Source organism: Trichocoleus sp. DQ-A2, assembly GCF_039961915.1.
Lineage (GTDB): Bacteria > Cyanobacteriota > Cyanobacteriia > Cyanobacteriales > FACHB-T130 > FACHB-T130.
The window spans coordinates 1-113,755 of sequence record NZ_JAMPKD010000022.1; the positions used below are offsets into that span (position 1 = coordinate 1).

97 protein-coding genes and 4 pseudogenes are annotated in these 113,755 nt (G+C 46.7%); 49 read left to right on the plus strand and 52 right to left on the minus strand.

Annotated features, from left to right (window positions below; genetic code table 11):
* Positions 1–335 precede the first annotated feature (335 nt).
* A complete protein-coding gene (locus NC997_RS20125) occupies positions 336–560 on the plus strand; it encodes a hypothetical protein (protein WP_190414545.1) in 225 nt (74 codons plus the stop codon).
* A 97-nt stretch (positions 561–657) separates the two neighbouring features.
* Here NC997_RS20125 and NC997_RS20130 read toward each other — a convergent pair whose 3' ends face one another.
* Together NC997_RS20130 and NC997_RS20135 are read right to left on the minus strand one after the other, a co-directional pair.
* Entirely contained in the window at positions 658–1,104 is a 447-nt protein-coding gene (locus tag NC997_RS20130; RefSeq protein WP_190434744.1) for a hypothetical protein, read from the minus strand.
* Positions 1,101–1,274, minus strand: a complete 174-nt coding sequence (locus NC997_RS20135; protein ID WP_348257819.1) for a hypothetical protein — start codon at positions 1,272–1,274, stop codon at positions 1,101–1,103. The genes NC997_RS20130 and NC997_RS20135 overlap by 4 nt, the downstream gene beginning before the upstream one ends.
* A 227-nt stretch (positions 1,275–1,501) precedes the next feature.
* Here NC997_RS20135 and NC997_RS20140 point away from each other — a divergent pair, with 227 nt between their 5' ends.
* Both NC997_RS20140 and NC997_RS20145 read left to right on the plus strand, forming a co-directional pair.
* Entirely contained in the window at positions 1,502–1,996 is a 495-nt protein-coding gene (locus tag NC997_RS20140; RefSeq protein WP_190525405.1) for a peptidoglycan-binding protein, read from the plus strand.
* Between the two features lie 272 nt (positions 1,997–2,268).
* Positions 2,269–2,640 carry a hypothetical protein gene (locus tag NC997_RS20145; RefSeq protein ID WP_190525406.1) on the plus strand — a complete coding sequence of 124 codons (372 nt, stop codon included), beginning with the start codon at positions 2,269–2,271 and terminating at the stop codon, positions 2,638–2,640.
* On the opposite strand, the gene NC997_RS20150 is transcribed toward NC997_RS20145, so the two are convergent.
* Both NC997_RS20150 and NC997_RS20155 read right to left on the minus strand, forming a co-directional pair.
* Positions 2,601–2,948, minus strand: a complete 348-nt coding sequence (locus NC997_RS20150; RefSeq protein WP_190430564.1) for an antibiotic biosynthesis monooxygenase — start codon at positions 2,946–2,948, stop codon at positions 2,601–2,603. The two genes, NC997_RS20145 and NC997_RS20150, sit on opposite strands and share 40 nt — an antisense overlap.
* 141 nt (positions 2,949–3,089) lie before the next feature.
* Positions 3,090–3,830 carry a DUF2993 domain-containing protein gene (locus tag NC997_RS20155; protein ID WP_190434754.1) on the minus strand — a complete coding sequence of 247 codons (741 nt, stop codon included), beginning with the start codon at positions 3,828–3,830 and terminating at the stop codon, positions 3,090–3,092.
* 150 nt (positions 3,831–3,980) lie between these two features.
* Between NC997_RS20155 and NC997_RS20160 the strand changes: the two genes are divergently transcribed.
* Both NC997_RS20160 and NC997_RS20165 read left to right on the plus strand, forming a co-directional pair.
* Positions 3,981–4,139, plus strand: a complete 159-nt coding sequence (locus NC997_RS20160) for a hypothetical protein (RefSeq protein ID WP_348257820.1) — start codon at positions 3,981–3,983, stop codon at positions 4,137–4,139.
* A gap of 201 nt (positions 4,140–4,340) precedes the next feature.
* Positions 4,341–4,535, plus strand: a complete 195-nt coding sequence (locus NC997_RS20165) for a hypothetical protein (protein WP_348257821.1) — start codon at positions 4,341–4,343, stop codon at positions 4,533–4,535.
* Positions 4,536–4,540: 5 nt separating this feature from the next.
* Here the strand turns inward: NC997_RS20165 and NC997_RS20170 are convergent, their stop codons facing one another.
* On the minus strand, positions 4,541–4,807 hold the full coding sequence (locus NC997_RS20170; RefSeq protein ID WP_190414553.1) for a hypothetical protein: 267 nt from the start codon (positions 4,805–4,807) through the stop codon (positions 4,541–4,543).
* Between the two features lie 276 nt (positions 4,808–5,083).
* Here NC997_RS20170 and NC997_RS20175 point away from each other — a divergent pair, with 276 nt between their 5' ends.
* The 3 genes from NC997_RS20175 to NC997_RS20185 all read left to right on the plus strand — a co-directional run bounded on the left by NC997_RS20175 (position 5,084) and on the right by NC997_RS20185 (position 7,498).
* Positions 5,084–5,725, plus strand: a complete 642-nt coding sequence (locus NC997_RS20175; RefSeq protein WP_190414554.1) for a hypothetical protein — start codon at positions 5,084–5,086, stop codon at positions 5,723–5,725.
* A gap of 138 nt (positions 5,726–5,863) precedes the next feature.
* Positions 5,864–6,715 carry a pentapeptide repeat-containing protein gene (locus NC997_RS20180; protein WP_190414555.1) on the plus strand — a complete coding sequence of 284 codons (852 nt, stop codon included), beginning with the start codon at positions 5,864–5,866 and terminating at the stop codon, positions 6,713–6,715.
* Positions 6,716–6,814: 99 nt separating this feature from the next.
* Positions 6,815–7,498 (plus strand): SDR family oxidoreductase, encoded by a 684-nt coding sequence (locus NC997_RS20185; RefSeq protein ID WP_190525407.1) that lies wholly within the window; start codon positions 6,815–6,817, stop codon positions 7,496–7,498.
* A 231-nt stretch (positions 7,499–7,729) separates the two neighbouring features.
* Here the strand turns inward: NC997_RS20185 and NC997_RS20190 are convergent, their stop codons facing one another.
* Both NC997_RS20190 and trxA read right to left on the minus strand, forming a co-directional pair.
* Complete coding sequence (locus NC997_RS20190) at positions 7,730–8,836, minus strand: alkene reductase (RefSeq protein ID WP_190525408.1); 1,107 nt, start codon at positions 8,834–8,836, stop codon at positions 7,730–7,732.
* Positions 8,837–8,961: 125 nt separating this feature from the next.
* Positions 8,962–9,333: a thioredoxin gene (gene trxA, locus NC997_RS20195; RefSeq protein WP_190414557.1), complete on the minus strand. Its 372-nt coding sequence runs from the start codon at positions 9,331–9,333 to the stop codon at positions 8,962–8,964.
* A gap of 397 nt (positions 9,334–9,730) precedes the next feature.
* On the opposite strand from trxA, the gene NC997_RS20200 reads away from it, so the two are divergent.
* Positions 9,731–10,114: a metalloregulator ArsR/SmtB family transcription factor gene (locus NC997_RS20200; protein WP_190525409.1), complete on the plus strand. Its 384-nt coding sequence runs from the start codon at positions 9,731–9,733 to the stop codon at positions 10,112–10,114.
* A gap of 87 nt (positions 10,115–10,201) precedes the next feature.
* On the opposite strand, the gene NC997_RS20205 is transcribed toward NC997_RS20200, so the two are convergent.
* From NC997_RS20205 to rppA, 6 genes are all read right to left on the minus strand, one after another.
* Positions 10,202–10,612, minus strand: a complete 411-nt coding sequence (locus NC997_RS20205) for a nuclear transport factor 2 family protein (RefSeq protein ID WP_190525410.1) — start codon at positions 10,610–10,612, stop codon at positions 10,202–10,204.
* A gap of 248 nt (positions 10,613–10,860) precedes the next feature.
* On the minus strand, positions 10,861–11,547 hold the full coding sequence (locus NC997_RS20210) for a class I SAM-dependent methyltransferase (protein ID WP_190525411.1): 687 nt from the start codon (positions 11,545–11,547) through the stop codon (positions 10,861–10,863).
* A gap of 34 nt (positions 11,548–11,581) precedes the next feature.
* Positions 11,582–12,946 (minus strand): amino acid permease, encoded by a 1,365-nt coding sequence (locus tag NC997_RS20215; protein WP_190525412.1) that lies wholly within the window; start codon positions 12,944–12,946, stop codon positions 11,582–11,584.
* Positions 12,947–13,016: 70 nt separating this feature from the next.
* Entirely contained in the window at positions 13,017–13,595 is a 579-nt protein-coding gene (locus tag NC997_RS20220) for a hypothetical protein (RefSeq protein ID WP_347275833.1), read from the minus strand.
* 702 nt (positions 13,596–14,297) lie between these two features.
* A complete protein-coding gene (locus NC997_RS20225; RefSeq protein ID WP_190525413.1) occupies positions 14,298–15,557 on the minus strand; it encodes an ATP-binding protein in 1,260 nt (419 codons plus the stop codon).
* Positions 15,558–15,696: 139 nt separating this feature from the next.
* The gene (gene rppA / locus NC997_RS20230; protein WP_190414564.1) at positions 15,697–16,380 is read right to left on the minus strand and encodes a two-component system response regulator RppA; all 684 of its coding nucleotides are present in this window, start codon (positions 16,378–16,380) and stop codon (positions 15,697–15,699) included.
* A gap of 243 nt (positions 16,381–16,623) precedes the next feature.
* Here rppA and NC997_RS20235 point away from each other — a divergent pair, with 243 nt between their 5' ends.
* The gene (locus NC997_RS20235) at positions 16,624–17,022 is read left to right on the plus strand and encodes a hypothetical protein (protein WP_190434782.1); all 399 of its coding nucleotides are present in this window, start codon (positions 16,624–16,626) and stop codon (positions 17,020–17,022) included.
* 78 nt (positions 17,023–17,100) lie between these two features.
* On the opposite strand, the gene NC997_RS20240 is transcribed toward NC997_RS20235, so the two are convergent.
* Positions 17,101–17,418: a phage holin family protein gene (locus NC997_RS20240; RefSeq protein ID WP_347276060.1), complete on the minus strand. Its 318-nt coding sequence runs from the start codon at positions 17,416–17,418 to the stop codon at positions 17,101–17,103.
* A 319-nt stretch (positions 17,419–17,737) separates the two neighbouring features.
* Here NC997_RS20240 and NC997_RS20245 point away from each other — a divergent pair, with 319 nt between their 5' ends.
* On the plus strand, positions 17,738–17,971 hold the full coding sequence (locus tag NC997_RS20245; RefSeq protein WP_190525414.1) for a hypothetical protein: 234 nt from the start codon (positions 17,738–17,740) through the stop codon (positions 17,969–17,971).
* Between the two features lie 109 nt (positions 17,972–18,080).
* Here NC997_RS20245 and NC997_RS20250 read toward each other — a convergent pair whose 3' ends face one another.
* Together NC997_RS20250 and NC997_RS20255 are read right to left on the minus strand one after the other, a co-directional pair.
* Positions 18,081–19,727: an ATP-binding protein gene (locus NC997_RS20250; RefSeq protein ID WP_190525415.1), complete on the minus strand. Its 1,647-nt coding sequence runs from the start codon at positions 19,725–19,727 to the stop codon at positions 18,081–18,083.
* Complete coding sequence (locus tag NC997_RS20255; RefSeq protein ID WP_190430577.1) at positions 19,724–20,284, minus strand: methanogen output domain 1-containing protein; 561 nt, start codon at positions 20,282–20,284, stop codon at positions 19,724–19,726. The genes NC997_RS20250 and NC997_RS20255 overlap by 4 nt, the downstream gene beginning before the upstream one ends.
* A 353-nt stretch (positions 20,285–20,637) precedes the next feature.
* Between NC997_RS20255 and NC997_RS20260 the strand changes: the two genes are divergently transcribed.
* Positions 20,638–21,183: an adenylate kinase gene (locus NC997_RS20260; protein ID WP_190434794.1), complete on the plus strand. Its 546-nt coding sequence runs from the start codon at positions 20,638–20,640 to the stop codon at positions 21,181–21,183.
* A gap of 111 nt (positions 21,184–21,294) precedes the next feature.
* Positions 21,295–21,495 carry a hypothetical protein gene (locus NC997_RS20265; RefSeq protein WP_190434797.1) on the plus strand — a complete coding sequence of 67 codons (201 nt, stop codon included), beginning with the start codon at positions 21,295–21,297 and terminating at the stop codon, positions 21,493–21,495.
* A 165-nt stretch (positions 21,496–21,660) separates the two neighbouring features.
* On the opposite strand, the gene NC997_RS20270 is transcribed toward NC997_RS20265, so the two are convergent.
* The 4 genes from NC997_RS20270 to NC997_RS20285 all read right to left on the minus strand — a co-directional run bounded on the left by NC997_RS20270 (position 21,661) and on the right by NC997_RS20285 (position 24,436).
* On the minus strand, positions 21,661–22,200 hold the full coding sequence (locus NC997_RS20270) for a hypothetical protein (RefSeq protein WP_190434800.1): 540 nt from the start codon (positions 22,198–22,200) through the stop codon (positions 21,661–21,663).
* Between the two features lie 247 nt (positions 22,201–22,447).
* Positions 22,448–23,158, minus strand: coding sequence for a pentapeptide repeat-containing protein (locus tag NC997_RS20275; protein WP_190434909.1), 711 nt, complete (start codon positions 23,156–23,158; stop codon positions 22,448–22,450).
* A 184-nt stretch (positions 23,159–23,342) separates the two neighbouring features.
* Positions 23,343–23,531, minus strand: coding sequence for a hypothetical protein (locus NC997_RS20280; RefSeq protein WP_190416070.1), 189 nt, complete (start codon positions 23,529–23,531; stop codon positions 23,343–23,345).
* 254 nt (positions 23,532–23,785) lie between these two features.
* Positions 23,786–24,436 carry a CAP domain-containing protein gene (locus NC997_RS20285; RefSeq protein WP_242031267.1) on the minus strand — a complete coding sequence of 217 codons (651 nt, stop codon included), beginning with the start codon at positions 24,434–24,436 and terminating at the stop codon, positions 23,786–23,788.
* A gap of 252 nt (positions 24,437–24,688) precedes the next feature.
* On the opposite strand from NC997_RS20285, the gene NC997_RS20290 reads away from it, so the two are divergent.
* From NC997_RS20290 to NC997_RS20300, 3 genes are all read left to right on the plus strand, one after another.
* On the plus strand, positions 24,689–27,442 hold the full coding sequence (locus tag NC997_RS20290) for a cation-transporting P-type ATPase (RefSeq protein ID WP_190525416.1): 2,754 nt from the start codon (positions 24,689–24,691) through the stop codon (positions 27,440–27,442).
* A gap of 176 nt (positions 27,443–27,618) precedes the next feature.
* The gene (locus NC997_RS20295; protein WP_190416072.1) at positions 27,619–27,849 is read left to right on the plus strand and encodes a hypothetical protein; all 231 of its coding nucleotides are present in this window, start codon (positions 27,619–27,621) and stop codon (positions 27,847–27,849) included.
* A gap of 168 nt (positions 27,850–28,017) precedes the next feature.
* Entirely contained in the window at positions 28,018–28,320 is a 303-nt protein-coding gene (locus NC997_RS20300; RefSeq protein ID WP_190416073.1) for an RNA-binding protein, read from the plus strand.
* Between the two features lie 103 nt (positions 28,321–28,423).
* Here the strand turns inward: NC997_RS20300 and NC997_RS20305 are convergent, their stop codons facing one another.
* The 3 genes from NC997_RS20305 to NC997_RS20315 form a co-directional block, all read right to left on the minus strand.
* Complete coding sequence (locus tag NC997_RS20305) at positions 28,424–28,861, minus strand: hypothetical protein (protein WP_190416074.1); 438 nt, start codon at positions 28,859–28,861, stop codon at positions 28,424–28,426.
* A 554-nt stretch (positions 28,862–29,415) separates the two neighbouring features.
* On the minus strand, positions 29,416–30,630 hold the full coding sequence (locus NC997_RS20310) for a DUF790 family protein (protein ID WP_190525417.1): 1,215 nt from the start codon (positions 30,628–30,630) through the stop codon (positions 29,416–29,418).
* 31 nt (positions 30,631–30,661) lie between these two features.
* The gene (locus tag NC997_RS20315) at positions 30,662–32,203 is read right to left on the minus strand and encodes a DEAD/DEAH box helicase family protein (protein ID WP_190434814.1); all 1,542 of its coding nucleotides are present in this window, start codon (positions 32,201–32,203) and stop codon (positions 30,662–30,664) included.
* A 258-nt stretch (positions 32,204–32,461) separates the two neighbouring features.
* On the opposite strand from NC997_RS20315, the gene NC997_RS20320 reads away from it, so the two are divergent.
* The 3 genes from NC997_RS20320 (at position 32,462) to ggt (ending at position 39,736) form a co-directional block, all read left to right on the plus strand.
* On the plus strand, positions 32,462–32,653 hold the full coding sequence (locus tag NC997_RS20320) for a hypothetical protein (protein WP_190525418.1): 192 nt from the start codon (positions 32,462–32,464) through the stop codon (positions 32,651–32,653).
* The gene (locus tag NC997_RS20325; protein ID WP_190525419.1) at positions 32,647–37,887 is read left to right on the plus strand and encodes a PAS domain S-box protein; all 5,241 of its coding nucleotides are present in this window, start codon (positions 32,647–32,649) and stop codon (positions 37,885–37,887) included. Before NC997_RS20320 ends, NC997_RS20325 begins: the two co-directional genes overlap by 7 nt.
* Positions 37,888–37,990: 103 nt before the next feature.
* The gene (gene ggt, locus NC997_RS20330; protein WP_190525420.1) at positions 37,991–39,736 is read left to right on the plus strand and encodes a gamma-glutamyltransferase; all 1,746 of its coding nucleotides are present in this window, start codon (positions 37,991–37,993) and stop codon (positions 39,734–39,736) included.
* A gap of 146 nt (positions 39,737–39,882) precedes the next feature.
* On the opposite strand, the gene NC997_RS20335 is transcribed toward ggt, so the two are convergent.
* Both NC997_RS20335 and NC997_RS20340 read right to left on the minus strand, forming a co-directional pair.
* Entirely contained in the window at positions 39,883–40,689 is an 807-nt protein-coding gene (locus NC997_RS20335; RefSeq protein ID WP_190525421.1) for an inositol monophosphatase family protein, read from the minus strand.
* A gap of 73 nt (positions 40,690–40,762) precedes the next feature.
* A complete protein-coding gene (locus NC997_RS20340; protein ID WP_190525422.1) occupies positions 40,763–42,211 on the minus strand; it encodes a BCD family MFS transporter in 1,449 nt (482 codons plus the stop codon).
* Positions 42,212–42,325: 114 nt separating this feature from the next.
* Here NC997_RS20340 and NC997_RS20345 point away from each other — a divergent pair, with 114 nt between their 5' ends.
* From NC997_RS20345 to NC997_RS20355, 3 genes are all read left to right on the plus strand, one after another.
* Positions 42,326–43,282: an aldo/keto reductase gene (locus tag NC997_RS20345; protein WP_190525423.1), complete on the plus strand. Its 957-nt coding sequence runs from the start codon at positions 42,326–42,328 to the stop codon at positions 43,280–43,282.
* 258 nt (positions 43,283–43,540) lie between these two features.
* Positions 43,541–43,804, plus strand: a complete 264-nt coding sequence (locus NC997_RS20350) for a hypothetical protein (RefSeq protein ID WP_190525424.1) — start codon at positions 43,541–43,543, stop codon at positions 43,802–43,804.
* 203 nt (positions 43,805–44,007) lie between these two features.
* The gene (locus tag NC997_RS20355; protein WP_190525425.1) at positions 44,008–45,054 is read left to right on the plus strand and encodes a fatty acid desaturase; all 1,047 of its coding nucleotides are present in this window, start codon (positions 44,008–44,010) and stop codon (positions 45,052–45,054) included.
* A gap of 488 nt (positions 45,055–45,542) precedes the next feature.
* On the opposite strand, the gene NC997_RS20360 is transcribed toward NC997_RS20355, so the two are convergent.
* From NC997_RS20360 to NC997_RS20430, 15 genes are all read right to left on the minus strand, one after another.
* Positions 45,543–46,721, minus strand: a complete 1,179-nt coding sequence (locus NC997_RS20360; protein ID WP_190525426.1) for a glycosyltransferase family 4 protein — start codon at positions 46,719–46,721, stop codon at positions 45,543–45,545.
* Between the two features lie 240 nt (positions 46,722–46,961).
* Positions 46,962–48,266 (minus strand): nucleotide sugar dehydrogenase, encoded by a 1,305-nt coding sequence (locus tag NC997_RS20365; RefSeq protein WP_190525427.1) that lies wholly within the window; start codon positions 48,264–48,266, stop codon positions 46,962–46,964.
* A gap of 620 nt (positions 48,267–48,886) precedes the next feature.
* Positions 48,887–50,317, minus strand: a complete 1,431-nt coding sequence (locus NC997_RS20370; RefSeq protein ID WP_190525428.1) for a hypothetical protein — start codon at positions 50,315–50,317, stop codon at positions 48,887–48,889.
* Positions 50,318–50,415: 98 nt separating this feature from the next.
* Positions 50,416–52,359, minus strand: a complete 1,944-nt coding sequence (gene asnB / locus NC997_RS20375; RefSeq protein ID WP_190525429.1) for an asparagine synthase (glutamine-hydrolyzing) — start codon at positions 52,357–52,359, stop codon at positions 50,416–50,418.
* Positions 52,360–52,364: 5 nt separating this feature from the next.
* Positions 52,365–53,513 (minus strand): glycosyltransferase, encoded by a 1,149-nt coding sequence (locus NC997_RS20380; RefSeq protein ID WP_190525430.1) that lies wholly within the window; start codon positions 53,511–53,513, stop codon positions 52,365–52,367.
* Between the two features lie 19 nt (positions 53,514–53,532).
* Positions 53,533–54,687, minus strand: a complete 1,155-nt coding sequence (locus tag NC997_RS20385; RefSeq protein ID WP_190525431.1) for a hypothetical protein — start codon at positions 54,685–54,687, stop codon at positions 53,533–53,535.
* A complete protein-coding gene (locus NC997_RS20390; RefSeq protein WP_190525432.1) occupies positions 54,672–55,787 on the minus strand; it encodes a glycosyltransferase in 1,116 nt (371 codons plus the stop codon). Before NC997_RS20390 ends, NC997_RS20385 begins: the two co-directional genes overlap by 16 nt.
* Positions 55,787–56,611 (minus strand): class I SAM-dependent methyltransferase, encoded by an 825-nt coding sequence (locus NC997_RS20395; RefSeq protein ID WP_190525433.1) that lies wholly within the window; start codon positions 56,609–56,611, stop codon positions 55,787–55,789. The genes NC997_RS20390 and NC997_RS20395 overlap by 1 nt, the downstream gene beginning before the upstream one ends.
* Positions 56,608–57,714 carry a glycosyltransferase family 4 protein gene (locus NC997_RS20400; protein WP_190525434.1) on the minus strand — a complete coding sequence of 369 codons (1,107 nt, stop codon included), beginning with the start codon at positions 57,712–57,714 and terminating at the stop codon, positions 56,608–56,610. The genes NC997_RS20395 and NC997_RS20400 overlap by 4 nt, the downstream gene beginning before the upstream one ends.
* Entirely contained in the window at positions 57,705–58,439 is a 735-nt protein-coding gene (locus tag NC997_RS20405; RefSeq protein ID WP_190525435.1) for a class I SAM-dependent methyltransferase, read from the minus strand. The genes NC997_RS20400 and NC997_RS20405 overlap by 10 nt, the downstream gene beginning before the upstream one ends.
* A complete protein-coding gene (locus NC997_RS20410; protein ID WP_190525436.1) occupies positions 58,436–59,125 on the minus strand; it encodes a class I SAM-dependent methyltransferase in 690 nt (229 codons plus the stop codon). Before NC997_RS20410 ends, NC997_RS20405 begins: the two co-directional genes overlap by 4 nt.
* A 38-nt stretch (positions 59,126–59,163) precedes the next feature.
* A complete protein-coding gene (locus tag NC997_RS20415; RefSeq protein ID WP_190525437.1) occupies positions 59,164–59,907 on the minus strand; it encodes a TylF/MycF/NovP-related O-methyltransferase in 744 nt (247 codons plus the stop codon).
* Positions 59,904–61,277 carry a murein biosynthesis integral membrane protein MurJ gene (gene murJ, locus NC997_RS20420; protein ID WP_347276058.1) on the minus strand — a complete coding sequence of 458 codons (1,374 nt, stop codon included), beginning with the start codon at positions 61,275–61,277 and terminating at the stop codon, positions 59,904–59,906. The genes NC997_RS20415 and murJ overlap by 4 nt, the downstream gene beginning before the upstream one ends.
* 124 nt (positions 61,278–61,401) lie before the next feature.
* Complete coding sequence (locus NC997_RS20425) at positions 61,402–61,965, minus strand: hypothetical protein (RefSeq protein WP_190677572.1); 564 nt, start codon at positions 61,963–61,965, stop codon at positions 61,402–61,404.
* A gap of 25 nt (positions 61,966–61,990) precedes the next feature.
* Complete coding sequence (locus tag NC997_RS20430) at positions 61,991–63,736, minus strand: S-layer homology domain-containing protein (protein ID WP_190525438.1); 1,746 nt, start codon at positions 63,734–63,736, stop codon at positions 61,991–61,993.
* 155 nt (positions 63,737–63,891) lie between these two features.
* Between NC997_RS20430 and NC997_RS20435 the strand changes: the two genes are divergently transcribed.
* Both NC997_RS20435 and NC997_RS20440 read left to right on the plus strand, forming a co-directional pair.
* Positions 63,892–65,409 carry an SLBB domain-containing protein gene (locus tag NC997_RS20435; protein WP_190434877.1) on the plus strand — a complete coding sequence of 506 codons (1,518 nt, stop codon included), beginning with the start codon at positions 63,892–63,894 and terminating at the stop codon, positions 65,407–65,409.
* Between the two features lie 161 nt (positions 65,410–65,570).
* Positions 65,571–67,943, plus strand: a complete 2,373-nt coding sequence (locus tag NC997_RS20440) for a polysaccharide biosynthesis tyrosine autokinase (RefSeq protein ID WP_190525439.1) — start codon at positions 65,571–65,573, stop codon at positions 67,941–67,943.
* An 88-nt stretch (positions 67,944–68,031) separates the two neighbouring features.
* Here NC997_RS20440 and NC997_RS20445 read toward each other — a convergent pair whose 3' ends face one another.
* Positions 68,032–69,042, minus strand: coding sequence for an NAD-dependent epimerase (locus NC997_RS20445; RefSeq protein WP_190525440.1), 1,011 nt, complete (start codon positions 69,040–69,042; stop codon positions 68,032–68,034).
* A 515-nt stretch (positions 69,043–69,557) separates the two neighbouring features.
* On the opposite strand from NC997_RS20445, the gene NC997_RS20450 reads away from it, so the two are divergent.
* Both NC997_RS20450 and NC997_RS20455 read left to right on the plus strand, forming a co-directional pair.
* Entirely contained in the window at positions 69,558–71,297 is a 1,740-nt protein-coding gene (locus NC997_RS20450) for a hypothetical protein (protein WP_190525441.1), read from the plus strand.
* Between the two features lie 456 nt (positions 71,298–71,753).
* Positions 71,754–78,353, plus strand: coding sequence for a translocation/assembly module TamB (locus NC997_RS20455; RefSeq protein WP_190525442.1), 6,600 nt, complete (start codon positions 71,754–71,756; stop codon positions 78,351–78,353).
* A 160-nt stretch (positions 78,354–78,513) separates the two neighbouring features.
* Here the strand turns inward: NC997_RS20455 and NC997_RS20460 are convergent, their stop codons facing one another.
* On the minus strand, positions 78,514–79,704 hold the full coding sequence (locus NC997_RS20460; RefSeq protein ID WP_190525443.1) for a histone deacetylase: 1,191 nt from the start codon (positions 79,702–79,704) through the stop codon (positions 78,514–78,516).
* A gap of 63 nt (positions 79,705–79,767) precedes the next feature.
* Between NC997_RS20460 and NC997_RS20465 the strand changes: the two genes are divergently transcribed.
* The 11 genes and pseudogenes from NC997_RS20465 to NC997_RS20515 all read left to right on the plus strand — a co-directional run bounded on the left by NC997_RS20465 (position 79,768) and on the right by NC997_RS20515 (position 89,744).
* On the plus strand, positions 79,768–80,064 hold the full coding sequence (locus NC997_RS20465) for a DUF981 family protein (RefSeq protein ID WP_199300670.1): 297 nt from the start codon (positions 79,768–79,770) through the stop codon (positions 80,062–80,064).
* 42 nt (positions 80,065–80,106) lie between these two features.
* Positions 80,107–80,457: pseudogene (locus NC997_RS20470) on the plus strand (alpha/beta fold hydrolase); the annotation flags it as partial.
* A gap of 214 nt (positions 80,458–80,671) precedes the next feature.
* Complete coding sequence (locus tag NC997_RS20475) at positions 80,672–81,613, plus strand: NAD(P)-dependent oxidoreductase (protein ID WP_190525445.1); 942 nt, start codon at positions 80,672–80,674, stop codon at positions 81,611–81,613.
* Between the two features lie 48 nt (positions 81,614–81,661).
* Positions 81,662–82,363 (plus strand): dienelactone hydrolase family protein, encoded by a 702-nt coding sequence (locus NC997_RS20480; protein WP_190525446.1) that lies wholly within the window; start codon positions 81,662–81,664, stop codon positions 82,361–82,363.
* Positions 82,364–82,436: 73 nt separating this feature from the next.
* Positions 82,437–82,640, plus strand: coding sequence for a flavodoxin domain-containing protein (locus tag NC997_RS20485; protein ID WP_190416112.1), 204 nt, complete (start codon positions 82,437–82,439; stop codon positions 82,638–82,640).
* Between the two features lie 1,387 nt (positions 82,641–84,027).
* On the plus strand, positions 84,028–86,508 hold the full coding sequence (locus NC997_RS20490; protein WP_190525447.1) for an ATP-dependent Clp protease ATP-binding subunit: 2,481 nt from the start codon (positions 84,028–84,030) through the stop codon (positions 86,506–86,508).
* Positions 86,509–86,662: 154 nt separating this feature from the next.
* On the plus strand, positions 86,663–86,881 hold the full coding sequence (locus NC997_RS20495) for a hypothetical protein (RefSeq protein WP_190434901.1): 219 nt from the start codon (positions 86,663–86,665) through the stop codon (positions 86,879–86,881).
* A gap of 16 nt (positions 86,882–86,897) precedes the next feature.
* Entirely contained in the window at positions 86,898–87,428 is a 531-nt protein-coding gene (locus NC997_RS20500) for a methylated-DNA--[protein]-cysteine S-methyltransferase (protein ID WP_277881790.1), read from the plus strand.
* A gap of 433 nt (positions 87,429–87,861) precedes the next feature.
* Positions 87,862–88,725: a DUF6615 family protein gene (locus NC997_RS20505; protein ID WP_347276061.1), complete on the plus strand. Its 864-nt coding sequence runs from the start codon at positions 87,862–87,864 to the stop codon at positions 88,723–88,725.
* A gap of 345 nt (positions 88,726–89,070) precedes the next feature.
* Positions 89,071–89,316 carry a hypothetical protein gene (locus NC997_RS20510; RefSeq protein WP_190429139.1) on the plus strand — a complete coding sequence of 82 codons (246 nt, stop codon included), beginning with the start codon at positions 89,071–89,073 and terminating at the stop codon, positions 89,314–89,316.
* Positions 89,313–89,744, plus strand: coding sequence for a type II toxin-antitoxin system VapC family toxin (locus tag NC997_RS20515; protein ID WP_190525449.1), 432 nt, complete (start codon positions 89,313–89,315; stop codon positions 89,742–89,744). Before NC997_RS20510 ends, NC997_RS20515 begins: the two co-directional genes overlap by 4 nt.
* Positions 89,745–90,019: 275 nt before the next feature.
* On the opposite strand, the gene NC997_RS20520 is transcribed toward NC997_RS20515, so the two are convergent.
* A complete protein-coding gene (locus NC997_RS20520) occupies positions 90,020–90,319 on the minus strand; it encodes a hypothetical protein (protein ID WP_190525450.1) in 300 nt (99 codons plus the stop codon).
* A gap of 313 nt (positions 90,320–90,632) precedes the next feature.
* Here NC997_RS20520 and NC997_RS20525 point away from each other — a divergent pair, with 313 nt between their 5' ends.
* From NC997_RS20525 to NC997_RS20545, 5 genes are all read left to right on the plus strand, one after another.
* Entirely contained in the window at positions 90,633–92,888 is a 2,256-nt protein-coding gene (locus NC997_RS20525; RefSeq protein ID WP_190525451.1) for an FdhF/YdeP family oxidoreductase, read from the plus strand.
* Positions 92,889–93,673: 785 nt separating this feature from the next.
* Positions 93,674–93,883 (plus strand): hypothetical protein, encoded by a 210-nt coding sequence (locus NC997_RS20530; RefSeq protein ID WP_190525452.1) that lies wholly within the window; start codon positions 93,674–93,676, stop codon positions 93,881–93,883.
* Between the two features lie 188 nt (positions 93,884–94,071).
* Positions 94,072–94,296, plus strand: a complete 225-nt coding sequence (locus NC997_RS20535; protein WP_190525453.1) for a DUF433 domain-containing protein — start codon at positions 94,072–94,074, stop codon at positions 94,294–94,296.
* Positions 94,293–94,631, plus strand: coding sequence for a DUF5615 family PIN-like protein (locus NC997_RS20540; RefSeq protein ID WP_190525454.1), 339 nt, complete (start codon positions 94,293–94,295; stop codon positions 94,629–94,631). The genes NC997_RS20535 and NC997_RS20540 overlap by 4 nt, the downstream gene beginning before the upstream one ends.
* A 997-nt stretch (positions 94,632–95,628) precedes the next feature.
* Positions 95,629–97,344 carry a CHASE3 domain-containing protein gene (locus tag NC997_RS20545; RefSeq protein ID WP_190525455.1) on the plus strand — a complete coding sequence of 572 codons (1,716 nt, stop codon included), beginning with the start codon at positions 95,629–95,631 and terminating at the stop codon, positions 97,342–97,344.
* Positions 97,345–97,757: 413 nt separating this feature from the next.
* Here the strand turns inward: NC997_RS20545 and NC997_RS20550 are convergent, their stop codons facing one another.
* Positions 97,758–98,846, minus strand: coding sequence for a pentapeptide repeat-containing protein (locus tag NC997_RS20550; RefSeq protein ID WP_190525456.1), 1,089 nt, complete (start codon positions 98,844–98,846; stop codon positions 97,758–97,760).
* A gap of 236 nt (positions 98,847–99,082) precedes the next feature.
* Between NC997_RS20550 and NC997_RS20555 the strand changes: the two genes are divergently transcribed.
* The 4 genes from NC997_RS20555 to NC997_RS20570 all read left to right on the plus strand — a co-directional run bounded on the left by NC997_RS20555 (position 99,083) and on the right by NC997_RS20570 (position 103,242).
* Entirely contained in the window at positions 99,083–100,195 is a 1,113-nt protein-coding gene (locus tag NC997_RS20555; protein ID WP_190525457.1) for an S-(hydroxymethyl)glutathione dehydrogenase/class III alcohol dehydrogenase, read from the plus strand.
* Between the two features lie 143 nt (positions 100,196–100,338).
* Positions 100,339–101,205, plus strand: a complete 867-nt coding sequence (fghA, locus tag NC997_RS20560) for an S-formylglutathione hydrolase (RefSeq protein ID WP_190525458.1) — start codon at positions 100,339–100,341, stop codon at positions 101,203–101,205.
* A gap of 119 nt (positions 101,206–101,324) precedes the next feature.
* Entirely contained in the window at positions 101,325–101,963 is a 639-nt protein-coding gene (locus tag NC997_RS20565) for a discoidin domain-containing protein (protein ID WP_190525459.1), read from the plus strand.
* 310 nt (positions 101,964–102,273) lie between these two features.
* Positions 102,274–103,242: a protochlorophyllide reductase gene (locus NC997_RS20570; RefSeq protein ID WP_190416132.1), complete on the plus strand. Its 969-nt coding sequence runs from the start codon at positions 102,274–102,276 to the stop codon at positions 103,240–103,242.
* Between the two features lie 28 nt (positions 103,243–103,270).
* On the opposite strand, the gene NC997_RS20575 is transcribed toward NC997_RS20570, so the two are convergent.
* Positions 103,271–103,867, minus strand: a complete 597-nt coding sequence (locus NC997_RS20575; protein ID WP_190416133.1) for a hypothetical protein — start codon at positions 103,865–103,867, stop codon at positions 103,271–103,273.
* Between the two features lie 403 nt (positions 103,868–104,270).
* Positions 104,271–104,999, minus strand: a complete 729-nt coding sequence (locus tag NC997_RS20580) for a hypothetical protein (RefSeq protein ID WP_190525460.1) — start codon at positions 104,997–104,999, stop codon at positions 104,271–104,273.
* A 428-nt stretch (positions 105,000–105,427) separates the two neighbouring features.
* On the opposite strand from NC997_RS20580, the gene NC997_RS20585 reads away from it, so the two are divergent.
* The 3 genes from NC997_RS20585 to NC997_RS20595 all read left to right on the plus strand — a co-directional run bounded on the left by NC997_RS20585 (position 105,428) and on the right by NC997_RS20595 (position 106,897).
* Positions 105,428–105,748 (plus strand): hypothetical protein, encoded by a 321-nt coding sequence (locus NC997_RS20585; protein WP_242031268.1) that lies wholly within the window; start codon positions 105,428–105,430, stop codon positions 105,746–105,748.
* 2 nt (positions 105,749–105,750) lie between these two features.
* Entirely contained in the window at positions 105,751–105,984 is a 234-nt protein-coding gene (locus NC997_RS20590) for a DUF433 domain-containing protein (RefSeq protein ID WP_190525461.1), read from the plus strand.
* Between the two features lie 83 nt (positions 105,985–106,067).
* Positions 106,068–106,897 (plus strand): IS5 family transposase gene (locus NC997_RS20595; RefSeq protein WP_199306070.1). Its coding sequence is split into 2 segments (ribosomal slippage): positions 106,068–106,452 and positions 106,452–106,897, totalling 831 coding nucleotides; the frame shifts between segments, so codons are not numbered across the junction.
* Between the two features lie 75 nt (positions 106,898–106,972).
* Here the strand turns inward: NC997_RS20595 and NC997_RS20600 are convergent.
* From NC997_RS20600 to NC997_RS20625, 6 genes and pseudogenes are all read right to left on the minus strand, one after another.
* A complete protein-coding gene (locus tag NC997_RS20600) occupies positions 106,973–107,263 on the minus strand; it encodes a tetratricopeptide repeat protein (protein ID WP_242031273.1) in 291 nt (96 codons plus the stop codon).
* An 18-nt stretch (positions 107,264–107,281) separates the two neighbouring features.
* Positions 107,282–108,523 (minus strand): annotated as a pseudogene (rpoD, locus tag NC997_RS20605) (RNA polymerase sigma factor RpoD); the annotation flags it as partial.
* A gap of 75 nt (positions 108,524–108,598) precedes the next feature.
* Positions 108,599–109,330 (minus strand): annotated as a pseudogene (locus tag NC997_RS20610) (PD-(D/E)XK nuclease family protein); the annotation flags it as partial.
* Positions 109,331–109,683: 353 nt separating this feature from the next.
* On the minus strand, positions 109,684–111,177 hold the full coding sequence (locus NC997_RS20615) for a glycosyltransferase family 39 protein (protein WP_348257822.1): 1,494 nt from the start codon (positions 111,175–111,177) through the stop codon (positions 109,684–109,686).
* Positions 111,178–111,450: 273 nt separating this feature from the next.
* On the minus strand, positions 111,451–113,571 hold the full coding sequence (locus NC997_RS20620; protein WP_199306071.1) for a glycosyltransferase family 39 protein: 2,121 nt from the start codon (positions 113,569–113,571) through the stop codon (positions 111,451–111,453).
* A gap of 94 nt (positions 113,572–113,665) precedes the next feature.
* Positions 113,666–113,755, minus strand: a pseudogene (locus NC997_RS20625) (IS5/IS1182 family transposase); the annotation flags it as partial.

The following is a 113,755-nucleotide window of genomic DNA, read 5'->3' on the forward strand; positions in this document are numbered from 1 at the left end:
ATCACCTTCTGACGCAGGTCATAACTATAGGGGTTTGCCATGAGCAGCTTGAATAACTTCAGGACAACAGGTGATCTCTACTCTACGTCCTAACTATCTTGGCGGTTGCTATACCTACCGTGAAGATTGTTTAATTTGATACCGTTTTTCCCCGGAAAAGCTTGTGAAATCAGCGTCCCGCAACGATCCTCTACCTTTCCTTTAGTTGATCCCAGCCCCACTGGTAGGGTTAAACACACTTTACTAGAATTAGCAACACTAGCAGTAGTGGAGTGAAGGGGCTACACTCAAACTAGCATTGCTCGTGGCAGCACTCTTCGCGCCGAGGTCTGAAAATGGTGAACACTAGCGCGGTCGCTCTCAAACCCTGCATCTCACCCAAACTGGTTGAGCAGTTTCCGGTTGGGTGTCGAGTCAGGCGCTTGGACTTTTGTACGGAAGGGGTAGTGGTGAAATACGAGGCGGGCGATCGCATAGGCTACACAACGGATGATGGGTGGTATGACTTTCCTCATCATTCCCAGCTCCAACGGATTGATGCGGATGAGGTGGATTGGTAAATAGCACAGACTTGTCAGGGGTAGGCGAACGCCTCGCTTTGAAGACACGCGATCGCGTCTACTCAAAAGAGTCGCTCATAGCGTTTTTGCCGCCACTTTAATGGCTGAGAAATTGCTGGATGTAGCTAGCCAAACTTTGTTGTAATTGCCAGTCAGTGCTAGGAATCGGAGTTAAATAAAATCGCTGTCCTGATAAAAGCGTCAGAGTAAGCCGGTAAAAGCGAATTCCTCCTAAGTTAGATTCTTCTACTTGAACGTCCGTAATCTTGTCAATTGAATAACCCGTTACTTGAGTTCCCAGCCAGCCTTTTTGTTTGAGAATTACTCGATTGAGATGTTTATCAAATCGGCAAGTCTTCACCGGACTTCCAAACATCATCAAGTTAGCGCAAAAAATGCAGAACAATCCAAAAAAATCAATCGGCCAATTGGAAGAGATAAAAACGAGAAGCCCTAAAACAGCGGTAAAACTACTCAGTATCCAAATGCCAACTGGGCGTTCTCGCAGGGTGAGTAATGTAAAAGTTTGCTGAATTACCTTCATCGGTTTAGCTGTGGATGCGATCGCACCTCAAGAGCAGATTTGCTCTTGCTACTGTCATAGGTCACGCCTGACAAGAATAACCAAAACTGTTGCCACGAATCATAAAAAGCAAAAATCCCACTTCCCAACTTGACGCAAGTCGATGTCTTGACGCGCCATAAACCCATCATAAGACTGCCAACTTAAGTTGGGACAAACCTTCTCGACCAAGCCGTCTCTGGTTCCTGGGAGCGAATCAAGGAGCCACTCAGTAGTTTTTATCACCTCCTGCTAATGGGTGACCAACAAGCGGGATATTGAAATATCCAGTTGCATGAACTGAACGTGCGAGGTGGAAGGGAGAACGCTTTGGTTAGTTTGGAATAGTCAAACACAGGAATTCAAAGAGAGTTAAGCCATGCTTGCTAAAGAATCAACTCAAATATCAGTCAAACCAGCTCAACTCAATAAGCCCGTACTGCAAATAGGGAACTCTGGAGCCGCAGTAAAAGAATTACAACAACTATTAACTAAAAGGTTTGCTTATAACGGAGCTATCAACGGAAACTTTAATGAAGAAGTCGAATTTGCCGTTCTTGTTTTTCAAAATTGGATGTTTCTCAAAGAAGATGGCGTCGTGGGTCAAATGACCTGGCAGGCTCTCTACACCGGCGCTCCCGTAAATATGCCAGTGCTGAAACGAGGCGCTAAAGGTGAGATAGTCATCACGCTTCAGAGTGTACTGTCTTTATCTGGTGATTTTGATGAAGAAGTGAATGGAATCTTCGGACCCCACACTGAAGCTGCTGTGAGATCCTTTCAACTGCGTAGTGGTCTATTAGCAGACGGAATTGTGGGCGAAAAAACCTGGTACGGGTTGAGTAAGGTGCGTCAACAAATCGGGGGGTGTTGAGCCGGTTGCGTGGATACGCTTTTCAATACTTGCACGTTTCAAGCGATCGCTAGCCGTAGATTTTGACATGGCGACGCCACCTGAATTCTACCAAACCGCTCTCCTGCTTGCGAATGTGATGCACCTCACACTCACCATCCGAGGTGCATCACGAGGGGTTCCAAAGTTCTGTCACCTAAATCTTTTTAAACAATCACTTTTGCTTGCGGGTTGAATCACGATTCGCCATAGTATTTTCACCGATATTTAGGGCATGAAGTTCCCGTGCCCTAATGATGATCCCACCGAGTCAACCCCAACCCTCAGTAACATCCAACGTCCTTGATACTGACGTTAAAGAAGTTCCCAGCCAATATAAAGGCTGGTCAATTAGCACAAAAGTGATTGATGGAAAGCTATGGTTGCGTTGGCAACATCCCCAAGAATCCTTCCCCCGGTTTGGGTGTCCTGTAAACGAAGCTGGCCTTGCTTCAACCATTGGTCATGTGCGATTCCTCATCGATCTCGCCATCAAGTTGGAGTCAGGAGTGCCCGCGAGAAAGCCTTTGACATCAAATGACTCAAATTTCTCCGACCGGATAGAGCGATCGCTTTTTCGGGTTGATTATATGGATGGGGATTCACCACTTGCATTTGTAGGCTGAATTTCACTGACAATTTCATAGAAAGCAGTGGTCGGCGCTTCCTCAAACAAAGGATTCATCTGATTTAAGATGGCTTGGTATGCCTCGCTTTGATTGGCTTGCATATCTTCGATACTCTCCCAAAGAATAATAGCGATTCCTCGGTCAGTCCCTGGTTCTTGCAGTAAGTACGACCCCTTAAAGCCGTGCGTGTAGGTTGAGACAGCTTTTTCATAGAGTTGCTCAGCCTCATCAAATTTGCCAGGTTTGAATTCTCCAATCGCAACATAGGCAAATTTGTGCTTTAAAAAATCTTGAAACTCTGTCATGGTTTCCTCCTAGAAGCTGGGGTTATCGCGGTTTTGTCGGGGCTAAGCCTACGGTACGCTAATGGGTTGAAGGGAGAACCGCTTGATGGATGCGATCTGCTGAAAGCAGCAGCGCTTCGCTATCGCGCCCTTCATCCTCGATCATTGATCGGGAATTTGCTTGATGTAGGCTTCGGTATAAAGAGTTAAACTACCCTCTTGTACATCCATCTCCTTAATGCGGATTGCCATCCCTTGGAGGTCAAAATAGGGCAAGTTTGCCAGTTCTCCTAACTTCTCCATCAAGGCGATCGTGAGTTCCAGTGAAATGCCTTGTCCAGGATTACAGCTAAACCCCTCCAACAAGATTGGCGTTGAAGAAGTACGCGGACGCACTACGGCGGCGAAACCGACTTGTCGAGCCTTATCCACGTCATGCAGTAGCATTTTTCCACTGAATTCCATCTTGCCCTCACCCGGCAGATGCATTTCCAGTTCTTGCGGTTCCAAGGTCACGATTTGACCATCCGCATTCAACTCCATGCTTTGAAACTTGCTGCGGATGTAGTCTGAGTTTAAAGCGCGGTTGATATCTTGTTCGGTGAGGACAACACGGGCAGTCGCGTCTAGCGGATGGTTCAGCTTAATCTGCCCGAATATCGCGTCAAAGAGATTGATCGCAATATTATCGGCGTGCAATTCCATTTCCTGCACGCGAATATCTTTCTGAATCGCCAGACCCCGACCTTCAACCGAAACTGAATTAGCCTTTCCTTGAGCCATCTTCAGCAAATCGGTTCGGACATCTACATTGATGTTCTCTACGCTATCCATCTGGCTAGATAACCCCATTTCGACAGCCTGGGAGAGGGCCTGCTCCTCTAGGCGTGGCTCGTCTGTCATAGTGCTTAATCTCAAGAAGTGTGCTGATACTGGTTACTCTAGACGCTCATCACTCAGCAGCGTATCTGCATCTCGGAATAAACAAAATGTAATAAATCATCTAGTCCAATATTTTTTGGCTCAGGCAAACCTAACCCCCAACCCGTTCCTATGCAGGGAACGGGAGCCAGAGCCATTTTCACAGTTCCTCTGGGCATTGCAGAGGAGTTAGGGGTTGGGTCAAAAGCCCCATCCATTCCCTATCTCAAAGTATTGGCTACCTGCTTATCAGTCCAAATGTGTCGTTTCTGGAGACAAGATAAGCCATGAATCTGGGCTGTAGTTCGTTGTTGAAGGATTTTGACAGATATGAAAAAGCGCCTGGGAGTCTTGCCGTGTTTCGACCCCAGACGCTTTTTCTTCTAAACTTGCTCCTCACACAACTAAAGAATATCGCTTGTTCAATCGAGCTAATACTCTACTACGTGACACTTGATCAACTGACACGCGCTAGATAAAAATCTTTACATTATGGTTAATGAGCGCCCAGACGGAGGAAAATCGCTCGGCGGCTACAATATTAAGCTGGTCTCTGGGCGATCGCTCTTTTGTAACGTGACACACCCAATACATTCCAGGTTGCCGAAGCGTCGGTCATCTTTACAATCCCCGATCGAGATTCATTCAGAACAACCCACGCCATTTTTCAGTATCAGACCCGATTAGGAATTTTAGGTGTATTCAATTTGAAGGAAAACCGCGAGAACTCCGAGAATTGCCACCCCAACAATGGTTTCCCGTTGCTCATCCCAAAGACGGCGCAAGCCATAAAAAACATAGGTAAAGGCTGCACGGCGTTCTCGTCCGAGTTCAGCCATCAGCAATTGAACTTTAGCATCTACCTCTTCAATCGAGACTTCGCCCTTTTCATAGGCAGCTTCTAACTGATCTAATTTGCGCCAATATTCTTTGGTTGCTTCAAACAGGTTAGGCATCATAACTTAAAGGTGTATTCTTTTATTGTTAACTTATGTGAATTAAGCTAACGCGCCTGTCTGGGTGGTTGTGTCTATAAAGGGGTAGAACCCGATTGTCTATAAATAGGTAGAACCCTGGTTGCGTGAGTCTTCAAATCCCTAAATGGGAGAGTCCTTCGGCGGGAAGCGATCGCTTCTCTTATTGGCTGACCAGATGCAGCTTCTGGCGATCTGAGATCGCGGTAAACTCAGATGTTGCACCCGATTCCTTTTTTCTAACTTCCGGAGTTAATTACCTTGGGCATAGAACTACGCAGTTACGTATTTCTAGACAGCTTGCAGCCTCAGCACGCAGCTTACATGGGGACGGTAGCACTAGGGTTCTTGCCATTGCCAGGAGATACGTCGCTGTGGATTGAAATCTCACCGGGCATTGAAATTAACCGGATTACTGATGTCGCCCTCAAAGCTGCCTCTGTACGTCCAGGGGTGCAGGTGGTCGAACGACTATACGGGCTACTAGAAGTGCATTCCAGCCGCCAAGGGGAGACGCGGGCGGCGGGTAAAGCCATTTTGGAGGCGCTGGGAGTGCATCGAAATGAATGTCTCAAGCCGCACGTCGTTTCTAGCCAGATTATCCGCAACATTGATGCTCACCAAACGCAGCTGATCAATCGCACGCGACGAGGACAGCTACTTCTGGCAGGGCAAACGCTTTATGTATTAGAAGTTCAACCTGCCGCTTATGCAGCACTGGCGGCGAATGCGGCGGAGAAAGCGGCGGCAATTAACATCTTGGAAGTGCAAGCTGTGGGAAGCTTCGGACGCCTCTATTTGGGCGGAGCAGAACAGGATATTCTGGCGGGTTCTGCGGCGGCGTTGGTGGCGCTAGAAGGCGTGCCTGGTCGTGAAAATCCTGCTAGTTGGCGTCAAGAATAGCGAAAGGATGGGGATGACGAGGGAGAGAAGGGGAATGCGATCGCTCTTTACAAATGGGCGATCGCTTGCTTTCAAAGAAAGCCACTTCAGATTAAAGTCAATGCGTTAGCACTGGTGGGTTAAGCAAAGGAAATCCAAATGGCAAATCTAGAGCATCTTGCACTACTTCAGAACGGTGCAGTGAAATGGATTGAGTGGAGAAGAAAAAACCGACAAATAGAACCAGACTTGAGCGAAGCAAACCTCAGAGGGGTCAACCTCAGAGGCGCAATCCTCACAGGCGCTAACCTGAGAAGGGCGGATCTGGGCAATAGTTTACTCATCGCCGCTAACCTCAGCCATGCTACCCTCAGCGATGCAAATCTCCACTCCGCTTCCCTAATGGAAGCAAACCTGAGTGAAGCGAACCTCAGCATTGCGAACCTCAGCAAAGCCAACCTCAGCGATGCCGATCTGGGCGATGCGAACCTGATCGGGGCTGACCTCAGAGGCGCTAACCTAAGAAGAGCGAATCTAACTAACGCGAACCTGATCGGCACCGATCTCAGAAGCGCTAATCTTCACAAAGCCGATCTCGGTGCAGCAAAGCTGGCTAGAACGAACCTCAGCGAAGCTAACTTGATGGCAGCGAACCTAATAGCCGTCGATCTCAGTAATGCTAATCTTTACGACGCTGAACTACTAGGAGCTTACCTTTACAAAGCTGACCTACACAAAGCAAACTTAATCGAGGCTCACTTCAATGGTGCTTATCTCTTTAGGTCTAACTTGAGCGAAGCGAACCTGACTCAGGCTGATTTCAGATGGACTAACCTCAGCAAATCGAACCTCTCCGGCGCTAATTTGAACAAAGCGAACTTGAGGGGTGCTAATCTTACCGGCGCTAACCTCACTGCGGCGAATCTTACCGGCGCTAACCTCACCGGCGTTAACCTGACGCGGACGATACTCCAAAAAGCAATCATGCCTGATGGCACAATTCACCCTTAGCTGGCAATTAAATTTTGGGTTGTAGAAATGCGATTCATGGCTTCTTCCCGCCAGACCCTTCAAAAATCCCAAATCTAAAATCCTAAATTAGTCTAACTCATGAAAAAACTGATTGTAATTACAGGGGTAAGTCGGGGTCTCGGTCTTGCCATGACTGAAAAATTTATTGAGCAAGGTCATACAGTTTGTGGGTGCGCCCGTTCTACAGAAGCAACACAGAAGCTTGAGCGAAAATTTAGAACGCCCCATCATTTTTCCAGCGTAGATGTTGCGGATGAACATCAAGTGAAAGCCTGGGCTGAGCAACTTTTAAATAAATACTCATCCCCTGATTTATTAATTAATAATGCCGCATTAATCAATCTACCCGCCCCGCTTTGGAAAGTTGATAGCACGGAATTTTCTCGACTCATTGATGTCAATATTAAAGGAGTCGCGAATGTAATCCGCTCCTTTGTTCCAGCCATGATTCAGAAGAACAATGGCATCATTGTCAACTTGAGTTCAACTTGGGGTCGATCCACCTCGCCTGAATTTGCACCTTATTGTGCTTCCAAGTGGGCAATTGAAGGATTAACTCAGTCGTTGGCTCAAGAATTACCTTCGGGAATGGCGGCGATTCCCCTCAACCCAGGCATTATTCATACTGATATGTTAGAGGTTTGTTTTGGAGAAGAAGCGGCTGCTTACACAGCGGTGAAAGATTGGGTTAAAAAAGCGGTGCCATTTTTATTGCAAATGGCACCAAAAGACAATGGTGTGCCGCTGACAGTTCCTTCATAACCTTCCTATGCGGTTAATCTATGAACGAGAATTAAAGACAGAAATAAGGAACCTCACCCCCAACCCCTCTCCGTGAACGGAGAGGGCCTTTGAGCATGGCTCTCATTTCTTCATAGTTCTTGTTAGGTCTGGGAGCGCTTTGATGAGCAAAACAAGTCACTTGTGTGTAGACCGTAGCTCTTTAAAGGACAGGGGGTGGGGAGGAGGTTCTCTGTGAGGAAACAAATCAACTCAAGCCGTCTGTAATTCAAGGCTTGGATAGTCGATATATCCCTTCTCATCGCCACCATAAAAGGTGGAGCGATCAGGCTTATTTAGGGAAACATTGAGTGCAAACCGTTCTGGCAAATCTGGATTGGCAATATACAGTCTGCCATAAGCCACCAAATCTGCATTACCAGAAGCCAAAACAGCATTCCCTAAGTCACGGTCATATCCTCCTGCGGCGATTAAAGTCCCTTTGAAGATAGGACGGAAGTATTCGGTAAACAAGCCTCCTGTAGAGTTATCGAGGCTAGTATTGCCATCGGTTCTTGGCTCAACGATGTGGAGATAAGCGAGGTTGAAACGGTTGAGTGAATCGGCTACATAACTGAACAAAGCAGATGGATTGGAGTCAGACATACTGTTGAAAGTGCCGCTTGGGGAAAGGCGAATTCCTACCCGTTGTCCACCCCAAACACTGACGACCGCTTCAGTCACTTCCATCAAAAGTCGGGCACGGTTCTCAATTGAACCGCCATATTGGTCGGTTCGTTTGTTCGTCCCATCCTCAAGAAACTGGTCAAGGAGATAACCGTTGGCACTATGAATTTCAACCCCGTCAAATCCAGCAGCTAAGGCATTTTCTGCCCCTTTGCGGTATTGTTCGACGATTCCTGGAATTTCTTCTGTTTCTAAGGCGCGAGGCGTGACGAAGGGTTTTGGCCCTTCAAGAGTGATTGCTTCACCTTCTGGTGCGATCGCGCTGGGCGCTACTGGCAGTTCTCCTCCTGGTTGCAGTAATGGGTGAGAAATCCGCCCAACGTGCCACAACTGTAAGAAAATCCGCCCCCCACGAGCATGAACTGCATCTGTCACCAGTTGCCATCCTGCCACCTGTTCTGCTGAGTGAATGCCTGGGGTATTCGCATATCCCTGTCCTTGAGGCGATACTTGAGTGGCTTCTGCGATAATTAACCCCGCCGATGCCCGTTGTGCATAATAAGTCGCATTCATCGCTCTAGGAACATTTCCCGCTCCCGCACGCATCCGGGTTAAGGGAGCCATCACGATTCGATTGGGAAGTTCTAAAGAACCCAGCTGAACAGTTGAGAAAAGATTGATATTCTCGCTCATTGACTTAATCTCCATTGGAATGACATTACAGTTTTGATTGCACAACGCAGACATCAGGAACTCTAGCTAGCTAGTGTATGAGCAGTGCGGATAAGAGTTACCCGCACCGCCAACAAACTAGATAGTTAGTTAATCGCTACTGGCTTTGTGGTTAAGTTGTTCTGTGGAAGTAAAGCTTGAAGCTTGTCAGACAGCACTTCCAAAGGAGCTACGCCAGTGGTTCGATCCACCACCACACCATCTTTGAAGAACAGCAGCGTTGGCACGGCTTGGATGTTGTATTGTGTAGCGATGTGTCCATAGGCGTCAATATTCAGCTTGCCAACCTTAGCAATTCCTTCAAAATTGGCAGCTAATTCTGCAACTAATGGGTTGAGCATCCGGCAAGGACCACACCAAGCCGCCCAGAAATCTACCACAACTGGAACTGAACTTGCGAGGACTTCGGTTTCAAAGTTGTCTTCGGTCAAGGTGACATATTTCGCGTTGTCTGACATGGTTTCCAGCCTCCTTCAGGCTGTAGATCAAGGTGAGGAGAGTATCAGCAGCTGTTGCAGAAAGCGCATTGCATCATTTCATGCGATCGCATCCACTCAACTCGCTGCTAAAAGTTACCAATCTGGTTTCAATCCCCTAAAGGGTTTAGTAGTTAAACAACCATTTGACTAAATACTAGAACAATCTTTCCCCAATAGTCAAGTGGTTGTTTAACTATTTCAATACTGAGCGCCAAGACGTAAAATAGAAGTAAGACGGTGAGTTTTCGCCAACGGCATACATCCACGTCAGACACGCCTATACCGTCGTTCAACCTTCTTTTAGTGTTGACATCAGGAGTAATGCAGAGTCTTGTTGGGGCTTTCTCGTGGCTTCTTTTAGTAACCCCTACTTCCCATGATCGATAACAACCATAGCGTTCAACTGCCCTCTGCGTCTCAAGCTGCCGTTCAAGACATAGAACTTCGGGCTAAAATCTTTGCAGCTCTCTCCGATCCAACACGTTTGAGGATTGTGGAGATGTTAGCTTCTTGTGAGGAAATGAGCGGCAGCGAGATAGCCAATTATTTAGGGATTAGTTTAGCTCTCTTCTGTCACCACTCCAAAACACTTGCGGAAGCAGGATTAATCCAGATCCGAAAAGAAGGTCAAACCAAGTACAACTCGCTGAAACGAGAGTTACTACTTGATTGCTTCGCAAGTTTTACGCCCAAACAGCTAGAAATAACCCCAGGTGAAAATAATTCTAAAGAGGCTAACGCGATCCAACTCAAGCATTAATTCCTCTTCTATTTTCTCGAATTATGTAGGCTGGGCGAAAGCCCATTACAACGAATTGAGGCGAAGTTTTCGAGGATTCACTTAAAATTAATAACGACGATCTTGTTCTTGAATTGGGTAGTCATTCGCACTCATATCGCGCCTTTTCATCAGCCCATCAGCATCAAATTCCCAGTGTTCGTTTCCATGAGTGCGGAACCATTGATTCGTCTGTGCATCACGCCATTCATACTCAAAGCGTACAGAAATCCGATTATCCGTGTACGCCCACAATTCTTTCATCAGGCGATAGTCTAGTTCTTTTGCCCATTTGCGCTTCAGAAACTCTTTGATAGCTTCTCGACCCGTAAAAAATTCGGTACGATTTCGCCATTGAGAATCAACTGTATAGGCATTAGCGACTCGTTCACGATCGCAAGTATTCCAAGCATCTTCGGCTGCTTTTACTTTGGCAAGTGCAGTTTCTTGAGTAAATGGGGGACGAATTGGGGATGACATTTTGAGATTCCTCCTGTTAATTGATTTTCAGTGAATTGAATTGGGATAACGCTTAAGTTTATACAGAACCGATAAGTTTGTATATAGCAGTTCTAAAGGGTTGGTGCAGGAGAAATCCCCAACTTCTTGGAGAAGTTGGGGATCTGAATCGCAAAAAGGTAGGTTGAGAGATTCTGTTGCAGATGATTTGGGAAACAGTATTCGCAGGATTCGTTCTATTTGATGAAAGTTGCAACCGGATATCCCGTTTATTTCAAATTCTCTGGGATAGTTGCAGGCACAACCCAGGTGTAAATCGTGTGCTGGCGACCGGGACTACTTTCTACCTGCACCACTTGTTCAGGTTTCCATTCACCCATGTCGTAGTTGTGCGAAACAATCCGAGTGCCTGGTTTGAGTTCCTTGAGTAGCTTCGGTCGTAAGCGCAAGTTAACATCCGGAAGCAAGTAAAGCGTTACCACCGTGGCATCGCTGAGGTCAGTGGTGAATAAATCTTGTTGTAAAAACCGCACGCGATCGCTTACACCGGCTTTTTGGGCATTTTCTCGACTTTCCTGAACCAGCTGCGGATTAATATCTACACCAGTGCCGCGAGTGCCGAATTGTTTTGCAGCGGTAATCACGATTCGTCCATCGCCACTACCGAGGTCGTAGAGTACATCGTTCCCTTTTACCTGCCCCTGTTTAAGCATTTCGGCGACGACGACTTCGGGCGTTGGTACAAAGGGCACATCCGCTGGCTGTTGTTGGGTTTGAACGTCGGTTGCGGGTGCTTCGACTTGAACACTCGGTGCGGTCGGGGCGGCGGGCGCTTGGGTTTGAGCATCAGATTGAGCTTGTGCATCGAACTGGCGTTGTTGGGTGCAGCCTGCGAACAAGAAGCTACCCGCACTCAAACTAGCAACCAGCAACAGCTTAATTTGTTGTAATTGCATTGCATCTTCTCCTTTTGAGTTGTTAACGTTTTGCTCAAATTTGCCGACGACGAGATAACAGCAATAGCGGTGCGCCAGCGATCGCTACACCTACTCCGACAAGCGCCCCAATCCCTGTATAGGCAACGCTGGAGTAGAGTAAATAAGCACAGATTCCACAGAAAAGTAGGGGCGTCAGAGGATAGAGAGGGACGCGGAAGGGTCGCAATACTTGCGGTTCTCGAACTCTTAACACTAACAGCGAGACACCCGATAGTAGGAAGAAGAACCAGAACACCGGCGCGGTGTAGTCCACCATTGTTTTAAAGCCTTCGCGGGTCAGAGTACCCAGGAACACGAGGGCTAACGCGATCGCACCTTGCACTAGCAAGGCATTAGCTGGCGTACTGGCGCGATGGTGCCAGCGTCCGAGGAAGCTGAACCAGGAAAAATCTTGTCCGAGGGCGTAGTTGGTACGTGCGCCGGTGAAAATCGTGGCGTTGATCGCCCCTAAGGTGGAAATGGCAATCAGGAAGCTGATAAACCAAGCACCAGGTTCGCCAACTGCACGACGCATCAAATCCGCTGCTACGGCTTCTGAGGCTGCCATGTTCGCCAATCCTAAACCGTGGATGTATGCGAAGTTGATCGCTAAGTAAATTGTCGTGATGATGCCGATACTCACTAGCAGCGATCGCACCATGTTTCGATTGACGTTGCGTAACTCGGCTGAGATATAAGCCGCTTCATTCCAGCCGCCATAGGACAACAGCACGAAAAGCATTGCCATCCCAAAGTTTGTTTGGGATGTTGCCGGTGCAGCAGGCACCTCCGGGAGACTGGGAACGGCAAAGGCTAAACCCCCAATTACCACCAACAGCAAGCCACCCACTTTGGCGACTGTTAGCCAATTCTGCGCCCACTTTCCTTGCTGAACGCCGATGATATTTAAACCTGTCAACAGGGCGATCGCAATCCCTGCGTAAAGTGAGGATGAATAATTCCCAAGGCGCAGTAATTGCGAGGCATAGTCTCCGAATACGAACGCCAACAGGGCAATCGAACCTGTTTGAATCACCGTCATTCGCGCCCAAGCAAAAAAGAAGGCGATGTTTTTGCCGAAGGCACGCATCAAGTAAAAGTAATTGCCCCCAGCGTGAGGATATGCCGTTGCCAATTCTGCGTAGCACAATGCGCCGACTAAGGACATCCCGCCACCCAGAATCCACAGGGAAAGTGCAACCACTTCACTCCCAGAAGCAGCGGCGACTAGAGAGGGCGTCTCGAAAATCCCGGCACCAATCACGATGCCAACAATTAGGGCGATCGCGTCTACGAAAGCCAGCGCTGGCTTGGGTGCTGCTGTTTTGCTTACCGCGAAGACTTGATTTGGGAGACTGTCGTTTACCCGTCTGCTCATTCTGGCACCTTCACCGTTGCGATCGTAATTTCTTTGAGTTGCGATGTGAAAAGATTAAAGCAAAGTCGGTTTAAAGTCCTGAGAAAGTGTAACCAACTCCGATTAATAATCCCACCTCTGTTTCATCAACAAAACCGACATTCACGCCAGCGGTTGCGGTGAATTGGGATGATAATGGAACATCGACCCCGCCCGTAATCAGTGCGCCAATAGTGCTATCGTCACCCGTTGAAATCGCCACTCCGCCTCCAATATAAGGGGCTACACGGTATCTGATTTGTTCCACTCCTTGAGATGGGAAATCGTAAGTAAGTGGAACCAGAAAAACTGTATTATCGCCAAATAAAGCAGCGGGTCGCACAGATAAATTTCTGGTGAGTCCAATTTTGCTAATGACTGCAAAGGCACCTTCACTTAAAGTCGTATCGCCACCTAATCCAATGTTGCCTGCAACCCCGATATAACTTGGGCCAGAGCGAGTGGCTCTACCAGGTATTACATCCACTTGAGCGATTTCCGGCGCTGTGGTTTCAGTCGTCGCTGCTTCTGGGAGTTGAGGTGTTGAAGGTTCAACAGTCAAAGCCGACGCAGACGTTTTCACCCTTTTGTCTACAATCTGCTCTGGGTTTACCGCATCGGAGGTTGCGATCGCTGTTTTCTCAGGAATTTCCTGCTTTGTCTCGCTAGAAAGGTTAGATGGAGATTGATTCGCCTCGGCTGATGCAGTGGCAGTTGGCAATTTTATTTCTGAAAAATCTTGCTCTTGAATTGTTGATTCTGTCAGTACCTTTACAACAGAATCAGGTGAACCTGAATTCGCTACATTCACTTGTTCTTGTACAAAGAAAGTTGTAACTTGGTCAGATTGAATTGGAGTCTTATTTGATTCAAAATTATGATTAGGTACTCTGGCAAACGCATCTGTCTTAGGGGTGAAGTCGTCAGTTTCAGCTTGAGCTGATAAACCACTACAAACAACAGCCAGAGCGGCAAGGCAGAGTAGAGAAGTACCTCTGAACAACATCGGATTTACACTAACTCCATGAAAAAAAGTGTTGAAAACTAACTAAAGAAAAATGATTTAGGAGTGATAACCTTCTGCTCCTGCTATCTTCAGTGTTGGCAACAAATGTGACTAGAAAGTGACAGTGGGAGCATCCCGTATTTGCAAATCCCCCACAGACTGGAAGTCTGGGGCTACACAAACAAAGCCTGCCTCCGCAGGCTGAATTGATTCCGCGCAGGCGGACTTGGTTGAATAGAAGCGAAGCAACTTATGTCCCCTCTTCTTCTTGAAGGGGGGTAAGGGGGGTTGGCGTAGCCGCGATTTCCAATCGCCAGGTTATTTTTGCTACTGGAGTGGCAGCTCAATTTGAAAAGTTGATCCTTGACCGACTACACTGGTGACTTCGATCCCACCTCCATGAGCTTTGACGATTTGCTCAGCGATCGCTAATCCCAAACCAAAACCCCCTGTAGTGCGAGAGCGATCGCGATTCACCCGATAAAACCGTTCAAAAATATGGGGCAAATCAGTCGCCGCAATCCCCATCCCAGTGTCTGAAACTTGAATAATAGCCAGATGCGATCGCGTAAACAATCGCAGTTGAACTTCACCGCCCTCCAGGGTATATTTGCAAGCATTACTCAGCAGGTTCATCACCGCCAGACGGAGCAACTCTGGATCGGCCTTCACCTCCAAGCTCTCAGTCGGCAGATTACTAACAAAATTTAGATTTTTGGTGGCTGCTTGCGTTGCATAATTCTCTGCTAGCTCCTGTAGCAAAAGAGTTAGATTAATCTTTCTCAAAGATTCAGGAGATAATGACCCATCATTCCGAGCCAAAAACAGCAGATTACTCACCAGCGAATTCATTGACTTAGCAACATTCACAATCTTGTCTAGCCGAAGCCGTTGCTGTGAACGATCGTCAGACAGCAACCCGACTTGTGCATTGCTAAGAATCGCCGCCAATGGTGTCCGCAGTTCATGGGAAGCATCTGCGGTGAAGCGATGCAGTTGCTCGTAAGCATGACGAATCGGTTGCATCGCTAGCCCCCCCAAAAACCACCCAGTCAGGCTAATTACCCCCAAGGTGACTGGCACCAAGAGCGTCAGAACCAGCCGCAATTCAGACAAAGCCTCTTGAGTGGATGTCAGGGAAGTCGCAACCTGGAGATAACCAATTAATACACTCTTCTCGTAGACAGGCAGCGTTACCTGACGCAGCCAACGTGCAGAGCCATTGGCAGTTTTGATGGTTTGAAATCCATCTGTCACCGTCAGCTTCTCTGGAGGAAGCGTACCAAAAAATTGCACCAATTGCCCTTTGGCATCGTACCAACGCCCATACGCCAGCCCACTATCCAACGGCTGTGGGTTATTTCCCAAAAGTGGCACATTGTCCAGCTCTACCTGCCACTGACCATTGCGACGCTCATAATTCACGCTCGCTGCCATCACCTTGGTTTGTTGGTAGAGTAATCGATCCAATGCTAAGAGCGCGTCTGCAACTTCTACGTAGTAGACGACTCCTGCAAAAATCACCAAAATACTTCCCATTGATAGGGTGAACCAGCGAGCCAGATTGTGACGGCTACGACCAAACATGGAAAAAAGCAAAGTTAAAAAGCGCCCCAAATTCGGGTGTATCTTTGCTTCCCCGAATCTTGGAGCAAGACAGGCAAAAAGCAAAAGAAAGATTTATTCTGTCATTTTGATTCATTTCTCTTTTGAATTTCTTCTCTTTTTACTTTTGACTTCCCGAAGGATTGAGGCGATATCCCATGCCATAGACTGTTTCAATCCAATCTGCCGCACCGACTAACTGCAAACGCTGCCGCAGCCTCCGGACAAGGGTAGTTACGGCATTGCTCTCTGGTTCTGCACCCCACTCCCACAAGGCTTGTTCAATTTGATCGCGGGTTAAGACCTGATGAGGGTGGCGCAGGAAGTATTCTAATAGCTGAAACTCGCGGGCGGACAATTGGATAGTTGTCTGTCCCCGTTCAACAGTCAAGCTATTCAAGTGCAGTTGTAAATCTTCTATGCGGAGGATATCTCCCTGCCATAGAGGCGATCGCCTTCCCAATGCCCGCACCCGTGCCAAAAGTTCGATAATATCAGTCGGTTTAACCAGATAATCATCAGCACCGGCATCCAAACTCGTAACTTTATCCACAGTCGTGTCTTTGGCAGTCAGCATCAGCACCGGCGAGGTTTTCCCTGCTTGTCGATACTGGCGACAAAGGCTCAACCCGCTGACTGTCGGCAACATCCAGTCTAAAATTAACAAGTCATAGTCTTTTTGAGAGATCAGCCATTGGGCAGTTTCCCCATCCTCAATGCCATCGACAATATGTCCGGCTTGCAACAAAGCTGCGTTTAGTGGCTCTAATTGTTCGGGGTCGTCTTCTACCAGTAAAATTCTCATAAGACGCTTTAGTGAAACCTCTTTTCCGGAGAATCGTCGATCGCGCTGCTCATAGTAGAGAAGCCTAAAGCGATCGCACGTCTTCCACCAGTCAGATTTTTATCGAGTACCGAAGAAAATCAAGAGTCAAAAGTGAATCTTCTCTTTTTTTATCTTTTAAATTTTGACTTTTGATGTCGAATTTGATTGTTTTTTTCCCTTAAACTCAATTGGCTGTGAAGCTAAAATTCCTCACCTCTCCCTATGTCCTCTCCCCGTTGGTTACAAAGATTACATTTTTTAGGGCTAGAATTTTGGCTACCTCTACCCCTGCTAGGAATTATTTTTTGGGTTGGGGGTGGACTGGTAACAGACCAAGCATTAAGTCGCTCCTACGATACGGTTGATAAGCTTCAAGCTGATACACAGTTGGAAGTGCAACTTTCAGTCACCTTGCTAGTCATCAAAGCAGAAATTGACAAAGAGCAGGGATTTACCAAAGTACAGGTCAAAACGACAGATTCGACACTCAAAAAGTTAGAATTTGAGTTTCCAGTAACAGAATTCAGTCAGGTGGAAGCTGCGATCGCGCAAGAATTAGGACTGTCTGCTGAAAATGTTAGGACGCTAGTGCGTTACCAATTGAAAAACCGATCCTTCTAGACAGTTACTCTCACTCAATCCGGACTCTCTGAACCCTCTACTTCCGGTTCTCTCTCCCCGCTCAGAACCAGCCTGCGCTTACAATCTGAGCGATGCTAGCAGATGGAAAAGTACAGAATTAACAATGCTCAGCGCCAGGGAGCCAAGCAAAGCACTCCAAAAACCCCACCGTAACCGAAATCCTGTCACTAACCAAGCGGCTAAACCGAAAATAACTGCATTTAAGACAAACAGGAATAAACCAAATGACAAAAGAATGAATGGAAAGGTGAAGAACCCTAAGATGGGTTTTAAGAGAGCATTCAAAATTCCAAAAACTGCTGCGGAAATTGCGGCTTTTCCAAAAGTGTCGATTTCTACGCCAATCGGCAGCCGGGAAATAATTAAAAAACTGATAGTAGTGACTAATCAGGTGATGAGGATTCCAACCATAACCAAAACTCCTTATCATCAATCGTTTTGTTACAGGGTCGGGTAAGTTTCCATCTTCAGGGTCATCAATAAATGTGACCAGAAAGTGATAGTAACCTTGGAATTCAGAATTAACTGAATAACCAGCCTTGGAAACCAGCAAATCTCGCCGGGAAAAACCGAATTAATTGGGTTCTCCATTCCGGGAGTCCCGAACCCAATCCAAACCGTCGCGAAGAAAAACTCCTTTTTATCTTCCCCCGCTTGCGCTTGAAGTGAGAGAGTTTTAAGTAAATTTTTGTAATTGAGACGATTTGAATTTTTTGCCGGAGAAGATTCGTTTGGCGGTGGGAATTCAGGAGAGCGGTGGGTGAGCAGTGAGGATGCGATCGCATCCTCAACTCTGGTAAACCTGGAAATCTCGCTTGTAGAGCCGCTTTTTTCTACAGAACATCCGGAGTTTTTCCGCCGTTTACATTGCTGTTGCGATCGCTATTTAAAGATTTCTGCGAGCGCACATCTCAACCCAAGTGGTTGAAAGCATTCCGCAAATTACCGCTCCAGCTTGCGATCGCGGTCATCTCCTGCGAATTTACCTGTTAAACCGATTGATGCTGAGGCATTGCGAGGAACGGTTCGGTAATATTCTAGGTACCGCTGATTCGTCCAGTTAAATTGGCAATTACTGCAATTAATTCAGCAGGTTCAACGGGTTTGGCAATATGGGATTGAAAGCCTGCTAAAAGCGCAGCCGTGCGGTCTTGAGTTCTAGCATAGGCGGTCAGGGCGATCGCGGAAATTCTGCCTTTATTGTTTGACTCCAAAGCTCTGACGCGACGCAACAGAGCATAACCGTCTTCATCTGGCATCCCAATATCACTGATTAATATATCCATCGGTGGTGAAGATTGGGTCAGTGCTGAGATTGCTTCGTCTGCTGAAGCGGCGGCGATGACTTCTGCCCCACAAACTTCCAGCGTGTAGGCGAGCAAATCCCGCATATCCGGGTCATCATCCACGATCAGTATCTTCAATCCCTCTAGTTGAGAGGAGCAGTCAAATGGGACACTGTCTCCCACGGTTGGATGCACCCGTTCTGGTTCAATCGCTGTTGGCCCAACGGCAAGCAGGGGTAGTTTGACGGTAAATGTTGCACCTTGTCCTTCTCCAGGGCTTTGAGCATGCACCGTTCCGCCATGCAGTTCTACCAATTGGCGAACGATCGCTAAACCCAGCCCCAATCCGCCAAAGGAACGAGTGATGGAACCATCTGCCTGACGAAAGCGCTCAAAGACGTAGGGGAGGAATTCTGCACTGATGCCTTGACCCGTATCTGCCACCACAATCTCAATATGAGAATTAATCCGTTGCAGACCAATCTGAACCCGCCCCTGTTTCGGTGTGAACTTGATCGCATTGCTGAGCAAATTCCAGACAATCTGTTGTAATCGCTCGGAGTCTCCTAAAACAGGGCCTGCTGCTGGATCGAGCACCGACTGCAAGCGAATGTTCTTGGCATCAGCGGCAGGACGCACCGTATCGATTGCTGCCTGAATCGCGGGCAATAGGTCAACTGTTTGCACATTGAGGCGAATCTTGCCTGTAATGATGCGGGAAATATCCAGGAGATCGTCAACCAACTGTGCCTGGGATCTGGCATTGCGCTCTATCGTTTCCAGCGCCCGATGCATCTTGGCTGCGTCTACCTTGCTAGTTCTCAGGATATTAGACCAGCCAAGGATGGCATTGAGAGGGGTTCGCAGTTCGTGGGATACGGTAGATAGAAATTCATCCTTCAATCGATTCAGCTTCTCAGCTTCTACTCGTGCTTTCTGTTCCTGCACCAGAAGTTTAGCTCGCTCTTCTTCCGCTCGTTGACGCTGCCGAATCTCTTTGGCTAATTCATCGATCTTCTTGTTCAGCAGGGTGAATCGGCTACTGGCAGATTCCTTGTTTTTCAAGCGTAAGAGAATAAGTGCCGGGGATTCAGGCGATCGCGGTCGGATGACCGCTCCTTCACAGCGACACAAGCAAGTCTCTCCATTGTTAGCATTGAAGGTTAATGAGCCAATCACCATTTCTCGACTGCTGGAACAAGCACGCAGATACTGTTTAACCTTATCAGCAGGATCGACGACCATCTCAAAGAGCATTTTCTCTTGCAGGAGCTGACGGGGTAGCCCCAGCATCTTGGAAAATGGCGGATTGGCAGCCAGAAGCTGACCATTTCCGGCAATTAGGAGCATGGGTTCGGGTAAAGGTCTAGCGAATTCGAGAAACTGTTCGGGCGTCACCCCTCGTTATCTCCCTCACTCTCTCCTTTGAAGTATTCTCTGCCGTGACTTTCTTCTGCCTCTGGGGTGGGTTTCAAATAAACAACCACACGGCATCCAGGCGCACCCATTGCGATCGTCTCTTGCAGTTCTACTTTGGCGTACCCCAGATTGTCCGCTGCAATGGAGCCAAAAACATTGGAGGTCATCATACACATAGCGGGGCGATCGATGACTTTTTCGGCAAACGGGCACGCCCGGTTCCCTAAGACAATCTTTTCATCCGTTTGTTCAATAATATAAAAGTCACCTTGGATTCGCTTCTTCAAATCTACCAAAACATCAGCAACTTGCTCTCGCGTTAGATGGGATACCTCTAGAGCCGCTTTATAGTCCCGGTCGATTTGCCTCCCCATGTTTTGACCCACGACACTAATAAACCCGGAGGCTTCCTCTAAGCCCACGACATCCTGTAATGTACCTGCCAACTCTCGAATTAAGGTACGTAAAAATATATCCCGCTCTAAAGGAATTTCGAGTCCCTTCATGGATGTTTCAGACTTAAGAGAACTATTCATAGCAATATCTCGTGAATGGGGATCGGCAGCCCTTACTCAAGGCTATAATGCCACCCGGCGAAGTGGCACTTTAATACATCTAAAGATAGATGTCTATACTGATACTACATGGTCAGACGAGCGCTCTGTGGCGAGAGGGCGATCGCTCGTCAGCTAGTAATGGACTACTACCAATCTTCATCCTCATAACGGCTTGCGCTTCACAGGCGGCAAGTAAAATATAATTCAGCATAAGTATATACCGACCGTCCGGTGCAAGCGTTTTTTTAGGTATTCAAAGGACTGGAATTGCTCGGTTTCATCACTCAATCTAGTCTACGAGGTGACAGAAAAGGACTAAAAGGAGAATGGCGATGAAAAAAGTAGCAGTATTTGGCAATGCTGGAGGCGGTAAATCAACTCTAAGCAAGAGACTATCCGAAATCACGGGTTTGCCACTTCACGTCTTGGACAAGATTCAATATCAAGCGGGGGGCACGCCAGTTCCCCATGAAGTCTATAAGCACGCCCATCAGCAAATTTTAGTTACTGACCGATGGATTATTGACGGTTTTGGTTGCAAGGAAACCGTCTGGCTGCGACTTGATGAAGCGGATACTTTGGTTTTTGTGGATCTACCAATCTATGTGCATTTTTGGTGGGTAACTAAACGAATGATCGCAGGTTTTTTTAAACCCCCAGAAGGCTGGCCCGAAAAAAGTCCAATATTAAAGAGTTCGCTGAATAGCTACCGCGTGCTTTGGTTATGTTACAAATATTTGACCCCCAAATATCGTGGGTATATCGAGCAGGCGCAAAATACTAAAAGGGTTTATCACATCAGATATACCGAACAAATTTCGCAATTTTATGAATTGATTGAAAATGAAACCATCTTGGAAGATGGTACACCAGCTTAAGCCTTATTAGACTGAAAGCTTCTGCCTAATACTCTCGCATCAGATTGATAGATTGCTGCATTCCTGGTATCAGACCAAATCAGATGAATCGGTAGAAATATTCCGGGTCGGATGCTAGTTCAGGGAGATAGACAGAAACTTCCTCGCAACCTAGCTTCGCTCCGCTTGGTTGGCTTCTTGCACATCTCAATCCAAGTGGTTGAAAGCACCAAACAAATTACCGTTCCATCTTGCGATCGCAGTCATCACCTGCGAATTAACTTTTCAAACCAGTTGATGCTGAAGCTCTGCGAGGAACGGTTTGGGAATTGAGAGGCTATCACCTTTACTCCACAGAGCGCTCATTCCTTGGTTAGCAATGAGCTACTACCAATATTCGTCATCATAACGGCTAAGATGAACGGCGGTAAACAACTTCTACATTCCCCGCCAAGCTTTTTCGTTCTGCCCACTCTATCGTATTGTTAGCCCTCTTCGCTAATAACCAAACAGGAATAGCCCTCGAACATTTGTGTAGTTTTCTTCAAGATCGAAGAACGGCCTAAGCCTTCGATTAACAGTCTCAAACTCGCGTCGAACTGTTGCAGATTCCTTCTGACGAAGTTCTTGTGGTACGAGTAAGAATAGATAATGAGCATGTTCGCAGATATGGCATTTCCAAAAGTCGAGAATATCCATATTATTCATGGTTGTCTTGCCCCGTTCAACTTCTAGCAAAATGCCTGTGTTAAGTGTTTCACCTAAGGATAAGTAGTAGTCAGGCCGTAAACCTGCGGTTAAATAATTATTGAATAATCCTCGTGCCTCACTACGAAAGCCAAGCTTTTTAGTAGCGAACTCATTAAAGGTACTTTGTACCTTAGCACTACTTGCACCTGGTTGGTTGGCATTTTCTATTGCTTGTTGTACCTCATTCAAATTAAGATACATCAACAACTTTTCTGCAATTTCTACCACGTGCTGCTGTTCTTTGGCCGCCACGGTTTTTTGTACATGTTGCTTGAGTACGACTGACATGAACTACTCCAATGATGGACGCTGAACAAAACATATATAGAAGTTAGGTTTTTAACACACAAGGCAGGTAAGGTTAAAGGGCACTAGCAGAAATGGCTAACTATAGCCCCTGCAAACCAGGCTACAAAACGAAGAATATGGAACGACTTAAACCAAAGCTATGCCATAAAGTTCTATGAACACTTGTGAAATAACCAGTCTAGCCATTAACTTCACTGCTCTCTCCGCGTGAGGGGTTAGTAACCCCTCACTGTACCGATCCATCGGGCATGATTGCTCCCTGCAACTCTGCATCCGTCAGCACAGCGCCTGTCAAATCAGCATCTCTCAAATTTGCCTTGTGTAAAATTGCTCCTGTGAGATCGGCATAACTCAAGTCAGCTCCTCGCAAGTTGGCTGCGCTCAAATCGGTTGATTTCATTCCTTGTTGTGGCGTTCGATTTAAATGAGCGCGGCAAAGCTTTGCACCATTTAGATTTGCCCTATATAAAACAGCTCCACTTAAATTGGCGTAGCATAGGTCTGCATCGCTTAAAATCGCATGACTCAGATCCGTCGCTTGGTCGGACGTAGGACGCAAATTGGCGTCAAACAAATTGGCACGAAATAATCTGGCGCGGACTAAATTCGCACCTCCTAAGGTTGCTTTACTCAAGTTCGCTCGCTCCAGATTGGCGTAACTCAGCTCGGCACCACTCAAGTCTGCCTCTCGTAGAATGGCTCGCTCCAAATCAGCTTCGCTCAAATCAGTTCCGCACAAGAGCGCTTCGCTGAGGTCTGCCTCCCGGAAGCTGGCTCGGCTAAAGTCCGTTTTACCCAATCGCGCTTGCCGTAAATCTGCCTGATTGAAGTTCACACCATGAAAGTGAGCATTCTGCAAATCAACCTCTCGCAGGTTGACCCTTTGAAAGCTTCGTTTGCCTTCGGCATACCGATTCAGGATCTCTTCAATAGTCATCTCTGTTGCCTTTAAGTGTTGCAACTGTAGGGGGTTCTCTTGAAAAGAGGTTCGCTCAGCCATCACCGTTCAAGCTAGGTATTATTCCCCAGTCTCATTATAGAAACGCAGTTTGAGGAACTTGTCAGGAAATACGAGCGCTAAAAGAGATCCCGCCACAGGCAGGTACGCACCCGATTCGATCTCAACACGTTCCGGTTAACTCCGCCATCACCTCAGCGACAGACATAATTCGGTCTGCGCGTCCGGCGTATGCTCCGAAAAAGATTAAGCCGTTCTCTATATCTCTATCCGCTGCCTTGGCGAGTGCCTGAATGATGCAATAGGTTTTTCGGCTAACCCGACACAGGCAGCTTTCTAAACACTTAGCCATGCATTGTCGTTCTAAATCTGGGAATGCAGCGGCAGCGATGCCTCTTCTAATTGATGGATGGCAGCCAATGCTGATGGTGTAAGAAATGTCATCGGATAGTCACCAAAACGTCACATTCGCTGACTAGGCTGATAGTAAGAACTGCAAAGTTCTACTCCTCACACCATAAAATACAGCCCTCTCGTTCAACAGCAAGAGGGCTTTTTCTTTAATGACAGCAGTTCCAGATCGTCGTCAAGCAATTGTCATCACAATTACTTGAATAAATCTTTGGGTGAAAATTGCGATCGCAAGAATAACTGCGTAATGTAACAAGTGTTTCCTTGCCGCCAAACTCCGATACCCGTCTCGGCGTATTCGGCTTGCAAAATATTTGCACGATGTCCGGGACTATTCATCCATCCCTCAACAGCTAACGGTACGGGTTGGGGAGCATTCACACTTTTAAACAAATTCTCCCCAACCATCCAGTAGGAGATTCCCCCCGCACGAACCCGTTTAGTCAAAGTGCTGCCATCTGGACTATCGTGGCTGAAGAAGTTCTCACGAGCCATCTTCTGACTGTAATTGCGAGCAACCCGTGCTAATTTTTCGTTGTTTTGAAGTGGATTTAAGCCATTCTTTTGGCGGACTTCATTGATCCGCTGACGGACAGAAGCTTCCATCTGGGCACTGGTGGGGGATTGAGCGGCGCTGTTAGGCAATTTCGGCGCTTCGGGTACATCCTGTCCAGGCAATTGCCGCAATAACTCTGCGGCAGGTTCGCACCCTACCAATCCTAGAGCCATCGGTATCCAGAATATCCAAGCTATCCTTGGTCGTCGCTGACGCCTGATGGTTGCCTTTAAATTTTGCGCGGGTATGCTTCTGCTGGTTGCTGTTTTAGTTTGTTGAATTTGAATCAATCGAAAAATCCTTTTGTGATTCATCGCTGCTGGCATCAGCCATCATGTTGAGCTAGTATTCTCAGCTTAGCGAGAACCGAGATGGCTGTGCTGGACGACAATCGGCACATTCGACTTTGTTTGCGATCGCTGTCACTTTCTAGTCACATTTGTTACTAACACTAAAGAAAACAGAATCTATGCAAGAAACTCATACTTTTTGGTTTTTTGTCTGCAACAGATAGACTTCTTGCCTCTAGAGGAGCCAACAAAATGACAGCAACAGCGAAAGAGAAATCAGTGGGAAATCAGTGGCATCATCTACCTGTGGGAGAAGTTGCTCAGAATTTAGACAGCAACATAGAAACAGGTTTGACATCTGCTGAAGTAACAAAGCGACAGGAACGTTTTGGAGCGAACGAACTCAAGGGTAAAGCCGGAAAAAGTCCCTTAGTGCGATTTCTCCAGCAATTTAATCAACCGCTCCTGTATATTTTGTTAATTGCTGGTGCAGTCAAGGCATTTCTAGGGGAATGGGTGAATGCGTGGGTAATTTGGGGCGTGACGCTAATTAACGCCATTATCGGATTTGTCCAAGAATCAAAAGCCGAAAGCGCGATCGCTGCCTTAGCTTCTTCTGTCCAAACAGATGCAAATGTACTGCGCGAGGGTCAAAAAGTACAAGTTCCTTCGACTGAGTTAGTACCGGGCGATCTCGTACTCCTCACTTCTGGAGACAAAGTACCTGCCGATTTGCGACTGGTGAAGGTGCGTAACTTGCAAGTGAACGAATCTGCACTCACCGGCGAGTCGGTTGCAGTACAAAAAGAGGCGGAAACAGAAGCCCCGCTTTTGCACCTAGACGCACCCTTGGCGGAGCGAACCAATATGGCTTATGCTGGCAGCTTCGTGACATTTGGTACTGCCAGGGGCGTTGTCGTCGCAATTGGGGAGGCGACTGAAACCGGGCGAATCTCCCAGTTAATGGATCGGGGAAGCAGCCTGATAACCCCCTTAACTCGCAAATTTGACAAATTCAGTCGAAAATTGCTGTACGTCATTCTAGGAGTCGCCGCGCTAACGTTTGCCGTGGGCTGGGGGTACGGCAATTCCTGGGTAAAAATGTTTGAAGCTGCCGTAGCCTTGGCAGTGAGTGCGATTCCCGAAGGATTACCTGCCGTTGTGACGGTGACGCTGGCGATTGGCGTTTCCCGCATGGCTCGTCGTCATGCTATTGTCCGCAAGTTGCCAGCCGTTGAAACTCTGGGTGGTGCCACAGTCATTTGTTCTGACAAAACCGGCACCTTGACTGAAAACCAGATGACGGTACAAGCCATTTATGCCGGAGGTCAGCACTATACAGCCAGCGGTAGCGGCTACAATCCGGCAGGGGAAATCCTGTTAGAAGAAAAACCGATTAACCTGAACAATTTCCCCGTTCTTCTAGAGTGTTTAAAAGCCGGATTGTTATGCAATGACTCCCGCCTTGAAGTCAAGGACGAGCAATGGGTTGTGATTGGCGATCCGACAGAGGGAGCTTTAATTGCTGTTGCCAATAAAGTGGGATTAAAGCAGTCAAACTTAGAGCGAGAAATGCCTAGGTTGGATGTTATTCCGTTTGAGTCTGAATTTCAGTACATGGCAACGTTGCATGAAGGTAAAAGCGATGGGGACGGGCGGGGAAACCCCGGTACGACGATTTACGTGAAGGGTTCGGTGGAGGCAATTCTCCAGCGCTGTCAGCAGATGCTAGATGCTGATGGGAGTTTGATCCCTGTGGATGGAGAAACGGTGCATCGGGAAGTCGATGCAATGGCAGAACAAGGGCTACGGGTGTTGGCCTTGGCGAAGAAGCCCGTGTCAGCCGAGCAACAATCAGTAGATCATGGTGATATTGCAAAGAATCTGATTTTCATCGGATTGCAGGGGATGATCGATCCGCCGCGAAAAGAAGCGATCGCTGCCGTGCAAGCCTGTCAAGAAGCGGGGATTCAAGTCAAGATGATTACGGGCGATCATGCTGTCACCGCAGCAGCGATCGCTTCTCGCATGGAATTGAAAAAGCATGGGGAAGTTCTGGCATTCACCGGACAAGATCTTGCTCAAATGAATGAACAAGAACTGGCGACAGCGGTAGAAGATGGAGTCGTGTTTGCCCGTGTCGCACCGGAACAAAAACTCCGTCTTGTCGAAGCTTTACAACTTAAAGGCGAAGTTGTCGCGATGACGGGGGATGGGGTTAACGATGCGCCTGCACTCAAGCAAGCAGATATTGGGATTGCAATGGGAGGTGCGGGTACTGAGGTAGCAAAAGAAGCCGCCGATATGATTTTGACCGATGATAACTTTGCCTCGATAGAAGCGGCTGTTGAGGAAGGTCGTACCGTTTACCGAAATCTCCTGAAAGCGATCGCCTTCATTCTCCCCGTTAATGGTGGCGAATCGATGACGATTTTGATTAGCGTGTTACTCGCTAGAGAATTGCCCATCTTATCTTTACAAGTTCTCTGGCTAAATATGGTTAATTCCATTGCAATGACCGTCCCCTTAGCCTTTGAGCCTAAATCTCAGCAGGTGATGCAACAGCCTCCACGCAACCCGAATGAACCCTTGCTTTCTGGCAGTCTGTTAAAGCGGATCTTAGTAATTTCTGCTTTTAACTGGATTGTAATTTTTGGCGTATTTGAATGGATGAAACAAACAACCGGGAATATTGATTTAGCCCGCACAATGGCAATCCAGGCTTTAGTGGTCGGGAGAATCTTTTATCTTTTAAGCATTAGCCACTTTGGAAATGCTGTCATCGCCAAAATTCGTGGCATCGGACGCATTCGCAATTCCCCAGCCCTGGCAATTGGGATTGCCTGCACTGTGCTTTTGCAAGTAATCTTCAGTCAGTGGAGCCTAATGAATGGCTTATTCTCCACAACACCACTGAACTTAAATCAATGGCTCATTTGCCTGTTGGTGGGGTTGCCAATGATTGCAGTAGCCGCCTTCGTCAATCGCTTTGATCCACAACACTAATCCCATTTTAGATTTTGAGTTGTAGAAGGCTTGCGGTTATCGCATCTGTTGTCAGTAGCTATCCGATTCTGGCTGCAAGGCTGAAGACATGGCTTGTTGTTTAAGCGCGTAGACCCGTCCAAATTCTGTGCTTCTGGTTGCTGATTCCAAACAACCCAAACTTACTTACAGTTTCTATGCAGCTTAACGTCTTCTTGAAGATACATTTTGTCAGCACTCAGCGCTTTGGATTTCACTGGAAAATAGGGCTGTCAGGATGGAGTCTCCTCGCCCATGCGGGTACTGACTCTTTTGATGCGATCGCGCACCGTTATCCTCGGTTAAGTGGAGAGAAGGGGAGAGAACTGCCGATCCAAGTATGCGAGCGCCTTTTGCCCCTACATCATCCTCAATATTGCGTTTTGTAATACTTTTATGGCTCTTTTCCAGATCAAATTCTAAAATGCTATCATCTCAAATGAGAGTTGATTCGGTTGCAAGGTTTTGTTTTTATTGACTGGCTTTTTCGTCTTGGTCTTAACAGACTCCTCTCCGAAATCTAAATCTCCACGTTCCTATGATTTTGGAGTCGATCTATGTCTATTTATGTAGGTAATTTGTCCTACGACGTTACCGAAGCCGATTTAACCGGCGTTTTTGCAGAATATGGTTCTGTAAAGCGGGTTCAGCTACCCACTGACCGCGAAACAGGTCGTCCGCGCGGCTTTGGTTTTGTGGAAATGTCTACCGAGGCTGAAGAAACAGCTGCCATTGAAGCCCTGGATGGTGCTGAATGGATGGGTCGTGACATGAAAGTGAATAAAGCCAAGCCCCGCGAAGACAGAAGTTCGTCCGATGGTGGCGGTCGCAGAAACAACAGTTTCTCTCGTCGCTACTAAAACATAAAGAAGAAGCCCCCATTTCTGGGGGCTTTTTTATTGGTCGCTGGAGTGCGATCGCGCTCCCTTCGCGCCCCCTTCGCACTCCAGACAGGTGGAGAGTTTAAGGTCTGGGGGGATTACCACACTGCGGGCTAGGATTATTTAAACATAGCCAAATTCCTGGCATGAGGTCGGTGTTGTTGTTGTTCATAGTACTTGTGGTTGAAGGACTAGCTGCGGGGCTAGCTTCAGGACTGGCTTCAGGACTAGCTTCAGGACTGGCTTCAGGGCTAGCTTCGGGACTGGCTTCGGGACTGGCTTCAGGACTGGCTTCGGGACTATCTTCGGGACTATCTTCGGGGCTGGCTGGCGCATCTTGAGCGAATAACTCTTGGCTACTCACAGTTAAATCAGCTTGCTCGGAGCCACTACCAGCATTGGAGTGATTATTAGGACTATTAATTAGTGCAGTAGCTGGAAAACTCAGCAAAATTCCAGCACTCACAACCAACATCATGCCAACTCGCGTTTTAATTTGAGTTTTAAGATCTTTATTCATCGGTATCTACTTGGTTTCTCCTAAAATCGGGATGCACTTGATTAAAACTCATTCCTCTGTAATCGTCTTCCTACTTCCGATAGAAGTAGAAGTAAAGTATACTCAATGCTTAAGTAGTGGGCACTCCTTAATAAGATTTGACGAGAGCTAAACCACCAAAATTAGTATTTGTTGTTTTTTTTGCTGCTAAAGTCAAGCTAAAATTATTATTTTTCAAGGAGCAGTATTGGGGCAGTCCCTACGTTAAAAAAATTCTTTTTCGAGAGTTGGTATCGCGGTTCTCGCTAAGTATGCGCTCCACATTGAACCTCAAACCCACTCGGCTTTCGGAGAGAAGCCGGAGGGGGGTTAAACTGTACTGCTCCAAACGAAAATTGCTATATAGTTTTCTATGCAAGTAGGGAATCGGAAAGTTACGTAGAAGCGAGAAAATATTTAAAAGTAGATTAACTGGATTTCGGTAGCGTTGATAACAAATTGCCAAAACAAATTGCCAAAGTGAGCTGTCATGATGAGCAGAGCGACGAATGCACTCTTCTGAAAGCAAGTAGAGATTAATCCATTGCCGCTAGCACCGCCTTGGGTGCTAATTTATCTTTAAACCAAACAATTCTTGCCGGTACATCGTTCAATTTAACACCGGCTTTCTCCAAATTTAGCCGCTCAGAAATCGCTAAAATTAAGTTCTCGCATTCAGCGCGACGCACCTGGGAAAACTTCTTTTGCAAGTATTCGGGACGCCAGTAGCCGACAATTTCGAGTAAGAACGTGCGACCATCAGGATGCACTAAGCGAAAGTCAGGAATCATGACACTGCCTGGAATGGGGATAAGGTCAACTTCTCTTTCTAATACCCATTCACTTTTCAGCGCGTCCCAGCGGTCGGCAAAAGACGCCTCTAACATACTGTCATAAGGCTTGCCAGGTGGATAGTGGGACACCAAACCACATTCAGAATTCAGCGTAAAGCGTCCGGTTTTCCAGTTGCCAGTGAAGGCATCGCGGTTTTGCAGCGTGGCGCTGAGACTCCATTTAGTGACGTGGAGTAAAGCTGGGAGGAGTTTAGCGATCGCTAACCCATAGCGCGTACTCGGCTTAAATAAACTGGTAGGGCCATCCACTGTTATCGTGAAGCCATGATCCGCATCGCCTTCAATATATGCCATCAATTGAAATAATTTGAGATAGCGGAATAACAGCTTATATTCGCCCGGAACGTTGCGGTGAGCATTCAGGGTAATTTGACTCGCACGATAGAAGACACCCTGCACCTGGGATAAATTGTAGCGGTGCAACAAATTTTCGGGCGTGGGAGTGTCAAACTGAGTGAGAATGCGATTCTCGGCTAAATCGGCGTAAAGTCCCATGCGAATTTGACTTTCCAGCACTTCTCGATCGAGTTCCTGGCTGAGTTTGTCAGCTAATAAGCTTAGTGTCTGCGCCGACGCTTGGGGACTGGGAACAGATTGAGCCGCCAGCGCAAAGACTCGTTCCCGCAATTCTTGCGGTTCCAAGGGACTGACGATTTCAAACGTACACAAACTGCTTTTGAGAATGTGGGCAAGTCCTCGCTTTAGGCGATAATCTGGACTGTCTCCTTCTAACTCCAGCAACTGGCGATCGAGTTCTCCCTGCGTACAACCAAGCGCTTCCTGAAAACAGGTAATCAGATCGGATGCAATCTCTAGATGCTTATCATCTATATTTAAGCGTTTTGGGACTATTGTTTCGCCATTTTGACGGTGGATTAAAAGGTCGGTAGGTAACATTTGGATTTAGATAATTGCTAATTGCTAATTGCTAATCGCTAATGGGTGGTTCATCCTCCTCTCCCCATTTTGCCGGTGACTCCGCTGCTCGCTTAGCGACATTAGAATTTACCCCATAAATCGGTTTCGACGGCAAAATCTCCAATTGTTTACCTTTCTTCTCCTCTCTTTCTTCGCGTTCTCTGCGCCTTGGCGGTTCGTTTTTCTTATCTCCCCGCCGCCGCTGGGACGTACCTTCCTCACTCGTATTTTCCGCCACCACCTCATAGAGAATGGCACGTTTATTTTTATCCTGACTTTTTCGCAAAACCCGTCCCATCCGCTGAATAAACTCACGCTGGGAACCCGTGCCCGATAAGATAATTGCCACACTAGCGGCGGGGACATCCACCCCTTCATTCAGGACGTGGGAAGCGATCAGAGTTTTGTATTCTCCCTCCCGAAACCGAGTTAATATCTCGTGGCGTTCCTTCACCGGCGTTTGATGGGTAATCGCTGGGATTAAGAAATCCTGGGAAATGCGATAAACGGTCGCGTTATCAGCCGTAAAAATCAAAATTCGTTCTGGGTGGTGTTCAGCAATCAAATTGGCGAGAATTCGCAGTTTGCCGTCTGTACCCAAGGCGATATCTTTGGCTTCCCGGTGGGCTAGCATCGCCCGGCGTCCCGCTGGCGAACCAGCACTTCTCATCACAAACTGCTGCCAACCTTGTATGCTACCCAGAGAAATATTGGACTCTCGCAAAAAGTTGTTGCGGAGTTGAATTAACTCGTTATAGCGATCGCGCTCTAGTTGCGATAACTTGACTTTAATCTGCACGATCTCATGCTCAGCGAGTGCCGAACCCGAAAGTTCCTCTGCCGTTTTGCGGTAAACTTCGGAACCAATGAGAAGATTTAGATCGGCGTGTTTGCCGTCAGAACGCTCCGGAGTCGCACTCAGTCCCAGTCGGTAGGGCGCGATCGCATATTCGGCAATCACCCGATTAAAATCAGTCGGTAAGTGGTGACACTCATCAAACACGAGCATGGCATAGCGATTGCCCAAGTTTTCGGCATGAATTGCCGCACTGTCGTAAGTGGCAACCAGAATTGCTGTTCTATCCCGCGAACCCCCTCCCAGCAACCCCACCTCTGCATCCGGAAAAGCTGCCGTCAAGTGGGCATACCACTGGTGCATCAAATCCAGTGTCGGCACCACAATTAACGTACTGCGCGGCGTCGCCTGCATCGCCAGTTGAGCCAGATACGTCTTCCCAGCCGCCGTAGGCAGCACCACTACTCCCTGACGTCCCGCTTGCTTCCAAGCCATCAGCGCCTCAGTTTGATGCGGGTAGGGTTCCATTTCCATGCTGGCGACGAGTTCCAGCGCTTGAAAACCCTTCGCCTCATCGATAAAATTTGTTTCTTCCGCTTGTAGTGCTTCTACCAGTTGACGATAGTGCATCGCTGGAATGCGGAACTTTTCCACGCGATCGTCCCAAGTCGCATATTCCACCCAAGCTTTGCCCCTAGGAGGCGGATGCAATATTAAAGTGCCACGATCAAAAGATAAAGTAGGGCTACGAGCCATTATTTTTTTAAATTCTTAATCCCCCGATAATTTTAGGAGACTTAATGCACAATGCGATTGAACCCTTGCAGTAATTGGAGCTTTCCCTAATTAAGGGATGAATGCATCGGGGGTAGTAAATAGACTCTCCCAACCTCACAACCCAACCGCGCAAAATTGTTACAGTATGGTGCAATCTTGTGCAACAGCGTAATTGGAGCTGATTTTTGTGTTTAACACTGGCATCATCAGTATTTTGCAATATAGAGGCGCTAAATCTTGACATCTGGCTATGATACGGATCGAGGAGCCATTAGGGTAGATGTGCGAACCAGCGAACTGACAAGTCAGCGCAACGCGATCGCGCTGGCGCGGGAGATTCGTTTTTCATTTTTTACATCAAGAATCGGTGTTGGCATTAGTGCGAAGCGCTCCAAATGCCGAACCCGCCAGGAGAACAGAATATGTTAAAAAAAATCAACCCTCGATTACGGCGCTACGGTGTTGCTGTACTCGCCGTTGCTAGCGCTGGGGTACTGACGCTGTGGTTATTGCCGCACATTCAGCCGCACATTTCCCCACTTTTTTTTGCTGCCGTGATGTTGAGTTCCTGGTACGGCGGCTCGAAACCGGGACTGTTAGCTACTGTTTTGTCTACTTTAACGATTTCTTATTTTTTTATCCCGCCGTTCCATTCAGTTTTGTTTGGTGGAGGGGACATCCTGCGAGTGGCGGTGTTTGGGTTGGTGGCATTATTTATTAGTTGGCTCAGCGCGGAATTAAAAGCTGCCAAGCATCGATCCGAGAAGAACATATTAAAAGTACGAGCCAGCGAGGAGCGGTATCGTAGCATCGTCGAGACGGCTAACGAGGGCATCTGGTTATTGGATGCCCAAATGCGAATAGAGTACGTCAATCAACGGTTAGCCGAGATGTTCGGTTACGGTGTAGAAGAGATGCTCGGTCGTCCAATTTTTGACTTCATGGATGAAGAGGCTCGCATTCAGTTAGAGCAATCTTTGGAGCGTGGGAAGCAGGGTATCAACGAGCAGTTTGACTTCCGTTACCGCCGCAAAGACGGTTCGACGCTTTGGGCAATTGTCTCCACAAATCTTATTTTTAATGAAGGCGGTGTCAGCGACGCGAAAGGTGAAGCGATGCCAAAAGCGATCGCGATGTTAACTGATGTCACCGAGCGCAAAGCCGCTGAGGAAGAATTAAAACGATATCAACTTCTTTCTCAACACAGTCGTGACATTGTTTTATATATTCAGCTTGATGGTCAAATTATTGAAGCAAACCAAGCTGCTGTTAAGGCTTATGGTTACTCTAAATCAGAGTTGATTTCCCTGAAGATTAACGATTTACGAGCGCCACAAACTCAGGATTTAATCGCTCAGCAAATTGAACAAGCAGACAAAGAAGGAATTTTGTTTGAAACCATTCACTACCGGAAAGACGGGAGTTCTTTTCCGGTAGAAGTGAGTGCCCAAAGCTTAGGAATTGGCAATAAAAAAATAGTTTTAAGTATTATTCGAGACATTACTGAGCGCAAGCAAGCTGAAGCCTTGTTGCGGAACAGCGAAGAACGCTACCGCGCTTTTATTGAGCGGAGTTCAGAAGGAATTTGGCGATTTGAACTTGAGCAACCGATTCCCATAGAAGTGACAGAAGATGAGCAGATTCAGCGTTTTTACCAACATGGATACTTAGCTGAATGCAATCGGGTCATGGCTCAAATGTATGGGTTTAGTAGTGTAGAAGAAATTATTGGGGTAAGATTAGAAGATTTTTTAATTCCCTCCGAGCCACATAATATTGAATATTTGCGGGCGTTTATTCAGTCTGGCTACCGACTCAGCGATGCAGAATCCTATGAGGTGGATAAAGAAGGAAATCCCAAATATTTTTTAAATAACCTCGTAGGAATTGTGGAAAATGGTTTTTTAGTACGAGCGTGGGGAACTCAACAGGACATTAGCGAAAGCCTGCGGCACGCTACGCTACGCAAACAAGCGGAAGAAAACTCTCGGCATCTCGCAAACGAGCTTCAAGAACAAGCCAGTACGCTGGATGCAATTCTTTCGGCATCTGTCGATCACATTTACATCTTCGATCGTGAAGGTCGCTACCAATATGTAAGCGCTGGCGGTGCCCAAGTGGTAGGGTTCCAGCCAAGCGAGCTGGTAGGCAAAACTTGGCGAGATATCGGCTTGCCAGAAGAAATTATGAGCCGATTTGATGCTCACAGAGAAGAAGTCATCTCTACCGGAGAACCGATCAGACATGAGAACGAGTTCTTAGGTGCTAGCGGCTTGCAACACTACGAATATATCGTCGCCCCCCTGCACAATCAGGATAAAAGCATCAAGGGGATCGTGGTCATTTCCCGCGACATCACCCAGCGCAAGCAAGCTGAAGAGGCTCTGCGAGAAAGTGAAGTACGGGCGAGACGCTTGATTGAGTCAAATATTATCGGGGTTATCATTGCGGACTTTTCTGGCAATATCCTGGAAGCAAACGATGTCTTTTGTAACATCGTCGGTTATACACAGGAGGAAGTGCTATCCGGAAAAGCGAACTGGGCGGAAATGACGCCGCCAGAATATCGGCATTTAGATTTGCAGGCGATGGAGGCGATGCAGCAGACAGGCACCCATACGCCTTTCGAGAAAGAATACATCCGCAAAGACGGCACCAGGGTTCCCGTCCTAGTGGGGACAGGCTATCTGGGCGGAGCGAACAAAATCGGAGTGGGTTTTGCGATTGACTTAAGCGAAAGCCTGCGGCACGCTACGCTACGCAAACGCGCTGAGCAGGAATTGCGAGTATCAGAAGCTCGCTTCCGAGCTTTGGTGGATCAGTCCCCGTTGAGTACGCAAATTATGGCTCTCGACGGTCGGATTCTTCAGGTAAACCAGGCTTGGGAGAAACTTTGGGGAATCACGCTTGACCAACTTTCGGAATACAACCTGTTGCAGGATGAGCAATTAGTTGCTAAAGGCATCATGCCGTACATTCAAAAGGCATTTGCTGGCGAGGCGACAGCCATGCCACCCATCGTCTACTATGTTTCGGAGCTAGGAGATTTCCACGAGCAAGAACGCTGGACGCAGGCTTTCATCTATCCCGTCAAAGATGAAACCGGAAATATTCGCGAAGTGGTTTTGGTACACGAAGATATTACAGAGCGCGTCCGAGCCGAGGAAGCACTTCGAGAAAGCGAAGAACGATTCCGAAAATTTTTTGAAGAGGCACCCATTGGCATCTCCGTGGTTGACTTAAACGGTCGTTTGGTCAAAATGAATAAAACCTACTGTGAGATGTTGGGATACCCAGAGCAAGAACTCAGTCAATTGACCTTTACAGAGATTACCCACCCCGAAGATGTTGAAAAAGATTGGCGCTATACAGAGCAATTATTCACAGGTGAACTAACTCGCTATCAAGTAGAAAAACGTTATATCAAGAAAAATGGGGAAATTTTATGGATTAATCTTACAGCTACGGCAATTTACGATCGAGAAGGGAACCCCTGCTATGGATTGGGCATGGTTGAAGACATCAGCGAACGGAAGCGAGCTGAGGAAGCGCTGCAAGCAACGAACCAAACTCTTGACAGCCTGATTCAAGCTTGTCCCCTGGGGATTACAGTTCTCAGTATTGATGATGGAACGGTAAAACTGTGGAATCCAGCAGATGAGCGGATCTTCGGCTGGAGCGAACAAGAGGTAGTCGGCTGTTTTCTTCCTAGCATCCTAGAAGATAAACGAGACGAGTTTATAGCACAACTTGATGCTATCGAGCAAGGCGGAACATTAACGGCTATAGAAACACGTCGCCGAAAGAAGGACGGTTCACTGGTTGATATCAGTGTCTGGGCGTGTCCGGTGCGTGACGCTCAGGGAAATCTTAGCTGTATGTCCATTGTTGCCGATATTAGCGAGCGCAAGCAGTTAGAGCAAGAACGCAATCAACTTTTGCTCAACGAACAACAACGGGCGACCCAACTTCGAGGCTTGGCGGATGCTGCTTTAGCCATCAACTCTACACTCTCGATTGATGAGCGGTTGCAAGCGATCGCTGACCAAGCGCGTACCATCATCGGTGCCCACCAGTCACACGCCAAACTAAGTTTTAATCAAGACTGGGCGCAGTCTCTCAACGCCATCTCTGTGTCAGACAAATATGCAGCCAGGCGCGAATCCCCTGAAGAACTTGATGTGACGACGAGCATCTACTCGCTTGTCTGGCAGAGGAACCGCCCGATGCGGATGACGCAAGCTGAGCTGGAGGCACATCCGGCTTGGAAAGAATTTGACAAAACTGTTGATAATCTACCAATGCGAGGCTGGCTAGCTGCACCCCTGACGGGACACAACGGGAAAAATATCGGTTTGATTCAACTGTCGGATAAATACGAGGGTGAGTTCACCGAACAAGATGAAGCCATCTTCGTCCAACTGGCACAGATGGCTTCCGTCGCGGTTGAGAATGCACGCCTTTACCGGGAAGCCCAAGAAGCAAACCGCACCAAAGATGAGTTTTTAGCGACCCTTTCCCACGAACTGCGAACGCCTCTCAACGCCATGCTGGGATGGACTCAACTCCTGCGTACCCGGAAATTTGACCCAGCCACTGCCACCCGCGCCCTGGAAACCATCGACCGCAATACCAGGTCACTGTCTCAATTGATTGAGGATGTCCTAGATGTCTCGCGGATTATTACCGGCAAGTTGCGCCTAAATGTGCGTCCCATCGAACTTGTACCCGTGATTGAGGCCGCTATCGATACGGTGCTACCCGCAGCAGAAGCGAAAAACATTCAAATTGACTCTAGATGCGATCGCTCAGTCGGACTCATTTTGGGCGATTCCGCTCGTTTGCAGCAAGTCGTCTGGAATCTGCTTTCTAACGCCGTCAAGTTCACCCCCAAGGGAGGGCGGATCGAGGTACAACTTTCTGTAGGCAGGGGGAATGGGAACGAACCATTCCCGATTTCCAACTATGCCGAAATCAGAGTAACTGACACGGGACAAGGGATTAGTGCCGACTTTCTCCCTTATGTATTTGAACGCTTCCGTCAAGCCGATGGTACAACGACGCGATCGCATGGCGGACTCGGACTTGGACTTGCGATCGTGCGCCACCTCGTAGAATTGCAAGGGGGAACCGTCCGCGCCCAAAGCCCCGGAATTGGCTTAGGCGCAACCTTTATTGTGAATTTACCGCTCCGAAGGGAGGAAGCAGAAAACCGGAAAGATGAATTAGATTCTCACCTTCCTCCTTCCACCGCCGACTTCGCTTCCTGTGCCGTAACGCTGGATGGGTTGCGAGTGCTAATTGTGGATGATGAACCCGACGCCCGCGAAGTGCTAACTGCCATCTTGGAGCAATACCACGCCCAAGTCACCGCTGTGACGAGTGCCCGCGAAGCACTGGAAGCCCTCCACCGCTTGCAGCCGGATATCTTGGTGAGCGATATTGGGATGCCGGAAGAAGATGGCTACGACCTGATTCGTCAAGTCAGGGCGCTGGATACACAAGGTAGAACAATTCCGGCTGTAGCGCTGACCGCCTACGCCAGAGTTGAAGACCGTACAAAGGCGCTCCAAGCAGGTTTCCAGGTACACATTTCTAAGCCAGTCAACCCCGTGGAGTTAGCGACAGCGATCGCTAACCTCACCGGACGCACCCAATCTTGAATGGTGGTAAGGAAAAGCGATTGGTTCAAGAAAAAAAACAATCATCGCTAGTGGTAAGTGATATCTTTAGTGGCAAAAGCGATCGCTCTGTTGCACCACAATAATGCCTATTTCTCTAAGGTCTAAGCGTTTTTCCCTGGCACTGGTGACAGTTCTTGTCTCTGTCTCCGTGTCTTGGTGCGACAAAGCACCCGCAGCATTTATACAGCCTCTGCGAAGCAAACGGGGGATGGTTGTCTCCGCTCACCGACTGGCAAGTGATGCCGGGTTGAGTATGTTACGCAAGGGAGGCAATGCAGTCGATGCAGCCGTGGCAACTGCTTTTGCCATTTCCGTTGTCGAGCCTTTTTCGGCTGGGATCGGCGGCGGGGGTTTTGCGCTGGTGCGCTTGGAGAAAACTGGCGAAATCAAGGCGCTTGACTTTCGCGAACGCGCCCCCCTGAAGGCAACGCGGGATATGTACCTGGATGCAGCGGGGAAAGTGCGTCCCAATGCCAGTGTCAATGGATATTTGTCAGTAGCAGTGCCCGGAACGGTGGCGGGACTGTACGAACTCCATCGCCAGTATGGCAAACTTCCCTGGAAAGAAACGATCGCACCGGCGATTCGTTTTGCCAACGAAGGCTCTACGATCAACCCTACCTCGCGTTTTGCCCAAGTTGCTGGAAACCGCAAGGATGCCATTCTCAATAATCCCGCAGCCCGACAAATTTTTGCGCCGAACGGCACTTTGTTTGCACCGGGAGAGAAACTGGTACAAAAAGATTTAGCCAAAACCTTACAAGCGATCGCCCTCAATCCTCAAGACTTCTATACTGGCGACATTGCCCGCGCGATCGCCAGCGATATGGCAAAAAATGGGGGGTTGATTTCCCTTGAAGATTTAAAATCTTACAAAACGACCTGGCGCGCCCCCGTCTGCGGCAATTTCCGGGCTGCTCGGATTTGCTCGATGCCGCCGCCTTCGTCGGGAGGCGTTCACCTGTTGCAAATGTTAAATATTATCGGGGAAACCGATTTAAAATCCAAAGGATGGCACCACCCGGACACCCTGCATCTGATGGTGGAAGCCATGCGGATCGCTTATGCAGATCGAGCCGTACATTTGGGCGATCCGGCTTTTGTGAAAGTCCCGGTTAACGCTCTGATCGATCCGGCATACGCTGCCAAAAGACGCCAGGAAATTAGTCTAGAACGGGCACGAGCTTCCACTGAGGTAAAGGCAGCGAATCAGGAGACGCTACAAGGCTTTGGCAAGTCCAAGGAATCGCAAGATACGTCTCATTTAACGGTAGTCGATGAGGAGCGCAATACTGTCAGCCTCACGTTTACGATTAACTACGGGTTTGGATCGGGTGTGGTGGTGCCGGGAACGGGAATTCTGCTAAATGACGAGATGGACGATTTTGCCGCTGCGCCGGGAGTCCCCAATGTTTTTGGCTTAGTGGGCGGTGAAGCGAATGCGATCGCTCCCGGCAAAATTCCCCTCTCCAGTATGACCCCAACGATCGTCACCGAAAATGGCAAGCTGCGGATGGCTGTCGGTGCGCCTGGGGGTAGCACGATCATTACTACCGTGATGCAAGTTGTCCTCAACGTCCTGGAATACGGCAGGGATGCTGGTGCCGCCGTTTCCGCCCCCCGTATCCATCATCAATGGCTTCCGGACAAGCTCAACGTGGAACCTTACGGCTTAGACGCCGCCACGCTTGCAGAACTGAGCCGTCGAGGGCACAAAATCGAAGAGCGATCGCCTTGGGGAAATGCGAACGCGATCGTCGTGACCCCTGAAGGCTTATTAGAAGGTGCTGCCGATCCTCGCGGCGAAGGTGCCCCAAGCGGTTATTAGAGAGGGCTGAGGACTGAGGGCTGAGGACTGAGGGCTGAGAGAAAAAGAGTGAGGGCTGAGGAGTCAGGGAAGAGGGCTGAGGGAAGAGGATTGATTTCAACCGCCCTCAGCTAGATGTGAGAAGCTTTCCTTAAAGAGCGGGAGTGTCAATTGTTATTGCCCAAAAATTGCACTAAAGGTTGAAAAGTTGGGACGAGTTCGGGACGACTCACGACTAAAGTGGGGAAAGAAATACTGCCATAATTCACTCCTTTTTGCAAAGGAAACACAGGTTTTGAATTCAGCGGTATCCAAACCCCACCCGCCGCCTGCAAAATTGCCCAAACTGCTGCAATATCCCAAACTTTGGGGGTAGATTCAACCCCGCCCAAGCTGGTACCGGAAGCAACTGCCAGGAAATTGTAGGTGGTGACGCCCAGCATCCGGATTTTGCAGGGGAAAGGTTTCTGCAAGATAGAGGTACTTCTGGCACACACGCAGAAGAAGTGACTATTACTCGGAGCATCTGGACTAGTGTGAATCGGGCGATTATTTAAAAAAGCACCATTGTCACCGCCTTCACCGTGCCAAAAGCCGTGAAAAGATTGCCTGGTGGGGGGGAAATACACGTACCCGAATACCGGAGTGCCTTGATAAAGCAACCCCATTGAAATTCCCCAGATTGGAATTCCCCGCGTGAAATTGGTGGTGCCATCAACCGGATCGATGACCCAGCACCATTCGGAACCGAAAAAGGTATGTTCTGCCTCTTCACTCAAAACATCGTGGCTGGGGAATGTGCGCGCGATCGCTTCTCGAATTTCTCGATCCGCCCACTTATCTGCCTGCGTTACCAAACTCCCATCTGCTTTATGTTCTGCCTGGATCTGTCCAAAATCTTGCAGCAGTTGCTCACCGAGTCTAACAGTCGTCTCTTGTGCAAAGCTGAGAACCTTCTCCCAAAAATCTGTCATCTGCGTTCGTGGTTCGGGGTTGATGGCTAATGGCAATACAATTCACCATTAGCGATGATCTATTCGCAATTCGTTAGTCTAATTCACCTTCCAGGACAGTTGCGATCGCATTTTTGGCATCTGTGCGAAATTCTGACACATTTACCCGACTGAGGAACCAAACCGCTAGCACCATCCCCACGGCTTGCAGCGCAAATACCAATCCATAAGAGAGTACCGGGTTTGCAAATAGCTGTTTCCCCACATCCAAAACAGCACCTCCCGTCACGGTTGCCAGTGCCCGTGCCATTGCCTGCGCCAATCCCCAAGCACCGATAAACGTACCGGCTGTTTCCGCTGCTGTCAGATCCAGCATTAAGCTAATCGCGCCGGTGGTTGTGACGCCAGAGGCAAGCCCAAACAAGAATAACGCACCCTGCAATAACTTTTGATTTTGGCTAAATCCTGACAGGATAATCAACACAAAACAAGCGGCTACTAACAAACAGCCTAGCTTAGCGGTTTTTTGCTTACCTAGGCGCGGCACAATCAAAAAACCAGTGCTGCTAATTCCAATCAGGGTTCCCAGTCCCCAGTAAGCATTCAGCTTGGTTGTTTCCGAAACTGGCATTCGGAAAACCTCGCCCCCATAAGGTTCTAAGACTGCTTCCTGCATAAACAAACTAATCGTCATCACCAGCAAAAACGTAAAAAAGATTCCCGTTTGCCGGTTAGCGGTTAACACTCGCAATGCCTTACCCAAGGTAATGCTATCTTCTCGCTCTACTAAAGTGGAACGAGAGGTATAGCGGGAATATTTTTTCTCGACGCCCACCGTCGCCAGCAATGCCAGACCCACCACGGTCGCCGGTACAATCATAAACAAGCGGTCGATCGAGGCTTGCAATGCTGATAGGGGTGCGTCTGTGCCGACTTGCTTGAGCAAACTGCTGCCGAGAATTGCCCCGATAACAATTCCCACCATCAACATAGACCAGACAATCCCGACGAGTTTAGAACGATTATCTTCATCGGAAACATCCACCAACATCGCGGCAAAGGGAGTCGAACTCATACTCAGCGCCACGCCATAAAACACGAAGACAAGTGCCAGCAAACCAGTCCAGCCGTAGGTTTGGGTTGTCCACGACCAACCCCCGGCAGCTTGCACCACATTGCCCAGCCGCCACATTACTTGTACGGCGAGGAAGGATGCGATCGCAAATAGTGTCGCGCCTATCCACACATAACCCGTGCGGTGATACCCCAATATCGGCTTTGCATCCGACATTTGCCCAAACCACACTCGCACTGGGGCAACAAACTGGTGCATCGCTAAGGCACCCGCAGCAATTGTGGCAGGAATTGCTAACTCCCCAATCATGACTCTGTTGAGGATGCCCAGCGCCAAAACGGACATCATCCCCAATCCCATCTGAAATAAGCCGAGTCGGAACATGGTGAATAAATTCACCTTGGGAGGAAATGACTCGCGGGGTTTCGAGTCTTCTGGTTGCAAATTTGATATATCACCTGTTGCCATCTTTTTTTAAAAGCAAATGAAAGCATCTTTTGCTGTTTTCATTTCACCATACTCATCTGCGACTGTCTGCGACGTTAAACTGAAAAATATAAAGTTTTGTAAAGAGTAGAAATTTTGAGCCTACAAACGATTACTTTAGGACGCGATGGTCCCACAGTCACCCAACTCGGTATCGGCACTTGGGCTTGGGGGGACAAGCTGTTTTGGAATTATGGCAGCGATTACGGGGAAGCCCAACTACGAGAAGCCTTTGAAGCCACGCTAAATTCCGGCATTACCTTTTTTGATACTGCTGAGATTTATGGGTTCGGAGAGTCAGAGTCACTTTTGGGAAAGTTCATGCAAGAAACTGGATGTCCTGCCCAAATTGCTACTAAATACGGCCCTGCCCCTTGGCGATTCACGGGTCAATCTGTCTCAGATGCCTTAACAGACAGTTTAAAACGCTTGCGGGTTGAGCAAGTTGCCCTTTATCAGGTGCATTGGCCTTTTACCTTTTTGATGAGTCAAGAGACGCTGATGAATGCCCTAGCCGATGAGGTGAAGCGAGGCAGAATTGCGACAGTCGGCGTCAGCAATTACTCAGCCGAACAAATGAAAGAAGCGCACCAACTGCTGGCAGCCAGGGGCGTGCCTCTAGCGGTGAACCAAGTACGCTATTCTCTGCTAACGCGACAAATCGAAACCAACGGCATTCTCGACACAGCGCGTCAACTGGGGGTGACAATCCTGGCTTACAGCCCTCTTGCACAAGGGTTACTCACTGGTAAGTACACCGTTGAGAAGTACCAGGAACCGACGGGTGCCCGCCGATTTGACTCTCGCTTCAGCCGCAGTGGTTTGGAGAAAATCTCCCCGGTGACATCTTTGCTGAATCAGTTGGGGGAAAAATATCAAAAAACACCCGCTCAGGTTGCCCTGAATTGGTTAATCGCTCAGAACGATGTGATTGCGATTCCAGGCGCGAAGACAGCCGAACAGGCGCGGCAGAATGCTGGGGCGCTCGGTTGGGAATTGAGCAGCGAGGAAGTTGCCCAATTGGAACAAGTGAGTCGTCCTTGGCGAAGTTAAACCGATTTTAGATTTTGGTTCGCAATCGAGGCACTGCCTCGATTGTGTCCAGAGTTATTGAAGGACGGGAGACGTATTCGACCCTTAGGCGCACCCTGCACCCGCCAGAGCGACAAAGGTAGCACTACCAACCTAACTTCTACAGAACACAGCATTTTTTTAGCCAATTGGAAAAGCGACACATAAAATTTAACTTAGTTACCACTTCAGGCTAAAATTACTGGATGGTGTGAGTACACAGAAATATCTGTTTAGCTGATGTCCACTCGTTCATCTACACTGATTCGTCCGCAAGACTCTGTTGGCAATTCCGAGCCGCTGAGCAATCTTTTGACAGCCCCAACTGGTAACAAGCCTTTGAAGCCTGCAACCAAAGCTGTCTATCAAGCCGACCAGCAAGTTAAGTTCCTGCATTTGCAGGCGGAAGTTGAAATTCTCTTGCAACAGCTGCAAACAATCAAAAAGCAGCGGTTAGCATCGGATCGCGAGATGGCGGCGACACCTAGCACCGCTAACCCGTAAGGTTCGTAGGAAGAGGCTTTTATCCCTAGAAATGCTGTTTGTAACTCTATCGGCAACTCTTCGGTGCTAGCTTCGTTTGCCCGAAGGTATAAATCATTCGCCGATCAAAAATACTGCCTGCCACAAATCTGTATCGGGCAGTATTTTTGTGCGCGTATAAACGCACTGCACTCAACGAAAACCACGAGAACTTTAATCTCTGCATGACATCGACTATCCCAGCAACGCTCCCCAACTCGGATGCAACCACTGACAGCCTGCACCTAAGAGACATTTTGAGGAGTCTACCGCGTGAGGTTTTTACCAAGAATCGCCGCAAAGCTTGGCTCACAGCGCTGATTAACGTTTTAATGGTTGGCTTAGGCTACTGGGGTTTAGCGATCGCTCCCTGGTTTCTTTTACCTCCTCTCTGGATTTTTATCGGCACAGCGTTGACTGGTTTTTTTGTGATTGGGCATGACTGCGGACACCGATCCTTTGCCAATCGGCGCTGGATAAACGATCTCGTAGGGCATTTATTCATGCTGCCGCTCATTTATCCTTTCCACAGTTGGCGGATTCTGCACAATTATCATCATACCCACACCAATAAGCTCAATGAAGACAACGCTTGGGAACCCTTTCAACCAGAGTTTTATAACAGTTTAGGAAGCTTGGGACAGTGGGGCTATCGCTTACTGCGGGGTCGATTTTGGTGGGTGGCTTCGATTGTCCACTGGGGTGTTATGCATTTTAATTGGTGGCAATTTAAAGGGAATGACCGCCAGAAAGTGAAATTATCAGCGATAGTCGTGCTGGTATTTGCCAGCGTAGCCTTCCCCTTATTAATTGCCATACTCGGCATCTGGGGGTTTGTCAAATTTTGGCTTCTACCCTGGCTGGTGTATCACTTCTGGATGAGTACCTTTACTCTGGTTCACCACACAGCACCAGACATTCCCTTCACCCCTGCCCAGCAGTGGAATGAAGCTCAAGCGCAACTCTTTGGAACTGTCCATTGCGATTACCCGCGCTGGGTAGAATTTCTCTGCCACGACATCAATGTTCACATTCCTCACCATATTTCCACCGCAATTCCCTCCTATAACTTGCGACTAGCTCATCGCAGTATCCAAGAAAAGTGGGGAGACTCAATTCGTGAATGTCGCTTCTCTTGGTCTTTGATGAAGCAGATTACAGATGAATGTCACTTGTACAATCCCGAAGACTCTTACTATCAGTCTTTTAAGGACTACCACATTGGGCGATAGGCTAGCCGCGCCAAAATAATCGGGTATAAACTCTTTCAAGCACCCTTGACTTTTTAGGAATGGGGTGTTTTTTTGGAAAAAGGCTATTTTTAGGTGACGGATTAACCGCCCACCTGTCGAGATGTACCCACCACTCCGGAATTTCATCTGCACGAAAAATTTCACGAGTTTGGTTAGGCGGCGTGCCTGAAAAACCCAAATTTGCAGTAACAGATAATTTGGACAACTTGAGCAATAAACTTTTCCTAGTTTGTTTCTCCACCTAGCGTTTATAGGTTGGAGCAAGGGTGCTTAGATAGAAAGTAATCCCTATTCCCATAGGAATAATCTCGATTAATAGCAAGACCAAGGCAGAACTAGCTAAACACAAAAATGGCATCTTTTGCGCTGGGGATGAAACATCTTCATCACGTTGCCTTTGCTGCGGGTGAGTGAGGCTACCGTTACCAACCACTGCTCAACCAACTCCAAGAATTAAAAATTAATCGCTATTGCTCAGTTGCTGCCATGTCGCTTGATAGTCTTACTCCTATTACTTCGTAGATTTTTGCCGTCCTTCTTACCACATCCTGGTCATCGAATTCACGTAATACCTTCTCTCTCCCGGCTTCCCCCATTGCTTTGCACAGGTCTGGATCTTTCAGGAGGACCTCAATGGCATTAGCCAGCAGCCGAGCATTTTTAACGGGAACTAGAAAGCCATTTTTGCCAGGAATAACCACCTCTCGACAGCCAGGGACATCCGTTGCGACCAGTGGTTTCCCCATCGCAGCGGCTTCTAGTAAAATCCGAGGCACACCTTCCCGGTAGGAAGGAAGCACAACAACGGTTGATAAGGCGATTGGGTTTTCCATCTTCTCTACATACCCTAGAAGGTCAACCGCTCCTTCCCTGCGCCACTGCTCCAAGGTCGTCTCAGAAATTGAAGATGGATTTCCGGTGTCTGGGACACCTGCTATTTGAAACGTCGCGCAGACTCCTTTTGTTTTGAGGATGCGGGCAGCTTCAACGTATTCAATCAGACCCTTATCAACTAGCAGCCTAGCGGCGAACAACACAACCGGAGCAGGTGGAGCATCGGGGTGACTGGGACGTGGTGAAAAGCGCTTCAAGTCAACACCAGAGCTTCTGATTAGTATCGTCCGGTCCGGAACGATCAACTTTCGATCTGCAAAAGCTTGCAGATCATCCATATTCTGGAACACAACCCTCACCCTACGAGCAGTCAATATCTGCCGATACAGAAACCGGATAATCGGTTGTAAAGTACGAGCCTTCCACTCGGTGCTAATAAAGATGTAGCCCAAACCGGTTACAGCATTCACCACTGCTCTCGTTCTACTAAGCTTTGCACCAATCGTTCCGTACAGAACGCACTTAATTGTAAAGTGATGGACAGCGGAGGGCTTCTCACGAAGGTAAATGTATGTTAAGTGAGCAATGGTTAAGAGTTCTACGAGAGGGTTGATACTCCGCCGACTCAGCCGCAGTTGAATCCAACGAAACCCTTCTGCTTCCAGCCTTTCGACGTAGGCATCCCAAGGGGAAACTAAAACGACTTCGATTCCCTGAAGACGCAGAAATCTAGCTAGAGGCAGACGGAAGTTATAAAGATACCAGCCCGTATTAGCAACTAGCAAAATTTTCAGGCGATTTTTGTTTTCCACACAACCTAATCTCACCCTAGTTTTATCAATTAGTTTATATGCAGGTATGGAAATATATAAACTTGATAGTAAAACCGAACTAATAAGGTTGCCTATGAAGTCAATTCGCTCAGCTTAGATGTGTTCTTGGTAGCGACTCTCTTCAGAGCTAACAATCTTAGGGAAAAACAGGGTTCTATCGATTCATTCCCAGTTGAATGCTTCGCCACTACAAAATAATTAGCACGTTACAGATATTCTCTAAAGACTCCAGTAATGGATAGTTGATGGTAATGTAGCAGGGTCAAGAACCGATTTGACATCCATTAATACTCCACCTGAGCGCAGACAACTGAGTAGTTGAGCGCTGGGCATGTCTAGGTAGACTTGATGACTGACAGCAAGGATCAGTCCCTCCAGCTCGGATAAGGCTTGCCAAGGGACAAGGTCAATGTTGTAGTAGCGCTGTACTTCATCGGGATCGACCAAGGGGTCATGTACGAGTGGCTCTACACCAAATTGTTGCAGCTCTGCCACAATATCTGGCACTCGGCTATTGCGAAGGTCTGGGACATTTTCCTTAAACGTTAGCCCTAGAATCCCAATTCGCGACCCTTTGATAGGCAGATTAGCCTGAACTAAAAGCTTGACTAGGCGCTGTCCTAGGTATGTACCCATGCTGTCGTTGATACGGCGACCGGCTAGGATGACTTGAGGATGATACCCCAGCTCTTCTGCTTTAGTCGTTAGGTAATAAGGATCGACCCCAATGCAATGACCCCCGACGAGTCCAGGTGTGAAGGGCAAAAAATTCCATTTGGTTTTGGCTGTTGCCAAAACATCCCAGGTACGAATGCCCAGGCGATCGCAAATTAAGGCTAACTCGTTCATCAAGGCAATGTTCAAGTCTCGTTGAGTGTTCTCGATGACTTTGGCTGCCTCGGCTACTTTGATGGAAGGGGCGCGGTAAACGCCTGCTTCAATGATGGTGCCGTAGACATTGGCAACCCGTTCCAGGGTTTCGGCATCCTCCCCAGCTACGACTTTGACCAGGTTTTCTAGGGTATGAACGCGATCGCCAGGATTGATTCGCTCTGGTGAGTAACCTAGCTTAAAATCTATACCCTGCTGTAAGCCTGATACCTTGGCTAAGACGGGCCCACAAATATCTTCTGTTACTCCTGGGTACACGGTGGATTCGTATACGATTACTGCTCCCGGTTGTAGCACTTTGCCAATTGTTTCAGAAGCTTGGATCAGGCAGGTTAAGTCTGGTCGGTGGTTGCGATCGATTGGTGTTGGTACAGCGACTACAAAAAAATTTGCTTCGGCGAGGTTGGCGATCGCGGTGGAGATCCGGAGATTGGAGATTTTTAAGTCATCATTGCTGACTTGACGCGCAGGATCGATGCCCTGCATGAGGATCTTGACTTTCTCGACATTACTATCAAAGCCAATTGTGCCGGGGAACTTTTTGGCAAACGCCAAGGCAACAGGTAAACCAACATAACCAAGACCGATGACGGCAATGCGATTTGTTTGCCTAAACGCTTTGCGATCGCTCATAATACTTGCTTTTCGTTGATGTTTAGAACCAGGTCGGTCTGCCTTTAGTCATCTAACCATGCCTGGAACATTAGGACAGCCCATAGATAATATTGCCAGTTTGCGATCGCCCGATAGGTGCTTCTTCTATTTCTGACAATGGGTTGAGGATTGAAACAACCCTAATGCTGTGATCGCTGTTCTCAAAGCAAGGCCTCTCAACAGTGGCACACAGAACTCCGGCAACCAGCATTTAATCGAAATACCAAAGCCCATTTTGGTTTCCTCAATCAAGTTCCGAGGCATATACTTACATAAAACTTGCGGCAAAACTTATGTACCCTAGCTCTTTTTGATTTTAATTGTCAGCGGCACGCACTAAGCAAATCCCATAATTTTAAAGGTATCAATTTATATTATCCACTCAGTAAATTTTTACGAAAAATTTAATTTCTACACTATGTATTCTATCCTGGTATTACCAACTAATTTCTGTCTCACGTTTTGAAATATTTTAATTTGCTTGCCATTCTAATACCAAGCTACAACACATTTGATACACACCTCACTTCGCGTATTCAGCTTGATGTCTATAGATTAGAATCAATCATTTATTTTAACTTTCAAGCAATGCTCCTGCTTTATGAGAGGGTATACACACTTTTGGCCTCAGTAGTTTCAAAGGCAAGTTTAAGTAGTAGAGATTTACACGATGAAGCCTTAATTACTTCTCGTGAGTCCTTTTGTATGATTCCATAACCGAATACCGCCATTATACCTTCTGGTATGTGGTAGGCTGTGCCCGGATCGACTTGATGCATTGTAATCCCTGCTGATTCCCAACTAAAATCAATGCTTTCTCCATTTTTATTTTTATAAATAAACTTCTTAAACTTAATGTCTATAGCAGGAGGCGTTCCAATCGTAATACTAAGGCTACTGTTTATTTCTTCCACTTTAAATAGTGGCTTACCACTCACAGAGTAACAGTTATCTAACTTTTGAATGAGGCGGCATCTTACTTCTGGGTCAGGAATTTCTACAGCAATCTGCGGCACCATTGCCAGAAGTTGCTTGTAATCTGTTTTTCGTAAGCCAAATAAACCCATAAATTTAGGAATATCTGAAATTGCCGAAGAAAACCCTTGATATTCATCCCGGTGAATTGCGGCTTGCCCCATACTGGTGGCAAATACTAAAGTTATTTCTGGATTTACCTGGCAAAATTGCATGGCATCAGCCAGGATTTTGTCAAGTATTTCAAGAGCGAAAATCATAGTAGCCGCATGGAGCTTAGGTTGAGTGGCGTAGCGATCGCCAAATTCTTCAGTAAAAATATGGTGCCAGTAGCGGTGCATTACACTAGCCACATGATTCGTAAAAAATGTAGAAAATGCGGGTGGGTTATGGGCGTTATAGAGAGATTTGAATATATCCCATAAAAGGATAGTTTGGAAAGTTGATCGACGTGCAACACGTGGTGGATCAATCCATTCCATACAAAGCTGTTTGGCGATTTGTATGATGGTAGTCCTGGAAATACCAAGTTTAGGTAGAGAGGCTAATAACCCTGATAAATCTTTAGAAATCAGTCTATCTTTTTTGACAACAAGACCGTTTTTGGCAACTTGCCCGAGATTAAATTTTTGGAAAGGCTCAATATATCTGGGAATACACCTTTCGTCGTGAGCAAAAGTATCGGGAATGTAGAAGCCACCCTCCCCTGGATCGCTAGGAGGCCAACTTTGTAAAGAACCACAGATACCAATACTCAAACCAAGTTCGCGAAATTCCTCCCAGAGTGGCTTACCTTTGAAAGTACGGGGATCTTGTCCTAAATTTTTGATTCCATGCTCTTGATTACTCATACCTCGATAAAATGAAGGCCAAGTAACCCAAGGTGAAAGTTCACCGCTATCAACTGCTAACGTAGTGTAAGTTTTAGCGTTGTCAAAAAACTTTCTGATATGAGGAAAGCGTGGATCAGTTTTGAATCTATCGATAAGCTGCCACGGAACTTCATTAATTTCCAATAACAGAATTTTACGGAGTGGTCTAACTAAATTAGACATTTATAACCTCCAATAGTTTATTTTTAGGAGCAGAGTAACTGAAGCAATTACTGACCTAACATTTCTCAAGTTTTGATAAGGAATTCAGATAAAGAGTGTCAGGCATCTAACCAAGCTTGGAACATCAGGACATCCCAAAGATAGTATTGCCAGTTGCGATCGCCCACAATATGCTCCTTCCATTTCTGACGAATGGGTTGAGGATTGAAATAGCCCTCCCGCTGCAATCGCTCTGTAGAAAGCAATTCCTCCGCCCAGTCTCGTAAAGAACCGCGCAACCAGCGATCTATCGGAACGCCAAAACCCATTTTAGGACGCTCAATCAAGTTACGAGGTACATATTTACACAATATTTCTCGTAACAGCCATTTCCCCCCGCTCTTGTTGATTTTCATGGAAAGTGGCAGGCGCAGGGCAAACTCGACAAGGTGGCGATCTAACAGCGGCACGCGAGCTTCTAAAGCCACTCCCATACTAGCCCTATCTACCTTGACAAGAATATCGTCCGGAAGATAGGTGACAGTATCGAGGTACATCATTCGCTGCATAAATGATGGTAGGTTCGCCCATTGTTGGCGATCGCTCAATACTGTCGGTGGTTCGCGGCTACCTATTACCAAAACTTCTGGGTTTTTCCAGTGGGAAAGAAAACTCCTGTAGATGGCTTCAGGGTTCGGCATTGCCAAAATTTCAGCTAGCTTGTGGATTTTGTCGCCTGGGTTCGGATGCTGTAGTTGCGCGGGTAGTCGACTATCAACATAAGAAAAGGCTTGGTTCCACTTATCGGGGGATAAGTTAGTCAATGCATCTGCTGCAACCTGCCTCATCGTTGGCGGTATCCAGCCGATTTGCTGCCAAATCTTGCTAACCAAGAAGTAGCGGTTGTAGCCACCAAAGAGTTCATCCCCTCCATCGCCGGAAAGTGCAACACTCACTTGCTGTCTGGCAAGTTGAGAGACGAGGAAGGTAGGAATCTGGGATGAGTCAGAGAATGGCTCATCGTATAAAGTTGGTAGCTTGGGGATAACTGCTAGTGCTTCTTCTGCTGTCACATATAATTCTGTGTGGTCTGTGCCTAAATGTTGGGCGACAGCTTTGGCATAGGCGGCTTCGTTGTAAGAGTTTTCATAAAAACCGATGGTAAAGGTTTTCACGGGTTGGCTTGAGACTCGCTGCATCATGGCTACGATAGTCGAGGAGTCGATGCCGCCTGAGAGGAAAGCGCCCAAGGGGACATCTGCCATCATTCGCAGCTTGACAGCTTCTTGTAACAACGTCTCTAGTTTTTCTGCTGCTTCCGCCTCTGAACCAGCGAAGGAGTTGGTGACACCTGATTCAGCGATTTGCTTGGCAGACCAATATGGTATTGGAGAAGAGCGATTTTCACCACCATTCCAGGTTAGGACTGTGGCGGGGGCTAATTTGTAGATGCCTTGATAGATGGAATAGGGTGTGGGGATATAGTTGTGCCGCACAAACAGCGCTAAGGCATCGCGGTTGATTTCACAGTGGAAATGGGGATAAGCTTTGAGTGCTTTTAATTCGGAACCGAATAACAAAGTTTTGCCCATCCAGCCGTAATATAGGGGTTTTTCCCCTAGCCTGTCTCGGCACAAGTGCAAAACTCTTTCTTGGCAATCCCACAGGGCAAAGGCAAACATACCGTTAAACTGTTGGACGGCTTGCTGCAAACCCCACTCTGTAAAAGCAGCCAGCATCACTTCTGTGTCCGAACCACCGCGAAACCGATGTCCTAGCCGTTCGAGTTCTCGCCGCAAGTCTAAAAAGTTATAAATTTCGCCGTTGAATACTATAATGTAGCGCCCATTGGCAGACACCATCGGCTGATGTCCTTGTGGGGAGAGGTCTACAATTGCCAGCCGCCGATGACCTAGCGCAATTCCGGCTGCGGCATCCACCCACGCGCCGCCGTCATCTGGGCCGCGATGGAGTAGGGCATCGGACATTTTTCGCGCGATCGCCTGCATTTCCAATGCGCTTTTTTGTCTGGATATGTCCCAAAAGCCTGTAATACCGCACATTCACCCTAATTCCTTCTGTTGAGTTGCCCAGTAAGTACAATCTCATACAACTCCTCATACTGTGTCACAACAGAGTCTAAAGAAAAGTGTTCGATGATTCTTGTCCGTGCCAGATGCCCCAGTGTTTCTCTACCCATTGACCCCAGAGCGATTAACTCTTTCCAGGCCTTGGCGAGTGCTTGCGGATCTCGTGCCGGTACAACTCGCCCTGTGTCGCCCACCAGCCAGGCTGAGTCTCCCACATCTGTAACCACACAAGGTACACCGCAGGACATAGCTTCACCAATGACATTGGGAAAAGCTTCGCTGTAAGAAGAAGAGGAAGCAATATCTAAAGCTGCTGTAATCTGTGGCATATCAGAGCGTTCTCCTAGCAAGTGGATTCGCTCTGTCAACCCCCATGTTTCGATAATATCCTGTAGGGCTTTATTATCTCGACTGATTTCCCTACCTGCAAGAACAAAATGTATATCTGAGTATGTTTCTAGCAGAATTGCTGCTGCTTTCAAAAAAGTGGCGTGATCTTTAACAGCGTGATAGCGCCCCATTAAACCGATGAGAAATATATTTTCTGCAATGCTTAGTTCAGTTCGCAAGCTATTTCTAGCTTCTGTTGAGGGAGTAAATAAATCTGTATCAAAGCCATTAGGAATTATTCTAGTTTTCTCAGCTTTGTAGCCAAGCTCCTCATGGTGGATTGCGCTGGTTTTAGAGTTATACAGAATTTGTGAGGGATAACTAGAAAGTTTAGCTAATAGTTTAATGATGGCTGCTGTACCTGCTTTTTCGCTGTCTAATGAGTGCAGAGAGTGGCGAATATTCCAGAGTACAGGTACGGGCTGAGGAGCAATAATGCCAGCTAATTGTGCTGCTAAATTACCATGATACATCCAGCCTTGAATTAAGTTAGAATTGAGTTCTCTCACAATACTAACCAACCGCCAAATAGAGGTTAAGGTTGGTATTCCTGGTTTCATATCAATAGTGTAAACTGGGATGCCTAAAGATTCGATGCTAGTGTTTAAGGTTCCTCGCTTCACTAGAGAAATGACAACCGGAGCGAACTGCTCTTGATTTATACGAGATAATAGATTGTAGAGCATCATTTCAGCCCCACCAGTTGAAAGCCCAGTGATGATAAACAACAATTTCATCTATATTTTGTAATCTTAGCTATATCAAATGTCCTTTAAGCGGAATGCGAGGGGGCTGAATTTTTAAAATCATCCACAAGAAGTGGAACTGTGCCCAAGCAATTATAGGAGTTATCTGAAGCCGCTGACGAGGTCCTTGTAGCTCATAGAAAGCTCCATAAAGAAAAAGGGTTAGGACAAGGTATACGAATAGAAATTTGACTTCCCTTGAACACCGCCAAAGCATCCATCCACCGCAGATAGCAGGGATAAATAATACCCAATGAAGAATAGATGGAAAAAATAGAAAAGTAGATGCTGGCTCAATTGACCAAGGTTGAGGCGTTAATGCCATTCTGATTACTCCTAATAGAATAGTTGTCCAATTCTGATCAAGACGATTGAAATTATATAGAGTATTTTCTAGCCCTAAGAAAAATATAACAAAAATGCTACCAATAGCTGCTAAAAAAAGTAAAATGTATCTCCGCCAGCCCTTCTGAAAAAGAGAGAGCCAGATTCCGGTAGCTATCATCATGATGATCGGGACATAAAATCTAATCCAGAAAAAAACAAAAATAACTCCTCCCAAGCCCAATAAATCATAAAATTTAAGCTGTTTTGATAATCTTAAAATTAAGTAGATTGCTATTATAGTAAGAGTCATAATCATAGGATCTTTTAAATTCAGAAAGGATGACCATGCTACTATTTCCCAGTGAAATAAAGAAAACAGAAGCAGCCTCTGAGCATACTTACGGCTAAAACCACTCAGATGAGCTATACGAAACAGAAAATATCCACTAATAAAAGTAAGAGAAACGTTTAGAAAGACTGGAGAGTAGTAATACTTACCAAATAAATACTGACCGAGTATATTCCACCACCCATAGAGGACATGTCTCCCTCCCGATAGAGACATCAGATTCGACAGACCATTTGGATTGACTAGTGCTGTAATCGGGTTATATCCCAATTGCAGCATTTTGGTTCCTTGAGATTGATAAGTTATGTCATCCAGAAATATCCAAGTACCATCAAAGAAAAAAGCAAAATAAACCAGCGGAATTAAAACTTTGACAAGGGCTGCATAAAAAGCTGTAAAAATTGAAAGATTTCGACTAGCAATCCAGAAGCATAATAATCCAATACAAAAAGCAGCCCTGAGCAAATCGCTGGTTAAACCTTCAGCCACAGTGCTTCCTCTGTTTGCTCTACGAGTTGCTTCACACTAAAATGCTCGACTATACGCGAACGTACATTTAACCCCAAGACACTTTTCTCCCTTTCTAAACAAGCTACCCACCCTAAAGCAAGAGCTTCTGGGTTTTGCTTCCCCACTACCACCCCCGTATCACCTACAATCCAGGCTGAATCTCCCACATCCGTCACCACACATGGGATACCGCACGCCATCGCTTCCCCAATCACATTAGGAAATCCCTCGGTGTAAGAAGAAGAAACAGCCATATCTAGGCTATTATGAACCGCAGGCATATCGGCACGCGCTCCTGCCCAAATAATTTTGTTAGAGATACCTAACTCTTCAGATAGCTGATACAACTCATTAGCATAACTCTCCAGACCGTTACCCACGCAGACAAAACGTACATTCTCCCACTCTTGACATAGAAGTGCAGCTGCCTTGAGAAAGGTAGGATGGTCCTTCATAGGGTCTAACCGTCCGACTAATCCAATTAATATTGTGTCCTCAGCTATACTCCATTCTGTTCGTAACCTCGCCCTTGCTTCCTTGTCTGGTTTAAAGCGTTCTGTATCGATACCATTAGGAATTACTACCATCTTATCAGCAGGAAAACCATGTGCTAGATGATAAGCTAGACCCGCATGAGAGTTGATAACAATTAGGTCGGCAAAATGAGAAAATAAGCACTCTAGTTTGAATATAAGACGGCATAGCCAGTCATATCGGCTTAAATCAACATTGGATGCTCGAACTCCCCAGAAAATTTTAGTTGATGGAAGAAAAATCTTTAGGAAGATAGTCAGTAAATTTGATGTACTCATAAATCCATACAAGACATTAGGATTTATGCGCTTTACATGATAGATAAGACGCAATAAAAAGCCGACAACGTCCCAGCGATCGCGCTTTTCTAAAGAAATCAACTGGATCTCGCTATCTTGCAGATCTTTTTCTAATGCCCCACCAGAGTAAAAGTAGAGAACTGTTATATTAAATTTTTTCTTATCAAGGGCTTTTACGAGGGTTATTAATTGTCTTTCAGCCCCGCCATAATTTAGCGAACGAATTAGGAAGGCAATCTCAATCATTACTTTTTAAACACAAATTGATTGTTGCCTAAGCTACCTCCACAAGTGAGCAGGTTTTCTAGCACAAGATTTTTATTCCGATAGAACTTAAAGATTTCTTCTGGTTTTGCGACTTCAAACGGGTAGCCACCTAACCAATCAAACCAATCATAAACTATAGACATACCCCTCGTTTTTTTGTACTCGGTATATCGAGCTATTGGATTTCGAGCCTTGAGTATATCTACAGCTAATCCACCTAAAATAAAATAGGGAATGAACAAAGTAGAAACTAGGGTTTTCCCGGCTATTCCTGAGCAGTAAAGTTGCTTGATTCTGCGCCAACGTTTAGATTTACCGCCCTGTTCATTGTAAATAGCAATAAACAACCTACCCTGCTCTGCAACAGGCAAAGTGACATTTTCTATGGCTTGCCACATAGCTCCAGTATGGTGAAGCACGCCCCATGAATAAACAATATCAAACTTGCCTAGAGACTTTAAGTAATCTGCGTCTAGAACGGAACCTCGTTCAATAATCCAATTATTATCATCAGGAAAATAGCGGCGTTTGAGTTCTTGAGTACAACCTACTGAATCAGGATCGTAATCAAAAGAATGCACTTTAGCTCCTAAGCGACGAGCGGCAAGAGAAAATAACCCGCTACCAGAGCCAATATCAAGAAAGGTTTTACCTTGTAAATCTTCTACTTGGAGCATCTGTTTGAGCGACTTTTGTGCTTCTGCAATGCGCTCGTCATTAAGAACTGATAAAAAGCGCTGCCAGTTTTTGCCAAATTGAAAGCGATCGCCCTGCTTTACTTCCTGCTCAAAAGTGCTTGTCATAGCTTCTCCTTGACAACTTGATCCAACAATTTTTCCCACATATTCATTACTTTCTCTAAACTAAATCTATCCATTACCTGTGTAGCACGACTAGCTAAGCGTTGGCGCTCTGCTTCATCAGACATGAGACGCTTCATTGCCGCAGCTAAAGCATCTACATCTTGATTTTTTACTAAAATACCATCTACGCCATCACGAATAATCTCTCTTGGCCCGCTGGGACAGTCTGTAGAAATGACGGGTAGACCACAAGCCATTGCTTCACACAGAGCGTTAGGAAATCCTTCAAACCTGGAAGACATAACGAAAATATCAGCCTGCTTCAGAAATTCATAAATATTTTTCACCCGTCCAGGTAGATGAACCCGGTTAGACAAACCAAGCTGGTCCCGCAAAGCTTCTAATTCCGTGCGTAATGCCCCTTCTCCTAATATTGTCAATGTCCAATCAGGGTAGCAGACTTTTAGCAGTGCAAAAGCTTGTAGCAGTAAGTCAAAACCCTTCTGAGAGTCAAGCCGTCCAACAGCAATTAGAGATGGTTTAGTTATCAATTTTGCTGACTCTGTTTGGTTTGTATTAATAAATATAACTGGATTAGGGATAACATACGAGCGAGATTGTATCTGGGCAGAAAAATAACTCAATGCTCTTGCAGTTACCCCAACAACTCGATTGGCTTTGGGATAAATCCACTGACGCAATAACCCCCTTACCCCGCCAATAGAGTACATTGCTGGATGAATGCGTTCAGATACTACTACTGGGATATGTAACCCGCGCGTCGCCAGTAGGGTGAGTATGTTATTTTTATCTATGAAGCTAATTACAGCATCGGGCTGACTATCAGCAATGGCGACTCGTAGAACTTGAATGCGTTTCAGGTTATTCCAGATACCAACGAGCAAGCTTGGCGACTCTCTAGCTATACCCAAACAAATATGATGAACATTGCAATCTAGGTCATAAAACGGAGGTACTTTGCCATCATCGAAAGTCAACAAAGTAATTTTCCATCCTTTAGCTGCCCAGTAGTTAGCCATGACTGACATTACCTTTTCAGCACCGCCAGCGAATATGGAAGGAATTACTAAGGTTAACCGCATTTTTTTTTTGCAACTATTAAAGCATTACTATAAAATGCCTGAGTGCGATCGCTATAATCTATCAACCAACCGCTTAAGTTAATGACCATACAAAAAAATATCCAAAGCGGGAGAATTACGCCTTTTAATATACGACTGTATTTGTACAAGTTCATTTGCCTTTCGAGCCAATTTAAAACTAGCGCCCCAACCGTGCTACCAATACCGCCCTGATGTTTTGCTTCCATAACTTCATAATTTTGCTCGATTAAATTTATAAGTCCGTATACTGAAAACCGCCGATAATCATCTGGTACACCATGCTCGTTATAGATAAAAGGTACAGTTAGTATTAGTATACCGCCCGTTTTTAAAACCCGAGTAATTTCCTCAATAGTATTGCCTAAGTTGGCTGTGTGTTCTAAAACCTGAGTGCATAAAATAGCATCAAAAGAAGATGTTTCTAAAAGCCATTCTTCATCAGTGTCAATGACAATATCAACCTTTGAGCCGGGATAAATATCAATGCCGATATGTTTGACCTTCTCTAAATTTATCCAAGTGCTGTAAGGTTTATCACCGCAGCCAACATCGAGCAAGCGCCCTTCAAGAGTTGGTAATATACGCTTGAGATCTGAATAAAGGTCTTTTACTGCCAACCATTGAAAATGCCAAAATCGTATATGCGGATGCGTTCCGCAAAGCTTTTTATATAGGTTAGAATAGATATCACCGATAAGACTCATACAAATTTCTTACTTATAAAAAATATATTTCCGTTGTTTCCATGTAAGCCAATTAGTGATAAGCATTTTTTGAGCAAGGCACTTATAACACCCTTCCAATTCAATGATGACCAACTAACAAAATAAATTACTTTAAGTTTCTCTACTTTCAGATTACCTGAAAATATAGCCGCTAAACTATGAGTATTAAAAGACTGCTGGTGTCCCCATTTGTGAAAAATATGTCCACAATCAGGACAGATAACTTGGCTGTTAAAAAGGTTTTCCTTAAATGGAACAGTCCCAACCAATAACCCAGAATTTTTTAATATCCGTTCTATCTCATACAAGCCTTGCTGTATTTGTTCACTTGATAAATGTTCGATAACCTCAGAACAAAAAACAACATCAAAAAAATTATCAGGATACGGAATCTGTTCTATATACCCTACCTTTCCTTCAATACCTCTTTGCTCCAGCAGAGCAATTGTGGTTTCACTTGGGTCTAAAGCATAAGTTTCCCAGGCTTGCTCCATACATTTCTGTTCAAGCCAGCCGTTGCCAACTCCTATGTTCAATACTCTTGGCTTGGTGTGACTATAAATTGCCAAAACTTGGCGAAAAAGATAGTTTAACCTTGGAGCTGACTGCAAGAATATGTCAGATGATTGTACCTGAAAATAATCCCAGATTTTGTCCTGTTGCATTTTTTTATTTTACTGAAGCATTGCTGTAGCCAGTACAATTATTTTTTGATGACAAAAGCTTGACCACTTGGAACATTAATAATCTTTTCTGCCTTATTTTCCATTAACTCATCAAACGCTTTTTTTGCGCCTGGACAGGTTGTAAATCCGTAGTCATCACACAAGATTAGTCCACCAGTTACCATTTTAGGGTAGAAAAAACAAAGGGAATCAAAGGTAGGTTGATAAAGGTCAACATCTATATGAACAAAACAAAATTTTTTACTTGAGACATTATTAAATGTTTCTGGTATCCATCCTTTATAGATTTCTATTTTATCTTTATACTCGGCAAGATTTCTTTTAGCTATATCTTCAGTGGCTTTCAAATCACCTGCCTGCCAATACACTCCATCTATCTCCAAAGGTGAAGATAAGCCTTCAAACGAGTCAAAAGCATGATGTACCTTGTCAGTATTTTTAAATTTATTACAAATTAGCCAAGATGAAGCACCGTTAAAGACACCACACTCAGCCGTGTCACCCGGCAATTCATCAACAAGCGATAACAAAGATGTAATAAAAAATTTTCTGTCAGCAGAACGGTAGCTTTTTCCTACATATTTTTCGTAAAAATCGAAAAAATCTTTATTTTCAAGCCATATCTTTCCATACTCACTGAAAGTAAATTTTGGATACCATAAAGATGCTATTTTCTCACCGAGAACAAAGCTAGCATACTTACTTTCTTGCTTAGAAAAAAACTTTTTGTATAAGAGGCGAAAAAGGGTTATTAACTTCATATAAGTTTGGGTGTAATTTTTTTCACACTCAATAAACAGTAGGTCAAGTAACCAAAGGAAAAACAGATAACAATGGAAGTAGATAAGGCAATACCTGATACGCCCATATACTTTGTAAGCAAGTAATTGAAGCTAATATTAATTATTAAATTAAACCCAGATGCCCACATTAGTATCTGATTAAGTTGAATTGACGAAATTAACCGCACAACCAAAATACCTGAAATATAAAAAGGGATTTGCAAGGCATAAAAAGCTTGTATTTGGGCTACTAAGCGCGTAGCTTCAGGTGTAAATGAACCCCTTTGAAACAACACTTGGATAATAGGTTCAGAAAACAGAAATAAAAACCCTGTTAAGGGTACGGTCACCATAAAAATAAAAAAAAGAAAACGCTGAAGTGTATAGCGCACTCCTGTCCAATCTTTACAGGCAACCATCTTTGAAAAATATGGAATTACTGCTGTTCCCAATCCTGTAGCCATTAGCCCAATTGGAAATGCAATTACTTTATTGCCATAGTTTAAGGCGGCGACACTTCCCGGTGACAGCATTGCTGCCATTGATTGATCCACCAGATTGGTGCTGCTCATTAAAAAAGCTCCAGCAATCATCGGTGCATACTGACCAGCTACCTGACGCAAGTGAGGATCAAATCCGTACCACCTGGGGCGCAATGAGATACCTTGCCGCTTCAGCGCCACTCCCATAACTACCATCTCCAAAACTGCACCGCACAGTAGACCACCTGCCAAGGCAAAGATTCCCCAAGACGAACATATCAGCAGAAATATCACACTGATAACTGGGGTAATAATCGGAGAAAGTGCAGCTAAAGCGAATCGCTCACCCGCATTCAAAAGTGCAACCCAGATAACAACCACCCCATCCAGCAGCACAACAGGCGCGATCGCCCACAGAAGACGAAACGTCAGGCCTAACTTTTCAGAGCTAAACCCCCTAGCAATCCAGGGTAGATATAGAGGCGCAGTAACTACCATCAGTATGGTAGTAATTAACAACAACCCTAAACTCCAGACAATTACCCCGGAGAAAAGCCTTTGTGCTGCCTCTACACCTTCTTTCTCCCGTACCTGAATATAGGTGGGGATGAAGGCAGCATTAAAAGAGCCAGCTACCACATTGATGATAAAAGAAGGAACGAGCAAGGCAATTAAAAATGCATCGAGTTCGTCCCCAGTGCCAAATTTCCAAGCAACTACCAATTCCTTTCCCGCAGCTGCTACTTTTACCAACGCTGTCATCAGAGCAACTGTAACAGCTGCACCAAAGATTTGGCGGTTGGTCGAGCCACTAGTCAGCTTTTTCCAAGAATGGAGCAGCTTTTGTGCTGCTAGAGTTTGTTTCACCTACACTTAGCTCAAGTTTTCAGCTCGCTGAGCGATTTCATCCCAAACTCCCTCATAGGGACTGATAGTAGCAGCGCTCAACCCCATAGATCCTCATTAATTGACATCAAATTTGGAAGTACCATTAACCTGCTCCAAAAGCCGCATTCAACAATGCAGCCAGGACAGATTGAATCGCTAGCAGCTCATCGGGAGGCTCGCTCAAAAATACGCCGCTACTGGAGTTGATGAGAGCATTATATGCTTCCACTGCCGCCGCCAGCCGAACCGCATCGACCCTACCATTTGCGGTTAGCCCTTGCAAGTTGGCAACCACGTTACGAGCCAGGGTTGGATTAATGCCTTCAGTAGCATTCACCAGACCGCTTTCTAGCTGGCTCGCGCTAGCAGCAACATTTCCAGTCCCTGTCAAAACGTTCCCTAAGCTATTATTGGCAGTCTGGGAGTTGACTGAGGCTGCTGCCTGGTTGACAGCAGACGCGATCGCCTCCGTTCTGAAGGCGAGTCTTCCCCGCCCACCTCTATCGGGTATGAAGGCTCCGTTGACAACGTCGCTAGTCGTCATAACCGGCCCTGTGACATCTGAATTGAAGCCTGGAGTCTGGGCAAGCGCTGTTTCCGAAAGCAGAAGAGAAGAACCCAAAGCTAAACCCAGACCGAGATTTACAGAAAGACGTTTGATATTCATGGCTTTTGTTTTGCGAGCAAAGAACTTAGAAAGTAATGCCGTAACCGACGCCCAGGATAAAACGCGCCCCATCACCAGCATTTCCGGTTACATCAGCAAGCGCTGGAGTGATGATCAGCGGTATATTCTCGAATGGAGCGATCGAAGCACCCACATTCAAATCTTGACCGCTCCATTCGGCAATGACCGATATTGGTTGAGCTACGCGCACGCCAATACTGCCAAACGGATTGACCGAGTCTCTGCCAGCCTCAATATCAGGTACTGAACGAAAGCGACCGCCACCCAGACCTACAGAAGCAGTAACTGAGGGGGAGAAGCCTGCCGTTGTCCGAGATCCTAGCGGAAAAACTTTACTAACGACACCGTAAACGGTGCTGTACCCTGGATCGGGTTCTCCAAACGTCTCGATATTTTCCACCCCAACCGCAACGGCTAGGTCATTAGCAAACTGACGGTGAATCTTGAAGCTAATCCCACCATCTTCAAAGCTATCATCGCCGAAGAGGTCATAAATTGAGATAACGCCTTCTACACCCACTGCTCTTCGAGCATCGCCCAGACCAATACCTGCTGCAATTACCCCGTCTGCCTTATTGGTGTTGCGGGTTCTTTCTTGGAAGCCCCCTCCGATAAAAGCCTGACCCCGATCGGCTCCGAAAGCCGTGGGTGTTGTAATACTAGAGTTTCCGCCAATTAACCGCCGCAGCTGTTCTACTATTGGGGGTGCCGGAAGCCGATACTGTTGGCGCAAGGCTGCAACTTGTTCTGCTGTCAGGGGAGGCGGTGTTGTCGCCACGGGTTCGTAGCCAACAACGTAACGAGCAGCAACATCCGTTGCTGGAATCTGCGGCGCTTGCCCCGCATTCACTAAAGCCTGGTAAATAAACGCTGCCACGTCAGCACGGGTGGCTAACTGATTAGGATTTAACAGCGCCACATCTGGATAGTTGACAACTAGTTGATTTTGTGCAGCGGCGGCAACACTGGTGCGGGCATAGGCAGGAATGCTCCCAGCATCCTGAAATAAACCATTTAAAATTGAGGCGGTATCTGCGGTTGGATTCAAGTTAAGTCCGCTGACCAAAGATACCAAGACTTGGACGCGGGGGATGTTTTGATTCGGCTGGAAAACCTGGTTGGGGTATCCTTCTAAAAACCCTGTCCGATAAGCTTCCTGAATGGCTGTGTAACCCCAGTAATTGGCAGGCACATCCACAAAATCGATCGCTTGGCGAGTGGCGGGTCTTTGAAAAGCCTTCCGGATCATGGCGGCAAACTGAGCGCGTGTCACCGGCTCGTCAGGGCGGAAAGAGCCATCTGGAAAGCCTACGATCACTTCTCGCTCTGCGAGTGCTTCAATAAACGTCTGCGCCCAGCTACCTTGTACATCTGGGAAGGTGCTGGCTTGAGCCAGTTGAGTCGGCGTCGTGACGGCTCCAGGTTGCTGTAAACTTCTTCCTGGGGCGGCTGGATTGCTAATCGCTGGCAGCGAAGAGCTAGAACGGGTGGTGGTTGAAGGAGCAGGCGGGTTAGAACGCAGCGCGTCAGCTCCCAGCATCGTTTTTAAGAGTGCGTCACCCATTGAACCGCTACCCTTGGCTGGTGCTGAAGCATTCCCGTTGGTAGAACTTGCCTTCGTGGTAGCCAGACTGGCAGCTGCATAGAGGATCGTACTGCCCAAAAACATGGAACTTAGTAGGATGTGTACCCGATACCACAATTTCTTTTTGCTTGCACTGACACGGCTCCTACCTGTTGCTGGCGTCATAACCTTATCCTCCTCATACCCAAATATTCCTTGCCACCTCAAAGGTACACGAGTTTGGGAAAATTACGTTGGTGATTAAACTTTATACTGCAACTTTTTACGGATTGTATCCGTCAATGGCGTGACTTTGTGTAACGAGGTTTAACAGATTTGGAATGAAGAGTGCTAACTTGAGCGCCAAAAGGCATCGTGAAACAAGTTCTGATTTTTGTAATAGCGGTGCTAGTTTTCCGAAACTGGCTACCCGAACCGTTGTGGGCTTGGCGCTCCTATTTGTGGCGGCAATGACGGTTTCATCACCAGCGATCGCGCAACTCCCCGGATTGCGCCCTTCTGCTGCCCCAGCGGGAACATCTACCAGACGTGGATCGGAGGCCCCATATACTTTAGGCGCAGGCGATCGCGTCCGGCTGGATATTTTTGAGGTTCCTGAATACAGCGGAGAGTACCAGGTGCTAATCGATGGTACGCTCAACCTGCCAATCATTGGCAGCGTACCCGTTCGGGGATTGAGCCTCGAAAGAGCAACCGATGAAATTTCTAGCAGATACGGTCGCTACATCCGACGCCCCCTGCTGACCATTACTCTGCTGGCACCCCGTCCCGTCAAAATCGCAGTGGCTGGGGAAGTCAATCGTCCGGGTTCCTATACCGTTAACCTAACCGAAGGCAATCAATTTCCCACCGTCACGCAAGCACTGCAATTGGCTGGGGGCATTACTCAAGCCGCCAATATCCGCCAAGTAGAACTGCGACGCATTTCACCCGGTTCATCGGGAGTCATCGCTGTCAATCTCTGGGAATTACTCAACAACGGTGATTTGAGTCAAGATCTCACTTTGCGAGATGGAGACTCGCTGTTTATCCCCACCAGCCCCCAAATCAACGCCGATGAATCCCGTACCTTAGCGGATGCCAGCTTTGCGCCCCAGAACACCGGGCCAATCAAGATTGTCGTAGTCGGAGAAGTATCCCGTCCAGGGCCTTATATCGTGTCACCAACCACCATCGCCACTGCGAACACTCCCCCTGAGGCGAATGCGACTGCGGCTTCTAGCAGCACTCCTGCCACCGTGACCCAAGCCATTCAAGTTGCAGGGGGAATTACCTCCCTAGCAGATATTCGCCAGGTTCAAGTCCGCCGTTCTGCCCGTTCGGGACCCGAAAAAGTCCTCAATATCAACCTCTGGCAACTTTTACAGTCCGGGGATGTCACTCAAGATGTCATCTTGCAAGAGGGAGATACCGTGGTGGTGCCTACTGCCAGCAATATCGATCCCTCTGAGGTACCCCAAGTCGCATCGGCTAGCTTCTCTCCCAATACCATTCGGGTCAATGTGGTCGGGGAAGTTGCCAAAGCAGGGACGATTGAACTACCACCCAATACGACCTTGAATCAAGCAGTGCTAGCAGCCGGAGGATTTAACAATCGTGCCCGGAGGAGTTCGGTAGAGCTGATTCGTCTCAACGCCAATGGCACCATTTCTAAGCGGAACGTCCCGGTCAATTTTGCTCAGGGCATCAACGATCAAAACAATCCGATTCTACGCAATAACGACGTGGTGGTAGTGAACCGCTCTAACCTCGCTAATTTCTCAGACACGTTGGGGACGGTGTTGAGTCCGCTGGGAGGGGTTTTCAGCTTATTCAACTTCTTTAGAATCTTTGAGTAAAAACTTGGCTGGCTAGATCTGGAGAGCCGCAATCAAGAGCTGAGTAAAAAATTCGATCGTTTGGATGTAGCATCCTGCACTTTCATGGTACAAAATGAGGCTAGAACCAGGAATCTCCCTGGCGATCGCGTCAACCAAGCCAACAAGGTGCAGGGGTTTAGATGGAAGCGGGCCAATTTTCTCAACCGTCATCGCCGAAAGGGAATGGCAAGCAATTTCAGCCATTGCCGCTAACCGACGAAACTCAGTTTCTGGAAAACAGCCAGGACGACTTGAATGTTCGTCAGCTCTTGAATGTGGTGCGTCGCCGTGCTTTGGTGATTGCGGGGGTGGCGATCGTTGTCACGACTGGAATCGGCTTATGGACATTCAGCCAGACACCCAAGTATGAAGGAAAGTTCCAACTCCTGGTGGAACCCGTCACGGCTGAAAATAAGCTGACTAAACTTACTCAATTGCAGGCAATCGAGCCAGCTCTCAACGACTCTAGTCTGGATTACGAAACCCAAATTAAAGTTTTACTTAGTTCTGAACGGATGGCGGCATTCATCGCTCAGATCCAAAAGCGCTATCCCGATATCGACTATGAATCACTCATTCTTGAAAACAACCTAACAATTACCCAAATAGATAAAACAAAAATTTTAGAAGTACGTTACCGCGATACCGATCCCGACAAAATCAAGTATGTATTATTCGAGTTGGCTAAAGTTTATTTGAGGTACTCTCTTCAGGAGCGGCAAACTAACCTCAACCAGGGAATTAAGTTTGTAGACGGTCAACTTCCTGGACTTCAACAACGGGTGGACAAACTCCAGGGACAACTGCAAACGTTCCGGCAGCGTTACAACATCCTCGATCCGGAAGAACAAGCCAAACAACTTGCCGTGCTAGCCTCAAATGTTGAGGAACAAAAACTCGATAACCAACTAAAACATAATGAAGTCCGTTCGTTGTATGCAACGTTACAAAAGCAGTTAGGATTACCCCCCAATCAAGCGATCGCTGCCGCATCTCTTTCGGAAGCACCGCGTTACCAACAGTTACTCAACAAACTTAAGGAAGTCGAAACAAAGCTTGCCACCGAGTCAGCCCGATTTCTGGCAGAAAGTCCAACCATTCAGTCACTCAAAGAGCAGCAGCAAAATTTGCTGCCCCTCTTGCAACAAGAAGCGGCGGCAGTACTGGGAAATAATCTATCTGGTCTCAGCGAACGGCAATATTTGTCTTCCCCCAGCACGGTACGTCTAGAGCTGATTCAGCAATTTGTGGATGCGGCAAACCAAGTCCAGGTTCTGGAAGTTCGCGGCAACGCGATCGCGCAAGCCGAAAAGCGCTTAAATCAACAAGTTAGACTACTGCCCCTGATTGCCCGTCAGTACACAGATTTACAGCGGGAACTCAACGTCGCAACCGAGAGTTTAAACCGCTTTCTAGCCGTTCGGGAAACCCTGCAAATTGAAGCAGCACAGAAGGCTCTCCCCTGGCAGCTGATTGCCAAACCCCAAAAGCCAGAAGATCCTATCTTTCCCAAGCCAAAGCAAAATTTGATATTAGGAGCGATCGCTGGGGTAATGTTAGGGCTGGCATCTGCCTTATTAGCAGAGCGACTCGACAATGTCTTCCACTCCCCCGAAGAACTCAAAGACAGCACCCGACTGCCCATTCTTGGCTTGATTCCCCACCACAAAGAACTCAAACTATTCAAACCCATCGCAGAACTCGCCAATTTTGCCCAGCCAAATGGCAACGGAGCCTTAGCCAAAAACCAAATCGGAGATAGCCCATCCAAAGAGCGTGCCACCACTCGCAAAGCTAGCTGGTACAATGCTTCTCCCTTCTTAGAATCCTTCCGTTCTCTCCATACCAATATTCGTTTTCTCGGTTCTGATACCCCCATCCACTCGCTAGTGGTTAGCTCAGCGTCCCCAGGTGATGGTAAATCCACTGTATCCGTACACCTAGCACAGGCGGCTGCGGCAATGGGACAGCGAGTTTTGCTCGTAGATGCAGATTTGCGGCGTCCTCAGGTTCATAATGTCCTCGGTTTAGAAAACCACCAGGGACTGAGCAACGTCATTGCCACAGGTCTAACTCCCAGAGAAGCCATCCAGCGCTTGCCCTCCTGGGACAATCTCTACGTGCTAACCGCTGGACAAATCCCACCAGACCCAACCAGACTGCTTTCCTCCAAGCGAATGCAGTATTTGATGGAGCAGTTGAACGCTGTTTTTGATCTAGTGATTTATGACACGCCACCGATACTAGGTCTGGCAGATGGCAGACTCCTGGCTGTCCATACCAATGGCGTGATCATGGTAGCGAGACTGGGCAAAACCGATCGCTCCATCCTGCTACAAGCGATAGATGCATTAAAAATCTCTAGTGCCCCCGTCTTGGGTATGGTTGCCAACGGTGTGAGAAGAAACGCCGGTGGATCGTACTATTACTACGATCGCTACTACACTTCTAATCAAGAATCAGAAGTAGAGAATGCCAAGAAACTCTTGCAAAAGAAACTCGGATTGCGCTAGCTCTTGGCGATTAATTGTTAGGAATTAGTCATTAGTTTTTAGTCATTTTTTTAAATCATGGATAGAACTAATGACTGATGACTAACTGCTAAGCCCCATAAAAAGAGCGATACCACTCAACAAAACGTGGAATTCCAACTTCAATGGATGTACTAGGCTTGAAGCCAACATCTCTTTGTAAATCAGTAATATCGGCATAAGTTTCAGGAACATCTCCCGGTTGCATTGGCAGCATATTTTTCACTGCCTTCGTACCGAGGCAATCTTCCAAAACCTCGATAAAACGCCCTAATTCAACCGGCGTATTATTGCCAATATTGTAAATTTTATAAGGTGCGGCACTCACTCCCGGATCGGAGTCAGCTCCTGCTAAATCAGGATTTGGGTGTGGAATTTTATCAGCTACTCGTAAAACTCCTTCTGCAATGTCATCAATGTATGTAAAATCGCGCCGCATTTTACCATAATTAAAAACATCAATCGGACGCCCTCCTAAAATGGCTTTGGTAAACAAAAACATTGCCATATCTGGACGACCCCACGGCCCATATACTGTAAAAAAGCGCAAGCCAGTCGTTGGTAAACCATACAAATGACTGTAGGTATGCGCCATCAGTTCATTTGCCTTTTTACTAGCTGCATACAAGCTGACCGGATGATCTACATTGTCATGCACCGAAAAAGGCATTTTCTTATTTGCCCCATAAACTGAACTAGAAGAAGCAAACACCAAGTGTTCAACTTGCGAATGCCGACACCCCTCCAAGATATTCGTAAATCCCACCAGATTGCTATCAACATAAGCATGGGGATTTTGCAGCGAGTAACGTACACCGGCCTGGGCAGCCATATGTAGTACTTGTTCAATCTGGGAATTCGCGAATAACTCAGCAATTCCTTGACGGTCAGCCAAGTCAAGTTTGTAGAATTGGAAATTATTTTTGTCCTTCAGTTGCTCCAGACGAGCTTGTTTTAAATTGACATCATAATAATCATTGAGATTATCGATGCCAATGACCTCTTCTCCTCTATCTAGCAGCAGTTTACACAAGTAAAAACCAACAAAACCAGCGGCACCAGTAACTAGAATTTTCCCCATATTTTTGTTTCTACTAGCTGTTAGCAGGTTGGTAATTGATGTAGCGTCATTGACAAATAATGGCGATGAGCGCAACAAATCCAAAGGCGTTCAAGTCCAAAGTCTAGCCCAATTACTCAGCCGAGTGCCATAGTTCCGCACATGAACCCCTGGTGACACTAAGGGTTCATGTGCCCTTACAACCCCATCAGTTTGATGCAAGCTACCTGGAGCGTGTCCTGTGTACGCTCCAGGCAGCTAACTGGGAGCATTTTGTTGATGAGAGCGAAAAGCGCTACGCGAGGAGCGCAGGTACGTGTATACGCTCCTCGCGTAGCGTATGCTGCTTTATGCGGCTACTGCCTTACCTGCATCTGCCGCCTAGGAGACGCTCCTGCTTCCCTGAAACAAGGAACTATCCCAGCCGTGTCTAGTCTGATGAAGAGCTTTAAGTTTAATTCTGCTTAGCGTCGGATTACGGGGTTTGTCTATTCCGTTTCATTTTGCCCATTCAAATTAAGTCTGTCACCTTACGTATGGTAATCACTCACCTGCACAAATTTTTAACAACCTCGACTGCCAAAACTTCTAAATCTCAGATGATATTTTGGTTCACTTTAAGCTTAACTTTCGCCCTCCTTTATAGTTTTTTAGGACTCAAGCAGGCTTTCAGTAGCTCGTATGTGGTGCAAGATGATGCACGGGTATATGTGTTTTGGATGCAGCGATTTGTAGACTCAGGCTTGTTTCCGAATGATTTTATTGCTGACTATTTTCAAGCTATAACCCCCTCGGGATATGCTGCTTTCTATCGATTGATAGCATTTTTGGGGATTGAGCCACTTGGCTTGAGTAAATTACTACCAGTCTTTTTGACACTGCTGACAACCGCCTACTGTTTTGCAGTCTGCATGGAGATTTTCCCGGTACCAACAGCAGGATTTATTAGCACGCTGCTGCTTAATCAAAATCTCTCCATGAGGGATGATTTAGTTTCTAGCACTCCTAGGTCTTTTATTTTTTTGTTTTTTCTAGCATTTTTGTACTATTTGCTGCGGCGCTGTTTATTTTTATGTTTAGGCGCGATCGCTTTGGCTGGGTTGTTTTATCCCCCGTTGTTGTTCATTTTAGCCGGAATCTTAATCTTGAGACTGGGGCGCTGGGACGGACAGCAACTCCGTCTATCTAAGAATCGGCTTGATTATCTGTTCGGCGCTACTGGATTAGGACTTTGCCTGGTAGTCTTATTGCCTTATGCTTTGAAATCCTCTGAATTTGGCTCAGTGATTGCAGGGATGGAGCTAAGAGCGTTACCAGCATTTTCTCAAACGGGAAGAATTCCTTTTTTTGATAACAATAATCCCCTATGGTTTTGGCTATTTGGGCAACATAGTGGTCTTTTGCCTAATGTGTTTGAACATCCCCTATCTCTTCTGGGATTATTCTTGCCAATCTTGATGCGCTATCCTGACAGGTTTCCCCTAATTAAGCAAGTTGCCAGCAGCGTCATCATTTTGCCTCAGATTGCGCTAGCATCTTTTGGGATATTTGTGGCTGCCCATACCATGCTATACAAGCTTTTTGCTCCCGCCCGTTACACGCGATATAGCCTCAAATTGGTGATGATATTGAGCGCAGGAATAGTATTATTAGCGCTCCTGGATGCCGTTATTAACTGGTCAAAACAGCAGGATAAACTTTTGATTCGGCGACGGTTCATAGCTTTGGGGGCAACAACTCTTCTAGGAACTATCTTGGTCTTTTATCCACATTTATTGGAAAAATTTCCAAACAGTAATTACGTTGTCGGTAAGGCACCCGCACTGTATGAATTCTTTCAAAAACAGCCTAAAGACATTCTCATTGCTTCCCTATCTGAAGAAGTAGATAACCTACCTACTTTTTCCCAAAGAGCTATCTTAGTCGGGTGGGAATATGCCATTCCTTATCACGTGGAATACGAGCGCCAAATTCGCCAACGAGCTACGGATTTAACTCGCACTCAGTACACTCAGGATTTGGCAGAAGTTCAAAATTTTATTCAAACCTATGATGTAGATTTTTTCTTGCTGGATCGCGCAGCATTTACTTCTGAATATATCAGCAGCAATCCTTGGTTTAGACAGTGGCAGCCGCTAGGAAAAGAGATTATAGGAATGCTGGAGCGGGGGAGGATTCCAGCCATGTCTGGTTTGATGCAGCGTTGTTCGGTTTTCGAGACAGGGGAGCTGGTTGTACTGCAAGCCAAATGTATGATTAAAGCCACCCTAGATTAAATACTACTGAAATCATTTCAGCTTAAGGTCGCCACAAATAAAGGGTTGTCAGTGGCTACTGCGATAGACTCGAACTGACTCTTTCAGCGCTAGGCTAACGCCTCGCTTCGCTAACGCGATCGCCGCCAATCTTCTACGAACCAAAATCAGAAATCAAAACTCTAAAAGAGGATGATTTTTAGGAAATGGACGGATTGGTGAAACATATCAGCGCTACTCAAGTCTGTTGGATTATGCATTGATTGTAGGTTAAGAGTGTCACCTACGCGATCGCAGGCAGACCCTTTCAAAGCAAGTCTCATTCTGAGTACGCGAGTGTGGGAAAATTCCCAAATATAAGGAACAGGCGTAAGGAGCAGAGTTGACACTTAACATAGGACAAGCCGATAGTATTCATCGGTAGAAGCCTGTAATCATGTCTAAAGACACCCTCGTTACCGCCGTTGCTAGTTTTCTATGAAGAACTCCCCAAATTCGGGTAATGAAACAGCAGCTACCCGTTCCAATCGGCGTCTATGGGTACTCTTAAGCCGCACCGGCCTTGGCCTGGGAATTATCCTGTTGCTTGGCACAATTGGCGGGGTCTGGTGGGCGTGGATTTTTGTCCATCAGCGGTTAGCACCAATTGTTGAAGAAAATCTCAGTCAAACGCTGAAACGACCCGTGCAACTGGGGAAAGTCGAAGGCTTTTCCATCAACAATCTGCGCTTTGGTGCCTCCTCGATACCAGTTACGCCCACTGACCCCGACCGCGCTTCGGTAGAAGGTGTAGACGTGGTTTTTGATCCACTAGCGCTTCTCTTTAGGCGGACTTTGGAGCTAGATATTACCCTGGTCAACCCTGATATTTACGTTGAACAAGATAAAGAGGGGCGCTGGGTTTCTACGGAACTGAAGTCAGAAGAACCGAGTGGGCCGATTAAGACGGATATCCAAAGCGTTCGGGTTCAAAATGCAGACGTTGTGCTGGTACCAACGCCCAAAATTGTAGAGAGGAAAAAAGGCAGCCAGGAAGCAAGAGAAAATGTAGATGCAACGCTGCCCTCTCAAAATCTCCCGCGCAGTAACACTCAAGACACCCTCTCCAGACGACTGGAATCTCTGCTTCCTAGAGCAGAGAGGAGGGGGGTACCAGTCGCTTTTCGTCAGGTAGGCGGTACGGCTCGCTTTTTCGATAACAACCAGCGGATTCGCTTTGATGTCAGCGCTCAATCTCAGGTCGAATTAGGGGCACCGACAAAAAGTGTCCCTCAAAAACAGCAGGCCAATCCAACACCTGCGCCCATCCAAAGCAGCCTCAAACTTTCTGGTGAATACCGCGCCCCAACCGGACAAACCAACCTGCAAGTTCAAGGGCAGAACCTGAGTGCAGTCGATGTCGATCGTTTAGCGAAGCTGCCAATAGACTTGTATGCAGGGCTGTTGGATGGCAACTTGGAAGTCCGATTCCAAAATGAAGAGCGAGCCACATTTCTGGGAACAGCTATTCTCAAAAATGTAAAAGCGCAGGTTGCAGAGGTGCCGCAACCATTTAGCAATGCCAATGGACTCTTGCGATTCAACGGATATGCGATCGCGCTGGAGAATGTCAGCGCTCTTTACGGTCAGGTTCCCGCAGTTGCCAATGGGGTTATTGATACCCAAGAAGAAAAGGGTGGGTACAACATTGCCGCCCAAGTGAAATCGGTTGCGATCGCGACTGCCCTCAATACTCTCAAAGTAGAGTCACCCTTCCCCGTAACTGGACAAGTCCGCGTTGACGTGCAGCTCAAAGGAGCGCTGGAAAAACCGATCCTCTCAGGAACCGTCGCCACCCTCCAGCCCACCGAAAAAGTGCCCCTAATCGTAGATAAGGTAAACTTTCGCGGCATCAGCGGTCAATTTCAGATGATCGATACCCTCCTCACCATTACCAACATCCGTGCCTTGCCTAGCGTTGGCGGCAGACTGGCTGGTAATGGTCGCATTCAGATGGGCGACAAAGGAGGATTGGTATTCGATGTCATCGGTCAAGACATTCCAGGGGATGCCGTTGCCCAGATTTACAACGCCAAGCCGAGCAATATCCAAATCGGCACCGTAGCCGCCAAAGCACAGCTTTTTGGCACCACCGGCAACCTCCAGACCGTCGTGCAAGTTCAGGCACCCCAAGCCACCTACCCAGGCAGTGGAGAAGTCATCGTTACTCAGGACAAAACCTACTTTCGCAACACGACTCTGAGGGTCGGGGCAGGCACCGTCAACCTCAAAGGTCAGGTGGCAGAGGGTCGCTGGGAAGTGGCAGGCGTTGCCGATGATGTTCAACTAGCACGTTTGGCAGAACTCCCGCCACAGTTGCAGTCAGCCCAGGCAGATGGGGCGTTTAATCTAGCGGGAAGTGTCAATTCTTTCCAAGCGGAAACGATTCGCGGCACCGCACAAGCGAATGTCCGGGTTGCTGGTGGCACCGTCAAGGCATCAAAAATTGCGCTGAATGCAGGGCGCTGGCAAGCTTCTGGGCAGGCTTCTGCTGTCCAGTTGAGGCAGCTAGCCCCGCAACTGCCACCGCAATTCCAAAATCAAACCGCAAATGGTTCTTTTAACTTATCTGGAAGTCTAGCTGCCTTTAAACCCGAAACCATTAGCGGCACCGCATCGGTTCAACTGAATATTGGCGGGGGCAGCGTCAATGCCTCAAACGTTCGGCTGAACAACGGTCGTTGGCAAGCTTCTGGACAAGCGTCTGCCATTCAATTAGCAACGGTTTTGCCCCAATTACCCGTCCAAGGGCGACTCAATAATGGTTCCTTCAACCTGTCAGGAAGTTTGGCGGCTTTCACCCCGGAAACGATTAGCGGGACTGCCCAAGGAAATCTTCAGGTTGGCGGTGGTCGCGTCAGTGCCACCAACGTGGAGTTTGGCAACGGTCGCTGGCAAGCTTCTGGGCAAGCTTCTGGCGTCCAGTTGGCAACGGTGTTGCCCCAAATTCCGCCGCAATTCCGAGGTCAGCTGAATAATGCTTCCTTTAACGTCTCCGGTAGTCTGGAAAATGTCAGCGCCGAAACGATTACCGGAGAAGCTTCTGGACGTCTGAATCTTGGCGGGGGCACCGTTACCGCCTCGAATATCCAATTTAACAACGGTCGCTGGCAAGCTCGCGGACAAGCCTCTGGGGTACAACTAGCAAGGGTGTTTCCCGAACTGCCGCCGCAATTCCAAGGTCGGTTGAATAATAGTTCTTTTAATGTATCGGGGAGTCTGGGGGCGTTTAGCCCGCAAACCGTTACCGGAACTGCTTCTGGAAGTCTGAATGTGGGTGGGGGAACCGTCAGTGCCGCCAATGTAGAGTTTGGCAACGGTCGCTGGCAAGCTCGCGGACAAGCGTCTGAGGTTCAGTTAGCAACGCTATTTCCCGAACTGCCACCGCAATTCCAAGGTCAGCTGAATAATGGTTCTTTTAAGGTATCGGGAAGTCTGGCGGCTTTTACGCCAGAAACTCTTAGCGGCACGGCTTCTGGAAGCCTGAACTTAGCTGGAGGCAGCGTCAGTGCCGCCAACGTACAGTTTGGCAACGGTCGCTGGCAAGCGTCTGGTGAGGCGTCCAATATCGAACTTGCTAGGGTGTTTCCGCAATCGCCCCAATTCCAAGGTCAGCTAAATAATGGTTCTTTTAATCTCTCCGGGAGTTTAGCCGCTTTCAGCCCCGAAACGATTACTGGCACGGCTTCTGGAAATCTGAACTTGGGTGAGGGAAGCGTCAGTGCAGCCAACGTACAGTTCGGCAACGGTCGCTGGCAAGCTTCTGGCGAGGCGAATGGGGTTCAGTTGGCAAAAGTATTTCCCCAGCTGCCCCCGCAATTTCAAGGTCGGCTGAATAATAGTTCCTTCAACCTATCCGGCAGTTTGGCTGCCTTCACCCCGGCAACCCTGAACGGGACGATTTCTGGAAGTTTGAATGTGGGGGATGGCACCCTCACCGCCTCAAATGTCCAACTCCAAGACGGGCGCTTTGCGGGTTTAATTTCTGCTAACAACGTTGATCTAGAACAGCTTGCCGCAGCATTACCCGATTCCGTGCCGGTTCCGGCGCTGCGAGGACGGGTGAGTGGCAACGTTGATGCTTCTGGGTCGCTGAGTGCTGTCAATCCGGCGGCTATCCGAGCAACCGGACAGTTGCGCGTCGAGGATTTTGCCGCCAATGACTTAGTGTTCGACCCCATTCTCACCGGGCAAATCAATTTAGTCCCCGGACAGCCGAGTAGCGTTGAGCTAGCAGGCAATCAACAAGACCGGATTTCGCTGGTGTTGTCGCCTAGCTATCAACCCGTCTCTTTTTTAGTGAAACGTGACGAGGTGCTGGCACAAGGCAACCGCGAGGGCGATTTGTTGGTGGTGGATGTGCAAAACGTTCCGCTCAAATTGTTGAAAGATTTAGCTCCCCAGAATGCCTTAGCAAGTCTACCGCCAGCGATCGCATCCCAACCCATCGAAGGTAAACTTTCTGGAGATTTTATCCTGAATCTCGCCAATTTTAATGTTGCGGGGAATGATGTAGCGATCGCGCAACCCGTCCTTGGCACTATTAAAGGCGATTTGCTAACCATCGGCAGTTTCCGCTATGCCAATGGTACCGCTACCTTGGATGGGGGAGAGTTCCGCCAAGGCGAAAGTCTATACGCCCTCGCCGGTAGCGTCACTCAAACCTCCAGCGGCCCAGAACTGAAAGGTTCGCTGAAAGTAGCTCAAGGAAAAATCCAAAACGTCCTCCCCCTCCTGCAAATCTTTGATTTACAAGATCTCGCCAGAGGCGGACAACCTCCTACCTATGCCAGCGCCGCCGAGGTTAAACCCCAACCCGTCGGTCTACCCAATGCTACCCTGGAAGCTCAACTGCGCCGCTTGTCAGAAATAGAAGCCATCCTTGCCGCCCAGAAAGAGGAACGGGAAGCTTCGCCCATCCCCGAACTCAAAGACCTCACCGGCAATTTCTCCGGCGGAATCAATGTAGCAGCTTCCCCTAGACAAGGCATTAACCTTGACTTTGACTTCGGCGGCAATAACTGGAAGTGGGGCAGAGACGACAAGCCCAATCGTCTCTACACCGCTGATAATGTGATTGTCAAAGGCAGCTTCCAAAACGGCGTCCTCACCCTTCTGCCCTTACGAATTGAATCTGAAGAAACGCTGCTTGCCTTCACTGGCACCCTTGGCGGAACCGAACAAAGCGGTCAGCTGCGCCTGAGAAATGTCCCTGTCGCCCCATTCCAACAGTTCGCCAATTTACCAGTCGATATCACTGGGAATCTCAATGGAACCGCAACCCTAGCAGGCAGCATCAACAATCCCCAAGCCATCGGCGAACTGACTCTCATCGATGGCACTCTGAACCAAACCGCCGTCCAAGCGGCGCGGGGCAGTTTCCGATACACCAATGCTCGTCTGACCTTCAGCAGCACCATCGCCACTGCCGAATCTGGAGAGCAGGCAAGCCCGGAAGCTGGGGAGACTCGGCTCGATACTCAACCTGCAACAACTCCTCGTACCCCATCTCCAATCGCCAGTATCCCCTCGACGACTCAAATCACTGGCAGCATTCCCTTTTACCAGTTGCCCTTTGCCTCCGTTGCACCCGATAACAACCAACTCAGCCTGGATTTAAACGTTCAAAATGAGGGACTTTCCCTGTTAAACCTGCTTTCGCGTTCTGCTGTCACTTGGGTGGATGGTACCGGACAAGTGCAACTCAACGTTCAGGGTACGGTGAATCCAAATACGGGCAAATTAAACCAGCTTGTCGCTAACGGGATTGCGACTGTTGACGATGCCACTATCAAGGCGCAAGCTTTGCCCGAACCGCTCACCGATGTCAACGGTAGGGTCTTATTTAACTTTGACCGCATCCAAGTAGAAAACTTCCGGGGTGACTTTAGTGGTGGTGAAGTGGTCGCCTCCGGAGCCATCCCCATCTCAGGCACGGGGCAAGAGTCGGGGGATAAACTCACGGTTAGCCTTGAAAAACTCGCTGTAAATTTGAAAGGGTTATACTCAGGCGGCGTCAACGGCAACGTGCAGATTACTGGCTCGGCTCTCAATCCGCAAATTGGTGGTGAAGTGCGACTTGCCGATGGTCGGGTGCTGATAGGAGAGACGGCAGGGGATGGCACAAACGGAACGGCTTCACCCGGTGGTGGTACCGCTACCCCATCATCCCCAACCTCTAACGAGCAACCCTTCACTCCCGCATTTAATAACCTGCAACTGGCTCTAGACAAAGGCGTCGAAATCTCCCGCCCACCACTGCTAAGTTTCCAGGCGACTGGTGGCTTTACTCTCAATGGCACTTTGGATGAACCTCAGCCAAAGGGGACGATTCGGCTAACCAGGGGTCAGGTGAATCTATTTACGACTCAGTTCCGCTTGGCACGCGGCTACGAACACACGGCTGAGTTTACCCCCAGTGAGGGACTTGACCCGGTTCTGGATATTCGGCTGGTCGCGTCTGTTTCCGAAGTAACCCGCAGCCGGATTGCTGACACAACCGCCACGGGTATTGTGAGTAGCGAAATTAGCGATGTTCCCGCTACCAATTTGGGGGCATTGCGAACGGTTCGCATTCAAGCCAGAGCCACAGGTTCGGCAAGTCAATTGGCAGATAATCTTGAGCTGACCAGTAATCCGCCTCGCAGCGAGAGCGAAATTGTCGCCCTTTTGGGTGGCGGCTTTGTGGAAACGCTGGGTCGGGGAGATACCACGCTAGGACTCGCAAACTTGGCAGGTTCGGCACTGTTGACACCTTTCCAAAATGTGGTGGGAGATGCGTTGGGATTAAGTGAGTTTCGCTTATTCCCCACGGTGGTTAGGGATGAAAAGTCCCGCACTTCAACGTTGGGCTTGGCGGCAGAAGTTGGGGTTTCCGTCACTCCTAAGCTTTCTGCCTCTGTATCGAAGATTTTGACTGCTGATGAGCCTCCTGAGTTTGGTGTTACTTATCGAGTCAATAATGAGATTCTGCTGCGAGGTGGCACCGATTTGTCTGGGGAAACGAGGGGAGTGGTGGAGTATGAAAAGCGCTTCTGAAAAAAAGGACTGAGGAGTAAGGACTGAGGACTGAGGGCTGAGGACTGAGAAGTGAGGAGTAAGGAGTAAAAAGTGAGGGCTGAGGGCTGAGAAGTGAAAAGTGAGGGCTGAGGGCTGAGAAGTGAGGCGCGAGAAGTCAGAAGTGAGGGGTGAGAAGTGACTATCGAGAGAATTGCCAACGACCTAGCTGTACTGCGTTGAGTGTGGCAATATATTCCTCCAAGTTAAAAGAAGACTCCGTTTCTCTTTGGGGGAGGGTTTCTTCAATGACAAGCGGCAAACCCAACATCGCCGCAGACGTATTCACTAGACAGTTGCCCAAATTCGTGGCATCGTAGCCACCTTCTAACAACAGCAGGTAATGCCCACCCACAGAAGCGATCGCTTCTGCGACTAAACGGGTTAGGTTGTAGTAAAGTTGGGCACTCAGGCACAAGCCTGCACCAGGATCGTACAGGTAAAGATGATTGATATCATCGAAGTGTCCATCAAACCCTGCCGACACAATCACGATGTCGGGTTTAGCCTGGGCAATTAGAGCCGGGATGATAGTTTGGAACAACGCCCAATACTCATCATCTGCTAGCTTCGCGGGTAGCGGCAGGTTGATAATGTTACCTTGTGCGCCAATATCCTCCAGATTGCCGGTTTGCGGGTAAAGCTCTTTACCAAACTGGTGGAGGGAGCAAAAAATGATACGCGGGTCGTCCTGTACGATATCTTGGGTGCCATCTCCGTGATGCAAGTCCCAATCCAAGATTAAAACACGCTCTACACCCTCTTTTTTTAAGCAATACTTGGCTGCGATCGCTGCATTATTAAATAAGCAGAAACCACCCGCTTTTTCGCGTCCGGCGTGGTGTCCAGGCGGACGGTTTAAGCACAAAGCGCTTTGAATCTGCCCGGACAAAATGCCCTTGAGGGCGCTAATTCCTGCCCCAGCGGAAATCAAGGCGGTTTTGTAAGAGCCGGGGCTTACATAGGTAGACTCAGCCAAATACCCGCCAGCCGCACTGATTGCCCGGACTTGAGCAATGTATTCCGATGTGTGTACCGCCTGTAAATCCTCTTCCGTTGCCGATTCTGGCTCAAGAAGAGTCATCTGCTGGCTTAACCCAAAATCTCTTAGCGCTGCCATTGCTGCTGTCAGGCGACTACTGGATTCCGGGTGGGGAACCGGACTAACGACTGGGTAAGGAAACTGAATTTGGTCTAACGTGTAAACTGGGTCAAGCAAATCTTGCCCCGCTACCCGGTGATATAAATTATTTCCTTCGACCCTAATTTGACCAGGATCGTGTATAGCAAAATCAGGCGTATAAATTAGGGCAATTGGCAACATCTTGGTCATTAGTTATTCGTTCTTAGTTATGAGTCCTCAGGTAACAACTAATGACTTTTTATCCATTACCCATTGTCCGAAAATGGCATTTATGGATTTTTTGCAGGACTTGTATCGCTGCTCATTGGCTTGCGCTTCATCAACCTGGGACTCATACCAATCGCTGTGCCAGCAGGAACTGGGTTTATCTTAGTTGGTTTAGGAGGAATTTTTGCTGTACCAACTCTCTATTTCAAAGAAAACCGGCTCTTACGAACTGTTGGAGCCATTGTGTTAATTGTGGCAGCCCTCATTTTTGCGTTTATTGGATTGAGTTCCTACTGGGCACATCTTGCTAACTTCTCGATGTGGCAACCCATGCCAAAGTAATTGCCGTAAAACGACTCCAGTAAACTTACAAGGAGTAATCCGATGATTACATATTGCACCGTTTCGATCGATGGTTTAGATATCTTTTATCGAGAAGCTGGTTCTCGCGATAATCCAACGATTCTGCTGTTGCACGGCTTCCCAATCTCATCTCATATGTTCCGCAATCTGATGCCCGCGCTTAGCGATCGCTTCCATCTCGTTGCTCCCGATTATCCGGGTTTTAGTAACAGTTCGATGCCAACTGTGGATGAGTTTGATTACACGTTCGATCATCTGGCACAGATCGTCGAGAAATTTATCGCTGCGATCGCTCTCAAGAAATATAGCCTTTACTTAATGGATTATGGTGCTCCGATTGGTTATCGGATTGCGGCTAAAGCTCCAGAGCGCGACACCGGGCACTTTGCGCTGGAAGAAGATGGGGACGCGATCGCAAACTACATCCGTCAATTTCTCGCGTCACGGCTTCAACCCATCCCTGCCTAATGAAAACAAAGAAACACTACTTTGATTTTTGTTGATTCTCTTAGGCTATGAAGTAAGCAATGAAAACGATTGAACGAGAAAGATACTCAACGTCAACAAAGTTTTAGAGGGTTTACAGATGAAGATTTTTGTTGCCGGAGCAACAGGAGCAATCGGTCGTCCGCTACTCAACCAATTACTTGCCAGAGGTCACGATGTTATAGCTCTAACCCGCTCCCCGGAAAGGGCACAGTCATTAGTGGCAGAGGGAATAGAGCCTGCGGTCGCGGATGTATTCGACGCTGATTCAGTTAAAGCGGCGATCGCCCGCGCTCAACCGGAAGTGGTGATTGAACAACTCACCGCCCTACCCAGGACTTACAGTCGTGAATCCATGAGTGCAGCAGCGCCTCTGAATACGCGCATTCGGTTAGAAGGGGGTGCCAACGTGCTGGCGGCTGCACAGGCAGCAGGGGTGCGCCGCTACCTGAGACAGTCGGTCGCCTTCTGGGGAATTCCCGGTACTGGATTGGCAGATGAGGAAACACCGTTATCGCTTGATGCCTCCCCCGCCGTTGCCGCCGAGGCTCGCCTCGTAACTGAGATTGAACACCGTTTATTGGAAACATCCAATCTCGAAGGAATTGCTTTACGCTATGGTTTCTTCTACGGACCCGGCACCTGGTTCAACCCCGATGGCGATGTAGCACAACAGGTACGACAGCAACAGTTCCCCATTGTGGGCAATGGCGAAGGTGTTTGGTCGTGGTTACACATTGAGGATGCAGCGATTGCCACAGTTGCAGCCGCAGAGCAGGGCAATCCTGGTGTTTATCTGATTGCGAACGATCGCCCTTTAGCGGTGCGCGAATGGCTCCCTGCGTTTGCTCGATCGCTGAATGCTCCACCACCGCCACAGGTATCAGTTGAGGATGCTCTGAAAAGGGATGGTGGTGCGGATATTGTTTACTACCAGACTCAGATGCGAGGCGTATCGAATGCCAAGGCAAAACGCGAACTGGATTTTCAGCCGCGATCGTTGGAGTGGATCGTTGACAGCGCCGTGGCTGATGCCAGTTAACGTTCTAGCATCCAGATGGCTATCGTAATCAGGAAGAATGAAGGCATCATGACAACTCAAAATGTAACCATTCCAGCCTTTTCAGGAGGCACTTTTAACGCCTATCTATCAGCACCCGATACTCAGCCTCGTGCAGGGATTGTGCTGATTCAAGAAATTCTTGGGGTCAATCCGAATATGCGACAGACTGCCGATGATTATGCTAAGGCAGGCTATTTGGTACTGGTGCCGGATCTGTATTGGCGACTGGAACCCGATGTGCAACTCGATCCTGGCAAGGAGGAGCATTGGGCTAAAGCCTTTGAGCTACTTCGAGCATTTGATGTGGATAGCGGCGTAGAAGACCTCAAGGCCAGTCTATCTTTTCTGCGGCAGTATCCCAGCAGCACAGGCAAGGTCGGCAGTGTGGGCTTTTGTTTGGGCGGCAAACTGGCATATTTCATGGCAACACGCACCGATGCGGATGCCAACGTCAGTTACTACGGTGTTGAGATTGACAAGAATTTAGCCGAGGCGACAAAGATTCAGAAACCGCTGATATTGCATATAGGTGGAAATGATGAGTATGTGTCCCCAAGCGCTCAAACAACCATTCAGCAAGGACTGAAAGACAACCCTCTGGTCACAATCTATCGCTATGAAGGAGTGAGTCACGGGTTTAGCCGCATGAATAGTTCCGCTTATCGCCAAGAAGCCGCAGAATTAGCACGCGATCGCACGTTGGCGTTTTTAAAACAGCATTTAGGGTAGCGGGACTTAAACGCAAAGCGATTGAGATTTGGCGCACAAACAGCTATCAACTTCAACAAGTGTGAGGTAAAAGATGACAAAAGTTTTAATCGTTTACGCAACTGATTACGGCAATACCCAGAAGATGGCAGAAGCGGTAGCATCTGGTGTGACATCAGTTCCAGGTACTGAAGTGGCGGTAAAGTTTGTTGAGGATGTTACGGAAGATGATGTAATCGCCAGTGATGGTTTACTGAAGAGAGGCTGGAAGCTGCCAAGTATCATGGTGCGAATGTAACACGAGTGGCTGCTGCCTTAGCAGGCAAAGAATTGTTTGCCAAGTAAAAAACTCAGGACTAGCCCTCAGCAGGAAATAATGTCGCCTCGGAAACAATGTTGATGGGACAAGGATTGTTATCTACAATCCTTGTCCCATCAACAAACCCTGCTAAGTTAACTAGCTTGACAGTGCTACTTCAACAGATTGTTTACTGCCAATCAGTAGCTTAGCTAATTTTTCCTTAAGAGCCTCTGCTGATTCTACTGCTGGCATCATCCTAAGCATGAACTGCCAGGGTGGTTATAACATCAATATTTGGCAGAAACATACTTCTGGTGAACTACTCTATCGTGCAACTAATCCCAACGGGAATTTAAGTTTGGGCAGAGGAACTAGCCAAAGGACAGAAGGCGTTTGAGTGTATAAGTTTCGGAATAGAAACTATGAATATTGGGTGTGGGATGGTACGTTAGATAATCCGCAGGCTGGAACTTTAGAGGTGTATAAAAACAACCGGATCTTGATGCAGCGAGCTTGTAGGAAAAGTTGAATCCTAAGAGAGGGTGTTATTCTCTAATGCTCGAATTGCGAACACTATGAGCGAATAATTCAGCCGTTTTTCATCTGAAAATCAGAAGTTGGCAGTCGGATTCCGGTATTTTTGCTTACCTTGGGATGCACTTGCTTCGTCCATACTTTACACCCCATTTACATCTACCGAAAGAGTTCAATCAGGGGATTTTCTCAAGATGATTCACTCGTTCCTGGCTGAGTGGAAAAGCCTGAAGGATATCAAGCCGGAGCGATAGTGAAATACTAGGGCAATGTCTTTATCGCTCACTGGGCTTCAAAACTAAAGGAGGGAGATCCCAATGAGAACGGCTGTCGATTACATGATAGCTTTACGATCTCATGTCTAGTCCTGCCGTTGCACACGCCAGAATCATTAGACCTCATGATTCATACAGGAGATATAAATATACCGCCAGGTAGAAATATAAGGTTTTCCGACATTTTTAGTGGATGAAACTCTGATTGGTATCTTAAGCTACGAATACAGGGAGCGATGTATGGGGACTTAATAATAAGGATTATTAAGTTTATAAGAATTGATGAAGCTGCTTCTGGTTGAATGTTGGCGACGGTAGGGAAGAATTTTAAAATTATCCCTCCATTTATATACCTAAATTTCTAACTACCGAGGTATATTTTTTTCCGCCATATATGCATCGCGCTTCTATTCCCATGCATAGGCGGCAACTACACCTGATTTCATACGGTTGTGCCCACTGCGATCGCGATCGGGGTAGAGATACATTGTTAATTAAGCAAGTACATAAAAGTTTATGCATGGGGAAATGCCACTTCACCCATCGCCTAAACAGCTCGGTAGAGGAAAGTTGCTATGTTTCAACATTTCACAGACAAAGCCGTTAGGGTAATCATGCTATCCCAGGAAGAGGCACGTCGCCTGGGACACAACCTCGTGGGCACCGAGCAACTCCTTTTAGGATTAATTGCAGAAGGCACGGGTGTGGCGGCTAAAGTTCTCATCGATCAAGGCATCACCCTCCAAGCATGCCGGATTGAGGTAGAAAAAATTATTGGTCGGGGGTCTCGCTTTGTACCCTCTGAAATTCCCTTCACTCCTAAGGTGAAGCGTGTTTTCGAGCAAGCCTTTCTGGAAGCAAAGGCTTTCGGACATAACTATGTAGGCCCGGAACACCTGCTGCTGGGGTTAATTCAAGAAGGGGAAGGGGTTGCCGCCAAAGTGCTGCAAAACCTGAACGCTAACCCCGATAACCTCCGTACCGCCGTGATTCGGATGCTGGGAGAGGTCACAGCCGTCTCTGCTGGCAGTGGAGAAGAGCGTTCGACATCCGGACGTGGCGATCGCAAAACCGCAACGTTAGATGAGTTCGGCACGAATCTGACCGCACTCGCCGCACAAGGCAAGCTCGATCCGGTCGTCGGTCGCGCCAAAGAAATCGAACGCGCTATCCAGATTTTAGCTCGCCGCACCAAGAGCAACCCGGTGTTGATTGGAGAGCCGGGGGTTGGTAAAACTGCGATCGCTGAAGGTTTAGCTCAGCGGATTGTAAATAAAGACGTTCCTGGCTTCTTGGAAGATAAGCAGGTGATCGGTCTGGATATGGGTTCGCTGATCGCGGGTACTAAATTCCGGGGCGAATTTGAAGAACGCCTCAAGAAAATTGTGGATGAAGTTCGGACATCGGGGAACGTCATTCTGGTCATTGACGAAGTGCATACCCTGATTGGTACGGGTTCAACCGAAGGTGGCATGGATGCTGCGAATATCCTCAAGCCAGCATTAGCGCGAGGCGAGTTGCAGTGCATGGGAATGACCACCCTGGACGAATACCGCAAGCATATTGAGCGAGATGCTGCCTTAGAACGTCGCTTCCAACCGATTATGGTAGGCGCACCCAGCGTCAGTGAAACCATCGAAATTTTATTTGGTCTGCGCGATCGCTACGAGCAGCACCATAAAGTTAAAATCTCTGATGTTGCTCTGGTTGCAGCCGCCAGCTTGAGCGATCGCTATATCTCAGACCGTTACTTGCCGGATAAGGCAATTGACCTGATTGATGAAGCGGGTTCTCGCGTCCATTTGAGAAACAGCAAGTCTTCTGGGACTGGACAACTGAAGCGCGAACTGCGTGAAGTGACCAAAGAGAAAGAAGCGGTTGTGAAGGCTCAAGACTTTGATAAAGCGGGACAACTGCGCGATCGCGAGTTGGAACTTGAGGCACAGTTGAAGGCGATCGCTGACAACAAAAAGGCAGAAGTGATTAACCCTGAAGATTCCCCAGTGGTTAACGAAGAAGACATTGCTCAAATCGTTGCTTCTTGGACTGGAGTTCCTGTCAGCAAACTCACCGAATCCGAATCGGAGTTACTGCTGCACTTAGAAGATACCTTGCACCAGCGTCTCATCGGTCAAGAGGAAGCCGTCACTGCCGCCTCTAAGGCGATTCGCCGCGCCCGCGTTGGTCTAAAAGACCCCAACCGCCCCATCGCCAGCTTTATCTTCTCTGGCCCCACCGGAGTTGGTAAGACGGAACTTGCGAAGTCCTTGGCTGCTTACTTCTTCGGTTCCGAAGAAGCCATGATCCGCCTGGATATGTCGGAATTCATGGAAAGCCACACGGTTTCAAAGCTGATTGGTTCGCCTCCTGGATACGTGGGATACGACGAAGGCGGTCAGTTAACCGAAGCGGTGCGTCGCAAGCCTTACACGGTGGTACTATTCGACGAAATCGAAAAAGCTCACCCCGATGTGTTCAATATGATGCTGCAACTCTTGGATGACGGTCGCCTGACCGATGCTCAAGGTCGCACAGTAGACTTCAAGAACACCCTGATCATCATGACTTCCAACGTCGGTTCTAAAGTCATTGAGAAAGGCGGCGGCGGTCTAGGCTTCGAGGTAACTGACAATCAAGCTGAGGCGCAATACAACCACGTTCGCGCTTTGGTGAATGAAGAACTTAAGCAATACTTCCGTCCTGAGTTTCTCAATCGTCTCGACGAGATCATTGTCTTCCGTCAGTTGACGAAGGACGAAGTGAAGCAAATTTCTGTAATCATGCTGCGCGAAATCGCCGAACGCTTGACCGAACAGGGAATTACTTTGGAAGTCAGCGATCGCTTCAAAGACCGTGTTGTAACCGAAGGCTATAGTCCTGCTTATGGTGCAAGACCGCTGCGTCGGGCGATTATGCGACTCCTGGAAGACAACTTGGCTGAAGCCATGCTATCTGGCACCATTCAAGATGGAGACACAGCCATCATTGATGTTGACGATGACGGTCAGATTCAGGTAGTCAAATCCGAACAGCGAGAGTTACTTCCTGTCGCCTAAGAGCATAAGTTCCGCAATTCATTAGCTAAGATTTAGCACTTTCATCCCCTGGCATTTCTGCCAGGGGATTTTTTTTGCAACCGTCCATTTCTGCTCAAAAAAGGCTGCTGGCGAGATGGAGCAATTAGAGCTAAAAATTTAAAATCCACAGAGGTTGGCGAGTCACAAGCGGGAGTTTCCGCGTCCTTGCGTCGTGGCGTTTAAGGAAACCAATCCAACTCTTATAAATATTTGTTGGGTTGACCGATGGTATGGGTTGCTGACAAGCGATACTTTCAGTGGGCTTCGCCAACGCATTCCCATGATGCACAGATGTGAATCCATGCCAAAATTCTATCTAGAATTGCAGGCGATCGCGTTCTGGAAAATCTAAGCAAAAAGGAATTTTTATGATTTCTGATTCAATTTTCTATACCTACATGGATAGCCCTCTGGGACGTATCTTAATCGCGCAAAACTCAGTTGGGCTAGTGGCAATAGACTTTCAAGAAGGACTGGCTGCAAAGTCTCCAGAAGCCACTTGGCATTTCCAAAAGAAGCTAGACGGTGACGCCGTTGATCAACTTCAGGCATATTTCAATGGCGAATTGTATCAATTCACGCTACCACTTGCCCCCATAGGTACGGTGTTTCAACAGCAGGTTTGGACAGCCCTACAGTCGATTCCTTACGGTCAAACGATATCTTATGGAGAACTGGCGAGAAAAATAGGATTGCCAACAGCAGCGCGTGCTGTGGGAGCAGCCAACGGTAAAAATCCTCTGTGTATTATTGTGCCTTGCCACCGTGTCATTGGCAGCAACGGTACACTTACAGGTTTTAGAGGTGGAGTCCGTCTTAAAGAAGGTTTACTGGAACTTGAGCGTAGACATAGCGCAAAATCTAGTCGGCAATTAACAATGGCTTTGGGCAACAACTGAATCCAATAAAGTATTGTCCTCTAAAATAGCTTTCTGCCCTACAGTTACGCTAATTGGATAAGTAAAGTGGAGCGCAGAAGAAATGTGATCGCGATGTCTTCTGTCCTCAGCGCAGGCGCGTCCACCTGGGAAAAATTTTCGGGAGGCACGATCTTCAAATGCTCGGCGATCTGCGAGACTGATGGACTCATTACGAAATCCCACGTTTCGCTGGAAGATATACTGATATTGTCGGTCTAGGTACCCGTCTGGGCTTCATATACTGACAAACTGCCAGCCTATCTAGCCAGATTAGGGTGATACACCGTTAAGTTTAGTTTCCGGATATTCACCTAAATCTGGGCAGTATACTAAAAAAGCCAGTTTAATAAGAGTTAGACCTCTTTTAGGTTGGGAAATAATATAATTGTTTCTAATTTTTATATTTTCTAAAATGTGCCCAACTCTATGTGACACTTTCAGGAGCCGTGCCCTTTGGACATGGGATATGCTTGCAAGAGGACGTTCTGTAGATTGTCAGATTGGAGAAGAAATTCTAACAGATTTAACCATTCTTGAGTTAAAAATTCGGCACTCATCCGAAATTTACAGTCGTACATTCAGCAAACATGACGAAGGGTCAAATGGTGCTGATTGGGAATGGTGGTTTACTGGTTCTAGCAGCAAATGGATTGGTTTTCGAGTTCAAGCTAAAGTTATAGACCTTAAAACTAACTCCTTTGAGCATCTCCATTACAGAAAAAATAACTCTTCACAATTTCAATGTGACATTCTCATAGAAAAAGCTCTCCAGAAACCCTTTCCTCTCGTTCCTTTGTATTGCCTTTACTCAAACTGGAATACCCTACCTAATATTCCTTGGAGTTGTAATACTTACTATCTAGTGCAAGAGAGCTATGGTTGTTCCATTCTTTCTGCCTTCTCAGTTCACTATTTACGGAGTATGGGGAAAAGCAAAACCAAACATTTCCAGGCTTTAATACCATACATGAATCCGTGGCATTGCTTAGTATGTTGTCATGGATATGGAGCGGGCGATTTACCAAACCGAGTATTTGAATATTGGAGAAACTTTATTCTTCAATTAGAGGAGTCATTTTTTGAAGAAATTGAGCCAAATATACGTCAAGAATTAGATAGTGAAATAAATAATTATCGGCAAATTTATACTCAAATCGAACTTTTAGATGAGCCGCCAAGCTATGTTCTTTTGCTGCTTAATAACGAATTAGAAGAACGCCCCGATCCGGATTTGCGAACACTCACGATATTTAAAGAACGGAATGAACCAATGTAATCTTTGTCCTGTAATAAGTAGTTGCACCGCGAGAGTTAACAAATTAGTACAGCAGATAGCTGTTTTGACAATTGGCAGTGTGTTCCAGGTATCTGCCCCCACTGATATTAAACGTTAAACAGCCAAAAGGAGATAGCTTTTTTACCCCTCCTAATGAACGCCGTTCATGCTAAGCCAGAATTGAGACACCTCAACCGAAATTGTATGAGGTTCTTAATTTTGTTGAATTTTTAACTTGGCAGGAAGGATTTAGAAGCCAGTAAGATAGCAGTTAGTCTGAAGCAGAAATGGGCGATCGCATTGGTTACAATAGAAGGAATCTGCTTTCGGACGATCGTTATAATCATGCTCCGAGAAAAGCTTAAGCAAGACCTAGACAAGTTAAACGAAGAGCAACTTAAGAAGATCGCTGATTTCATCGCCTTCCTTGAATTTCAATCCAGACGGGTTGAATCATCTGTTCCCTTCTGGCAAAGGGCAACGCCAGCAGAACGAGCTAGAGAGTTAAGTGAATGGGTATCGCAACTTCCCAAAAATAGTCCAAGTCTGTCTGATGAAGCCTTCAGCCGCGACAGCATTTATGAGGAATGACGAGATATCTGCTTGATACTAATGTTGTTTTACGTTTATGCAGCCCCACCGATGTGCAGCATAGCCTTGCAATAGACGCAATATCCTGTTTACTTACACAGGAAGACGAATGTTTTCTAACAGCACAAGTGCTTGTTGAATTTTGGGTTGTTGCTACCCGACCAATTGAAGTGAATGGTTTAGGGTGGGCTGTTGAGCAAACGAGAAACACAGTAGATCAGCTTCTCGATCGCTTTCCGTTGCTAGAGGAAATTCCGCAGATTTTTCCAAATTGGTTAGATTTGGTAACAATCAATAAAGTGATGGGTAAGCGAACTCATGATGTTCGTATCGTTGCAGTCATGCTTGCACATGGAGTTACGCATCTTCTGACTTTCAATCCAAGGGATTTTGCTGGCATATCAGGCATTAAAATCATGCTTCCCTAGGAATTAATAATCCTTGAAGCTGATGAATCCTAGCCTGAACTGTGTTTCTGCAAAGGCAAGAAGTTGATTATTTTTTTGTTCCTGCCCATTCCATCTGCGGAATAGTGTATTTTGGTGCGTTGGCAGGATGAGCGATCGCAATCTTGAATATTCCGCAAACGACGTTAGTTTAAGAATATCGTGTTGGGTATTTGCGATCGCTTAGGCTGATTAATCGCTCCTAGAAGGCGGCAAATCGAAATCTATCGCCCCAGTCAGAGTTTAGATTCAACTACTTAATCAAACAAGCCATCTACCTTTTGACGAAAGGCAATCAAGGCATGATTGCTCGAAAACTCCTTCAGGTCTTCTAGTAATTGGTCTGATATCTCTTTCGACACAATGGTTTTGACTTCAATGTTGGTGTTATAGCCAGCGATATCTCCCATACGTTTACCGTGACTACCAGCGCCCTTGGCGGGAATAATGGTGTAGCCAGAAGCACCTATTGTGCTGAGCAGCTTAACTAGGCGATCTTGCAATACCGATTCGCAAATGATCGTGACGAGATAGCCCTGGCTGTGAGAAATGGTCATAAAAATTTTAGGAACAGTTGTGTCCCCATTATTTCATAGAGCAGTTGCAGGCTACGGGAAGGCATCTGAAAATCTGCTTAAAGACTGAGATCCCAGCGCTACGATTGAAATAGTTAGAGGATGTTTGAGAAGCTAGTTTTCTAGGGAAAAAACTCTCAGCGATCGCACATCCATACAATCGTGCGAGAGAAGTTTTGATGAGTTACGCTGATTTCAAGCCCCTCTAGATAGTATTTAGCTCAAGATAAATTCCGAGGGAGAAAACGCATTCCAGGCTGACGGATGAGTGGCGCTGCATTCAAGAGGAAGCTGTATGGACGCAGAAATTAAACCAGAAGACGCAACGAAAGCAACCAACAATGCTCCAGAAATGGGTGGCGGTTTGCCCGTCGTGCAATATTGGGCAGAGCATACCCTATCACCCGAAGGGCCAAAACTGTGGCAAACGTTGTTGCATAAAAGTGCTTGCTTGTCCTGTGCTTGGGGAACGGGGGGACAAAAAGGCGGCTTCGCGAACGAGTTGGGGGAAACGATGCAACGCTGCGCCAAAAGCGTTGAGGCAATTTCCGCGGAGTTGCAACCAGGCGTCTCGACCCATTTTTTCGACCGCCACAGTATCGCCGAACTTCAACAGTTAACTTCCTTAGAAGCGGATCGCCTCGGTCGTCTCAGTTTTCCGGTCATTCTGCGCGAGGGGAAGTCACATTACGAGCGGATTTCCTGGGATGAGATTTACGAGATTAGCGAAGCTGGTTTTCGCAAGTCCCCGGATCGAGTCGCTTCCTATAGTTCCGGGAGATCGTCGAATGAAGCGGCTTATCTGCTGCAACTGATGATGAGATCGCTAGGGTCGAATCATTTGGCAGATTGCTCCGATTTGTGCCACGTCCCCTCGACGGTGGGACTGAAGCAGATGTTTGGTTCTGGCACCTCAATGGTCAGTCTGGATAGCCTAAAAAAGGCAGACTGCGTGGTGCTGATCGGGTCGAATGCGCCTGCTAACCATCCGCGCTTGATGAACGAACTGATCGAGTTGCGCGATCGCGGTGGCAAAGTTATTGTTGTTAATCCAGTAGTGGAAGTGGGGTTAGTCAAGTTTGCCTCCCCAGCATTTCCCCTCAAGTCGCTATTTACCGGATCGGAGATTTCCTCACTTTATCTGCAACCGATTCCCGGTAGCGATGTGGCGCTATTTATCGGCATCCAAAAAGCGCTAATTGAACGCAACTTAATTCAAACAGATTATCTTTGCGCCCATGCTGAGGGTTGGGAAGCGGTTGTCGATTATGCTGGCTCTATTTCGTGGGATGCGATCGCGCAAACTTGCGGTGTTTCTCTAGCAGAGATCGAAGTCGCCGCCGAAATAATCGCTTCTTCAAAAGGTGTGGTGTTTGCCTGGGCGATGGGTGCAACGCAGCAGGAAAATGGCGTGGATAACATCTATGCGATCGCCAACACCGCTCTGCTGACGGGGAATGCTGGCAAAGACGGCGGCGGTACGATGCCCATCCGGGGACACTCCAACGTCCAGGGTTTTGGCTCGATGGGAGTGACCGTCCAACTCAAAAAAGAGATTCAAGAAGCGTTAGAGAAATTGCTAGGGCGATCGCTCAACCGCAACCCTGGATATCGCGCCCGCGACTTAATTGATGCGGCTGATGCAGGCAAAGTAGACACGTTGATTTGCCTGGGTGGAAATCTGTATGCGGCGAACCCCGACTTAAATCAAGCAAAGCGTGCTTTAGGCAATATTGAAACCATCATTTACCTCGCCACTAAACCGAATCTAGGACACTTTCACGGTTTAGCGCAGAAAAATACCATCATCATTCCCGTATTTAACCGCTTTGAAAATCCGCACCAAACTACTACGGAATCCGGCAACAACTTTGTGCGGCTCAATGATGTTGGTAAAACCCATCTCAAGGATGCAGATTTGATTTCCGAGGTAGAATTTCTCACGCAATTAGCCCATCGCATTCTTGGCAGCGATCCTGTTGATTGGCGCAAACTGCAAGATACCAAATATGTCCGCCAACTGATTGCCAAAACGATTCCTGGCTTTGAGCAGATGGCGACAATTGATGAAACCAAGGAAGAATTCACCATCACCGGACGCATTTTCAAAGAGCCTAAATTTGCTACACCGTCCGGTAAAGCGAATATGTTTGTCACGCCATTACCAGAATTGCATTTACCGGAAGCAAAAGAGTTTGGAGTGCCAGAATCTACCCAGAGCATTGTATTAGCATTGATGACGGGACGCAGCTACTCGCAACATAACACGGTAGTTTATAAACAAGGCGACAAATATCGCGGAATGCCGCACCGAAATTGCATTTTAATGAACCCATCTGATGCAAAACAAGCAGGATGGCAAGAGCATCAACGAGTGACGGTGCAAGGCGATGCAGGCAAGTTAGAGAATGTTGAAATTATCTTTGGTGCTGTGCGTCAGGGAGCAGCAATGATGTTCTATCCCGAAGTCAACATCATCTTCAAAGCGCGTATAGATAAACAGTCTGGAATACCTGCGTTTAAGCGAGTTCCGGTTGTAGTTTACGCCTGATAGCAGGATAGCGATCGCATTTACCAAGAATTCTTTATTGCCTCGATCGGACTGTTAAAATTAATGATGGGAATGCGATCGCAATGACTCCTTATTAATTAATGTCAAGTTACCGTGAGGTCATCACTGAGATAGTGCACCAAGATTGTGAGTGAAGCGATCATATCTTATAACTGAGTGACCATCATGCTTATTCCAGAGAAAACCCCTACTAAAAACATAAAGAGTCCCAAAATTATAGATAATGCTCGTGTGCATCGTCCCTTTTGTTTGCCTTGGTACCACAATCCCCGTTGAACCAAATATGCCCCTGTCCCCGTTCCAATTGCCGCTAGCTCTATTATTGCGCCTGTTTTGAACATTTCCATAATCAGCCCTTTACTCTAACATCTAGGAATCCGGTACAACTCTATAGTTCCCTATTAACAAGAAGAACAAACATTATGTTATGTAGTTTTGTTTAGCATATATCAGAGAGCGCAGCTTTGACCCTCTCACCACTTGAGTGCGATCGCGCGATGTCTGTAGGATAATTATTCGGTCACTTCAACCCAGTAAAGTACATCTTTTACGGTATGGTGATACTCGCTATCATGTGAATAACAGCGTATGCCTACCGCAGAACAGGCTCTTGCCTGCGTCAGAGTATGCCAGATGCTCTCAAATGGATATCAGCCTATTCATGTATTTCGGTATAACCAGAACACCAAGATAGTGTTTATCCTTGCTGGTGTGACTGAGAGGCGTGGAAATTCTAATTTTTTCCGATGGTCAAGGTCGCTTTAATGATGAAGCCTGACTTTAGCAAAATGACCCGTCAAGAACTGAGAGCCTATGCTTTGGCTTACCGAGAGGATGATGAAGCAATTGAGGCTCTGATTAAACGCGGGAATCCTAATAGCCCAAAATATCGATTTCCCACGACTGACGAGAATTTAAGGGAAATGGAAGAGATTCTCAAAAGAAAATTGGGTAGCAGTGGAGAAGCAATCTAACACTTCGTTTTAACTTGCATATTTTGATTTTATTGAGTTCTTGAGCTGATAGGAAGGAGGCAGAAACCAGTTAGATAGCAGTGAGCCTGAAGCAGAAATGAGCGATCGCATCTTCAGGGTTTTTTGATTTGCAAGTTGGGCAAACGCGATCCACACTGAAATTATGATTCATCTGGGAGTGAAATCGGATGCCAAATTTGCTTGACAGAATTACAGTTAATCCGAAGCAGTGTGGTGGTCGTCCCTGCATTCGGGGTATGAGAATTCGGGTATCAGATGTGCTGGACTTGTTTGCCGCTGGTTTAAGTGCCGAAGAAATCTTGGAGGAAATGCCTGACCTTGAAATGGAGGATCTGAAGGCAGCACTCACCTACGCTGCGCGTAAAGTCGATCATCCAGTTCTGGTGGCATGACGATTTGGGTAGATGCACAACTGTCGCCTGGAATTGCACCCTGGATCGCGAATACATTTGGGGTGACAGCAGTAGCCTTGCGCGATATTGGTCTGAGAGATGCTGAAGATTTTGAGATTTTCGAGGCAGCAAAAGCGCAAGGAGCGATCGTTATGACCAAGGACAGAGATTTTGTTGATTTGGTCGATCGCTACGGAGTACCGCCACAAATTATCTGGTTGACGTGTGGCAATACATCCAATACGCGATTGCGAGAGATTTTGAGTGCAACATTGCCAGACGCTTTGGAGCTTTTGCGCTCAGGCGAGATGTTAGTGGAGATTAGCGGGGATTAGTCCATCAACGGAAGGACTAGCGATCGCTAGGTGATATTTTATTCGCACAAACCAGTTAGATGGCAGTTAGTCTAAAGCAGAAATAGGCGATCGCAACTTTGACCCTCTCGCTGCTTGAGTGCGATCGCCAATGTTTGCAGGATGATTATTCGGTCAATTCAAGCCAGTCAAATACATCTTTTACGGTATGGTGATACTCGGTATCATGTCAATAACAGCCTATGCCTACCGCCGAAAAGGCTCTTGCCTGCGTCGGAGTATGACAGAGGCTCTTCTTAAATGGATAATTATGGCTAAACTGGCTTGAGCCTGCCGTCCCTTGCTAACTCGTACTTGCTGCACCAAGGCTGGATTGAGAAAGCTCCCAGATGTCCAATTTTACATAAACGATAGTAGCCATAGGCTGTTTGGCACCCTGGAAAATCGCGGGGCAAATTGCGCCATTTAATTCCATTATCTGCTCGGTAGACAATAGCATTCAAAATCTCTCGTAAGTTAACCTCTCAGTGTTTACAAATCAGTGTTTACAAAAAGGCTTGGCACGGAGTAACAAAGGTTCAATCTGTTGCTGTTCCTCATCGTTAAAGTCACTGTCGTAAAAGGGTTGACTCATTTGTTACATCTTGTATCGATTATTTTATCTCCTGCTATATACTCGCTTCATATCTATTTACCAACTGTCTCTTACATCTCAAGTTTTCAGCCCATCAATTAACTACAGAAATATTTTGCTGATTCGCGTGTTTGCTTAGTAATTGTTAATTTTTTTACTAACTTTAGTGTAAAGCAAAAAAAAATGCTATAACTTGTTCGCTCAAATTTAAACAAACTAATCTCGACTCGCTCAAACCTGAATCTGTTTATAAAAAAATATTGCTTATTAAAAATTATTAAGGCCTAATTTAGATTAACAAGGAAATACCGTAGTTTTGCGGTTGTTGTCAATAACTTGCTGATTGTTAATATATCAGTAAGCAATTAATTGAGATAGCTAGATATGGAAAATAAAATTAAGCTCGGTCAAGTTACCCAAGTCGGCTTTGGGACAATTATGGCACTGATGGTTGGTATAGGTATTACTTCTAAAATCAGTACAAATACTTTGGTAGAAGCAGTAGATTGGGTAACACACACTTATGAAGTTAAAGATAAACTGGGGGGGTTGGAAAAAAATCTAGTTGATGCAGAAACAGGGCAAAGAGGTTTCATTATTACGGGGAAAGACACTTTTTTGGAACCTTATAATAAAGCTCTTGAAATAATAAATAAAGATTTCAAGGAAATACAAAAACTTATACAAGACAACCCCAAACAATTAGAAAATTTGGCTAATGTTGAAGATTTGTCTCAAGAAAAAATTTCAGAATTAGCGGAAACGATTTCTTTAAAGAAAGCAGGTAAAGAAACAGAATTAAGAGCTTTAGTGCTTTCTGGTAAAGGGAAGCAAGTTATGGATCATCTTCGCGAAGAGATTGGCGAAATGATTGCCATAGAAAATGAACTACTGGATAAAAGGAAAGAAGAAACTAAACGAGCCGAAGAAATATCAAATTTTATTTCTTTAGGCGGTACTGCTGCTGCAATAGGTTTAGCTTGTTTTACTTTATGGTTTATTTCTAAAAAGGTTGTCCGACCGATTAATGACGTGACTAGTGCGCTGGCTAGTTCTTCTACAGAAATTTCTACTGCTGTAGAAGAACAAGAACGTATAGCAACCAACCAAGCTGTTGCCGTTAATCAAGCCTGTGCAACGATGAATGAATTAAATGCATCAGCTCGGCAAGCATCAGAACAAGCAGAGGCATCGCTAGAAAGTGCAAGACAACTATTAGTCTTAGCAGAATCATCAACCAAAGGTGCAAATCAAGTATTAGCTTTAGCAGAATCATCAACCAAAGGTGCAAATCAAGTATTAGCTTTAGCAGAATCATCAGCCACAGGTTCGCGGCAGGTACTATCCTTAGCTGCATCAGGCAATCAATCTGTCATAAAAACTGTAAATGGAATGTCAGAATTGAAAGAAAAAGTTGTCGCGATCGCAGACCATATTGTGAGTTTAAGCGAACAAGCTAATCAGATTGGCAACATTAGCGCCTTAGTTACAGGCATATCTAATCAGACAAATATGCTGGCATTAAATGCCGCAGTAGAAGCTGTACGTGCAGGAGAAAACAGTAAAGGTTTTACAGTTATTGCTAGCGAAATTCGCAAATTAGCCGATCAAAGCAAAAAGTCAGCAGAAAAAATCAACACGTTGATTTCCGATATTCAAAAAGCAATAAATTTAACAGTGGTAGTGACAGAACGAGGCAAGAGAAATGCCGATGAAACTATTGAAATGTCCAGAGAAACAGCCGATGCTTTTGCTAAAGTGGCTCAAGCAATTAATGATGTGGTCTTAGAATCCTCCACAAATGTTACCCAGGCAATTAATGATATTGTGTTGGAAGCGTATGGCAGCGTAATTCAAGCGATTGAGGAAGTTGTTTTAAACAATCAACAGGACTCAATAGCAGCAATTAATGATGTTGTGTTACGCAGTCAGCAAATTTCTCTCACTGCTAAGCAGCAAGCTCTGGCGATTGAGCAAGTGGTAGAAGTGATGAATAATTTGAAACAAGGATCGGTAGAAACAGCAAGTGGTTTAGAGCAAACTAAAATTGGGATGCAAATGGTGAATCAATCAGCGCTTAATCTCAATGCGGTGGTTTAGTTGGACAGATTATAAACTGCTATACGTTTGAGTCATCCTCAGTAAGAGGGTCGCGACTGCGATGACAAAATAAAGCCGAGAGCGTGCTGTGATGAGTAACAATATCGATATAGAACTGCTGCATCTGTTCTAGAAGCTGCACATCCTGCATCAACAGAAAACCACGCGGGTCAGCTGTTAGGGAATTCTAGTTATCAGCAATTGGGCAACCTGTGGCTGTGGTCAACTTTTCGCGATCGCTCATAGATATCCTTACTTAACCTTGTTTAAGTCAAACTCTTAATGACTTCGTTAAATTAACCACGCTCATAACGACTCCGAATTGACAAGAGCAAGTTTTGGGAATTTCGGAACCATTAGGGACTCGTCGGAACATCACTTGAAGGCGTTTGAGATTAACGACTGGGAGCCGCTCAAATTCCACAGGCTTTAAGTCGTGCCATCCATTCCCCAAATCCCACACGGCGAAAGCGAGTAGGCTCGGTCTTAGTAGGTTCCAGAACTTGCCAAGAGTGCCGGGGAAAATGACCGATTGGGAGAACATTGCCATTGGAAGCGGACTCTTTAGCCTTTAAATCATTAAATTTGAGCCAAGTTCCGTTTTGCTTCCATCCCACAGCTTCTCCGAACTTGGTGTAATCTCGATTTACTTGAGAACTTTCCCAAATTTGCCGCTGAATGCCGAACCCAAAGCGATCGCCACTTGCCTGACGCCAAAGTTGATCTAGCGTTTTGAGATGTTTACAGGGCATCGCCCGGATTTGTTCGGGTGTAATCTCGTCTACAGTCTGTTCAAGTGCCTTGGCATCCCCAGGAATCACTGCCTCTTTAAATAGATAACTGGTTGCCGAATCCATCCAGCGCCAATCCTGAGCTTGTGCTGCTTGCTTCAAAGCGTAGGAAGGCCAAAAGCAACCCTGCTTAGAAATTGCACCATTTGTCATAGTGGCGTTGCAAAGCCGTGTATCGCGAAATCCTGTAATATCCGTATCGGTCAAATCCGCTCGATCGAGATAAGCCGGATCGTGCTTCACTTCGCTGAAGTCAGCCCCTACCAGTTTTGCCCCAATCAGAATCGCTCCCTGCAAATTAGCATCTCTAAAACGGGCACCATTCAGGCTAGCGTTGCTTAAGTCTGCCTCACGCAAGATTGCCCCAGAGAAATTGGCTCTGGTAGCCTGAGTACCGGAGAGTAAAGCATTGGTTAAGTTGGCTTGGCGCAGGTCAGTGTCAATCAGGCGAGTAGCGGCACCAGAGAAGTCTGCCCCTTGGAGGTTTGCCCGTCGCAGATTTGCCTCCGATAAATCTGCCTCTCGGAAAACTTGGCGGGAGAAATCGGCACCGGCTAAGTTTTTACCATTCCATTGCACAGCCCTCAAGTCAGGAATCTTCTCATAGCTACGCAGACGATGCCAGTGGGAGAAATTGAGTAAGGCAAAGATAGCGATCGCACTTCCTCCCAATCCTCCCAAGATCCACCACAAACTTTTTTTGTGCCGCATCCTTAATTACCCGAAGTAGGAATTTTGCAAGCCTATCCTAAGCCACAAGTGAGAAAGTCGGCTTATTCAACCAACGTTTGGATTGAGGGGGCGTTTACAAACGTATTTTTATAGCTTCTGGGTCACTTTATACCCGCGAAACGAACCGCGATCGCTAAAGTAAGAATTACAGCTCTGGCTATCTCTGGCAAAATTCCGGATGATAGGGTGCTAGGCAAAATTGGCAGGAAGTCACGATGAAAACACGCGCGGCGATCGCTTGGGAAACTGGAAAGCCCTTAGAAATTGAAGAAATTGACCTAGAAGGGCCAAAAGCTGGAGAGGTTTTGGTTCGGATTGTTGCCACAGGCGTTTGCCACACGGATGCATTTACGCTGTCTGGTAAAGATCCAGAGGGCATTTTCCCAACGATTTTGGGGCATGAAGGCGGCGGGATTGTGGAGGAAGTGGGTGCTGGCGTCACCAGCGTGCAACCAGGCGACCATGTAATTCCGCTGTATACCCCAGAGTGTCAGGAATGCAAGTTTTGTCTGTCTGGAAAAACCAATCTGTGTCAGGCAATTCGCGCCACGCAAGGCAAAGGATTGATGCCCGATGGAACTAGCCGTTTCAGCAAGAACGGTGAAACTATCTATCACTATATGGGCACCAGTACGTTCAGCGAATACACCGTATTGCCCGAAATTGCGATCGCCAAGATTAACAAAGCCGCGCCGTTAGAAAAAGTTTGCCTCTTAGGATGTGGCGTTACTACAGGTATTGGTGCTGTATTGAACACGGCGAAAGTGGAACCAGGCTCAACGGTTGCGGTGTTTGGTTTGGGGGGAATTGGGTTAAGCGTCGTTCAGGGAGCCGTAATGGCTCAAGCGGGACGGATTATTGGCATAGATATCAATCCCAGTAAATTTGAACTGGCAATGCAGTTAGGCGCGACGGAATGCATCAATCCCAAAGACTACGAGCAGCCAATTCAGCAAGTGATTGTCGAACTCACGGATGGCGGTGCTGACTATACGTTTGAGTGCATCGGAAATGTCAATTTGATGCGAGCTGCCCTTGAAGCTTGTCATAAAGGTTGGGGAGAATCGACGATTATTGGGGTTGCGGGTGCGGGAGAAGAAATTAGCACTCGTCCGTTCCAACTGGTTACAGGGCGCGTGTGGCGGGGTTCTGCCTTTGGCGGAGTCAAAGGGCGATCGCAACTTCCCGGTTATGTAGAACGATATCTTGCAGGTGAAATTAAACTTGATGAATTCATTACTCAGACGATGCCACTAGAGCAAATTAACACGGCATTCGATTTGATGCACGCGGGTAAGAGCATTCGTTCTGTGATTCTGTATTCGTAATATCATGTCCGCCTTGCCCATAATTAAGAGAACCCCACCCCGCCATAGCCTGCGGCTATAGCTCCCCTCCCTGCTTGCGGGGAGGGGCTGGGGGTGGGGTTCTTCTCGATCGCGCAGAACTTGGTATGCAGCATTATTAAGTCATGAACCAACCCGTCCCGACAAACCTCACCATAGTCAGCCGCAACCGGAGTTTCGGTGGCTGGCAATCTGTCTACCGCCATCACTCTGCGGTACTCGACTGCGAGATGAATTTTGGAGTTTATCTTCCACCCCAAGCTGAAAGCCAATCGTGTCCGGTACTCTATTGGCTGAGTGGACTAACTTGCACGGAACAAAATTTCATTAGTAAAGCAGGCGCACAGCAATTCGCAGCGCAATACGGTGTAATTGTGGTTGCTCCCGATACCAGTCCGCGCGGCTGTAATGTCCCTGGAGAAGAAGATAGTTGGGACTTGGGAACAGGTGCGGGATTCTATGTCAATGCAACGCAAATGCCTTGGGCAAAGCATTATCGGATGTATGACTATGTAGTTTCAGAACTGCCGGAAGCGATCGCTGCAAATTTCCCCGTCATGGCAATTCGGGGCATTTTCGGACATTCAATGGGCGGATATGGTGCCTTAGCGATCGCTCTGAAAAATCCCGGAATGTTTAAAAGTGTCTCCGCCTTTTCTCCGATTGTTACCCCAAGCCTTGTCCCCTGGGGACAAAAAGCGTTTCAAAATTATTTGGGCGACAATAAATCTGACTGGCTAGCTTACGATCCGATGCATCTAATTAAATCTGCTCCAGAAAGATTGCCCATTTTGCTCGATCAGGGAGATGCCGATCAATTTCTAGGCGAACAATTGCAACCCGACGTTTTTGCACAAGCTTGTGCAGAGGTAAATCATCCCCTGACTCTCCGCAAACAACCCGGTTACGATCACAGTTACTATTTCATTGCCTCATTTATCGGCGATCATTTCGCTCACCACGCTGCTGCTTTGGCTCAACCGGGCTTTTGATTACTCCAACCTAATAAGAACCAATAAGATTTTATTTTCATTTTCCTACGAAATAGATAGAAACTATCTATGCAGGTAAATGCGAATTAGATTTTGCGAAAAGCTAATTGAGACATAAAATGAGAATACAAAGTGTTAAAATATCTGCCTTTGCTTTTCTTGTCGCTTTCACGCTAATTGGTTGTTCTAAATCTACAGAAGACTTAAAAAAATCCTCCCCGGTTCCATCAAAAGCTCAACCCGATCGAGAAGTTAAAGTTGCTGCAAAAAAACTTAACTTTCCAGGGGTTAACGTTGCTGTGAAAAAACAGGTGATTGCAAGAGCTGGAGGAATTACTTACCCAGGTTGGGCCAATGCCAATGATAATGTGGATTACAAAACAACAACAAATTATCCACAGCTAGGTCGATGGGGAAATGAAACGAATAATGGTAAGGGCACGTTTCAAGTTGTGGATTTGGGTTCCGTTTATCAACTTAATGGAGTCGGCTATAACATCGATTGGGATGGCGCGTTTAAGAATTCCTTGACATTTCGAGTCGAAGTATCAACAGATAACAAGTCTTGGCAGTTAGTTTCTAACATTGTTCATCCTTACGCTCCAACAACTGTTTTTAATAAACTTGATATTGATGTTGCAATCAAACCGACTGCTGCGAGATATGTCAAATATTGGGAACCACCGGACGGACAATGGAATGGTTGGGGTACTTTTCATCAACTCAGGGCTTATTCTTCAAAGTCTGTTAAACGGTAATCGCTAGGCTGAACGCTCTAAGTAAAACAGAGCTATTAGATAAAGCTAAATTTGGCGAAGTTCGCGTTGCTTGCCGCTGCTGAATGGTATTAGCAAGTCAAGTACGCGATCGCCAGGTAGTTACAAAATTGTTGGTACGATCGCTACTGAATTGGTGTTGTTGATGGACGATTGCAAAACCAGTATGGATAGAAAACTTTCCCCAAGATACTCATAACAGCGCACCTCGAAAAATAAGAGCTGATGACCCAGTGGTGTAAAATCCTAGATCCTAGAGACAGTTAACGGCGGTCAACGGAGTCTAAACACAATGGAATCACATCGGAAGCCAACGGTTGTAATCACGGGTGCCTCCTCAGGGGTTGGTTTGTACGGTGCAAAAGCGCTAGCCAAAAAGGGATGGCACGTAGTGATGGCTTGTCGGGATTTGGAGAAGGGGAAAAAAGCTGCCGAAACAGTGGAAATCCCCCAAGACAGCTACACCCTCATGCAAATTGACCTAGCCTCTTTGGAGAGCGTTCGCCAGTTCGTGAATAACTTCAGAGCCAGCGGCAAGTCCTTGGACGCATTGGTGTGCAATGCCGCAGTTTATCTACCTTTATTAAAAGAACCATTACGCAGTGCCGAAGGTTATGAACTGAGCGTGGCGACGAATCACCTGGGTCATTTCCTGCTGTGCAACCTGATGCTGGAGGATCTGAAAAAGTCCTCTTATCCAGATCGCAGACTTGTGATTTTGGGAACTGTGACGGCAAATCCGAAGGAGTTAGGAGGTAAGATTCCGATTCCAGCGCCTCCAGATTTAGGCAATCTCCAAGGCTTTGAAGCTGGTTTTAAAGAACCGATTGCGATGATTAACGGCAAGAAGTTTAAACCAGGCAAAGCTTACAAAGATAGCAAGCTTTGCAATGTTTTAACCATGCGGGAACTGCATCGGCGCTATCACTCTTCAACAGGCATTACCTTTAACTCCTTCTATCCGGGATGCGTTGCAGATACACCTCTGTTCCGCAACCACTATCCTCTGTTTCGGAAAATCTTTCCGCTGTTCCAAAAGAACATCACTGGGGGATACGTGTCTCAGGAGTTGGCAGGGGAAAGGGTTGCAGCGATTGTTGCCGATCCTGAATACAAGGAATCCGGGATGTATTGGAGTTGGGGAAATCGCCAGAAACCCGGTCGTCAGTCTTTTGTGCAAGAGGTTTCTGACGAAGCCAGCGATGATAACAAAGCTCAAAAGCTGTGGGATTTGAGCGCTAAGTTAGTTGGAGTAGCGTAACGAAGGCTGGGCGTTAGCGAATTATTGGTCATTGTTCAATATAGCTATCTGGTTTTGATGTTGTCTGCCGAAACATCAAAACCAAAGCTAAACCTTTAATTGCAGCACTAATAGGAGGTAGAATCATTGCCCCGCCTAAAGCAGAAACTGGAATCCACCAACCCGCTCTCGAAATCTGCCGCTTCAGCAACAACCATTGTGCAGTTCCAACAATTGCTTCATTTATTGCACCTATCTTAGATAGGCTAAAAAGCTCATACGAATTACTTAGATCCAATGATATAAAGTCACTAAAAAAATCAGATAGTGCGTTTGTAGATATAGAGTAACTCGCTAGCACACATACTGGTAAAGCTACCGCCCCGCCTATAGCAGACGCTGCAATCCACAAACTCGATCTCTTAATTCGCCGCTTCAGCAACAACCATTGGAAGCAACCCAAAATAGCCCATACAACAGTCCAGCCAAAGGGAAATCCGTTGCTGCCAAAACCTCCAGTCAAAAGTGTTACAAAAAAGCCAGCAACAATCCCAAGCAAACTACCTATAGTAGATAAAGCAATCCAGCCTAACCAAAACTTCCATTCCGCACTCTTTAGCATTGCGAAGTTAGAGGAGTTATTCATAGACCTCTGTGAAAAAATTTAGATTAAAATTTTAGCCGTTTTTTCCGGCTTGGGTGTGTTAAATACATATTTATTTGCCCAGTTGTCAAATTGTTGATGGTCGCAACGAATTGTCACGCAATCAGGTAGAAGTCTTGGTTTCAAGCTTTCTATAAAAGTGCTTGTACTCAACAGCAGCTTACTTCACGTCGCAACTAGACCAGCTCGGCAGAAATAACCCACCATGAAAACTCTCCCCCTGCTTCATCAACTATGTGAGGGGTGGGTAGTAAAGCTGATTGTCATTCTTTAGGTGGGTATTTTACCAAACATAAAATATAGCCTCAAAGTGAATGGCTTTGAGGCTATTCTTCTTCAAAATATTAACGCTTGAAGTGGGACGATCGCGGCTTTTTTATGGCTGTTACTGAGCCGAACCATCCGGACTATCGGCAGCAGGGTTTTGTTGACTGCTGGATGTTGAATCTGTTGCACTCGATTCGTCTTGAGCTGGAGTGCGATCGCTCTCACTTTCGGACTGTGTGGGAGCAGTTTGTGTCGAAGGTGCTTGTTGAGCCTCAGGCTGCTTTGGCTCAGCATTGGGCACAGTAATGTTGATGTTAGGTGCCGGAGCTTGCTGTTGAGGTGCCGGAGCCTGCTGTCGAGGTGCCGGAGCTTGCTGTTGAGGAACTGGAACCAAAACATCCCTAGTTCTTTCAATGATCGTGGTTTCTTTTCTAGGAGCTTGCTTTGCTTCAGGAGCTGGCTTCGCTTCAGGAGCTGGCTTGGCATCTGGTTGTCTAGGAACCACAATATTTGGGATAACCGGAGCGGGTGCCTCATTCCGTTGGTTTAAAAAGAACCAAGTACCAGCGGCCAAGCCTACCAGCGAAGTCAGGAGCAAGCCAATTACTAAGCCACTCGCCGCATTGTTATTATCCCGAACCGCTAAATTCTCTTCTTGGTAGCTGCGCTCAGAGACTCGACCGCTAACGTAACCATCCCGGTAGGAGTCAGCGTTAGGCTTAACAACGCCATTATTAACTGTTTCTTCTGTTCGCGTTACGTTGGTGTGAGTATGACCGTTAGCGTCATTGTAAGAATCCTGACGAACTTCACGGTTATAAGTTTGGTAATCCTTTGGATTAGTCATAGCTGTTGATAAACTCCAAAAAAATGTAGATAAAATAGAACCTTGAAAGTCTGTCGGCGTGACGCACTTTCTTTCAAAAAAGAATTCTTAGCTTTGTTGTAGTTTGATTCGCTACTTCTGCTTGAATTGTTTTCAGAATAACTTTTGCAAACGCACGAATGGCTCTATCTCAAGAGCGTATTCTTACTTCTATCAAAGGACTGACTGTTTCAATAACTGCTATAAGCTATTAGCGAAAGCTGATAGATATAGAGCAAGCTTAGTCAAGGGAAACTACTTTCAATTAAAAAAGTATCTTTACTAAATCTTTATTTTTTTATGGGCAATCTTTACTAAATATTTATAGATAAAAACAACCAGTTATGCTGAGTATTAAGCCATTTGTAGCGGTGAGCGTTTATAGAGAAATGGCACTGACATAAGGAGAAATGCGAGAATTCGTAAGTTTGTTCCGTGCGACTAAGCGTTACCCAACATTTCAAAGGGTTTGGCTGGGTTCGTCGAAGGAAATCCAGCCTACGAGCTTCAGGCTTAAGTCAGTGACTCATACTAAAGGTAAAAATCAAGCCGTAACCAGCAACGGTAGCGATCGCATCTGGGAGTCCACTATCGTCAACGAGTATCTAGATGAAGTATTCCCCAAACCGCCATTAATGCCAAGCAATCCGGGAGAGCGATCGCACTTCTCTTCTATTCAAAACACCACTACACCGAGGGCAATAGCAGAGTTTACCATAAAGTTTAAGTAAAGATGGACTGGCGAGAATACATTCATTCTGACTCCAAGATCCTGCTAGGTAAGCCAGTTGTGAAAGGAACTCGCCTGTCAGTAGAGTTTTTGCGTGGGTTATTTTCCGTAGGATGGACCGAACAACAAGTGCTGGAAAATAACCCTTCACTAACTCCTGAGTCACTAAGAGGTGTGTTCGCTTTTACCGCTGAGTGTAGGCGTGAAGAATCCTTGTATATTAGACCTCCTGCATGAATAGGAAAGCGTGTGACAGTTGATGATCGTAGGGAAGCAAAGCACGCTAGATTTTGGATAGGAACAAATATTCAGTTGCAGCAATGCAATACCGGGAGTTAGAGCATCTATCAAAGACTGAGTTCAAGCGCTGGTGTGGAGTGAGCCGGGCGACTTTCCGCGAGATGGTCGAGGTGGTACGTCCGCACTTAGATCGGCAAGGACGACGGGGTGGGCAAGCGAAACTAAGTGTCGAAGACCACGTATTAGTGGCCTTGGCATACTGGCGAGAGTATCGTAGTCAGTTTCACATCGGCGTGAGTTGGGGATTGCACGAAACCACAGTCGGACGAATTGTGAGAAAAGTGGAAGACCTGCTGGTTAAGAGCGGCAAGTTTCGCCTTCCGAGTCAGCGTCAGTTGTATCAGCCCGGATGGGAGTGGAAGGTAATGGTGGTCGATGTCGGCGAGGTAGAGATTGAACGTCCCCAAAAAAACAGAAACGCTACTACAGCGGTAAGCAGCGTTGCCATACGCTAAAAGCACAGTTGGTAGTGGAGTTTGAAAGCGAACAAATCATTTGTACGGCTGTCGATACGGGTAGAACCCATGACTTCAAGCTGCTCAAGCGCAGTCGCTTGCCGTTTGTCTCATCCCAGTTGTGTTTAGCTGACCGAGGATACCAAGGATTTGCCAGACGTCATGCTGGCGCTTGTACCCCCGCCAAGAAGCGACGCCAGCAACCTTTAGTTGAAGAGGAAAAGCAGCATAATCGGGCTTTAGCTCGGCTACGAGTCAAAGTGGAGCATGTGATTCGTCGCTTCAAGATATTCCGCATTTTCTCAGGTCGGTATCGCAACCGCAGAAAACGGTTTGGCCTGCGCTTAAACCTAATTGCTGGGCTACTCAACTATGAACTGGCACACCCTTCATGATTCATGCAGGAGGTCTATTCTTCCACTCGCATCCGAGGCGGTTTGATATGGAATCTTTTGCTGATAAGTGATCGCTTATCTAAGGTAGAGGTTTGTTGCTGTCTGTAAGTCTTCCATTACTTTTGGATAGTTTCCCAAAACTGCATAAGCACTACTCCTTCTGTTGTAAGCATCAGCATAGTTGGGATTGAGATAAATTGCGTGAGTAAAGTCCTCAACTGCTCCTTGAAAATTTCCAAGTTGATAACGCTCAACTCCTTGATTGAAGTAAGCAACTGCATCTTGAGGATGGGAGGGATCGTTTTTAACTTCCTCTGTATGGCTCTGGTTTGGTTCAGACTGCTGCCGATACTCCTCTTTTCGCAAGTCATAGGAATTATTTCCACGAATGTATTCTTTAAGAATAGAGTTGCGATTCGGGTGGCGCAGCTGTCTAATGGCTTTCGCTTCAATTTGCCGAATCCGTTCGCTGGTTACATTGGAAATTTGGGCAATTTCTTCAAGAGTTTTCATCCGTCCATCATCCAATCCGTAGCGGAGACGTATTACATCCCTTTCACGAGGACTAAGGGTGTCGAGGACGCTTTCTAAGTCTTCCCGCAGCAAGTTTTTGGAAACTTTATCTTCTGGGGTTTGCTCATCTGTTTCAATCAAATCTCTCAAACACAACTCTTCTTGTGTATCTCCCTCATAAAACCACGGGTCTTTGTTTAAATTGACATGGATAGGAGTTTCCAGAGAAATGGGTAACTGAACAGATTTGGTGATAAATTGCAGTTTCTCAATGGTCATTTCCATGCGAGTAGCGATTTCATCTTCAGTGGGCTTACGACCCATCTCTTTAGAAATAAGCCTGCTAGTTTTCTTAATTTTAGAGATAGTTTCATACAGATGAACAGGCAAACTAATTGTGCGAGATTGGTCAGCTAGCGCACGAGTAATTGCTTGCCTAATCCACCAAGGGGCGTAAGTTGAGAACTTATAACCCTTTTCATGGTCAAAATTTTCCGCAGCCCGAATTAAACCCAGACTACCCTCTTGAATCAAGTCTTGGAACGATAATCCTCGATTCATGTATTTTTTGGTAATTGAGACAACCAAACGCAGGTTTGAATGCACCATTCTATCTTTGGCGCGACGACCTATATAGAGGCGATGACGGAACGTGGGCAGGTGCTTTTTGACCTCTTTTAACCACTCTTCTTGTTGAGGCTCTCGTCGGAGTTCTTTAGCAAGCTTCTCCCAATAGCACTCAGATTTTAATACTACTTCTGCCCACTCTATATCCTGTGGTTCGCGATTTAGCTGCTTAATGAATTGCTCACGTAGTCTTTCTAGTTCCATTAGGTCTGCCACTTTACGGGCGAATTCAATTTCTTCATCAGATCGTAGAAGACGAATTCGGCCAATTTCTTGTAAGTATATGCGAATAGAATCTTCCGTATAGTGTCTGTTATTTTTTCGGGCGCGAGGATGGATAAAGCAATCTTCACTATACTCATCTCCACTCTCATCTGCTTCGACATCCACCAGTTTATATTGGTTATCCTCAACCTCAAATAATTGTTCTAACTGGCTTTGAGGTTGGATAATAGTTTCAATTGCTTTGTTTATCCGATATCTAATTACCCTTCTTACCTTGGTAGTTGAGCCGTCTGAGTGAGTAATTATGGCTCCTGGTGTAAGAACTTCTGTCTTAAATCTCTCTACCCTTTGCCGCCACTCTTGGAAATACTTATTCAGCATTTCTAATTGTATCGGGACTATCTGTGGTTTTTGGTCTGGTAGGGCAATCACAATTAATGCGTGTCTTAAATCCAAGCCGTAAGTTTTATTTGCTGCATTCAGATAGGCAACACATTGGATTTTATATTCGTGTATCCGCTCCACTGGATAGGGCTGATGGGTGGTTTTCCAGTCTATAAGGCAGAGCGCTCCCTTCAATTGCACAATACAGTCAACTTTTCCCCAATAGCCTAGCTCTAGATTAAATACAAAATCTTCTACGTACAGCACCCGCTGTATCTGTCTCAGTGCAGGCTCGATTGATCTACACCACGGTTCTAGGTCTTTTGAGCAAGATTGGTATCTGTTATTTAGGCAGTTCTCTATCCACTCATGCAAGCGTTTCCCACGGTCTCGCACTTCGTCCCGCGATTGTTTCTGTAATTCCTCCGAGCCTGTATGTTGCTCCTTTGCGGGGTAGTAACCTAGTGGCTGATGGAGTGTTGTTTCTTGAAGAATGCTTGAAACACTAGACAGCTTGTGCTTTAGGTAAGTACAGAACCAGTTAGCTGTGTCACCTTCCAACCTCTGCAAGCTTCTGGCTAAAACTTGCTCATTGAGGTTCTCAAATATATCATCAAGGGCTGTATTGCTGCGTTTTTGGCAGCAATGTATTACTTGCTCAATTAGCTGGTTAAGCAGTGTCATTAATCGCGATCCTTGGCAAGGAGTAGAGTAGGCTCAATTCTTAGAGTTCCCATTACTGAATTACTGTTAACGGTTATCAAGGCACAGTTAGCAAAACTTTATGCAAAGTGATGTCGATGGCTCTAGGTGATCGCATCCTCCCCAAACTACTCACAAACTCAGCCGACAGAGGTGACAATCAAGCTATGACTAGCAGTAAAAAGATGTAGTAAACTAACCGAGATCAACTTGCAAAATAAGCCAGAGTGGTTTGCGGATGTCTCGCCTTATAGCAAAGTTCCAGTCATTAAATACGGTAGCGCTGCGTTTGGGAATCCACTATCATCTCTTTTCGAGCAACAGTCGCAATTTCCCTAACTGGAAGATTTCTTTAATAAATAATGTTCTACCGTTCCTTTGTCATCTTGATAAGTCTTTGAGTAATTTTCGTCGATGTAAGTGTTGAATTGACTATTACTCTTAAATGTTTCAATCCATCTTGCTAGGACAATTTGTTCGGGACGATACTTTTTCAAAACAGCAATAATATCATCGAAAGTCAAATTTCCCGATTTAAATCGTTTATCTGACATAACGGCAAGTTCTGGAGGAACCGGCAAACCCGCATAAAAAGCGTATATGGGACGATCCGTGAATATCCATTGAGTGGAATCCTTGTGTTTCAACACTAGATTCATAACTTCAAGACTTTTGGGTGGTCTTCCTTTAGGCTTAGCAGGAATCGCAATCATAGAGACAATCAAAAGTGCTGTGGCTAAGAGGGGAAAAATTAGCTTTTTGAAGTTTAAAGATTTTGGATTAGAATTCCACCCTTCTGGAAAAAAATTAATGACTAAAGCAACTCCATAGCCAGCTAACCAGCAGATGGGAATCGCCAGTAAAGGATAGTAGTGATACCAAACAGGTTTATGCTTGAGGAGAATTAGGCTAGCAGTCACTAGCCATGTTATAGGAAAAATCCCCTCTCTTTGTTTTTTAAATAAAATTGCTAGGCTACCAATGAATGCCAAAAATACATAGTCATAGTCTTGATAAAGAAAGTAAGGTAAATTTTCAATATTATTAAAGGTTGTTGATTGACCTTGAACTTTCTCTCCCAAGTGTGCTTGAACTAGCTGTTCATAATTAAAAGCTTGAAAAATTAAGCTAACTCCTAGATAGATAACTGCAATAAAAATTAACCATAAAAGCAGGGGAGATAAAACAGAGGACGGAAAGAAGTTTTTTGATTTACTTGCCTCCGGTTCTCGGAGTTTAAAATCCAGCAGATAAAAAATCATTAAAGGAACCAGAAATATAGTAAATAGTTTTGTTTGCAAAGATACTGCTAAAACGGCTCCTGATAAAATAATGAAACGTTTACGACGCTGCCGTTTGTAGAGAGTTAGCAAATAAACAGAGAGCATTGCCAGAGATAAAGAGGGAATCCCAATCATCACGGAAATGCTGAGTCTAAGAAATAGCCATGAGCTGAAGAGTAATATTGTAGCGACAAGAGTAGGTATTATTCCTAAAGAAAAGCGTAGAATTTGATAAAAAGACCAGATTAGAAGTGCTGAGAAGAGTATAACCAACACCCGTGCCGCAAAAACTGAATATCCAAATATATTAAACCAGTAGGATAATAAGACTGTGAATAGAGGTGGTTGATCGTTCCATATCTGCGTGTATAGAGAAAAGCCTTGCGAGTATAAAAGCGCTTTGATTAAATTTAATCCCTCGTCATAATCGAATTCAAAGGCTTGCTGAACTGGTCTGATGGCAAGTACGAAGCCAACATAGAGAAATAGTATGAGTAAATGAAAAAAGATATTCTTTAAATGGGTCATGTTTAATAAAATTTTCAATTTTATAGGCGGCGCTCGCCTAAGATCAATAATTAATGAGAAGCTAATGGTAAATGGAGAGGATATTTTTAATACATTTTAAAAACTAATTGCACTTCGGAACCCCACCCTAACCCTCCCCGTAAACGGGGAGGGAGAAAGGAGAAAGGGAGAAATCCTAGCTGAGGATGGGTTATATAAATTTTCACAAGAGAGATACTCCCAATTAAATAGCTAGCAGACAAACCTTATGTAGGTTTTTATGTAATAGGTGAAATTAGTCAAGCGCTTATATTATGTATCTGACCTTATTACCTCGACCTCACCAATGATTGCTTGGGTTCCTGGGGAATTTCCGACCGCATCGCGGACTTCCAATGCTTGTCCGTTGCTGGGCGAATACCACCCTACCTCAAGACGGTAGCGATTAGGTGGTGTACCGGGTGTAACTGTAAGTTTATGGACATCCCGTAAGACTGTCCCTGAAGTTACTTGATCTGTGAAAAAATAACCATCCAGCGGACGTGCATCGGAACGGTTTTGCAGGTTTCCTTGCGTGTCGCGCAGACTGATGTTAATGGTCATATCAGGGGGCATCGGTGCTAAAAATTTCCAGTAGAATGTCACTACCAGCGCTTCATCGGGCAAGAGTTTAGAAGTATTCAGGTCATAACCGAGCAATTGTACCTGCTTGCCAAAAGACAAAGAAAGCGGAACCTGAATGCGTTCTAAATCCTCCAGTAAAGGCACCGGGCCAGGATACACTCGTGCATAGTCAATATCGTGCAATCGTGCCGCATATAACGGTTGCTGAGGGGCAAAGTAAGCGATCGCTTTTGGTTCTGGCAACTGACGCTGGAATTGGTTGTAGTACAATACCACGCGATTCGCTGTCGTCCAAGGTTGAGGATCGGGCAGAATATCTTTTTCGATCGGTAAAGTTTGACCGTGAAAATAGGCAGCAAATGAGGAACTATACCAACTGGCGACTTTGATTTCTTTCGCATTCGGTAACTGATTCAACCATTTAGCCGCTAAGTCGAGACCCTCGCCTTGACCGATCATAAATATGTGTTTGGCAGCAGCCGAACCGCCCAGCAAAGGGTTGTAATAGCTCAGGTAATAAGGATAGTAGGGGATAAGGACGATGAGTTGTAATCCGAAAAGGGCGATCGCTGTCGTTACGCCTCGGTTAATTCCCCACTGACCAATGTGATGCTTCCCAAAGCGACGCCGCAGTACCTCCGCACCACGTCCAACCCAAACCACTATTTCAAGCCAGCCAACCGCAGATAGCAGTGCTAGCACTGGCAATAAAAGGTTAATGTAACGGTCAATCTTACTGTCGCTGACTGAGAGGGTCAGCAGCACGCACAAGGGAATTAAAGCGAGTGCTGTTACTTCCGGCATCTTCTTTTGGTGACGCCGCAGCTTGGGGATTAGCAATATCGCTAAAAATGCCAGCAACCCCACTTGCAGCACGGGAGAGAGACGATACGCCAGCACTAGCGGATAAAAAAGTAGTCCCGGCGAATCAGTGATTTGCCCTAAAAAGAAAAGTACGCCTCTGGCTGACTCTTTCAACAGACCTTTATAAATCTGCGCCACAACATAGGAAGGGGACACCCACATCGCAGGCCAAATTAGAACGATTGTCCCTAAAATGCTCAATCCCCACCACCTGAGATCCGCCAACTGCCGCTTCCAACCCCTTTGAGGAAAGCGGGTTCGCCAGATTCCCGACTCAATTAGCACGATCCAGAGGGCAACAGCAGGCAAGATAAATAAAGCTGTCACTTTTGTCGCTGTCGCCAGTCCCATAAATACCCCAGAGGCGACAAGCAAGCGACGGCGATAGCGATCGCGTAGCGGCGCTGATGCGCTTAGCAAATCGCTCCGCAGATACAGTAAAAATAGCAGCAACGCCAAAATACTAAAATCAGCCATGAGCGCGTCAGTCGTGAGGTAGCGCTGATAAGCCAAAAAGAAGGGTTCTAGTAACAGTAGGCTAAGAGAGCATAGGGCGACGGATTGCCCCAATAGCTGCTTTGCAAGTATATAAAAACACACCATACACGCTGAAGCGATCGCACCCTGTAGCAAGCGCGGCAGCACGTAGAAGAGGATGGGGAACTGAACTTGGTTGAAACAGGCATCCAGGTCTAGTGGCTGATTCAGACCTAGCAAACTTGGGAAGTGCTTTTGCAACCGACAATTCGCTAACATACTGCTGCCAATCACCCACATATTGGTGACGCCTGGATGATGACGGCGATAGGTGCCAGTTAAATCTCCCTCCAGCAAGTTCTGTATAAAGGTGCTACCGCGAGTCATCCACAGCACTTCATCAGAATTGATGGGAACGGTAATTGCCAGGATGCGTAGCGTCAGCGACACCAGAAAGATGCCGAGCAAAAGAGGAGAGCCTTTTATTTTGATCAATAGAAGTATGTGACTTTAAATTAATAGCCCATTTTCCGACTTTTAGAGCTGATTTATAAAGTTGAGACTAAGAAGTGAGACGGCTGAGCATCAGTCGTACCATAGCTCCATAAATCATTGCCTCACTGACCTCTGGCAGTAGTTCATAATCCTTGCT

Bases quoted from the DNA above. Each gene is read 5' to 3' on its own strand.
- NC997_RS20410 (WP_190525436.1), bottom strand. From the start codon at position 59,125: ATGCAACAGGACAAAATCTGGGATTATTTTCAGGTACAATCATCTGAC.
- NC997_RS20520 (WP_190525450.1), bottom strand. From the start codon at position 90,319: ATGACCATTTCTCACAGCCAGGGCTATCTCGTCACGATCATTTGCGAA.
- NC997_RS20150 (WP_190430564.1), bottom strand. From the start codon at position 2,948: ATGACAGAGTTTCAAGATTTTTTAAAGCACAAATTTGCCTATGTTGCG.
- NC997_RS20160 (WP_348257820.1), top strand. From the start codon at position 3,981: ATGCAGGGAACGGGAGCCAGAGCCATTTTCACAGTTCCTCTGGGCATT.
- NC997_RS20180 (WP_190414555.1), top strand. From the start codon at position 5,864: ATGGCAAATCTAGAGCATCTTGCACTACTTCAGAACGGTGCAGTGAAA.
- NC997_RS20390 (WP_190525432.1), bottom strand. From the start codon at position 55,787: ATGATTGAGATTGCCTTCCTAATTCGTTCGCTAAATTATGGCGGGGCT.
- NC997_RS20335 (WP_190525421.1), bottom strand. From the start codon at position 40,689: ATGACAGATTTTTGGGAGAAGGTTCTCAGCTTTGCACAAGAGACGACT.
- NC997_RS20135 (WP_348257819.1), bottom strand. From the start codon at position 1,274: ATGATGGGTTTATGGCGCGTCAAGACATCGACTTGCGTCAAGTTGGGA.
- NC997_RS20550 (WP_190525456.1), bottom strand. From the start codon at position 98,846: ATGCGGCACAAAAAAAGTTTGTGGTGGATCTTGGGAGGATTGGGAGGA.
- NC997_RS20380 (WP_190525430.1), bottom strand. From the start codon at position 53,513: ATGAAATTGTTGTTTATCATCACTGGGCTTTCAACTGGTGGGGCTGAA.
- NC997_RS20190 (WP_190525408.1), bottom strand. From the start codon at position 8,836: ATGAGCGAGAATATCAATCTTTTCTCAACTGTTCAGCTGGGTTCTTTA.
- NC997_RS20155 (WP_190434754.1), bottom strand. From the start codon at position 3,830: ATGACAGACGAGCCACGCCTAGAGGAGCAGGCCCTCTCCCAGGCTGTC.
- NC997_RS20165 (WP_348257821.1), top strand. From the start codon at position 4,341: ATGGTTAATGAGCGCCCAGACGGAGGAAAATCGCTCGGCGGCTACAAT.
- NC997_RS20260 (WP_190434794.1), top strand. From the start codon at position 20,638: ATGAAAAAAGTAGCAGTATTTGGCAATGCTGGAGGCGGTAAATCAACT.
- ggt (WP_190525420.1), top strand. From the start codon at position 37,991: ATGCCTATTTCTCTAAGGTCTAAGCGTTTTTCCCTGGCACTGGTGACA.
- NC997_RS20510 (WP_190429139.1), top strand. From the start codon at position 89,071: ATGCTCCGAGAAAAGCTTAAGCAAGACCTAGACAAGTTAAACGAAGAG.
- NC997_RS20280 (WP_190416070.1), bottom strand. From the start codon at position 23,531: ATGGCTAAGTGTTTAGAAAGCTGCCTGTGTCGGGTTAGCCGAAAAACC.
- NC997_RS20295 (WP_190416072.1), top strand. From the start codon at position 27,619: ATGCAGCTTAACGTCTTCTTGAAGATACATTTTGTCAGCACTCAGCGC.
- trxA (WP_190414557.1), bottom strand. From the start codon at position 9,333: ATGTCAGACAACGCGAAATATGTCACCTTGACCGAAGACAACTTTGAA.
- NC997_RS20145 (WP_190525406.1), top strand. From the start codon at position 2,269: ATGATGATCCCACCGAGTCAACCCCAACCCTCAGTAACATCCAACGTC.
- NC997_RS20575 (WP_190416133.1), bottom strand. From the start codon at position 103,867: ATGAATAACTCCTCTAACTTCGCAATGCTAAAGAGTGCGGAATGGAAG.
- NC997_RS20515 (WP_190525449.1), top strand. From the start codon at position 89,313: ATGACGAGATATCTGCTTGATACTAATGTTGTTTTACGTTTATGCAGC.
- asnB (WP_190525429.1), bottom strand. From the start codon at position 52,359: ATGTGCGGTATTACAGGCTTTTGGGACATATCCAGACAAAAAAGCGCA.
- NC997_RS20545 (WP_190525455.1), top strand. From the start codon at position 95,629: ATGGAAAATAAAATTAAGCTCGGTCAAGTTACCCAAGTCGGCTTTGGG.
- NC997_RS20505 (WP_347276061.1), top strand. From the start codon at position 87,862: ATGTGCCCAACTCTATGTGACACTTTCAGGAGCCGTGCCCTTTGGACA.
- NC997_RS20140 (WP_190525405.1), top strand. From the start codon at position 1,502: ATGCTTGCTAAAGAATCAACTCAAATATCAGTCAAACCAGCTCAACTC.
- NC997_RS20215 (WP_190525412.1), bottom strand. From the start codon at position 12,946: ATGAGCAGACGGGTAAACGACAGTCTCCCAAATCAAGTCTTCGCGGTA.
- NC997_RS20565 (WP_190525459.1), top strand. From the start codon at position 101,325: ATGAGAATACAAAGTGTTAAAATATCTGCCTTTGCTTTTCTTGTCGCT.
- NC997_RS20425 (WP_190677572.1), bottom strand. From the start codon at position 61,965: ATGAATATCAAACGTCTTTCTGTAAATCTCGGTCTGGGTTTAGCTTTG.
- NC997_RS20355 (WP_190525425.1), top strand. From the start codon at position 44,008: ATGACATCGACTATCCCAGCAACGCTCCCCAACTCGGATGCAACCACT.
- rppA (WP_190414564.1), bottom strand. From the start codon at position 16,380: ATGAGAATTTTACTGGTAGAAGACGACCCCGAACAATTAGAGCCACTA.
- NC997_RS20310 (WP_190525417.1), bottom strand. From the start codon at position 30,630: ATGTTACCTACCGACCTTTTAATCCACCGTCAAAATGGCGAAACAATA.
- NC997_RS20480 (WP_190525446.1), top strand. From the start codon at position 81,662: ATGACAACTCAAAATGTAACCATTCCAGCCTTTTCAGGAGGCACTTTT.
- NC997_RS20325 (WP_190525419.1), top strand. From the start codon at position 32,647: ATGTTAAAAAAAATCAACCCTCGATTACGGCGCTACGGTGTTGCTGTA.
- NC997_RS20205 (WP_190525410.1), bottom strand. From the start codon at position 10,612: ATGTCATCCCCAATTCGTCCCCCATTTACTCAAGAAACTGCACTTGCC.
- NC997_RS20170 (WP_190414553.1), bottom strand. From the start codon at position 4,807: ATGATGCCTAACCTGTTTGAAGCAACCAAAGAATATTGGCGCAAATTA.
- NC997_RS20185 (WP_190525407.1), top strand. From the start codon at position 6,815: ATGAAAAAACTGATTGTAATTACAGGGGTAAGTCGGGGTCTCGGTCTT.
- NC997_RS20540 (WP_190525454.1), top strand. From the start codon at position 94,293: ATGACGATTTGGGTAGATGCACAACTGTCGCCTGGAATTGCACCCTGG.
- NC997_RS20395 (WP_190525433.1), bottom strand. From the start codon at position 56,611: ATGACAAGCACTTTTGAGCAGGAAGTAAAGCAGGGCGATCGCTTTCAA.
- NC997_RS20340 (WP_190525422.1), bottom strand. From the start codon at position 42,211: ATGGCAACAGGTGATATATCAAATTTGCAACCAGAAGACTCGAAACCC.
- NC997_RS20305 (WP_190416074.1), bottom strand. From the start codon at position 28,861: ATGAATAAAGATCTTAAAACTCAAATTAAAACGCGAGTTGGCATGATG.
- NC997_RS20450 (WP_190525441.1), top strand. From the start codon at position 69,558: ATGGTAATCACTCACCTGCACAAATTTTTAACAACCTCGACTGCCAAA.
- NC997_RS20365 (WP_190525427.1), bottom strand. From the start codon at position 48,266: ATGAGCGATCGCAAAGCGTTTAGGCAAACAAATCGCATTGCCGTCATC.
- NC997_RS20400 (WP_190525434.1), bottom strand. From the start codon at position 57,714: ATGCGGTTAACCTTAGTAATTCCTTCCATATTCGCTGGCGGTGCTGAA.
- NC997_RS20210 (WP_190525411.1), bottom strand. From the start codon at position 11,547: ATGCAATTACAACAAATTAAGCTGTTGCTGGTTGCTAGTTTGAGTGCG.
- NC997_RS20225 (WP_190525413.1), bottom strand. From the start codon at position 15,557: ATGTTTGGTCGTAGCCGTCACAATCTGGCTCGCTGGTTCACCCTATCA.
- NC997_RS20290 (WP_190525416.1), top strand. From the start codon at position 24,689: ATGACAGCAACAGCGAAAGAGAAATCAGTGGGAAATCAGTGGCATCAT.
- NC997_RS20445 (WP_190525440.1), bottom strand. From the start codon at position 69,042: ATGGGGAAAATTCTAGTTACTGGTGCCGCTGGTTTTGTTGGTTTTTAC.
- NC997_RS20275 (WP_190434909.1), bottom strand. From the start codon at position 23,158: ATGACTATTGAAGAGATCCTGAATCGGTATGCCGAAGGCAAACGAAGC.
- NC997_RS20315 (WP_190434814.1), bottom strand. From the start codon at position 32,203: ATGGCTCGTAGCCCTACTTTATCTTTTGATCGTGGCACTTTAATATTG.
- NC997_RS20475 (WP_190525445.1), top strand. From the start codon at position 80,672: ATGAAGATTTTTGTTGCCGGAGCAACAGGAGCAATCGGTCGTCCGCTA.
- NC997_RS20265 (WP_190434797.1), top strand. From the start codon at position 21,295: ATGCTAGTTCAGGGAGATAGACAGAAACTTCCTCGCAACCTAGCTTCG.
- NC997_RS20270 (WP_190434800.1), bottom strand. From the start codon at position 22,200: ATGTCAGTCGTACTCAAGCAACATGTACAAAAAACCGTGGCGGCCAAA.
- NC997_RS20415 (WP_190525437.1), bottom strand. From the start codon at position 59,907: ATGAAGTTAATAACCCTTTTTCGCCTCTTATACAAAAAGTTTTTTTCT.
- NC997_RS20255 (WP_190430577.1), bottom strand. From the start codon at position 20,284: ATGAATAGTTCTCTTAAGTCTGAAACATCCATGAAGGGACTCGAAATT.
- NC997_RS20590 (WP_190525461.1), top strand. From the start codon at position 105,751: ATGGACTGGCGAGAATACATTCATTCTGACTCCAAGATCCTGCTAGGT.
- NC997_RS20530 (WP_190525452.1), top strand. From the start codon at position 93,674: ATGATGAAGCCTGACTTTAGCAAAATGACCCGTCAAGAACTGAGAGCC.
- NC997_RS20580 (WP_190525460.1), bottom strand. From the start codon at position 104,999: ATGACTAATCCAAAGGATTACCAAACTTATAACCGTGAAGTTCGTCAG.
- NC997_RS20440 (WP_190525439.1), top strand. From the start codon at position 65,571: ATGGAAGCGGGCCAATTTTCTCAACCGTCATCGCCGAAAGGGAATGGC.
- NC997_RS20535 (WP_190525453.1), top strand. From the start codon at position 94,072: ATGCCAAATTTGCTTGACAGAATTACAGTTAATCCGAAGCAGTGTGGT.
- fghA (WP_190525458.1), top strand. From the start codon at position 100,339: ATGAACCAACCCGTCCCGACAAACCTCACCATAGTCAGCCGCAACCGG.
- NC997_RS20455 (WP_190525442.1), top strand. From the start codon at position 71,754: ATGAAGAACTCCCCAAATTCGGGTAATGAAACAGCAGCTACCCGTTCC.
- NC997_RS20405 (WP_190525435.1), bottom strand. From the start codon at position 58,439: ATGAGTCTTATCGGTGATATCTATTCTAACCTATATAAAAAGCTTTGC.
- NC997_RS20200 (WP_190525409.1), top strand. From the start codon at position 9,731: ATGATCGATAACAACCATAGCGTTCAACTGCCCTCTGCGTCTCAAGCT.
- NC997_RS20435 (WP_190434877.1), top strand. From the start codon at position 63,892: ATGAAGAGTGCTAACTTGAGCGCCAAAAGGCATCGTGAAACAAGTTCT.
- NC997_RS20585 (WP_242031268.1), top strand. From the start codon at position 105,428: ATGCGAGAATTCGTAAGTTTGTTCCGTGCGACTAAGCGTTACCCAACA.
- NC997_RS20370 (WP_190525428.1), bottom strand. From the start codon at position 50,317: ATGTCTAATTTAGTTAGACCACTCCGTAAAATTCTGTTATTGGAAATT.
- NC997_RS20125 (WP_190414545.1), top strand. From the start codon at position 336: ATGGTGAACACTAGCGCGGTCGCTCTCAAACCCTGCATCTCACCCAAA.
- NC997_RS20130 (WP_190434744.1), bottom strand. From the start codon at position 1,104: ATGAAGGTAATTCAGCAAACTTTTACATTACTCACCCTGCGAGAACGC.
- NC997_RS20570 (WP_190416132.1), top strand. From the start codon at position 102,274: ATGGAATCACATCGGAAGCCAACGGTTGTAATCACGGGTGCCTCCTCA.
- NC997_RS20485 (WP_190416112.1), top strand. From the start codon at position 82,437: ATGACAAAAGTTTTAATCGTTTACGCAACTGATTACGGCAATACCCAG.
- NC997_RS20525 (WP_190525451.1), top strand. From the start codon at position 90,633: ATGGACGCAGAAATTAAACCAGAAGACGCAACGAAAGCAACCAACAAT.
- NC997_RS20460 (WP_190525443.1), bottom strand. From the start codon at position 79,704: ATGACCAAGATGTTGCCAATTGCCCTAATTTATACGCCTGATTTTGCT.
- NC997_RS20235 (WP_190434782.1), top strand. From the start codon at position 16,624: ATGTCCTCTCCCCGTTGGTTACAAAGATTACATTTTTTAGGGCTAGAA.
- NC997_RS20500 (WP_277881790.1), top strand. From the start codon at position 86,898: ATGATTTCTGATTCAATTTTCTATACCTACATGGATAGCCCTCTGGGA.
- NC997_RS20490 (WP_190525447.1), top strand. From the start codon at position 84,028: ATGTTTCAACATTTCACAGACAAAGCCGTTAGGGTAATCATGCTATCC.
- NC997_RS20430 (WP_190525438.1), bottom strand. From the start codon at position 63,736: ATGACGCCAGCAACAGGTAGGAGCCGTGTCAGTGCAAGCAAAAAGAAA.
- NC997_RS20555 (WP_190525457.1), top strand. From the start codon at position 99,083: ATGAAAACACGCGCGGCGATCGCTTGGGAAACTGGAAAGCCCTTAGAA.
- NC997_RS20350 (WP_190525424.1), top strand. From the start codon at position 43,541: ATGTCCACTCGTTCATCTACACTGATTCGTCCGCAAGACTCTGTTGGC.
- NC997_RS20300 (WP_190416073.1), top strand. From the start codon at position 28,018: ATGTCTATTTATGTAGGTAATTTGTCCTACGACGTTACCGAAGCCGAT.